The 115343-nt window shown below is 52.8% G+C and carries 106 protein-coding genes, 6 tRNA genes, 3 rRNA genes and 2 pseudogenes (2 of these 117 cut by a window edge); 76 read left to right on the top strand and 41 right to left on the bottom strand.

Annotated features, from left to right (window positions below; genetic code table 11):
* The 8 genes from O6D90_RS23240 to O6D90_RS23205 form a co-directional block, all read left to right on the top strand.
* Positions 1-460: the 3' portion of a TDP-N-acetylfucosamine:lipid II N-acetylfucosaminyltransferase gene (locus tag O6D90_RS23240; RefSeq protein ID WP_016157842.1), read on the top strand. It extends 620 nt beyond the left edge of the window; only the last 460 of its 1080 coding nucleotides appear in the window; its start codon lies off the left edge, out of view; it ends in the stop codon at positions 458-460.
* Positions 457-1812, top strand: coding sequence for an ECA oligosaccharide polymerase (gene wzyE / locus O6D90_RS23235; protein ID WP_016155117.1), 1356 nt, complete (start codon positions 457-459; stop codon positions 1810-1812). Before O6D90_RS23240 ends, wzyE begins: the two co-directional genes overlap by 4 nt.
* On the top strand, positions 1812-2552 hold the full coding sequence (wecG, locus tag O6D90_RS23230) for a lipopolysaccharide N-acetylmannosaminouronosyltransferase (protein ID WP_016157843.1): 741 nt from the start codon (positions 1812-1814) through the stop codon (positions 2550-2552). The genes wzyE and wecG overlap by 1 nt, the downstream gene beginning before the upstream one ends.
* Before the next feature lie 278 nt (positions 2553-2830).
* The gene (thrP, locus tag O6D90_RS23225) at positions 2831-4216 is read left to right on the top strand and encodes a bifunctional threonine/serine APC transporter ThrP (RefSeq protein ID WP_016157844.1); all 1386 of its coding nucleotides are present in this window, start codon (positions 2831-2833) and stop codon (positions 4214-4216) included.
* 102 nt (positions 4217-4318) lie between these two features.
* Positions 4319-4395 (top strand) — tRNA-Arg (locus tag O6D90_RS23220).
* Positions 4396-4451: 56 nt separating this feature from the next.
* Positions 4452-4527: transfer RNA gene (locus O6D90_RS23215), tRNA-His, on the top strand.
* A 20-nt stretch (positions 4528-4547) separates the two neighbouring features.
* Positions 4548-4633, top strand: a tRNA-Leu gene (locus tag O6D90_RS23210).
* A 41-nt stretch (positions 4634-4674) separates the two neighbouring features.
* Positions 4675-4751 (top strand) — tRNA-Pro (locus O6D90_RS23205).
* A 460-nt stretch (positions 4752-5211) separates the two neighbouring features.
* Here O6D90_RS23205 and hemY read toward each other — a convergent pair.
* Genes hemY through hemC form a run of 4 tightly spaced genes read right to left on the bottom strand, consistent with a single transcriptional unit; the run spans position 5212 to position 9289 of the window.
* Positions 5212-6411 carry a protoheme IX biogenesis protein HemY gene (gene hemY, locus O6D90_RS23200; protein WP_016155120.1) on the bottom strand — a complete coding sequence of 400 codons (1200 nt, stop codon included), beginning with the start codon at positions 6409-6411 and terminating at the stop codon, positions 5212-5214.
* Positions 6412-6413: 2 nt separating this feature from the next.
* A complete protein-coding gene (gene hemX / locus O6D90_RS23195; protein WP_016157845.1) occupies positions 6414-7589 on the bottom strand; it encodes a uroporphyrinogen-III C-methyltransferase in 1176 nt (391 codons plus the stop codon).
* Between the two features lie 21 nt (positions 7590-7610).
* On the bottom strand, positions 7611-8351 hold the full coding sequence (hemD, locus tag O6D90_RS23190) for a uroporphyrinogen-III synthase (protein ID WP_271143233.1): 741 nt from the start codon (positions 8349-8351) through the stop codon (positions 7611-7613).
* Positions 8348-9289 carry a hydroxymethylbilane synthase gene (hemC, locus tag O6D90_RS23185; protein WP_016157846.1) on the bottom strand — a complete coding sequence of 314 codons (942 nt, stop codon included), beginning with the start codon at positions 9287-9289 and terminating at the stop codon, positions 8348-8350. The genes hemD and hemC overlap by 4 nt, the downstream gene beginning before the upstream one ends.
* Positions 9290-9684: 395 nt before the next feature.
* On the opposite strand from hemC, the gene cyaA reads away from it, so the two are divergent.
* Positions 9685-12231: a class I adenylate cyclase gene (cyaA, locus tag O6D90_RS23180; RefSeq protein ID WP_019078435.1), complete on the top strand. Its 2547-nt coding sequence runs from the start codon at positions 9685-9687 to the stop codon at positions 12229-12231.
* A gap of 40 nt (positions 12232-12271) precedes the next feature.
* On the opposite strand, the gene cyaY is transcribed toward cyaA, so the two are convergent.
* Positions 12272-12592 carry an iron donor protein CyaY gene (gene cyaY / locus O6D90_RS23175; protein WP_003828967.1) on the bottom strand — a complete coding sequence of 107 codons (321 nt, stop codon included), beginning with the start codon at positions 12590-12592 and terminating at the stop codon, positions 12272-12274.
* A gap of 138 nt (positions 12593-12730) precedes the next feature.
* Between cyaY and lptM the strand changes: the two genes are divergently transcribed.
* The 8 genes from lptM (at position 12731) to corA (ending at position 19804) form a co-directional block, all read left to right on the top strand.
* Positions 12731-12934, top strand: a complete 204-nt coding sequence (lptM, locus tag O6D90_RS23170; RefSeq protein ID WP_003017937.1) for an LPS translocon maturation chaperone LptM — start codon at positions 12731-12733, stop codon at positions 12932-12934.
* A 48-nt stretch (positions 12935-12982) separates the two neighbouring features.
* Positions 12983-13807: a diaminopimelate epimerase gene (gene dapF, locus O6D90_RS23165; protein ID WP_016155126.1), complete on the top strand. Its 825-nt coding sequence runs from the start codon at positions 12983-12985 to the stop codon at positions 13805-13807.
* Positions 13804-14511, top strand: coding sequence for a DUF484 domain-containing protein (locus O6D90_RS23160; protein ID WP_032932189.1), 708 nt, complete (start codon positions 13804-13806; stop codon positions 14509-14511). The genes dapF and O6D90_RS23160 overlap by 4 nt, the downstream gene beginning before the upstream one ends.
* Complete coding sequence (gene xerC, locus O6D90_RS23155) at positions 14508-15410, top strand: tyrosine recombinase XerC (RefSeq protein ID WP_016157848.1); 903 nt, start codon at positions 14508-14510, stop codon at positions 15408-15410. Before O6D90_RS23160 ends, xerC begins: the two co-directional genes overlap by 4 nt.
* On the top strand, positions 15410-16126 hold the full coding sequence (gene yigB / locus O6D90_RS23150) for a 5-amino-6-(5-phospho-D-ribitylamino)uracil phosphatase YigB (protein WP_016155129.1): 717 nt from the start codon (positions 15410-15412) through the stop codon (positions 16124-16126). Before xerC ends, yigB begins: the two co-directional genes overlap by 1 nt.
* Positions 16127-16214: 88 nt before the next feature.
* A complete protein-coding gene (gene uvrD / locus O6D90_RS23145) occupies positions 16215-18377 on the top strand; it encodes a DNA helicase II (RefSeq protein WP_016155130.1) in 2163 nt (720 codons plus the stop codon).
* A 265-nt stretch (positions 18378-18642) separates the two neighbouring features.
* Positions 18643-18699 (top strand): YsgD/CorL family protein, encoded by a 57-nt coding sequence (ysgD, locus tag O6D90_RS23140; RefSeq protein ID WP_212723238.1) that lies wholly within the window; start codon positions 18643-18645, stop codon positions 18697-18699.
* Between the two features lie 154 nt (positions 18700-18853).
* Entirely contained in the window at positions 18854-19804 is a 951-nt protein-coding gene (gene corA, locus O6D90_RS23135) for a magnesium/cobalt transporter CorA (protein ID WP_003017920.1), read from the top strand.
* Positions 19805-19845: 41 nt separating this feature from the next.
* Here the strand turns inward: corA and rarD are convergent, their stop codons facing one another.
* Complete coding sequence (gene rarD / locus O6D90_RS23130) at positions 19846-20739, bottom strand: EamA family transporter RarD (RefSeq protein ID WP_016155131.1); 894 nt, start codon at positions 20737-20739, stop codon at positions 19846-19848.
* Between the two features lie 51 nt (positions 20740-20790).
* Positions 20791-21258, bottom strand: a complete 468-nt coding sequence (gene yigI, locus O6D90_RS23125; protein WP_271143232.1) for an acyl-CoA thioesterase YigI — start codon at positions 21256-21258, stop codon at positions 20791-20793.
* Positions 21259-21423: 165 nt separating this feature from the next.
* Here yigI and pldA point away from each other — a divergent pair, with 165 nt between their 5' ends.
* From pldA to rhtC, 3 genes are all read left to right on the top strand, one after another.
* On the top strand, positions 21424-22293 hold the full coding sequence (gene pldA, locus O6D90_RS23120; RefSeq protein WP_016157849.1) for a phospholipase A: 870 nt from the start codon (positions 21424-21426) through the stop codon (positions 22291-22293).
* An 88-nt stretch (positions 22294-22381) separates the two neighbouring features.
* Positions 22382-24211, top strand: a complete 1830-nt coding sequence (recQ, locus tag O6D90_RS23115; RefSeq protein WP_032932196.1) for an ATP-dependent DNA helicase RecQ — start codon at positions 22382-22384, stop codon at positions 24209-24211.
* A 64-nt stretch (positions 24212-24275) separates the two neighbouring features.
* The gene (gene rhtC, locus O6D90_RS23110; RefSeq protein WP_016155134.1) at positions 24276-24896 is read left to right on the top strand and encodes a threonine export protein RhtC; all 621 of its coding nucleotides are present in this window, start codon (positions 24276-24278) and stop codon (positions 24894-24896) included.
* A gap of 44 nt (positions 24897-24940) precedes the next feature.
* Here the strand turns inward: rhtC and rhtB are convergent, their stop codons facing one another.
* Positions 24941-25561, bottom strand: coding sequence for a homoserine/homoserine lactone efflux protein (gene rhtB / locus O6D90_RS23105; protein ID WP_003828938.1), 621 nt, complete (start codon positions 25559-25561; stop codon positions 24941-24943).
* A gap of 110 nt (positions 25562-25671) precedes the next feature.
* On the opposite strand from rhtB, the gene pldB reads away from it, so the two are divergent.
* The 3 genes from pldB (at position 25672) to O6D90_RS23090 (ending at position 28484) form a co-directional block, all read left to right on the top strand.
* On the top strand, positions 25672-26688 hold the full coding sequence (gene pldB, locus O6D90_RS23100) for a lysophospholipase L2 (RefSeq protein WP_088583078.1): 1017 nt from the start codon (positions 25672-25674) through the stop codon (positions 26686-26688).
* 15 nt (positions 26689-26703) lie between these two features.
* Positions 26704-27504: a sugar/pyridoxal phosphate phosphatase YigL gene (gene yigL, locus O6D90_RS23095; protein ID WP_008787091.1), complete on the top strand. Its 801-nt coding sequence runs from the start codon at positions 26704-26706 to the stop codon at positions 27502-27504.
* 80 nt (positions 27505-27584) lie between these two features.
* Positions 27585-28484: a carboxylate/amino acid/amine transporter gene (locus tag O6D90_RS23090; protein WP_016157852.1), complete on the top strand. Its 900-nt coding sequence runs from the start codon at positions 27585-27587 to the stop codon at positions 28482-28484.
* Here O6D90_RS23090 and metR read toward each other — a convergent pair.
* On the bottom strand, positions 28372-29325 hold the full coding sequence (gene metR / locus O6D90_RS23085) for an HTH-type transcriptional regulator MetR (RefSeq protein ID WP_003017908.1): 954 nt from the start codon (positions 29323-29325) through the stop codon (positions 28372-28374). The two genes, O6D90_RS23090 and metR, sit on opposite strands and share 113 nt — an antisense overlap.
* A gap of 234 nt (positions 29326-29559) precedes the next feature.
* Between metR and metE the strand changes: the two genes are divergently transcribed.
* Positions 29560-31821 (top strand): 5-methyltetrahydropteroyltriglutamate--homocysteine S-methyltransferase, encoded by a 2262-nt coding sequence (metE, locus tag O6D90_RS23080; protein ID WP_016157853.1) that lies wholly within the window; start codon positions 29560-29562, stop codon positions 31819-31821.
* Between the two features lie 102 nt (positions 31822-31923).
* Here metE and O6D90_RS23075 read toward each other — a convergent pair whose 3' ends face one another.
* Entirely contained in the window at positions 31924-32730 is an 807-nt protein-coding gene (locus O6D90_RS23075; RefSeq protein WP_016155137.1) for a dienelactone hydrolase family protein, read from the bottom strand.
* A 265-nt stretch (positions 32731-32995) separates the two neighbouring features.
* Between O6D90_RS23075 and udp the strand changes: the two genes are divergently transcribed.
* The 9 genes from udp (at position 32996) to tatD (ending at position 40937) form a co-directional block, all read left to right on the top strand.
* Complete coding sequence (gene udp, locus O6D90_RS23070; protein ID WP_006686084.1) at positions 32996-33757, top strand: uridine phosphorylase; 762 nt, start codon at positions 32996-32998, stop codon at positions 33755-33757.
* A 140-nt stretch (positions 33758-33897) separates the two neighbouring features.
* Complete coding sequence (gene rmuC / locus O6D90_RS23065) at positions 33898-35328, top strand: DNA recombination protein RmuC (RefSeq protein ID WP_019078423.1); 1431 nt, start codon at positions 33898-33900, stop codon at positions 35326-35328.
* A gap of 94 nt (positions 35329-35422) precedes the next feature.
* Complete coding sequence (ubiE, locus tag O6D90_RS23060; RefSeq protein ID WP_003017897.1) at positions 35423-36178, top strand: bifunctional demethylmenaquinone methyltransferase/2-methoxy-6-polyprenyl-1,4-benzoquinol methylase UbiE; 756 nt, start codon at positions 35423-35425, stop codon at positions 36176-36178.
* A gap of 13 nt (positions 36179-36191) precedes the next feature.
* On the top strand, positions 36192-36797 hold the full coding sequence (gene ubiJ / locus O6D90_RS23055; RefSeq protein ID WP_016155139.1) for a ubiquinone biosynthesis protein UbiJ: 606 nt from the start codon (positions 36192-36194) through the stop codon (positions 36795-36797).
* Positions 36794-38434 (top strand): ubiquinone biosynthesis regulatory protein kinase UbiB, encoded by a 1641-nt coding sequence (gene ubiB / locus O6D90_RS23050; RefSeq protein WP_016155140.1) that lies wholly within the window; start codon positions 36794-36796, stop codon positions 38432-38434. The genes ubiJ and ubiB overlap by 4 nt, the downstream gene beginning before the upstream one ends.
* A gap of 78 nt (positions 38435-38512) precedes the next feature.
* Complete coding sequence (gene tatA, locus O6D90_RS23045) at positions 38513-38767, top strand: Sec-independent protein translocase subunit TatA (protein WP_003017888.1); 255 nt, start codon at positions 38513-38515, stop codon at positions 38765-38767.
* 3 nt (positions 38768-38770) lie between these two features.
* On the top strand, positions 38771-39319 hold the full coding sequence (gene tatB / locus O6D90_RS23040; RefSeq protein ID WP_016155141.1) for a Sec-independent protein translocase protein TatB: 549 nt from the start codon (positions 38771-38773) through the stop codon (positions 39317-39319).
* Between the two features lie 2 nt (positions 39320-39321).
* Positions 39322-40113 (top strand): Sec-independent protein translocase subunit TatC, encoded by a 792-nt coding sequence (gene tatC / locus O6D90_RS23035; protein ID WP_016155142.1) that lies wholly within the window; start codon positions 39322-39324, stop codon positions 40111-40113.
* 41 nt (positions 40114-40154) lie between these two features.
* A complete protein-coding gene (gene tatD / locus O6D90_RS23030) occupies positions 40155-40937 on the top strand; it encodes a 3'-5' ssDNA/RNA exonuclease TatD (RefSeq protein ID WP_016157854.1) in 783 nt (260 codons plus the stop codon).
* Between the two features lie 5 nt (positions 40938-40942).
* Here tatD and rfaH read toward each other — a convergent pair whose 3' ends face one another.
* Positions 40943-41431 carry a transcription/translation regulatory transformer protein RfaH gene (rfaH, locus tag O6D90_RS23025; protein WP_016157855.1) on the bottom strand — a complete coding sequence of 163 codons (489 nt, stop codon included), beginning with the start codon at positions 41429-41431 and terminating at the stop codon, positions 40943-40945.
* A gap of 204 nt (positions 41432-41635) precedes the next feature.
* Here rfaH and ubiD point away from each other — a divergent pair, with 204 nt between their 5' ends.
* From ubiD to O6D90_RS23005, 4 genes are all read left to right on the top strand, one after another.
* Positions 41636-43129: a 4-hydroxy-3-polyprenylbenzoate decarboxylase gene (gene ubiD / locus O6D90_RS23020; protein WP_016155145.1), complete on the top strand. Its 1494-nt coding sequence runs from the start codon at positions 41636-41638 to the stop codon at positions 43127-43129.
* A 40-nt stretch (positions 43130-43169) separates the two neighbouring features.
* Positions 43170-43871: an NAD(P)H-flavin reductase gene (gene fre / locus O6D90_RS23015; RefSeq protein WP_003828903.1), complete on the top strand. Its 702-nt coding sequence runs from the start codon at positions 43170-43172 to the stop codon at positions 43869-43871.
* Between the two features lie 233 nt (positions 43872-44104).
* The gene (locus tag O6D90_RS23010; protein WP_016157856.1) at positions 44105-45019 is read left to right on the top strand and encodes an ROK family protein; all 915 of its coding nucleotides are present in this window, start codon (positions 44105-44107) and stop codon (positions 45017-45019) included.
* A 7-nt stretch (positions 45020-45026) separates the two neighbouring features.
* Positions 45027-46007: a LacI family DNA-binding transcriptional regulator gene (locus O6D90_RS23005; protein ID WP_016157857.1), complete on the top strand. Its 981-nt coding sequence runs from the start codon at positions 45027-45029 to the stop codon at positions 46005-46007.
* Between the two features lie 176 nt (positions 46008-46183).
* Here O6D90_RS23005 and fadA read toward each other — a convergent pair whose 3' ends face one another.
* Both fadA and fadB read right to left on the bottom strand, forming a co-directional pair.
* Complete coding sequence (gene fadA, locus O6D90_RS23000; RefSeq protein ID WP_016155148.1) at positions 46184-47347, bottom strand: acetyl-CoA C-acyltransferase FadA; 1164 nt, start codon at positions 47345-47347, stop codon at positions 46184-46186.
* A gap of 9 nt (positions 47348-47356) precedes the next feature.
* Positions 47357-49546, bottom strand: coding sequence for a fatty acid oxidation complex subunit alpha FadB (gene fadB / locus O6D90_RS22995; protein ID WP_016157858.1), 2190 nt, complete (start codon positions 49544-49546; stop codon positions 47357-47359).
* Between the two features lie 189 nt (positions 49547-49735).
* On the opposite strand from fadB, the gene pepQ reads away from it, so the two are divergent.
* From pepQ to rrf, 9 genes are all read left to right on the top strand, one after another.
* The gene (gene pepQ / locus O6D90_RS22990) at positions 49736-51067 is read left to right on the top strand and encodes a Xaa-Pro dipeptidase (protein WP_016155150.1); all 1332 of its coding nucleotides are present in this window, start codon (positions 49736-49738) and stop codon (positions 51065-51067) included.
* Positions 51067-51681: an IMPACT family protein gene (locus tag O6D90_RS22985; protein ID WP_016157859.1), complete on the top strand. Its 615-nt coding sequence runs from the start codon at positions 51067-51069 to the stop codon at positions 51679-51681. The genes pepQ and O6D90_RS22985 overlap by 1 nt, the downstream gene beginning before the upstream one ends.
* Positions 51682-51719: 38 nt before the next feature.
* Complete coding sequence (gene trkH, locus O6D90_RS22980; RefSeq protein WP_271143231.1) at positions 51720-53171, top strand: Trk system potassium transporter TrkH; 1452 nt, start codon at positions 51720-51722, stop codon at positions 53169-53171.
* An 11-nt stretch (positions 53172-53182) separates the two neighbouring features.
* The gene (gene hemG, locus O6D90_RS22975; RefSeq protein WP_016157860.1) at positions 53183-53728 is read left to right on the top strand and encodes a menaquinone-dependent protoporphyrinogen IX dehydrogenase; all 546 of its coding nucleotides are present in this window, start codon (positions 53183-53185) and stop codon (positions 53726-53728) included.
* 352 nt (positions 53729-54080) lie between these two features.
* Positions 54081-55622: ribosomal RNA gene (locus O6D90_RS22970) — 16S ribosomal RNA — on the top strand.
* A gap of 71 nt (positions 55623-55693) precedes the next feature.
* Positions 55694-55770 (top strand) — tRNA-Ile (locus O6D90_RS22965).
* A 108-nt stretch (positions 55771-55878) separates the two neighbouring features.
* Positions 55879-55954: transfer RNA gene (locus O6D90_RS22960), tRNA-Ala, on the top strand.
* Positions 55955-56162: 208 nt separating this feature from the next.
* A 23S ribosomal RNA gene (locus O6D90_RS22955) occupies positions 56163-59069 on the top strand.
* 94 nt (positions 59070-59163) lie between these two features.
* Positions 59164-59279 (top strand): 5S ribosomal RNA (gene rrf / locus O6D90_RS22950).
* Together the 16S, 23S and 5S rRNA genes with 2 tRNA genes alongside form the textbook arrangement of a ribosomal RNA operon.
* Positions 59280-59400: 121 nt before the next feature.
* Here rrf and mobB read toward each other — a convergent pair.
* Positions 59401-59919, bottom strand: a complete 519-nt coding sequence (mobB, locus tag O6D90_RS22945) for a molybdopterin-guanine dinucleotide biosynthesis protein MobB (RefSeq protein ID WP_029139699.1) — start codon at positions 59917-59919, stop codon at positions 59401-59403.
* Positions 59901-60428: a molybdenum cofactor guanylyltransferase MobA gene (gene mobA / locus O6D90_RS22940; RefSeq protein ID WP_019077952.1), complete on the bottom strand. Its 528-nt coding sequence runs from the start codon at positions 60426-60428 to the stop codon at positions 59901-59903. Before mobA ends, mobB begins: the two co-directional genes overlap by 19 nt.
* A 126-nt stretch (positions 60429-60554) precedes the next feature.
* On the opposite strand from mobA, the gene O6D90_RS22935 reads away from it, so the two are divergent.
* The 3 genes from O6D90_RS22935 to dsbA all read left to right on the top strand — a co-directional run bounded on the left by O6D90_RS22935 (position 60555) and on the right by dsbA (position 62527).
* Entirely contained in the window at positions 60555-60824 is a 270-nt protein-coding gene (locus O6D90_RS22935) for a YihD family protein (protein WP_003028616.1), read from the top strand.
* Between the two features lie 76 nt (positions 60825-60900).
* Positions 60901-61887, top strand: a complete 987-nt coding sequence (locus O6D90_RS22930) for a serine/threonine protein kinase (protein WP_016155155.1) — start codon at positions 60901-60903, stop codon at positions 61885-61887.
* A 16-nt stretch (positions 61888-61903) separates the two neighbouring features.
* Positions 61904-62527 (top strand): thiol:disulfide interchange protein DsbA, encoded by a 624-nt coding sequence (dsbA, locus tag O6D90_RS22925; RefSeq protein WP_016155156.1) that lies wholly within the window; start codon positions 61904-61906, stop codon positions 62525-62527.
* Positions 62528-62540: 13 nt separating this feature from the next.
* Here dsbA and O6D90_RS22920 read toward each other — a convergent pair whose 3' ends face one another.
* Positions 62541-63401, bottom strand: coding sequence for an acyltransferase (locus tag O6D90_RS22920; RefSeq protein ID WP_271143322.1), 861 nt, complete (start codon positions 63399-63401; stop codon positions 62541-62543).
* Here O6D90_RS22920 and O6D90_RS22915 point away from each other — a divergent pair.
* Positions 63295-63630 carry a hypothetical protein gene (locus O6D90_RS22915; RefSeq protein ID WP_019077950.1) on the top strand — a complete coding sequence of 112 codons (336 nt, stop codon included), beginning with the start codon at positions 63295-63297 and terminating at the stop codon, positions 63628-63630. The genes O6D90_RS22920 and O6D90_RS22915 overlap by 107 nt on opposite strands.
* A gap of 215 nt (positions 63631-63845) precedes the next feature.
* Positions 63846-66632 carry a DNA polymerase I gene (gene polA / locus O6D90_RS22910; protein ID WP_016157863.1) on the top strand — a complete coding sequence of 929 codons (2787 nt, stop codon included), beginning with the start codon at positions 63846-63848 and terminating at the stop codon, positions 66630-66632.
* Between the two features lie 333 nt (positions 66633-66965).
* Here polA and yihA read toward each other — a convergent pair whose 3' ends face one another.
* The gene (gene yihA / locus O6D90_RS22905) at positions 66966-67598 is read right to left on the bottom strand and encodes a ribosome biogenesis GTP-binding protein YihA/YsxC (protein ID WP_005121851.1); all 633 of its coding nucleotides are present in this window, start codon (positions 67596-67598) and stop codon (positions 66966-66968) included.
* Between the two features lie 209 nt (positions 67599-67807).
* On the opposite strand from yihA, the pseudogene O6D90_RS22900 reads away from it, so the two are divergent.
* The 3 genes and pseudogenes from O6D90_RS22900 (at position 67808) to hemN (ending at position 70233) form a co-directional block, all read left to right on the top strand.
* Positions 67808-68056, top strand: a pseudogene (locus O6D90_RS22900) (hypothetical protein).
* Positions 68057-68161: 105 nt separating this feature from the next.
* Positions 68162-68671 (top strand): Der GTPase-activating protein YihI, encoded by a 510-nt coding sequence (yihI, locus tag O6D90_RS22895; RefSeq protein ID WP_019077947.1) that lies wholly within the window; start codon positions 68162-68164, stop codon positions 68669-68671.
* A 188-nt stretch (positions 68672-68859) separates the two neighbouring features.
* Entirely contained in the window at positions 68860-70233 is a 1374-nt protein-coding gene (gene hemN / locus O6D90_RS22890) for an oxygen-independent coproporphyrinogen III oxidase (protein ID WP_016157864.1), read from the top strand.
* Between the two features lie 87 nt (positions 70234-70320).
* On the opposite strand, the gene O6D90_RS22885 is transcribed toward hemN, so the two are convergent.
* The 4 genes from O6D90_RS22885 to glnA form a co-directional block, all read right to left on the bottom strand.
* Positions 70321-70431, bottom strand: a complete 111-nt coding sequence (locus O6D90_RS22885; RefSeq protein WP_003028631.1) for a YshB family small membrane protein — start codon at positions 70429-70431, stop codon at positions 70321-70323.
* A gap of 112 nt (positions 70432-70543) precedes the next feature.
* On the bottom strand, positions 70544-71953 hold the full coding sequence (gene glnG, locus O6D90_RS22880) for a nitrogen regulation protein NR(I) (protein WP_016155162.1): 1410 nt from the start codon (positions 71951-71953) through the stop codon (positions 70544-70546).
* A gap of 11 nt (positions 71954-71964) precedes the next feature.
* The gene (gene glnL / locus O6D90_RS22875) at positions 71965-73014 is read right to left on the bottom strand and encodes a nitrogen regulation protein NR(II) (protein ID WP_016155163.1); all 1050 of its coding nucleotides are present in this window, start codon (positions 73012-73014) and stop codon (positions 71965-71967) included.
* Positions 73015-73217: 203 nt separating this feature from the next.
* Positions 73218-74627: a glutamate--ammonia ligase gene (glnA, locus tag O6D90_RS22870; RefSeq protein WP_003028638.1), complete on the bottom strand. Its 1410-nt coding sequence runs from the start codon at positions 74625-74627 to the stop codon at positions 73218-73220.
* Positions 74628-75007: 380 nt separating this feature from the next.
* Between glnA and typA the strand changes: the two genes are divergently transcribed.
* Positions 75008-76831, top strand: coding sequence for a ribosome-dependent GTPase TypA (typA, locus tag O6D90_RS22865; protein ID WP_008786988.1), 1824 nt, complete (start codon positions 75008-75010; stop codon positions 76829-76831).
* Positions 76832-76897: 66 nt separating this feature from the next.
* Here typA and O6D90_RS22860 read toward each other — a convergent pair whose 3' ends face one another.
* Both O6D90_RS22860 and O6D90_RS22855 read right to left on the bottom strand, forming a co-directional pair.
* Positions 76898-77686, bottom strand: coding sequence for a DeoR/GlpR family DNA-binding transcription regulator (locus O6D90_RS22860; RefSeq protein WP_016157865.1), 789 nt, complete (start codon positions 77684-77686; stop codon positions 76898-76900).
* Positions 77687-77725: 39 nt separating this feature from the next.
* On the bottom strand, positions 77726-78622 hold the full coding sequence (locus O6D90_RS22855) for a sugar kinase (protein WP_016157866.1): 897 nt from the start codon (positions 78620-78622) through the stop codon (positions 77726-77728).
* Between the two features lie 172 nt (positions 78623-78794).
* Between O6D90_RS22855 and yihU the strand changes: the two genes are divergently transcribed.
* The 10 genes from yihU (at position 78795) to fabY (ending at position 88468) form a co-directional block, all read left to right on the top strand.
* Positions 78795-79685, top strand: coding sequence for a sulfolactaldehyde 3-reductase (yihU, locus tag O6D90_RS22850; protein ID WP_016157867.1), 891 nt, complete (start codon positions 78795-78797; stop codon positions 79683-79685).
* A gap of 25 nt (positions 79686-79710) precedes the next feature.
* Positions 79711-80598 carry an aldolase gene (locus O6D90_RS22845; RefSeq protein ID WP_016157868.1) on the top strand — a complete coding sequence of 296 codons (888 nt, stop codon included), beginning with the start codon at positions 79711-79713 and terminating at the stop codon, positions 80596-80598.
* Positions 80599-80629: 31 nt separating this feature from the next.
* Positions 80630-81640 carry a zinc-dependent alcohol dehydrogenase gene (locus tag O6D90_RS22840; RefSeq protein ID WP_016157869.1) on the top strand — a complete coding sequence of 337 codons (1011 nt, stop codon included), beginning with the start codon at positions 80630-80632 and terminating at the stop codon, positions 81638-81640.
* Positions 81641-81709: 69 nt separating this feature from the next.
* The gene (locus tag O6D90_RS22835; protein WP_016157870.1) at positions 81710-83143 is read left to right on the top strand and encodes an MFS transporter; all 1434 of its coding nucleotides are present in this window, start codon (positions 81710-81712) and stop codon (positions 83141-83143) included.
* A gap of 102 nt (positions 83144-83245) precedes the next feature.
* Entirely contained in the window at positions 83246-84571 is a 1326-nt protein-coding gene (locus O6D90_RS22830) for an MFS transporter (RefSeq protein WP_016157871.1), read from the top strand.
* Positions 84572-84601: 30 nt separating this feature from the next.
* Positions 84602-85492, top strand: coding sequence for a hypothetical protein (locus O6D90_RS22825; protein WP_016157872.1), 891 nt, complete (start codon positions 84602-84604; stop codon positions 85490-85492).
* 90 nt (positions 85493-85582) lie between these two features.
* The gene (yihX, locus tag O6D90_RS22820) at positions 85583-86182 is read left to right on the top strand and encodes a glucose-1-phosphatase (RefSeq protein ID WP_016157873.1); all 600 of its coding nucleotides are present in this window, start codon (positions 85583-85585) and stop codon (positions 86180-86182) included.
* Positions 86176-87048 (top strand): virulence factor BrkB family protein, encoded by an 873-nt coding sequence (locus tag O6D90_RS22815; protein ID WP_019077938.1) that lies wholly within the window; start codon positions 86176-86178, stop codon positions 87046-87048. Before yihX ends, O6D90_RS22815 begins: the two co-directional genes overlap by 7 nt.
* The gene (gene dtd, locus O6D90_RS22810) at positions 87045-87482 is read left to right on the top strand and encodes a D-aminoacyl-tRNA deacylase (RefSeq protein WP_016157874.1); all 438 of its coding nucleotides are present in this window, start codon (positions 87045-87047) and stop codon (positions 87480-87482) included. The genes O6D90_RS22815 and dtd overlap by 4 nt, the downstream gene beginning before the upstream one ends.
* A gap of 44 nt (positions 87483-87526) precedes the next feature.
* Positions 87527-88468, top strand: a complete 942-nt coding sequence (gene fabY / locus O6D90_RS22805) for a fatty acid biosynthesis protein FabY (protein WP_003825286.1) — start codon at positions 87527-87529, stop codon at positions 88466-88468.
* Between the two features lie 5 nt (positions 88469-88473).
* Here the strand turns inward: fabY and O6D90_RS22800 are convergent, their stop codons facing one another.
* From O6D90_RS22800 to O6D90_RS22790, 3 genes and pseudogenes are all read right to left on the bottom strand, one after another.
* On the bottom strand, positions 88474-88761 hold the full coding sequence (locus O6D90_RS22800) for a type II toxin-antitoxin system RelE/ParE family toxin (RefSeq protein WP_016157876.1): 288 nt from the start codon (positions 88759-88761) through the stop codon (positions 88474-88476).
* Complete coding sequence (locus O6D90_RS22795; protein WP_016155179.1) at positions 88754-88996, bottom strand: type II toxin-antitoxin system ParD family antitoxin; 243 nt, start codon at positions 88994-88996, stop codon at positions 88754-88756. The genes O6D90_RS22800 and O6D90_RS22795 overlap by 8 nt, the downstream gene beginning before the upstream one ends.
* A gap of 64 nt (positions 88997-89060) precedes the next feature.
* Positions 89061-89969: pseudogene (locus tag O6D90_RS22790) on the bottom strand (alpha/beta hydrolase).
* 205 nt (positions 89970-90174) lie between these two features.
* Between O6D90_RS22790 and O6D90_RS22785 the strand changes: the two are divergent.
* Both O6D90_RS22785 and O6D90_RS22780 read left to right on the top strand, forming a co-directional pair.
* Positions 90175-90417 carry a CopG family transcriptional regulator gene (locus tag O6D90_RS22785; protein ID WP_016155181.1) on the top strand — a complete coding sequence of 81 codons (243 nt, stop codon included), beginning with the start codon at positions 90175-90177 and terminating at the stop codon, positions 90415-90417.
* The gene (locus O6D90_RS22780; RefSeq protein ID WP_016155182.1) at positions 90417-90791 is read left to right on the top strand and encodes a type II toxin-antitoxin system VapC family toxin; all 375 of its coding nucleotides are present in this window, start codon (positions 90417-90419) and stop codon (positions 90789-90791) included. Before O6D90_RS22785 ends, O6D90_RS22780 begins: the two co-directional genes overlap by 1 nt.
* A 36-nt stretch (positions 90792-90827) precedes the next feature.
* On the opposite strand, the gene fdhE is transcribed toward O6D90_RS22780, so the two are convergent.
* From fdhE to fdnG, 4 genes are read right to left on the bottom strand one after another with little or no spacing between them, the layout of a single operon-like run.
* The gene (gene fdhE, locus O6D90_RS22775) at positions 90828-91757 is read right to left on the bottom strand and encodes a formate dehydrogenase accessory protein FdhE (RefSeq protein ID WP_003028685.1); all 930 of its coding nucleotides are present in this window, start codon (positions 91755-91757) and stop codon (positions 90828-90830) included.
* Positions 91754-92389: a formate dehydrogenase cytochrome b556 subunit gene (gene fdoI, locus O6D90_RS22770; protein ID WP_003028686.1), complete on the bottom strand. Its 636-nt coding sequence runs from the start codon at positions 92387-92389 to the stop codon at positions 91754-91756. Before fdoI ends, fdhE begins: the two co-directional genes overlap by 4 nt.
* A complete protein-coding gene (gene fdoH / locus O6D90_RS22765) occupies positions 92386-93288 on the bottom strand; it encodes a formate dehydrogenase O subunit beta (RefSeq protein WP_003028691.1) in 903 nt (300 codons plus the stop codon). The genes fdoI and fdoH overlap by 4 nt, the downstream gene beginning before the upstream one ends.
* A gap of 12 nt (positions 93289-93300) precedes the next feature.
* Positions 93301-96351 (bottom strand): formate dehydrogenase-N subunit alpha, encoded by a 3051-nt coding sequence (gene fdnG / locus O6D90_RS22760; protein ID WP_088583081.1) that lies wholly within the window; start codon positions 96349-96351, stop codon positions 93301-93303.
* Positions 96352-96545: 194 nt separating this feature from the next.
* Between fdnG and fdhD the strand changes: the two genes are divergently transcribed.
* The gene (gene fdhD / locus O6D90_RS22755; RefSeq protein WP_071600360.1) at positions 96546-97382 is read left to right on the top strand and encodes a formate dehydrogenase accessory sulfurtransferase FdhD; all 837 of its coding nucleotides are present in this window, start codon (positions 96546-96548) and stop codon (positions 97380-97382) included.
* Between the two features lie 128 nt (positions 97383-97510).
* Positions 97511-97723, top strand: coding sequence for a DUF1471 domain-containing protein (locus O6D90_RS22750; protein ID WP_003825262.1), 213 nt, complete (start codon positions 97511-97513; stop codon positions 97721-97723).
* 56 nt (positions 97724-97779) lie between these two features.
* On the opposite strand, the gene O6D90_RS22745 is transcribed toward O6D90_RS22750, so the two are convergent.
* The 6 genes from O6D90_RS22745 to O6D90_RS22720 form a co-directional block, all read right to left on the bottom strand.
* A complete protein-coding gene (locus O6D90_RS22745) occupies positions 97780-99525 on the bottom strand; it encodes a putative frv operon regulatory protein (RefSeq protein ID WP_016157880.1) in 1746 nt (581 codons plus the stop codon).
* The gene (locus tag O6D90_RS22740; RefSeq protein ID WP_016157881.1) at positions 99525-100595 is read right to left on the bottom strand and encodes an aminopeptidase; all 1071 of its coding nucleotides are present in this window, start codon (positions 100593-100595) and stop codon (positions 99525-99527) included. Before O6D90_RS22740 ends, O6D90_RS22745 begins: the two co-directional genes overlap by 1 nt.
* Positions 100585-102030 carry a PTS fructose-like transporter subunit IIBC gene (locus tag O6D90_RS22735; protein WP_016157882.1) on the bottom strand — a complete coding sequence of 482 codons (1446 nt, stop codon included), beginning with the start codon at positions 102028-102030 and terminating at the stop codon, positions 100585-100587. The genes O6D90_RS22740 and O6D90_RS22735 overlap by 11 nt, the downstream gene beginning before the upstream one ends.
* A gap of 10 nt (positions 102031-102040) precedes the next feature.
* The gene (locus O6D90_RS22730; RefSeq protein ID WP_016157883.1) at positions 102041-102487 is read right to left on the bottom strand and encodes a PTS fructose transporter subunit IIA; all 447 of its coding nucleotides are present in this window, start codon (positions 102485-102487) and stop codon (positions 102041-102043) included.
* A gap of 182 nt (positions 102488-102669) precedes the next feature.
* Positions 102670-102993: an AzlD domain-containing protein gene (locus O6D90_RS22725; protein WP_016157884.1), complete on the bottom strand. Its 324-nt coding sequence runs from the start codon at positions 102991-102993 to the stop codon at positions 102670-102672.
* Positions 102993-103652: an AzlC family ABC transporter permease gene (locus O6D90_RS22720; RefSeq protein WP_271143230.1), complete on the bottom strand. Its 660-nt coding sequence runs from the start codon at positions 103650-103652 to the stop codon at positions 102993-102995. The genes O6D90_RS22725 and O6D90_RS22720 overlap by 1 nt, the downstream gene beginning before the upstream one ends.
* A 101-nt stretch (positions 103653-103753) precedes the next feature.
* Between O6D90_RS22720 and O6D90_RS22715 the strand changes: the two genes are divergently transcribed.
* Positions 103754-104302, top strand: coding sequence for a helix-turn-helix domain-containing protein (locus O6D90_RS22715; protein WP_016155192.1), 549 nt, complete (start codon positions 103754-103756; stop codon positions 104300-104302).
* Positions 104303-104638: 336 nt separating this feature from the next.
* Positions 104639-106036 (top strand): carbohydrate porin, encoded by a 1398-nt coding sequence (locus O6D90_RS22710; RefSeq protein WP_016157885.1) that lies wholly within the window; start codon positions 104639-104641, stop codon positions 106034-106036.
* Positions 106037-106327: 291 nt separating this feature from the next.
* Here O6D90_RS22710 and rhaM read toward each other — a convergent pair whose 3' ends face one another.
* From rhaM to rhaB, 5 genes are all read right to left on the bottom strand, one after another.
* On the bottom strand, positions 106328-106642 hold the full coding sequence (gene rhaM / locus O6D90_RS22705) for an L-rhamnose mutarotase (RefSeq protein WP_016157886.1): 315 nt from the start codon (positions 106640-106642) through the stop codon (positions 106328-106330).
* On the bottom strand, positions 106639-107787 hold the full coding sequence (gene fucO / locus O6D90_RS22700) for a lactaldehyde reductase (protein WP_016157887.1): 1149 nt from the start codon (positions 107785-107787) through the stop codon (positions 106639-106641). Before fucO ends, rhaM begins: the two co-directional genes overlap by 4 nt.
* A 126-nt stretch (positions 107788-107913) precedes the next feature.
* Positions 107914-108741, bottom strand: coding sequence for a rhamnulose-1-phosphate aldolase (gene rhaD, locus O6D90_RS22695; protein ID WP_016155197.1), 828 nt, complete (start codon positions 108739-108741; stop codon positions 107914-107916).
* 141 nt (positions 108742-108882) lie between these two features.
* Entirely contained in the window at positions 108883-110142 is a 1260-nt protein-coding gene (gene rhaA, locus O6D90_RS22690) for an L-rhamnose isomerase (protein WP_016157888.1), read from the bottom strand.
* Positions 110139-111608 carry a rhamnulokinase gene (gene rhaB, locus O6D90_RS22685; RefSeq protein ID WP_016157889.1) on the bottom strand — a complete coding sequence of 490 codons (1470 nt, stop codon included), beginning with the start codon at positions 111606-111608 and terminating at the stop codon, positions 110139-110141. Before rhaB ends, rhaA begins: the two co-directional genes overlap by 4 nt.
* 300 nt (positions 111609-111908) lie before the next feature.
* On the opposite strand from rhaB, the gene rhaS reads away from it, so the two are divergent.
* The 5 genes from rhaS to O6D90_RS22660 form a co-directional block, all read left to right on the top strand.
* Positions 111909-112757, top strand: a complete 849-nt coding sequence (gene rhaS, locus O6D90_RS22680; protein ID WP_016157890.1) for an HTH-type transcriptional activator RhaS — start codon at positions 111909-111911, stop codon at positions 112755-112757.
* Between the two features lie 105 nt (positions 112758-112862).
* Positions 112863-113711: an HTH-type transcriptional activator RhaR gene (rhaR, locus tag O6D90_RS22675; RefSeq protein WP_016157891.1), complete on the top strand. Its 849-nt coding sequence runs from the start codon at positions 112863-112865 to the stop codon at positions 113709-113711.
* A 222-nt stretch (positions 113712-113933) separates the two neighbouring features.
* On the top strand, positions 113934-114395 hold the full coding sequence (locus tag O6D90_RS22670) for a hypothetical protein (RefSeq protein ID WP_131341564.1): 462 nt from the start codon (positions 113934-113936) through the stop codon (positions 114393-114395).
* Positions 114325-114639: a PTS fructose transporter subunit IIB gene (locus tag O6D90_RS22665; RefSeq protein ID WP_016157892.1), complete on the top strand. Its 315-nt coding sequence runs from the start codon at positions 114325-114327 to the stop codon at positions 114637-114639. The genes O6D90_RS22670 and O6D90_RS22665 overlap by 71 nt, the downstream gene beginning before the upstream one ends.
* Positions 114632-115343 carry the 5' portion of a PTS fructose transporter subunit IIC gene (locus tag O6D90_RS22660; protein ID WP_016157893.1) on the top strand. 404 nt of this gene lie beyond the right edge of the window, so only the first 712 of its 1116 coding nucleotides appear in the window; the start codon lies at positions 114632-114634; its stop codon lies beyond the right edge, outside the window. Before O6D90_RS22665 ends, O6D90_RS22660 begins: the two co-directional genes overlap by 8 nt.

The raw sequence follows: 115343 nt of genomic DNA, 5'->3' as shown, positions 1-115343 counted from the left end.
GCAGTTCGGCGACACGGTGAATGTGATTGTACCGATGGGGTACCCCGCCAATAATGTGGCTTATATCGACGAGGTTCGTCAGGCCGGCCTGGCATTGTTTAGCGCTGAGAATCTGCAAATTTTAAGTGAAAAGCTGGAATTTGATGCCTATCTGACATTATTACGTCAGTGTGATTTGGGTTACTTTATTTTTGCCCGTCAGCAGGGGATCGGTACCCTGTGTTTACTGATTCAGGCCGGTATCCCGTGCGTGCTCAACCGTGAAAATCCCTTCTGGCAGGATATGGTGGAACAGAATCTCCCGGTGTTATTTACCACTGATGAGCTCAATGAAGGCGTCGTACGCGAAGCGCAGCGCCAGTTGGCATCGGTAGATAAAAATTCAATCACCTTCTTTAGCCCGAATTATCTGCAGCCGTGGCACAACGCGCTGCGCATTGCTTCAGGAGAAACCATATGAGCCTGATGCAATTTAGTGGTCTGCTGGTGGTATGGCTGCTCTCCACCTTGTTTATCGCCACGCTGACCTGGTTTGAATTCCGCCGCGTGCGTTTTAATTTCAATGTTTTCTTCTCACTGCTGTTTTTGCTGACGTTCTTCTTCGGGTTCCCGTTGACCAGCATACTGGTGTTCCGTTTTGATGTGGCAGTTGCTCCGCCGGAGATCCTGCTGCAGGCCTTGCTGTCTGCCGCCTGTTTCTATGCCGTCTACTACGTGACGTATAAAACACGCCTTCGCAAGCGAGTCGAGGATAAGCCACGCAGGCCGCTATTTACCATCAATCGCGTTGAAGCGCATTTGACCTGGGTTATCCTGATGGCGATTGCATTGGTGAGCGTGGGCGTCTTCTTTATGCACAACGGATTCCTGCTGTTCAGACTGCAATCCTACAGCCAAATTTTTTCCAGTGAAGTCTCTGGGGTCGCTCTGAAGCGTTTCTTCTACTTCTTCATTCCGGCAATGCTGGTGGTCTATTTCCTGCGTCAGGACAGCAAAGCGTGGTTATTCTTCCTGGTGAGTACCGTCGCGTTTGGTTTGCTGACCTATATGATTGTTGGCGGGACGCGCGCCAATATCATCATTGCGTTTGCCATCTTCTTGTTTATCGGCATCATTCGCGGCTGGATTTCGCTGTGGATGCTGGCCGCCGCGGGCGTGCTGGGTATCGTCGGGATGTTCTGGCTGGCGCTGAAGCGCTATGGGATGAACGTTAGCGGCGACGAGGCGTTCTATACCTTCCTGTACCTCACGCGCGACACCTTCTCGCCGTGGGAGAATCTGGCGCTGTTGCTGCAAAATTACCACAATATTGAGTTTCAGGGGCTGGCGCCGATTGTCCGTGACTTCTACGTCTTTATCCCCTCCTGGCTGTGGCCTGGGCGGCCGAGTATTGTCCTCAACTCAGCGAACTACTTTACCTGGGAAGTGTTGAACAACCACTCAGGTCTGGCGATTTCGCCGACGTTAATTGGTTCACTGGTGGTGATGGGCGGGGCGCTGTTTATCCCGTTAGGCGCGATTGTCGTTGGACTCATCATCAAGTGGTTTGACTGGCTGTATGAGTTAGGCAACCGCGAAACCAATCGCTACAAGGCGGCGATTCTGCACAGTTTCTGTTTTGGCGCTATTTTCAATATGATCGTGTTGGCACGTGAAGGGCTGGATTCGTTTGTCTCGCGAGTGGTCTTTTTTCTCGTGATTTTCGGCGTTTGTCTGCTGGTGGCAAAACTGCTGTTTTGGCTATTCGATAGTGCGGGACTCATCCATAAACGAATCAAATCGCTGCCCCGGACACAGATTGAAGGATCGTAATGACAGATAACACAACTGCGCCACTCTACTCGCTGCGCGGGCTACAATTGATTGGCTGGCGCGATATGCAGCATGCGCTAAATTACCTGTTTGCCGAGGGACATCTCAGGTCAGGAACGCTGGTGGCAATCAACGCCGAGAAGATGCTGACGGCAGAAGATAACCCTGAAGTGCGGGATCTGATCAACGCCGCTGAGTTCAAATATGCGGATGGGATTAGCGTGGTGCGCTCAGTGCGCAAAAAATTTCCGCAGGCGCAGGTTTCACGCGTGGCAGGGGCTGATCTTTGGGAAGCGCTTATGGCGCGAGCTGGGCAGGAAGGAACGCCTGTTTTCCTGATTGGTGGCAAGCCTGAAGTTCTGGCGCAAACGGAAGCCAAACTGCGTGCCCAGTGGCGCGTGAACATTGTAGGCAGTCAGGACGGTTATTTTACCCCGGACCAGCGGCAGGCATTGTTTGAACGTATCCACGCCAGCGGTGCGCAGATTGTGACGGTGGCGATGGGCTCGCCGAAACAAGAGATCTTTATGCGTGACTGCCGGAAGATTCACCCTGAAGCGCTTTATATGGGCGTGGGTGGTACCTACGACGTCTTTACCGGTCACGTTAAGCGTGCGCCGCGAATCTGGCAGAGTCTGGGGCTGGAGTGGCTGTATCGCTTATTGTCGCAGCCAAGCCGTATCACTCGTCAACTTCGCTTATTACGCTATCTCCGCTGGCACTATACCGGCAACCTCTGACGCCCTCCCTCCTTTGATAAGTAGCGTGATCTGCTAATTACGCTACTTATTCACAACATAATCGCTGCTTTCTCACACAATCTATTTATTTTTTGAATGCTTTAATTGCCATTTAAGCGATTTTAGGAAACCATTCGCAACAATCATTGCAGTGCCGTGGTGTTTTTGACGCCAACCGTTAAGCGGTCGGTGCCGTATGGCCTGTTATGGCATAACAAGATGTACCCATAACGAGAACCGGTAATACCGGACAGTATGCAAACACAACAAGAGGATTTATGGCCGAGAACAAACCTGAGCTACAGCGTGGGCTGGAGGCTCGTCACATCGAATTAATTGCCCTTGGGGGGACTATTGGCGTCGGGCTATTTATGGGGGCCGCCAGTACCCTGAAATGGGCGGGACCTTCGGTTCTGCTGGCATACATTGTCGCCGGGCTGTTCGTCTTTTTCATTATGCGTTCTATGGGGGAGATGTTATTCCTCGAGCCGGTTGCCGGTTCATTTGCTGTTTACGCCCATCGTTATATGAGCCCCTTCTTTGGTTATCTCACCGCCTGGTCATACTGGTTTATGTGGATGGCGGTGGGGATATCAGAGATTACCGCCATCGGGGTGTACGTCCAGTTCTGGTTCCCGGAAATGGCACAATGGATACCCGCACTGATAGCTGTCGGACTGGTTGCGTTGGCAAATCTCGCCGCGGTTCGCCTGTATGGTGAAATTGAGTTCTGGTTTGCCATGATTAAAGTGACCACCATCATTGTGATGATCGTCATTGGATTAGGGGTGATTTTCTTCGGTTTTGGCAATGGCGGTCAGGCGATCGGCTTTGGCAACCTGACTGAGCACGGCGGCTTCTTTGCTGGTGGTTGGAAGGGCTTCCTGACGGCATTGTGTATTGTCGTGGCTTCTTACCAGGGCGTGGAGCTGATCGGCATTACTGCGGGTGAAGCGAAGAATCCGCAGGTCACGCTGCGTAGTGCAGTAGGGAAAGTGCTGTGGCGTATTCTGATTTTCTACGTCGGTGCGATTTTTGTTATCGTCACTATTTTCCCGTGGAATGAGATTGGCAGTAACGGTAGCCCGTTTGTTCTCACCTTTGCCAAGATTGGTATTACCGCCGCGGCAGGGATTATTAACTTTGTGGTCCTGACGGCGGCGCTGTCGGGCTGTAACAGTGGGATGTACAGCTGTGGGCGTATGCTTTACGCGCTGGCAAAGAATCGCCAGCTACCTGCCGCTGTTGGAAAAGTTTCGCGCCAGGGCGTGCCGGTTGCCGGCGTGGCTATTTCTATCGCGATCCTGCTGGTTGGTTCGTGCCTGAACTACATCATTCCCAACCCGCAGCGTGTGTTCGTTTATGTCTATAGCGCCAGCGTGCTGCCGGGGATGGTGCCGTGGTTTGTGATCCTGATAAGCCAGATACGTTTCCGTCAGGCGCATAAAGCGGCGATCGCCAGTCATCCCTTCCGCTCGATTCTGTTCCCGTGGGCGAACTATTTGACGATGGCGTTCCTGATTTGCGTATTAATCGGCATGTACTTTAATGAAGATACCCGAATGTCGCTGTTTGTTGGCATTCTCTTCTTACTGGCCGTGACGCTCATTTATAAGGTTTTTGGCCTGAATCGTCATGGCACAGCCCAAAAATTGCAGGAATAAGCGACAAAACGCACAAACCATGACCAAACGATAATTTATTTTAAAAAAGCACTAGACAGCAGACCGAGACCTCCGTAATATCCAGCCCCGCAACGGCGCTAAGCGCCCGTAGCTCAGCTGGATAGAGCGCTGCCCTCCGGAGGCAGAGGTCTCAGGTTCGAATCCTGTCGGGCGCACCATTTAGTAAGGTGCCGGAGCTGCGGTGGTTTTAATACCGCGTAAAAGATTTGCAGTGGTGGCTATAGCTCAGTTGGTAGAGCCCTGGATTGTGATTCCAGTTGTCGTGGGTTCGAATCCCATTAGCCACCCCATTAATTTAAAGTTGTGAAATGCGAAGGTGGCGGAATTGGTAGACGCGCTAGCTTCAGGTGTTAGTGTCCTTAGGATGTGGGGGTTCGAGTCCCCCCCCTCGCACCACGACTTAAAGAATTGAACTAAAAATTCAAAAAGCAGTAAAACGGCGAGTAGCGCAGCTTGGTAGCGCAACTGGTTTGGGACCAGTGGGTCGGAGGTTCGAATCCTCTCTCGCCGACCAATTTTGAACCCCGCTTCGGCGGGGTTTTTTGTTTTCTGATTTTCCCTTCTCAGCCTTTATTTCCCCGAATTTCCTGATGTCTTAAAAAGTCCGGTTCCATTGTTTTTGCAGTGCAATCGTGGCATGCCTTGTGCAATAATATACGGGTAGATGCTCATTCCATCTCTTATGTTCGCCATCTGGCCTCATAAACTCAGGAATGATGCAGAGCCGTTTACGGTGCTTATCGTCCACAGACAGATGTCGCTCTGGCCTCATCAAACACCATGGACATAACGTTGAGTGAAGCACCCATTTATGTTGTCATACAGACCTGTTTAACGCCTGCTCCAAAAGAGCGGGCGTTTTTTTTATGCATATACACCTCATCCTTCAAGTCGCCTCGAAGCATCTCGAATGATTTGGTGTATATGAAATAACGGTAGGCCCGGTAAGCGAAGCGTCACCGGGCAAGAAGGAATTACTGCGGGGGATTGTTGTTCTGCAGCGTCAACATCAGGCCATCACGACGCATGGTGGCGGCTTCTTCCGGCTGATGCAGTCTGTCCAGCGCGTCAGCAAGCCAGGCGTAGTCATAGGCATCTGGACGCTGTTTGAGAGCGGCACGGAAGGCGAACGTGGCTTCCTGCCATTCGCCGTGCTTCATTAGCGACTGGCCCAGCGTGCTCCACAGTAATGGGCGATCGCCGACGGCTTTAATCTGCTGGCGCAACACTTTTTCTATCTGTTCCGGGTTGTTGGTTTTCAGACGCGGGATCGGCAGCACCAGGCGGTCGTCATACTGGCGTTTAAGACCATCAATGATGACCTGCTGTGCCGTATCGTGATCGTCACACTCAATCAGATGTTCAGCCATTGCCACCTGCAGGGCAACCTGGTGACGGGTTTTACGGTTCTGGTTTTTCCACCATGCACGTAGCCCCTCGCTGCCCTGATCGGCGCGAACCTGATCCATCAGACCAACCCATGCCTGCTGTTCCAGCATCGCGCGGTGCTCGTCATCACCCACGTGCGCTTTTGCCATGGATGGAATGATATCCAGTAACGAACTCCATGCACCGGTACGAATGTAGGCCTGTTCAGCCAGACGCAGCACTTCCGGATGACGTGGCGTCACTTCCAGCAGTTTATCTACGCTGTGGCGTGCGGCGTGATTTTCATTACGCGCCAGCTGCAGGCGAACGCGAGTGATTTCTACCGGGATCGTATCATTTCCGGCCAGTTCGGCAGCACGCTCAAGGTGTTGGTTGGCACGAGCTTCGTCACCGCGCTGTTGAGCAGCTTCTGCCGCCAGCAGGTAATTCACTACCGGCTGTTCTGCATGATCGGCGTTTTTCGACATCAGCTTTTCAACCTGCTGATAATCGCCTTCTGCCAGCTTGAGCAGCGCCTGCTCCGTCTGCTTACGGGCGCGACGACGCTTCCGACCGACAAACCATCCGCGGGTATGCGCGCCAGTGCGGAAAATTCGGCGCAGCAGCCATTCAATCGCAAACAGGACGACCATTGCGACGATCAGAATGATCACCAGACCCGTCACGCTGGTTTCGATATTGTAATTATCCGTCTGGATCAGTACGTAGCCCTGATGACCGGCAATCATTGGACCGACAACGATCCCGGCGATTAACAGCACAAAGAGCAATAATACTTTTAGCATCATTATTCTCCTTGCGGCGCAGTTGCCGGAGTTTCAGCTGAAGGCGCAGGAGTTGCTGTAACCGGCGCTGTGGCAGGCTGTGCCAGTAAATTACGTACGCGGGTCTGCATGAGCTTGTCGAGAAGCGCCTGGCTCTGCAGCGTTTCCGGTACGTCCATACTGATGCTTTGTTGGCTCAGTTGGTCTACCTCTTCAAGGAAAGCTTTGGTGGCTGCATCGTCGGTGTCGTAGTAGGCGCGCACCCAGGTGGAGACGTTTTCCAGCGCCTGGCGATATGTTTCCTCCTGATGACGCGGCACGGCCTGGGCGGCCACTAACAGGCGAGAACGGATATTTTCACGTAAGTAAACGTCCTGGTTCGGTGCCAGCAGCGGGACGGCGGTTTCATCACGACGGCGAACGGTGATAAAGCTGTCCATAAAGTTCTGCCAGCTTTTTTGCAGATTGACGCGCCATTCGCTGATCGAGCTGGAAAGCTCGCTGCTGTCGGAATCCATCGGCGAATCGTCGGTATCGTTGTCGGCCAGACGCAGGTTATCAATCTGGTTAGAGAGCTGATTCACTTTCAGGATAATGCCGTCATAGTCGACCTGAGTCACCGCAGAGAGGCTCGCGATATCGTCGGTAATCGCGCGACGAGCGGTAATCAGGCTTGGGTCATTCATATCCGCCAGGCTGGCGTCAGCGCTTTTCAGCAGCGCCGCAGCGGTAGTAACGTCCTGATCGCTCCATAATTTGCGACCGGCCAGTTTCACCAGAAAATCAGCCTGCGCCAGCAGCCATGTCCCGGCATCGCTGCCGGAGATAGTGGCGACTTTTTGCTGGACTTCGTCAAGCTGTTTGACCAGCGCGGCCTGCTGGCGAGCGGCTTCATCCAGCTGCGTTGCCTGCTGCTTAATAATGCCTTCCAGCTCAGCTTGTTGGCTTTCTTGCGCTTTTTGCAACGCCGTAAGCTGGTTCGCCAGCGCATCGCTGGTTGCTGTCTGCGTTGTTGCCTGCTGTTTCCCCCAACCGTACAGCCCAACGCCTGCAGCCAGCGCAATAGCAATCGCCACAGCGCTCAGAATCAGCGCCGTGCTGTTCTTACTCTTTTTTTCAGTATTGACTGGCTGTGACGTGGTTTCCACGGCCTCCCTGGTCTCTTCAACCACGGCGGAGGATTTTTCTTGTTCCGTCATTATGGCATCCCATTATGAGAGTTATTGTAATGCGCGTAGTAGCGCATCGTTGTCGGCGTTATCAGCGACCTTAATATCTTGCCAGCCCAGTTCCCGGGCGAGGTGCGCCAGACGCTCACTGACGACCAGCAGCCGACAGCGTAGTAACCAGTGCTCACGATACCACTGCGGAATGAGCGACCAGAGCTGTTGTAGCATCTCTCCGCTGGTGACAACCACCGTGGTCACACCACGAGATTGCCAGCGCATCGCTTCTTCTGCACCATCGTAATATTTTGCACTGCGTTGATAACATTCACAAAAATCGACATCAGCTCCGCGTGCTGTCAGGGTTTCACCTATCAGCTCACGGCCACCATTGCCGCGTAATATAAGCGCGCGTTTTCCCGCAATATTTTGTAATTCAGGTAATTGTAGCAAGACTTCGCTAATTTCCCGATCCAGAGGGTAGTGAATATTGAAACCGCTAACGGTATGCAGCGCCAGCGCCGTTGTGCGACCAATGGCAAAATAACGCGGAAGGGAGGGCCAGCTTTTCCCCTGTTGCTGAAGCTCGGCATCTGCAAAGGTGACGGCGTGCTGCGAGAGGGCGAAGACCAGATCGTTTTCCGTTAGCGCCGACAGCCGGGAAGTAAGCGTTGCCAGCTCCCGACCGGGCGAAAACTCGATGAGCGGAAAGCTCCAGGCCACCTGCCCCAGTGTGCGCAGACGGCTCACTAACTCTTCCCCTGCGGGAGACGGGCGGGTGACCAGAATACTCATGCGGGGGCTTCTCCGTTGTAAACTTCAGCCAGAATGGTGCGCGCACCGTTCTCCAGCAGCTCTTCAGCCAGAGAGATGCCCATCTGTTCAGCTTCCTGCGCGGCGCCGCGACGTTCTCCGCATACCATCTGCGAACCGTCAGGCGCGCCGACCAGCGCCCGCAGCCAAATCTCACCGTTAATGAGTTCTGCATAACTGCCGATAGGGACCTGACATCCCCCTTCCAGGCGAGTATTCATGGCGCGTTCGGCTTTGACGCGCAGCGCCGTCTCTTCATGGTTGAGCGGCGCTAACAGCGCCTGAGTGCGCATATCATCCAGTCGACATTCTATGCCAACTGCGCCTTGCCCGACAGCGGGTAGGGAGACTTCCGGCGGCAGAGCGGTGCGGACTCGCGACTCAAGACCTAAACGTTTTAATCCGGCGACCGCCAGAATAATGGCGTCATAATCGCCGTTATCCAGTTTGCTCAGACGCGTACCTACGTTACCGCGCAGCGAACGGATGACGAGATCCGGGCGACGCTTTGCCAACTGGCACTGGCGACGCAAACTGGATGTCCCGACGATACTGCCTGCCGGGAGTTCATCCAGCGTGTTGTACTTATTTGAGACGAAAGCATCACGCGGATCCTCTCGCTCGCAAATGGTGACCAGTCCAAGACCGTCAGGGAACTCAACCGGCACATCCTTCATGGAATGCACGGCGATATCGGCGCGTTTTTCCAGCAGCGCGACTTCCAGCTCTTTAACAAACAACCCTTTCCCCCCGACTTTCGCCAGCGGGGTATCAAGGATCACATCGCCACGGGTTACCATCGGAACCAGTTCCACGATCAGACCGGGGTGGTTTGCCATTAAGGCGTCTTTGACATAATGTGCCTGCCAGAGCGCAAGGGGGCTTTGGCGTGTGGCAATTCTCAAAACATTGTCTAACATGCTTGTTACCGTCATTATCAATCATTGACCATCCTAACATCCTTATCAAAGGGATGTCAGCGTTACGCTCAAACGTGAGTGAGAGGAAAAGGCGCTGCATCATCACTGGCAGTGAATAATGACGAGAAACCTCCCGACCGTATGAAGGAATTTACACGTAACGAACGGTGCTACACTTGTATGTAGCGCATCTTTCTTTACGGTCAATGAGCAAGGTGTTAAATTGATCACGTTTTAGACCATTTTTTCGGCTGTACAGCATAAAAAAATATGGGCGAAAAAACAGGTAACGGTTATTTTTGACATACGGTTTATCCGAATTGATGACGATTATTGTGAGCGCTTGTGCCGCAGCAATCGACAACATGACGGATAGCAACATCAGGCGATACGTCTTGTACCTCTATATTGAGACTCTGAAACAGAGACTGGATGCCATAAATCAACTGCGTGTGGATCGCGCGCTTGCTGCCATGGGACCTGCCTTCCAGCAGGTATACAGTCTGCTGCCGACATTATTGCACTACCACCATCCGCTGATGCCGGGTTACCTTGATGGTAACGTTCCCAAAGGCATATGCCTTTACACGCCTGATGAAACCCAACGCCACTACCTGAACGAACTGGAACTGTACCGCGGTATGTCACCGCAGGATCCTCCCAAGGGCGAACTGCCTATCACCGGCGTTTACTCAATGGGCAGCACCTCTTCGGTAGGGCAAAGCTGTTCCTCTGACCTTGATATTTGGGTCTGCCATCAATCCTGGCTGGATAGCGAAGAGCGCCAGCTGCTGCAGCGTAAATGTAGCCTGCTGGAAAGCTGGGCCGCCTCGCTGGGCGTGGAAGTCAGCTTCTTCCTGATTGATGAAAACCGTTTCCGCCACAATGAAAGCGGCAGTTTGGGTGGTGAAGACTGTGGCTCGACGCAGCATATCCTGTTGCTTGATGAATTCTATCGCACCGCTGTGCGTCTCGCGGGTAAACGTATTCTGTGGAATATGGTGCCGGGCGACGAAGAAGAGCATTACGACGATTACGTCATGACGCTTTACGCACAGGGGGTGTTAACGCCAAACGAATGGCTGGATCTCGGCGGACTCAGTTCGCTCTCCGCCGAAGAGTACTTTGGCGCCAGCCTCTGGCAGCTGTACAAGAGTATCGACTCCCCGTACAAAGCGGTATTGAAAACGCTGCTGCTGGAAGCTTATTCCTGGGAATACCCCAATCCACGCCTGTTGGCGAAAGATATTAAACAGCGCCTGCACGATGGTGAGATCGTCTCTTTTGGTCTCGACCCTTACTGCATGATGCTGGAGCGCGTTACCGAGTACCTCACGGCGATCGAAGACCCGACTCGTCTGGATTTAGTGCGTCGATGTTTCTACTTAAAAGTGTGTGAGAAACTGAGCCGCGAGCGCGCCTGCGTGGGCTGGCGTCGTGAAGTATTAAGTCAGTTAGTGAAAGAGTGGGGCTGGGATGACGCCCGTCTGACCATGCTGGATAACCGCGCTAACTGGAAGATTGACCAGGTACGCGAAGCGCATAACGAACTGCTCGATGCGATGATGCAGAGCTATCGTAACCTGATCCGTTTTGCCCGCCGAAATAACCTCAGCGTGAGCGCCAGCCCGCAGGATATCGGCGTGCTGACCCGTAAGCTGTATGCCGCGTTTGAAGCATTACCAGGTAAAGTAACGCTGGTGAACCCGCAGATATCTCCGGATCTCTCGGAACCGAATCTGACCTTTATCCATGTGCCGCCGGGCCGTGCCAACCGTTCGGGTTGGTATCTCTATAACCGCGCGCCTAACATGGACTCGATCATCAGCCATCAGCCGCTTGAATATAACCGCTACCTCAATAAACTGGTGGCGTGGGCTTGGTTCAACGGCCTGCTGACCTCGCGTACGCATTTATTTATTAAGGGCAACGGCATTGTTGATTTGCCGAAGCTGCAAGAAATGGTCGCCGACGTGTCGCATCACTTCCCGCTGCGACTGCCAGCGCCAACGCCGAAAGCGCTCTATAGCCCGTGCGAGATTCGCCACCTGGCGATTATCGTTAACCTTGAATATGACCCGACGGCAGCATTTCGCAATCAGGTGGTACATTTTGATTTCCGTAAGCTGGACGTCTTCAGCTTTGGTGAAGAACAAAATTGCCTGGTGGGTAGCGTCGACCTGCTGTACCGCAACTCGTGGAATGAAGTGCGTACGCTGCACTTCAACGGTGAGCAGGCGATGATTGAAGCGTTAAAAACGATTCTCGGCAAAATGCACCAGGATGCCGCGCCGCCGGATAGCGTCGAGGTCTTCTGCTATAGCCAGCATCTGCGCGGTTTAATTCGCACCCGCGTGCAGCAGCTGGTGTCTGAGTGCATCGAGTTGCGCCTCTCCAGCACCCGTCAGGAAACCGGACGCTTCAAAGCGCTGCGCGTTTCCGGTCAGACGTGGGGTCTGTTCTTCGAGCGCCTGAACGTCTCGGTACAGAAGCTGGAAAACGCGATTGAATTTTATGGCGCGATTTCACATAACAAACTGCACGGGCTTTCCGTTCAGGTTGAGACCAATCATGTGAAACTCCCGTCAGTGGTTGACGGTTTTGCCAGCGAAGGGATCATTCAGTTCTTTTTCGAAGAAACGGGTGATGAGCAGGGCTTTAATATCTACATTCTGGATGAGAGTAATCGGGCTGAGGTGTATCACCACTGCGAAGGTAGCAAAGAGGAGCTGGTACGCGATGTCAGCCGTTTCTACTCGTCGTCGCACGATCGCTTTACCTACGGCTCCAGCTTCATCAACTTTAACCTGCCGCAGTTCTATCAGATTGTGAAAACCGACGGGCGCGCGCAGGTGATCCCGTTCCGTACCCAGCCGATTAGCGCCGTGCCGCCCGTCAGTCAGGAAAACGACACTCCGCTGTTGCAGCAGTATTTCTCGTGAGCATGATGCCGGATAAGCGGAGCGTATCCGGCAATAAAACTTAACGGAAGCTCACCTCTTCACCCGCCTGCTGTGTCGCCGCCTGTTCTAGCAGATCCCAGAACGTTTCGCCGCTACGATCGCAGATCCACTCGTCGCCTTTCAGGTCAAAGTGGTAGCCGCCCTGTTTGGTCGCCAGCCACACCTGATGCAGCGGCTCCTGACGGTTAATAATAATTTTGCTGCCGTTTTCGAAGCTGATGGTCAGCACGCCGCCGTTGATCTCACAATCGATATCGCTGTCGCCGTCCCAGTCGTCCAGACGCTCTTCAATGGTCATCCACAGGGTGTCAGCAAGGCGATGAAATTCACTGTCGTTCATTTTCTTATCCTGTTTTTCGTGATGACGGCAGTATAACCTGAAACAAAACGCGTTGCAGATTACAGGCTAACTCTTGCTTTTACGCCTTCTCCTGCGATGATAGAAAACAGAAAGCATGAACTTTACAGGCAATCGATAATGAAAAACGTGTTAAAGCCACTCGCTGTCATTTTTACTCTGTTCAGCCTGACGGGCTGTGGGCTAAAAGGCCCGCTCTATTTCCCGCCAGCAGATAAAACCGCGCCGCCTCCGACCAAGAGCGTTCAGCCGCAATCGCAATCCACCACGCCAGAGAAAAACGATCGTGGGATTAGTGACGGGCCTTCTCAGGTGAATTACTGACGGCAGGAATAGATGTATATTTCTGTACCCGCGTGAACGGAGTGAATGATGCAATTCTCTAAAATGCATGGCCTTGGCAACGATTTTATGGTCGTCGACGCGGTAACGCAGAATGTCTTTTTCTCACCAGAGCTGATCCGCCGCTTGTCCGACAGGCATCTCGGCGTTGGATTTGATCAACTGTTGGTGGTTGAACCTCCGTATGATCCGGAGCTGGATTTCCACTACCGTATTTTTAATGCCGACGGTAGTGAAGTGTCACAGTGTGGCAATGGCGCCCGCTGTTTTGCCCGCTTTGTTCGCCTGAAAGGGCTGACCAATAAGCGTGATATTCGCGTCAGTACCGCTAATGGTCGTATGGTATTAACCGTAACCGACGACGAGCTGGTACGGGTGAATATGGGTGAACCCAATTTTGAACCCGCGCAGGTTCCGTTTCGCGCCAACAAAGCAGAGAAGACCTATATTATGCGCGTGGCTGAACAGACAGTATTGTGCGGCGTGGTTTCAATGGGGAACCCACACTGCGTAATTCAGGTTGATGATGTTGATACGGCCACGGTAGAAACGTTGGGGCCGGTTCTGGAAAGTCACGAACGCTTTCCTGAACGCGCCAATATCGGATTTATGCAGGTGGTAAAGCGCGAGCATATCCGGCTGCGCGTCTATGAGCGCGGCGCGGGTGAAACGCAGGCCTGCGGCAGCGGTGCGTGCGCCGCTGTTGCGGTTGGTATCCAGCAGGGCCTGCTGGCAGAAGAAGTGAGGGTGGAATTACCGGGCGGTCGACTTGATATCGCCTGGAAAGGTCCGGGTCATCCGCTGTATATGACTGGCCCGGCGGCACATGTCTACGACGGATTTATTCACTTATGAAGCAACCAGGGGAAGAACTACAGGAAACGCTCATGGAGCTGGACGACCGGGCGGTCGTCGATTACCTGCAACGTAATCCTGAGTTTTTTATCCGTAATGCCCAGGCAGTTGAAGCGATGCGTGTTCCACACCCGGTGCGGGGCACGGTCTCTTTAGTGGAATGGCATATGGCGCGGGCACGTAATCATATTAACGTGCTGGAAGAGAATATGGCGTTGTTGATGGAACAAGCCAACGCCAATGAAAGCCTGTTCTATCGTCTGTTAAATCTGCAAGCCCGGCTGGTATCGGCCAGCAGTCTTGACGACATGCTGATGCGATTTCATCGCTGGGCGCGTGAGTTAGGGCTGGCTGGGGCGACGGTTCGTCTGTTCCCGGATCGCTGGCGACTTGGTGCGCCATCAAAATTCACTCATCTGGCATTAAGCCGTCAGGCTTTTGAACCGCTGCGTATTCAGCGTCTGGGCCAGTCACTGCACTATCTTGGACCGCTCAATGGCCCGGAACTTCTGGTCATGATGCCCGAGGCGAAAGCGGTAGGCTCGGTGGCGATGTCGATGTTGGGGCAAGATGGATCCCTGGGCGTGATGCTGTTCAGCAGTCGCGACGTTAATCATTACCAGCAGGGGCAAGGTACGCAATTACTGCAGGAAATCTCGCTGATGTTGCCGGAGCTGCTGGAGCGCTGGATTGAACGCGTATGACCGATTCACCCCTTTCTCAGGATGTGGCGCGCTTTTTACGCTATCTGGGCGTTGAGCGCCAGCTTAGCCCGATCACATTGCTGAATTATCAGCGTCAGCTTGATGCCATCATTGCGTTAGCCGGAGAGACCGGTCTGCAAAGCTGGCAACAATGTGACGCTTCGATGGTACGCAGTTTTGCCGTGCGCAGCCGTCGTAAAGGGCTGGGGCCGGCGAGCCTGGCGCTGCGTCTCTCCGCATTGCGCAGTTTCTTTGACTGGCTGGTTAATCAGGGCGAGCTGAAAGCCAATCCGGCAAAAAGTGTTTCCGCGCCGAAAGCACCGCGTCATCTACCTAAAAATATCGATGTCGACGACGTTAATCGTCTGCTGGATATCGACCTCAACGATCCCCTCGCCGTGCGCGACCGGGCAATGTTAGAAGTGATGTACGGCGCAGGGCTGCGTTTGTCTGAACTGGTTAGGCTGGATATTAAACATCTCGATCTCGACACCGGCGAAGTATGGGTGATGGGGAAGGGCAGTAAAGAACGTCGCCTGCCAATTGGCCGCAATGCAGTGGCGTGGATTGAGCACTGGCTGGACCTGCGGGGGCTATTTGGCTGCGATGACGATGCGTTATTCCTGTCAAAACTGGGCAAACGCATTTCTGCGCGTAATGTACAAAAACGCTTTGCGGAATGGGGGATAAAACAGGGGCTGAACAGCCACGTACATCCCCACAAATTGCGCCACTCTTTTGCGACGCATATGCTGGAGTCGAGCGGCGATCTGCGCGGGGTACAGGAGTTATTGGGGCATGCTAATCTCTCCACTACCCAAATCTATACCCATCTTGATTTTCAACACCTGGCTTCAGTGTACGATGCGGCGCATCCACGCGCCAAACGGGGGAAATAATGCGTTTTTACCGGCCTTTGGGGCGCATTTCTGCGCTCACCTTTGACCTTGATGACACCCTTTACGATAACCGTCCCGTTATCACACGCACCGAGCAGGAAGCGCTCGCGTTTGTACAGAATTACCATCCGGCGCTGAATTCGCTGCAAAATAGCGACCTACAGCGCTTACGTCAGGCCGTTCGCGACGCCGAGCCGGAAATCTACCACGACGTTACCCAATGGCGTCACCGCGCCGTAGAGCGCGCTATGCTGGAGGCGGGATTGTCAGAAGCAGAAGCCAGAATGGGGGCGAATGCGGCGATGATGAATTTCGCCAAATGGCGTAGCCGCATTGACGTCCCGCAGGCGACGCATGACACGCTGAAGGCGCTGGCCCGCAAATGGCCGCTGGTGGCGATCACCAACGGTAACGCACAGCCAGAACTGTTCGGCCTGGGCGATTACTTTGAGTTTGTGCTGCGCGCCGGTCCCGACGGGCGATCAAAACCGTTCAGCGACATGTATGCGCTGGCGGCGGATAAACTGAAAATGCCCGTGGCTGAGATTCTGCATGTGGGCGATGACCTGACGACGGACGTGGCGGGGGCCATCCGTTGCGGTATGCAGGCCTGCTGGATCAAACCGGAAAATGCCGACCTGATGCAAACCGCAGACAGCCGTTTGCTGCCGCATATCGAAATTTCACAGTTGGCATCTCTGACCTCGCTGATATAATCACCAGCAGAACTCTGTATATATACCCAGCTTTTTGGCGGATGGCGCTACGCTTATCCGCCTTACCTACTTTTACGCGGCGGTGCCAATGGACGTTTCTTACCTGCTCGACAGCCTTAATGATAAACAGCGTGAAGCGGTGGCCGCGCCACGCAGCAACATGTTGGTTTTGGCCGGCGCGGGGAGTGGTAAAACTCGCGTGCTGGTGCACCGTATCGCCTGGTTACTGACGGTAGAGAACAACTCGCCATACTCCATTATGGCGGTGACCTTTACCAACAAAGCGGCGGCGGAAATGCGCCACCGTATTGGCCAGATCATGGGAACCAGCCAGGGCGGTATGTGGGTGGGTACATTCCACGGTCTGGCGCACCGTCTGCTGCGCGCGCACCATATGGATGCGAACCTGCCGCAGGATTTCCAGATCCTCGACAGCGAAGACCAATTGCGTTTGCTCAAGCGTTTGATCAAGGCGATGAATCTTGATGAGAAGCAGTGGCCGCCGCGTCAGGCGATGTGGTTTATCAATAGCCAGAAAGACGAAGGGCTGCGCCCGCACCATCTGCAGAGCTATGGCAACCCGGTTGAGCAAACCTGGCAGAAGGTGTATCAGGCCTATCAGGAAGCGTGTGACCGCGCGGGGCTGGTGGATTTCGCCGAGCTGTTGCTGCGCGCCCATGAACTGTGGCTCAACAAGCCGCATATCCTGCAGCACTACCGCGAACGCTTTACCAATATCCTGGTGGACGAATTCCAGGATACCAACAACATTCAGTACGCCTGGATCCGCCTGCTGGCGGGCGATACCGGCAAAGTGATGATCGTTGGCGATGATGACCAGTCGATCTACGGTTGGCGCGGGGCGCAGGTGGAAAACATCCAGCGCTTCCTCACGGATTTCCCGGGCGCAGAAACCATTCGCCTGGAGCAGAACTACCGCTCGACCAACAACATCCTCAGCGCGGCCAACGCCCTGATTGAAAACAACAACGGGCGTTTGGGTAAAAAGCTGTGGACCGATGGCATCGACGGCGAACCAATCTCACTGTACTGCGCGTTCAACGAACTCGATGAAGCGCGTTTTGTGGTCAATCGTATCAAAACCTGGCAGGACAACGGCGGTGCGCTGGAACAGTGCGCCATTCTGTATCGCAGTAACGCCCAGTCGCGCGTGCTGGAAGAGGCGTTGTTACAAGCCAGCATGCCGTACCGTATCTATGGTGGGATGCGCTTCTTCGAACGCCAGGAAATCAAAGATGCGCTCTCTTACCTGCGCCTGATCGCTAACCGCAATGACGACGCCGCATTTGAACGGGTGGTGAATACGCCAACCCGCGGGATTGGCGATCGTACATTAGATGTCGTGCGTCAGACCTCCCGTGACCGCCAGCTTACGTTGTGGCAGGCCTGTCGTGAGCTGTTGCAGGAAAAAGCCCTCGCGGGTCGCGCCGCCAGCGCCTTACAGCGTTTTATGGAGCTGATCGATGCGCTGGCGCAGGAGACCGCCGATATGCCGCTGCACGTGCAGACTGACCGGGTGATTAAAGACTCCGGCCTGCGCATGATGTACGAGCAGGAAAAAGGCGAGAAGGGTCAGACGCGTATCGAAAACTTAGACGAACTGGTGACGGCAACGCGCCAGTTCAGCTACAACGAAGAAGACGAAGACTTAATGCCGCTACAGGCGTTCCTGTCACACGCCGCGCTGGAAGCAGGCGAAGGGCAGGCGGATACCTGGCAGGATGCGGTACAACTGATGACGCTGCACTCGGCGAAAGGTCTGGAGTTCCCCCAGGTATTTATCGTGGGTATGGAAGAAGGCATGTTCCCCAGCCAGATGTCGCTGGACGAAGGTGGGCGCCTCGAAGAAGAGCGCCGCCTGGCTTACGTAGGCGTGACCCGCGCGATGCAAAAGCTGACGCTGACCTACGCCGAAACGCGTCGTCTGTACGGCAAAGAGGTTTACCACCGTCCGTCGCGCTTTATCGGCGAACTGCCGGAAGCGTGCGTTGAAGAGGTTCGCCTGCGCGCCACGGTTAGCCGCCCGGTGAGCCATCAGCGGATGGGCACGCCAATGGCGGAAAATGATACCGGCTACAAGCTCGGCCAGCGCGTGCGCCACGCTAAGTTTGGTGAGGGCACCATCGTCAATCTGGAAGGAAGCGGTGAGCACAGTCGTTTGCAGGTCGCGTTCCAGGGGCAAGGGATCAAATGGCTGGTGGCAGCCTACGCCAGACTGGAAACGGTTTGATCGGTTTGGCTTTGCCGGATGGCGACGCTGGCGCGTCTTATCCGGCCTACAGACCGGGTAACATTTTGATTTCCAGGCCGGACGAGGCGAAGCCGCCATCCCGCTATCTGTCGGTTAATATTCTGAAATCATAGATAAATAATTCCCCTCTGCTAACCTTTTTGTATAAGGGGAAATTATTACTTTTTCGCCATCTGTTGCGTGTTGACGTCAAAATTTTGCTGGCGTAACATGCGCGCACGATTACGCTAAGAGGACATTCGCCTTGGACACACCCAGTAGATACTGGCTCATTATCCTGTCATCCAGGATCAACTCCTAAGGCTATCCCTTTTTGCTGATAGCCTTCGCGGTTGTCAGCGACCTTCTGTTTTTTCCCGTCGCGCTGAGTCAGGCTGTTTAATGGTCTGAAACCCAATTTGTTTCTGTGTGCCCTCCGAACTGTCCGATAATTTTTTGCATTGGGAGTCCCGGTCATGCTGAGCGCATTTCAACTGGAAAACAATCGTTTAACTCGCCTTGAGGCAGACGAAATCGAGCACCTGGCCAGTTCGGTTTGGGTCGATTTAGTCGAGCCGGATGACGAAGAACGAAACCGTGTGCAAAAGGACTTGGGCCAGAATCTGGCTACGCGCCCTGAACTGGAAGACATCGAAGCATCTGCGCGTTTTTTTGAAGACGAAGACGGTTTGCACATTCACTCCTTCTTCTTCTATGAAGATGCCGACGATCACGCTGGTAACTCAACCGTCGCATTTACCATTCGCGAAGGTCGCCTGTTTACTCTGCGCGAGCGCGAGCTGCCGGCATTCCGCCTGTACCGCATGCGTGCGCGTAATCAGGCGATGGTGGATGGCAATGCCTACGAGCTGCTGCTCGACCTGTTTGAAACTAAAATTGAACAGTTGGCGGATGAGATCGAAAACATCTACAGCGACCTGGAAAAACTCAGCCGTGTGATCATGGAAGGGCGTCAGGGTGATGAATATGACGAAGCGCTTTCGACGCTGGCGGAACTGGAAGATATTGGCTGGAAGGTCCGCCTGTGTCTGATGGATACCCAGCGCGCACTGAACTTCCTGGTGCGTAAAGCGCGTTTGCCGGGGAGTCAGCTGGAACAGGCGCGTGAGATTCTGCGCGATATCGAATCCCTGCTGCCGCACAACGAATCACTGTTCCAGAAGGTTAACTTCCTGATGCAGGCGGCGATGGGCTTTATCAATATCGAGCAGAACCGCATCATCAAGATCTTCTCGGTGGTCTCTGTGGTGTTCCTGCCGCCGACGCTGGTGGCTTCCAGCTACGGGATGAACTTTGAGTTCATGCCGGAACTGCACTGGAGCTTCGGTTACCCAGGGGCGATTGTCTTTATGATGCTCGCGGGTCTGGCGCCGTATCTGTACTTTAAGCGCAAGAACTGGCTGTAATGGCTGTGCCGGATGGCGGTTACGCCTTATCCGGCACTTCTTCAGCTCCGACGTACCCGTCGTTGCGTATAAATCGCATCCATCACGAAAACTGCCAGCGCTACCCAGATAAACGCAAACGTGACCATTTTATCCGCTCCCGGAACTTCACCGTAGAAAGTGACGGCCAGCAGGAACATTAGCGTGGGTCCGATATACTGGAAGAAACCCAGCGTGGACAGACGCAGGCGGGTCGCCGCGCCGGTAAAGCACAGCAGCGGAATGGTGGTCACGACACCTGCAGCAATCAGCAGCAGATTGAGTGACATGGGGTTTTGACCCATATGGCTGGTTGGGCTGTCCGCGATGCCAAACAGATAGATAGCCGCAACAGGTAAAAGCCACAGGGTTTCGATCAGCATGCCGGTTTGTGCTTCGACGGCAATCTTCTTGCGTACCAGACCATAGAAAGCAAAGCTGAACGCCAGGCCCAACGCGATGATTGGCAGCGATCCGAAGGTCCACAGCTGTACCAGTACGCCGCAGGCGGCTAACAGTACCGCCAGCCACTGCATGCGACGAAAGCGCTCGCCGAGGAAAAGCATTCCCAGCACAATATTCACCAGCGGGTTAATAAAATAGCCCAGGCTGGCTTCCAGCATATGATGATTATTGACCGCCCAAATGAACAGCAGCCAGTTTCCACCGATGAGCACTGCAGAGAGCGCCAGCAGGAAGATCTTCTTTGGCGTTTGTAGCAGCGTTTTGATGCCCGACCACTGGCGGCTGATGCTCATCAGTACCACCATAAAGAAAAATGACCAGATGACGCGGTGCGTCAGGATCTCATCCGCCGGGACATAGTAAATCAGCTTGAAGTAGGCAGGAGCGATACCCCAAATAAAATAAGCAGCAAGAGCGAGTAACACGCCCTGCCGCGTTTGTTTAGCATCCATCGGGAAAACTCATTTCAGAAATGTAACAGCAGTTTACCTTTTTTTGGGCACTTACCCCACCATATAAGTGGCGGTTGCGCTGGCAATATAAAGCTGTTCTTCGTTATGCAGTTCCACGCGCGCAACGGCGACTTTATTCCCCGCCCGCAGCAGGCTACTGGTGGCGGTAAAGAGATTTCCTCTCCCCGGGCGCAGGTAATCAACGCGCAAATCGATTGTCCCCATACGTGACATTCGCTGACGCAGTTCGTCCTCGCTGATCGTCTCATGGCGGGTCAGCGTACTGCCAACGCACACCAGCCCGGCGGCAACGTCCAGCGCCGACGCGATCACGCCGCCATGCAGAATGCTTTGCGCCCAGTTACCGACCATCATCGGTTGATTATTAAAGGCTAATTGCGCAAATTCTTTCTCATAGCGTTCAAGCTCCAGACCCAGCGCCCGGTTAAACGGCATGTGATAGACAAACATTTCACCCACTAACTTCAGCGCTTCCTCAGCAGTAAGTACGGCAGACATACGATCCCTACATCTCAATAGTTAATGAAATGTTGATATTATGCTTATTATTTGTTGTTTTCTACTTTAGGACGGGATAACTAACGAGGAACTCGCTAAGTATGTAGAATACTTGCCAGATAATTATACAATTCATCAATATTTTGGTTCAGGAGAACATTACCGATGCGGGCGATTCTGGGATGGTTACTACCAGCAGTCATGCTGCCGTTGACCGCGTATGCGCAGGAAGCGACAGTGAAAGAGATTCATGATGCACCGGCGGTTCGCGGCAGTATCATCGCCAACATGCTGCAGGAGCATGACAACCCTTTCACGCTTTATCCTTATGAGACCAACTATCTCATCTACACCAATACCAGCGACATGAACAAAGAGGCGATCAGCAGCTATAGCTGGTCCGAAAATGCGCGCAAAGATGAGGTTAAGTTTCAGCTAAGCCTGGCGTTTCCGCTCTGGCGCGGAATATTAGGCCCGAACTCGGTACTCGGCGGTTCCTATACCCAGAAGTCCTGGTGGCAGCTTTCGAACAGTGAAGAGTCTGCGCCGTTTCGCGAAACCAACTATGAACCGCAATTGTTCCTCGGTTTCGCCACCGACTATCGCTTTGCCGGTTGGACGCTCCGCGATGTCGAAATGGGCTATAACCATGACTCCAATGGTCGATCCGACCCCACCTCACGTAGCTGGAACCGCCTTTACACCCGGCTGATGGCTGAAAACGGTAACTGGCTGGTGGAAGTTAAGCCGTGGTACGTTATCGGCAGCACTGACGATAACCCTGATATCACCAAATATATGGGCTACTATCAGTTGAAAATGGGTTATCACCTGGGTGACGCGGTGATCAGTGTGAAAGGTCAGTACAACTGGAATACCGGCTACGGCGGCGCAGAGCTGGGGGCCAGTTATCCCATTACCAAGCATGTGCGTCTTTATACCCAGGTCTACAGCGGCTACGGCGAATCACTGATTGACTACAACTTCAATCAGACCCGTGTTGGCGTGGGTGTAATGCTTAACGATATCTTCTGACAGGTATTGAGAGTATTTTAATCATTGCAGTTTCTCTCTTAGGCGCTGAAAATAGCGCCTGTTTTTATTTCAGGCTAATGGGGTTAATGTGGCGCAGGCGGAAGTGTTGAATCTGGAAATGGGCGCTAAACAGGTTTTGCAGGAAACCTTTGGCTACCAACAGTTTCGCCCTGGTCAGGAAGAAATCATTGATACCGTGATCGCTGGTCGCGACTGCCTGGTCGTTATGCCGACCGGTGGCGGAAAATCCCTGTGCTATCAAATTCCCGCATTATTGCTTAACGGCCTCACCGTTGTTGTTTCTCCGCTGATTTCTCTGATGAAAGATCAGGTCGATCAACTGCTTGCCAACGGCGTGGCGGCCGCGTGTCTGAACTCCACCCAAAGTCGTGAGCAGCAGCTTGAGGTGATGGCAGGCTGTCGTAGCGGGCAGATTCGCTTACTGTACATTGCGCCCGAACGCCTGATGCTGGATAACTTCCTTGAAAATCTGGCGCACTGGAACCCGGTGCTGCTGGCGGTTGATGAAGCGCACTGTATTTCGCAGTGGGGGCATGATTTCCGCCCGGAATACGCCGCGCTGGGGCAGTTGCGTCAGCGTTTCCCAACTCTGCCGTTTGTCGCGCTGACCGCGACCGCGGACGAGACAACCCGGCTGGATATTGTGCGTCTGCTGGGGCTCAACGACCCGTTAATTCAGATCAGCAGCTTTGATCGCCCGAATATTCGCTACATGTTGATGGAGAAGTTTAAGCCGCTCGATCAGCTGATGCGCTACGTGCAAGAGCAGCGGGGTAAGTCCGGTATTATCTACTGTAACAGTCGCGCTAAAGTAGAAGATACCGCCGCGCGTCTGCAAAGCCGAGGCATTAGCGCCGGGGCTTATCATGCCGGGCTGGAAAACGCTGTACGTGCAGAAGTGCAGGAGAAATTCCAGCGTGATGACCTGCAAATCGTCGTAGCGACCGTGGCGTTTGGCATGGGAATCAACAAACCCAACGTACGCTTCGTGGTGCATTTCGATATTCCGCGCAACATCGAGTCCTATTATCAGGAAACCGGCCGCGCCGGGCGTGACGGCCTGCCTGCGGAAGCAATGCTGTTTTACGATCCGGCTGATATGGCATGGCTGCGCCGTTGCCTCGAAGAGAAACCCGCCGGGCAACTGCTGGATATTGAACGGCATAAGCTCAATGCGATGGGGGCGTTTGCCGAGGCGCAAACCTGTCGTCGTCTGGTGCTGTTGAACTATTTTGGCGAGGGGCGTCAGGAGCCGTGTGGTAACTGCGACATCTGTCTCGACCCGCCAAAACAGTACGACGGGCTCATGGATGCGCGCAAAGCGCTGTCGACTATCTACCGTGTTAATCAACGCTTTGGTATGGGTTATGTCGTGGAGGTTCTGCGCGGAGCGAATAACCAGCGAATTCGCGAGCTGGCCCATGACAAGCTGCCTGTCTATGGCATTGGTCGTGAGCAAAGCCATGAACATTGGGTAAGCGTTATCCGCCAGCTTATTCATCTTGGGCTGGTGACGCAGAATATTGCTCATCACTCCGCGTTACAGCTAACCGAAGCCGCGCGTCCGGTACTGCGTGGTGATATTGCGCTACAGCTTGCGGTACCGCGTATTGTGGCGCTGAAACCGCGAGCGATGCAGAAATCCTTCGGTGGCAATTACGATCGCAAACTGTTCGCCAAATTGCGGAAGCTGCGTAAAGCCATTGCTGATGAAGAGAATATCCCGCCGTATGTGGTGTTCAACGATGCCACGCTGATTGAAATGGCTGAGCAGATGCCGGTTTCACCGAGCGAAATGCTGAGCGTTAATGGCGTGGGGATGCGTAAACTTGAGCGTTTTGGCAAAGAGTTTATGGCGCTTATTCGCGCGCACGTTGATGGTGACGACGAAGAGTAGTCAGCCAGGCAAAAAAGTGCCAGGATGGTGACTCACTGAACTATTTCCCCCGCGAGTCATTTTTATGTTAACGCTATTTTTCACCGTTGCGTTGGTGCATATCGTTGCGCTGATGAGCCCTGGTCCCGACTTTTTCTTTGTTTCTCAAACAGCGGTTAGCCGTTCGCGCAAAGAAGCCATGATGGGCGTGCTGGGTATTACCTGTGGCGTCATGGTCTGGGCTGGCGTAGCGCTGCTCGGCCTACATCTGATTATCGAAAAAATGGCCTGGCTGCACACCATTATTATGGTGGGCGGGGGGCTGTATCTGTGCTGGATGGGTTATCAGATGCTACGCGGCGCGTTTAAAAAACAGGATGTTGCGACTCCCACTCCGCAAGTTGAGCTGGCGCAGAGCGGACGCAGCTTTTTGAAGGGGCTGCTGACCAACCTGGCGAACCCTAAAGCCATTATCTATTTTGGCTCCGTGTTCTCATTGTTCGTTGGCGATAACGTGGGAACGGGCGCACGCTGGGGGATCTTTGCCCTGATCATCGTGGAAACGTTGGCGTGGTTTACCGTAGTCGCCAGCCTGTTTGCACTGCCGAAAATGCGTCGTGGCTATCAGCGTCTGGCGAAGTGGATTGATGGTTTTGCCGGTGCGCTGTTTGCGGGCTTCGGTATCCACCTGATTATTTCGCGTTAAGTTCCTTCCGGGCCGGATAAGCGCAAGCGCCTCCGGCGCCTTCATCAGGCATGCCGTGCCGAGGCTAACAAGGCGCCTATCAGCATAAACAGCGAGCCAAACACTTTGTTTAACGCTTTCATTTGCTTTGGCCCTTTAATCCAGCCAGCAATGCGCGTGGCCAGCGTCGCGTAACCGATCATCACAATGATATCGACCACGATGGTCGTGACGCCAAGCACCACATACTGCATTAACTGCGGTTCCTGTGGCAGGATAAACTGCGGGAACAGGGCGGCAAGGAAAACAATGCTCTTGGGGTTGGTCAGATTAACAAAGACAGCGCGTTTAAACAGGCGGCTGCGCGATTGCGTATTCGCCATGGTGTTCAGATCGATAGCACCCGCCGCCCGCCATTGCTGAATACCCAGCCAAATCAGATAGGCCGCCCCCGCCCACTTCAGCACCTCAAATGCGATAACCGAACGTGAAAATAGCGTTCCCAGTCCTACGCCAACCAGAACGATATGAATGCCAAGTCCTGTCTGCAAACCAGCGATCGACGCGCTGGCGCCGCGATAACCGTGACTGATGGCGGTGGTCATGGTGTTGATTGCGCCAGAGCCTGGAGACAAGCTCAAAATAATAGAGGTCAACAGGTAGGCGAACCACCATTCAAAGGTCATGAGAAACTCCCGGATTGTCTATTTTTATGCCACAATACGCTACTGCCGTTAGGTTGTGTCAGCGACGGCGAAAAAAACGATTTTACTTGGTCAGCGAGGCTGGATACCCGATGTTTCAGCAGCAAAAAGACTGGGAAACAAGAGAAAACGCGTTTGCTGCTTTTTCCATGGGGCCACTGACAGATTTCTGGCATCAGCGGGAAGAAGCGGAATTTACGGGCGTGGATGATATCCCCGTCCATTTTGTGCGTTTTCACGCAGAAAAAAACGATCGCGTCATCGTCGTCTGTCCTGGACGCATTGAAAGCTACGTGAAATACGCTGAACTGGCGTATGACCTGTTTCATTCTGGTTTTGACGTCCTCATTATCGATCACCGTGGCCAGGGGCGTTCCGGGCGTATGCTTTCGGACCCGCATCGCGGTCATGTCGATAACTTTAATGACTATGTCGACGATTTAACCGCCTTCTGGCAGCAGGAAGTGCTACCCGGTCCGTGGAGAAAGCGCTATATACTGGCGCATTCAATGGGCGGAGCGATAGCCACGTTATTCTTACAGCGCCACCCGAATCAGTGTGATGCTATCGCGCTTTGCGCGCCGATGTTTGGTATTGTGATGCGCTTTCCCGACTGGATGGTACGCCACATTCTGGACTGGGCTGAAGGGCATCCGCGGATCCGCGAAGGTTATGCGATGGGGACCGGGCGCTGGCGGGCGCTGCCATTCGGTATGAATGCGTTAACCCATAGTCGACAGCGCTATCGGCGCAATCTACGCTTCTATGCGGATGAGCCGCGGCTGCGCGTTGGCGGCCCCACCTACCACTGGGTACGTGAAGGTATTCTGGCAGGCGAACAGGTTCTGGCTGGAGCAGGAGACGACGCGACGCCGACGCTGCTGATTCAGGCCGAAGAAGAGCGTGTGGTAGATAACCGCATGCACGATCGTTTTTGTGAACTCCGCGCCGCAGCGGGCCATCCCGTAGAAGGGGGGCAGCCGCTGGTCATCAAAGGCGCGTACCATGAGATCCTTTTTGAAAAGGACGCAATGCGCTCAGTCGCGCTTAACGCTATTGTCGAATTTTTCGACAAGCATAACTCATCCAGCGGAACCCGCTTTGCCTAGAGGTTGAATTTTCTTATGTATCAGGTTGTTGCGTCTGATTTAGACGGTACGCTGCTTTCTCCCGACCATACTCTGTCCCCTTATGCCAAAGAGACGCTGAAGTTATTGACCGCTCGTGGCGTTAACTTCGTGTTTGCGACTGGCCGTCATCATGTTGATGTGGGGCAAATTCGCGATAACCTCGGCATTAAAACCTACATGATCACGTCCAACGGCGCGCGGGTGCATGATTCTGACGGGAATCTGGTGTTTTCGCATAACCTGGATCGCGACATTGCCAGCGACCTGTTTGGCGTAGTGAATGCAAACCCGGACATCGTGACCAACGTTTATCGTGATGATGAGTGGTTTATGAACCGCCATCGCCCGGACGAAATGCGCTTCTTCAAAGAGGCAGTGTTTAACTATTCACTGTTTGAACCTGCGCTACTGGAGCCGGAAGGCGTGAGTAAGGTGTTTTTCACCACCGATTCTCACGAAAGGCTGCTGCCGCTGGAACAGGCGATTAACGCCCGCTGGGGCGACCGCGTGAACGTCAGTTTCTCTACGCTTACCTGCCTGGAAGTCATGGCTGGCGGCGTATCGAAAGGTCATGCGCTTGAAGCGGTAGCGAAAGCGATGGGCTACAGCCTGAAAGATTGCATCGCTTTTGGCGACGGAATGAACGATGCGGAAATGCTCTCCATGGCAGGTAAAGGCTGCATTATGGGCAACGCTCACCAGCGCCTGAAGGATCTGCATCCGGAACTGGAAGTCATTGGTCTTAATGCCGACGATGCCGTGCCGCATTATCTGCGTGAGCTGTTTTTGCAGTAATGTTTTTGTTCGTTAGTTGACCAGATGTCAACTTAAAACTTCGCTACAATGGGCGTACCTTTTGTTAAGAGACATCCATTGTGGCGTTACTCATCATTACCACAATTCTGTGGGCCTTTTCCTTTAGCCTGTTTGGCGAGTACCTTGCCGGTCATGTCGATAGCTATTTTGCGGTGCTGGTGCGCGTTGGGCTGGCGGCGCTGGTGTTCCTGCCGTTTTTACGTACCCGTGGGCATAGCGTAAAAACCATCGCGCTGTATATGCTGGTGGGCGCCATGCAGCTTGGCATTATGTATATGCTGAGTTTTCACGCCTATCTGTACCTGACGGTTTCAGAACTGCTGCTCTTTACCGTGCTGACGCCGCTCTACATTACGCTGATTTATGACCTGATGAGCGGACGTCGTCTGCGCTGGAGCTACGCCTTCAGTGCGTTGCTGGCGGTGATTGGTGCGGGGATCATTCGTTACGATCAGGTGACCAGCCACTTCTGGACCGGCCTGCTGCTGGTGCAGTTGTCCAATATCAGCTTTGCTATTGGCATGGTGGGCTACAAGCGTCTGATGGAAACGCGGCCAATGCCGCAGCACAACGCCTTTGCCTGGTTTTACATGGGGGCCTTTATGGTGGCGGTCGTGGCCTGGTTCATGCTGGGGAATGCGCAGAAAATGCCTGCAACCACGCTACAGTGGGGAATTCTGGTCTTTCTTGGCGTGGCAGCGTCCGGCATTGGTTACTTTATGTGGAACTACGGCGCGACCCAGGTGGATGCGGGGACGCTGGGCATCATGAACAATATGCATGTGCCGGCCGGGCTGCTGGTTAACCTGGCTATCTGGCATCAACAGCCTCACTGGCCAAGCTTCATCATTGGTGCGGCTGTGATAGTGGCTTCACTGTGGGTACATCGAAAGTGGGTCGTTCCGCACTCCGTACAAACGGCAGGTGATCGCAGGCGTGATTCCGCGCTGAGCGAATAAACGCTTCCGTGACTGGCTGTCGCTGCTCGCCATCGCGCACGGCGGCGTACAGCCGGCTCCACAATCCATCACCCAGGGTTTTGGTCACCACCAGGCCCTGGCGTTCAAAACTCTCCACCACCCAGTGCGGTAAAGCTGCAATACCCATTCTGGCTGCAACCATCTGAATCAGCAGCAGGGTGTTATCCACGCTCTTCAGCGACGGACTAACGCCCGCAGGCTGCAAGAAATGCCGCCAGACATCCAGTCGACTCCGTTGCACCGGGTAAATAAGCAGCGTCTCACTGGCTAAATCCTCCGGCGTGATCTGCGTCTTGCTGGCCAGCGGATGGTCCGGCGCCAGTACCAGGCGGACTTCAAAATCGAACATCGGCGAGTAGTGCAGTCCGCTACGCGGCAGAATGTCGGATGTCAGCACCAGATCCAGCTCATCCTGTTGTAGCGCTGGTTGCGGATCGAACGTCACGCCGGATTTAAAGTCCATCTCCACTTGCGGCCAGTTGGCACGAAAATTCTCCAGCGCGGGCGTCAGCCATTGAATACAGCTATGGCATTCAATAGCGATCCGCAGCCGGGTTTGCTGCGGTTCGTTGCAGGCCTGCAGCGCACGACCAATTTGCGGCAACACCTGATTTGCTAACTGCAGCAAAATTTCGCCTTGCGGCGTAAAGCGCAGAGGCTGGCTTTTACGGATAAAAAGTCGAAAGCCAAGGCGCTGTTCCAGATCGCTGAACTGGTGAGAGAGGGCGGATTGGGTCTGATGCAACGTCGCCGCTGCGGCCGCCAGCGAACCACTATTCCGCAACGCCTGGAGCGTTTTCAGGTGTTTAATCTCGATCATGAAAGTCCTTCACTTCGGCATGAACAAATTGCGCTTGAGGAATATACAGTAACTGTCAATTATGGATGTGTAAACATCTGGATGGCTAAAATCCTTCGTCTTTTAAATTTATGGTGCGTTGGCTGCGTTTTTCCACCCCGGTCACTTACTTCAGTAAGCTCCTGGGATGAATAAATTTGCCACCTTCCCTAAATTAAAAATCAATAGGATTTACATATAATTAGAGGAAGAAAAATGACAATACTTAATCACACCCTCGGTTTCCCTCGCGTTGGCCTGCGTCGCGAGCTGAAAAAAGCGCAAGAAAGCTACTGGGCGGGAAATTCTTCCCGTGAAGATTTGCTAACCGTTGGCCGCGAGCTGCGTGCCCGTCACTGGGATCAGCAGAAGCAGGCGGGCGTTGACCTGCTGCCAGTGGGCGATTTTGCCTGGTACGATCACGTGCTGACCACCAGCCTGCTGCTCGGCAACGTTCCGGCTCGTCATCAAAATAAAGACGGCTCGGTCGATATCGATACCTTATTCCGCATTGGCCGTGGCCGCGCACCAACCGGGGAGCCCGCGGCGGCGGCAGAAATGACCAAATGGTTTAACACCAACTATCACTACATGGTGCCAGAGTTCACCAGAGGTCAGCAGTTCGAACTGACCTGGACCCAACTGTTGGATGAAGTGGATGAAGCGTTGGCGCTCGGTCACAAGGTGAAACCTGTGCTGCTGGGACCGGTAACTTACCTGTGGCTGGGGAAAGTGAAGGGCGAACAGTTTGACCGCCTGAGCCTGTTGAACGATATTCTGCCGGTTTACCAGCAGGTGCTGGCTGAGCTGGCGAAACGCGGTATTGAGTGGGTGCAGATTGATGAACCGGCTCTGGTGCTGGAGCTGCCTCAGGTTTGGCTGAACGCCTTCAAACCAGCGTATGACGCGCTGACGGGTCAGGTAAAGCTGCTGCTGACCACCTACTTCGAAGGCGTAACGCCAAACCTGGATACCATTACCGCGCTGCCGGTGCAGGGGCTGCACGTTGACTTCGTGCACGGTAAAGATGAAGTGGCCGAGCTGCACAAGCGTCTGCCTGCCGACTGGTTGCTGTCAGCGGGGCTGGTTAACGGTCGCAACGTCTGGCGTGCCGATCTCAGCGAAAAATACGCGCAAATTAAAGATATCGTCGGTAAACGTGACCTGTGGGTAGCTTCTTCCTGTTCCTTGCTGCACAGCCCAATCGATCTCAGCGTGGAAACCCGCCTTGATGCAGAAGTGAAGAGCTGGTTTGCCTTCGCCTTACAAAAATGCGGCGAGCTGGCGCTGCTGCGTGATGCGTTGAACAGCGGTGATACGGCGGCAATTGTGGCGTGGAGCGCACCGATCCAGGCTCGTCGTCACTCTACCCGCGTACACAACGCCGCAGTGGAAAAACGTCTGGCGGCGATCACCGCCCAGGACAGCCAACGTGCCAACGCTTACCCGGTTCGCGCCGAAGCGCAGCGTGCCCGCTTTAATCTGCCGGCATGGCCGACTACCACTATCGGTTCATTCCCGCAAACCACGGAAATTCGCGGCCTGCGTCTGGACTTCAAAAAGGGCAACCTGGATGCAAGTAACTACCGCACCGGTATCGCGGAACATATCAAACAGGCGATTGTTGAACAGGAACGTCTGGGGCTCGACGTGCTGGTGCACGGTGAAGCCGAACGTAACGACATGGTGGAATATTTTGGCGAGCACCTGGACGGATTCGTCTTTACCCAGAATGGTTGGGTACAGAGCTACGGCTCTCGCTGCGTGAAACCACCGGTGGTTATTGGCGATGTCAGCCGCCCGGAAGCGATCACCGTGGAGTGGGCGAAGTATGCCCAGTCGCTGACCGACAAACCGGTAAAAGGCATGTTGACCGGTCCGGTGACCATTCTCTGCTGGTCATTCCCGCGTGAAGACGTGACGCGTGAAACCATCGCTAAGCAGATTGCGCTGGCGCTGCGTGATGAGGTAGCGGATCTGGAAGCGGCGGGTATTGGCATTATCCAGATTGACGAACCGGCACTGCGCGAAGGTCTGCCACTGCGCCGCAGCGACTGGGCGGCGTATCTGGAGTGGGGCGTGGAAGCCTTCCGCATTAACGCGGCGGTGGCGAAGGATGAAACCCAGATCCACACCCACATGTGTTACTGCGAGTTCAACGACATCATGGACTCCATTGCGGCGCTGGACGCGGACGTGATCACCATTGAGACTTCACGCTCTGATATGGAGTTGCTGGAATCGTTTGAAGAGTTCGACTATCCGAACGAAATCGGGCCGGGCGTATACGATATTCACTCGCCGAACGTCCCGAGCGTGGAGTGGATTGAAGCCCTGCTGAAGAAAGCCGAGCAGCGTATTCCGGCCGAGCGTCTGTGGGTCAACCCGGACTGCGGCCTGAAAACGCGCGGCTGGCCGGAAACCCGCGCCGCGCTGGCGAACATGGTCAAAGCCGCGCAGAACCTGCGTCAGGCGTAATTCCGTGCCGGTGGCCGGGAAGCGCAAGCGCTGACCCGGCTTACAGGAAATAGCAAGAGTTGTAGGCCCGGTAAGGCGTAGTTGCCGCCGGGCAATTAACGTTTATTTCTTCCCGCCGTATTGTGTGAACCACTCCAGCATTCTCAGCCAGCCATCTTTCGCGGACTCTTCGTGATAGCTCGGACGATAATCGGCGTTAAACGCATGTCCGGCATCGGGATAGACCACGATTTCCGCTTTTGCATTGGCGGCACGCAGCGCCTGACGCATTGTTTCAACGGTATCTTGCGGAATACTGGTGTCCTGGCCGCCATAAAGTCCCAGAACAGGGGCGTTAAGATCGGTCGCGATATCAACAGGATGTTTCGGCGAGTTGAGAGTTTTATCGCCCACCAGTTTGCCATACCACGCTACCGCCGCTTTTAACTGCGGATTATGAGCTGCATACAGCCAGGTGATGCGTCCACCCCAGCAAAATCCGGTGATCATCAACTGGTGGGCATCTCCTCCGTTACGAGAAGCCCAACTGGCGACATGATCCAGATCTGCCAATACCTGAGAGTCAGGTACTTTGGCGACAAGGCTGCTGAGCAACGTAGGGATATCGGCAAAGTCATTGGGATCGCCTTCACGAAAATAGAGCTCTGGTGCGATAGCCAGATACCCTTCCAGAGCCAGACGGCGGCAAACGTCACGAATGTGTTCATGAATGCCAAAAATCTCCTGCACGACAATGACCACAGGCAGCGGGCCATCGGACTGTTTTGGTCGTGCGTGATACGCTGGCATATCATCGCCTTGTGAAGGTATGGATGTTACACCGGCGATAATGGCGTTATCCGGAGTGTGAACCGTGGTAGACGTCGGTGGAGATACAGCAGGTGCAAAGCCAGATTGTCGTGTTGTCATGGTATTCTCCGTACCCTTAAATATTCAGCCAAAAAGCGCATTGTTAACTATAGACACATGCAACGAACCACATTGCCTTAAACGGTCTATCTTTTGTGCAGGGCTTCCTTACATCGCATCATTTATGTGATTCAAGTCACTATTTTATGGTAATGGAATGCAATTTATTTACATCATAGTGATGACTGTCACGAAAATATGTTCATGCCTTCGGTAAAGTGTGTTTTTGCTTCTTCTGACAAAACCGATTCACAGAGGAGTTTTTATGTCTAAGTCTGATGTTTTTCATCTCGGCCTCACTAAGAACGATTTACAAGGGGCTCAGCTCGCTATCGTCCCTGGCGACCCGGAGCGTGTGGAAAAGATCGCCGCGCTGATGGATAAGCCGGTTAAGCTGGCATCTCATCGCGAGTTCACTACCTGGCGTGCTGAGCTGGATGGTAAAGCCGTGATCGTGTGCTCTACCGGTATCGGCGGTCCGTCAACCTCTATTGCCGTAGAAGAACTGGCACAGTTGGGCATTCGTACCTTCCTGCGTATCGGTACGACTGGTGCTATCCAGCCGCATATCAACGTAGGTGATGTACTGGTCACCACGGCGTCTGTCCGTCTGGACGGTGCAAGCCTGCACTTCGCGCCAATGGAATTCCCGGCCGTCGCGGACTTCGAGTGCACCACCGCGCTGGTGGAAGCGGCGAAATCTATCGGCGCCACCACCCACGTAGGCGTTACCGCGTCTTCTGATACCTTCTATCCGGGCCAGGAGCGTTATGACACCTTCTCTGGTCGCGTAGTGAGCCGTTTCAAAGGCTCAATGGAAGAGTGGCAGTCTATGGGCGTCATGAACTACGAAATGGAATCTGCTACGCTGCTCACCATGTGCGCAAGCCAGGGTTTGCGTGCCGGTATGGTCGCGGGTGTTATCGTGAACCGTACTCAGCAAGAGATCCCTAATGCGGAAACGATGAAACAAACAGAAAGCCACGCGGTGAAAATCGTGGTGGAAGCTGCGCGTCGTTTACTGTAATTCTCCCGTCTTTTCAAAAAGGCCGACGCGTTCGGCCTTTTTATTTTGCGTAGTGCCTCGCAGGAAATTCCTTTTAAACTGGACGTTTATACAGCACAATTCTATTTTGTGCGGGTAAGTCGTTGCTGTAAGGGGGCATTGTGGATATTTCAATTATGATGAGTGCCGTGCTGGCGTTAGCCGCAGGGCTGCTGGTGGGATGGCTGGCAACAAAAGCGCACGCCGATCGGATCCGTGCTGACCTCATCGAAGAACGACGCGAACTGGATATTGCGCTAAGCGCCGCCCGCCAGCAGCTCTCACAGGAAGCCCACTGGCGCGATGAGTGCGAACTACTCAATAACGAATTGCGCAGTCTGCACAGCATCAACACCTCTCTGGAAGCCGATCTTCGTGAAGTCACTACCAGACTGGAAGCGACGCAGCAGCATGCGGAAGATAAAATCCGCCAGATGATCAACAGCGAACAGCGTCTAAGCGAACAGTTTGAAAATCTGGCGAACCGTATTTTCGAGCACAGCAACCGTCGTGTAGATGAGCAAAATCGCCAAAGCCTGAACAGTCTGCTTACACCGCTTCGCGAACAACTGGACGGTTTTCGACGCCAGGTTCAGGATAGCTTTGGTAAAGAGGCGCAAGAACGCCATACTCTGGCGCACGAAATTCGTAATCTGCAGCAACTGAACGCGCAGATGGCGCAGGAAGCGGTAAACCTGACGCGGGCATTAAAAGGCGATAACAAAACGCAGGGCAACTGGGGCGAGGTCGTACTCACACGGGTGCTTGAGGCTTCCGGTCTGCGCGAAGGCTATGAATACGAAACCCAGGTCAGCATTGAGAACGACGCCCGTTCGCGGATGCAGCCAGATGTCATCGTCCGGTTACCGCAGGGCAAAGATGTGGTGATCGACGCGAAAATGACGCTGGTCGCCTATGAACGCTATTTTAATGCTGAAGATGAATACACCCGCGAGAGCGCGTTGCAGGAGCACATCGCCTCGGTACGAAACCATATCCGTCTGCTGGGGCGCAAAGACTATCAGCAGCTTCCTGGGCTGCGCACACTTGACTATGTGCTGATGTTTATCCCCGTTGAGCCTGCTTTTTTACTGGCGCTCGATAGACAGCCTGAACTGATTACCGAAGCCCTTAAAAATAACATTATGCTGGTTAGCCCTACCACGTTGTTGGTGGCATTGCGCACGATTGCCAACTTGTGGCGCTACGAGCATCAGAGTCGTAATGCGCAACAGATTGCCGATCGGGCCAGCAAACTTTATGACAAGATGCGATTGTTTGTGGATGATATGTCGGCAATTGGCCAAAGCCTGGATAAAGCTCAGGATAACTACCGACAGGCGATGAAAAAACTCTCTTCAGGTCGTGGAAACGTCCTGTCGCAGGCAGAAGCGTTTCGCAGTTTAGGCGTGGAAATTAAGCGCGAGATTAATCCTGAACTGGCTGAACAAGCCACTACGCAGGATGAAGAGTACCGCTTGCGTTCGGTCCCTGAAACGCAGCAGGATGAACCTTACCCTGATGATGAAGCAGTAAACCAGCAATCAAACTAGTCCGTTTGGGGTAGTTGAACCGGGCAGAAGGGTAGGGCAAATTGGCCCAATCTGTTACACTTCTTGAACATTTTTTGGATGAGCAGGCACTGAGATGGTGGATAATTCACAAGAAACGACGCACTTTGGCTTTCAGACCGTCGCTAAAGAGCAGAAAGCTGACATGGTGGCCCACGTTTTTCATTCTGTGGCGTCTAAATATGACGTTATGAATGACTTAATGTCATTTGGCATTCATCGTTTGTGGAAGCGCTTCACCATTGACTGCAGTGGCGTGCGTCGCGGGCAAACCGTTCTCGATTTGGCGGGCGGTACGGGCGATCTGACGGCGAAATTCTCTCGCATGGTAGGCGAAACTGGCAAAGTTGTGCTGGCGGATATCAACGACTCAATGCTCAAAATGGGTCGTGAAAAGCTGCGTAATATCGGCGTCGTGGGTAACGTTGAGTACGTTCAGGCGAATGCGGAAGCATTACCTTTCCCAGACAACACGTTTGACTGCATCACCATCTCTTTCGGTCTGCGCAACGTAACGGATAAAGACAAAGCATTACGATCTATGTATCGCGTGTTGAAGCCGGGCGGACGTCTACTGGTGCTGGAGTTCTCCAAGCCGATTATCGAACCGCTGAGCAAAGCCTACGACGCATACTCTTTCCACGTTTTGCCGCGCATTGGTTCTATGGTGGCAAGCGATGCAGACAGTTATCGCTATTTGGCGGAGTCCATCCGCATGCATCCCGATCAGGACACCTTAAAAGCAATGATGCAAGATGCCGGGTTCGAAAGCGTTGATTACTACAACCTGACGGCAGGTGTCGTTGCGCTGCATCGTGGTTACAAGTTCTGACAGGAGATTGGGGATGCCTTTAAAACCCTTAGTGACCGCCGGCGTTGAAAATTTGCTTAACACCTTTCTGTATCGTTCTCCTGCGCTCAAGTCAGCCAGAACGCGTTTACAGGGCAAAGTGCTGCGTGTTGAGCTCAAAGGATTTTCAACACCGTTAGTGCTGGTGTTTAGTGAGCGCCAGGTCGATGTGCTGGGGGCATGGGAAGGCGAAGCCGATTGCACCGTAATCACACATGCCAGCGTGTTACCGAAATTACGCGACCGGCAGCAACTCACCACGCTTATCCGCAGTGGTGAGCTGGAGGTTCAGGGCGATATCCAGGTGGTACAGAACTTTGTCGCGTTGGCCGATCTGGCGGAGTTTGATCCCGCAGAACTGTTAGCACCTTATACCGGCGATATCGTCGCGGAAGGGGTCAGCAAAGTTTTGCGTGGTGGAGCGAAGTTCCTGTGCCACAACATTCAACGCCAGCAGCGCTATGTTGCCGAAGCGATCACCGAAGAGTGGCGTATGGCTCCTGGTCCGCTTGAGGTTGCATGGTTTGCAGAAGAAACGGCAGCCGTTGAGCGTGCGGTCGAATCTCTGGCCAAACGGCTGGAAAAACTGGAGGCCAAATGACGCCAGGTGAAGTACGGCGCCTTTATTTCATCATTCGCACTTTTTTAAGCTACGGTCTTGATGAACTCATCCCCAAAATGCGTATCACGCTGCCGCTCCGGCTGTGGCGTTACACGCTGTTCTGGATGCCCAACCGACATAAAGACAAACCGCTGGGAGAACGGCTGAGACTGGCTTTACAGGAGCTCGGCCCGGTGTGGATCAAGTTCGGGCAAATGCTCTCTACCCGTCGTGATCTTTTCCCTCCGCACATCGCCGATCAGCTAGCGCTATTGCAGGATCGGGTAGCCCCATTCGATGGGCAAAGAGCGAAAGAACAAATCGAAGAGGCGATGGGTGGGCTGCCCGTCGAAGAATGGTTTGATGATTTTGAGATCACACCGCTGGCATCCGCGTCTATTGCTCAGGTTCACACCGCGCGACTGAAATCGAATGGGAAAGAGGTGGTGATCAAAGTTATCCGCCCGGACATACTGCCGGTAATCAAAGCAGATTTAAAACTGATCTACCGGCTTGCTCGTTGGGTACCTCGCCTGATGCCAGACGGCCGCCGCCTGCGACCAACAGAAGTGGTCCGTGAATATGAAAAAACGTTGATTGATGAGCTGAATCTGCTGCGCGAGTCGGCGAACGCGATTCAGCTGCGACGTAATTTTGAAGACAGCCCAATGCTGTACATCCCGGAAGTGTACTCTGACTATTGCAGTCAGAACATGATGGTGATGGAGCGCATTTACGGTATTCCCGTTTCAGATGTCACCTCGCTTGAGAAGAACGGCACCAATATGAAGCTGCTGGCTGAACGCGGTGTTCAGGTCTTCTTTACTCAGGTATTCCGCGACAGCTTTTTCCATGCGGATATGCACCCTGGGAACATTTTCGTGAGCTATGAGCATCCCGAAAACCCGAAATACATTGGTATTGATTGTGGGATTGTGGGTTCTTTAAACAAAGAAGATAAGCGTTATCTGGCTGAAAACTTCATCGCGTTTTTTAACCGCGACTACCGCAAAGTTGCTGAACTGCATGTGGATTCTGGCTGGGTTCCGCCGGATACCAACGTAGAAGAGTTTGAATTTGCCATTCGTACCGTGTGCGAGCCGATTTTCGAAAAACCGCTGGCGGAGATTTCCTTTGGTCATGTGCTGTTAAATTTGTTCAACACAGCGCGCCGATTCAATATGGAAGTTCAGCCTCAACTGGTATTGCTACAGAAGACGCTGCTGTACGTAGAAGGTGTCGGACGTCAGCTCTACCCGCAGTTAGATTTGTGGAAAACGGCCAAGCCTTTCCTCGAATCTTGGATCAAAGATCAGGTCGGTATTCCGGCGCTTGTTAGAGCATTTAAAGAAAAAGCACCGTTCTGGGTCGAAAAAATGCCAGAAATACCTGAACTGGTGTATGACAGTTTGCGCCAGGGCAAATATTTACAGCACAGTGTTGATAAGATTGCCCGCGAGCTTCACGCGAATCATGTACGTCAGGGACAATCCCGTTATTTATTGGGCATTGGTGCAACATTGTTGCTCAGTGGAACATTCCTGCTGGTAAGCCGTCCTGAGTGGGGGCTTATGCCGGGCTGGTTAATGGCCGGCGGTGTCTTAGCCTGGTTGATCGGCTGGCGCAAAATGCGCTGAATTTTTCATCGCCCTAGGCAGGTCGTGTAACGTATACTACGGCCTTATTAATTCATCATCTATGACAGAGGAACATGTATGGGTGGTATCAGTATTTGGCAGTTGTTGATCATTGCCGTCATCGTTGTACTGCTATTTGGCACCAAGAAACTCGGCTCCATCGGTTCCGATCTTGGCGCGTCGATTAAAGGCTTCAAAAAAGCAATGGGTGATGATGAGCCAAAGCAAGATAAAACCAGCCAGGACGCTGATTTTACTGCTAAATCCATTACCGATAAGCAGGGCGAAGTGAAAAAAGAAGACGCCAAAAGCCAAGATAAAGAGCAGGTATAATCCGTGTTTGATATCGGTTTTAGCGAACTGTTATTGGTGTTCGTGATCGGCCTCATCGTCCTGGGGCCGCAACGTTTACCTGTAGCGGTAAAAACGGTTGCTGGTTGGGTTCGTGCTTTGCGTTCCCTGGCAACTACTGTTCAGAATGAACTGACCCAGGAGCTTAAGCTTCAGGAGTTTCAGGACAGCCTGAAGAAAGTAGAGAAAGCGAGCCTGACAAATCTGACCCCGGAGTTGAAAGCCTCAATGGATGAGCTGCGTGAAGCGGCAGAGTCGATGAAGCGTTCTTACAGTGTGCACGATCCTGAGAAAGAGAGCGATGAAGCGCACACTATCCATAATCCGGTGGTGAAAGAAGCTGAAGCGCAGCGAGAAGGGGTCACCCCTGCTGCCGCTGAAAACCAGGCCAGTTCGCCGGAGCAAAAACCGGAATCCACGGGTGCTAAAACGCCAGAGCCAACGGAAAACACTTCCGCTACGTTAATGGATGCAGAAAAGAAAGCTGTCGCACCTGTTGCCGAATCCTCCCCCTCGTCGAGTGATAAACCGTAAACATGGCTGTAGAAGATACCCAACCGCTCATCACGCATCTTATTGAGCTGCGTAAGCGACTCCTGAACTGCATCATTGCGGTAATCGTGATCTTTTTGGCGTTGGTTTACTTTGCCAACGACATTTACCATATGGTCGCGGCGCCGTTGATTAAACAGATGCCGCAGGGTGCAACGATGATCGCCACCGATGTGGCTTCGCCGTTCTTTACCCCAATCAAGTTGACCTTCATGGTATCGCTGATCCTGTCAGCGCCAGTGATCCTCTACCAGGTGTGGGCATTTATTGCGCCAGCGTTGTATAAACATGAACGCCGTCTGGTTGTTCCGCTGCTGGTCTCCAGTTCGTTGTTGTTCTACATCGGCATGGCATTCGCCTATTTTGTTGTCTTCCCGTTAGCGTTTGGTTTTCTGGCCAACACGGCTCCGCAAGGCGTGCAGGTATCAACGGACATTGCCAGCTATCTCAGCTTTGTAATGGCGCTATTTATGGCTTTCGGTGTCTCTTTTGAGGTGCCTGTCGCCATCGTGCTGCTATGCTGGATGGGCATTACGACGCCAGATGATTTACGCAAAAAACGTCCTTATGTTGTGGTGGGTGCTTTTGTCGTCGGGATGCTACTGACTCCGCCAGATGTCTTCTCGCAAACGTTGTTGGCGATACCGATGTACTGCCTGTTCGAGGTGGGTGTTTTCTTCTCTCGTTTCTATGTCGGTAAGCGACGTACGCGGGATGAGGACAACGAGGCTGAAGAAGCAAAAGAAGCCGAAGCCACCGAGAAAACTGAAGAATAAATTCAACCGCCCGCCAGGGCGGTTGTCATATGGGAGGAAGCATGTTTGATATTGGCGTTAATTTAACCAGTTCACAATTTGCGAAAGACCGGGATGAGGTCGTGGCGCGCGCCTTTGCTGCGGGCGTAAACGGTATGCTTCTGACCGGAACAAACCTTCACGAAAGCCAGCAGGCGTTAAAGCTGGCGCAGCATTATCCGCATTGCTGGTCCACGGCTGGCGTGCACCCGCATGACAGCAGCCAATGGCAATCCTCAACGGAAGACGAGATCATCGCGCTGGCAAACCAGTCGAAGGTAGTCGCTATTGGTGAGTGCGGCCTGGATTTCAATCGCAATTTCTCCACGCCGCAGGAGCAGGAACGTGCTTTTGAAGCGCAACTGCGCATTGCTGCTGAACTGCAGATACCGATTTTCATGCATTGTCGGGATGCGCATGAGCGTTTTCTGACGTTGCTGGAGCCGTGGCTCGACAGCCTCCCAGGCGCGGTGCTGCACTGTTTCACCGGTTCGCGCCAGGAGATGCAGGACTGCGTGGACCGAGGGCTTTATATCGGTATCACCGGGTGGGTCTGTGATGAACGCCGGGGGATGGAACTGCGGGATCTGCTGCCGTTTATTCCGGTGGAAAGACTGCTGATAGAAACCGATGCACCTTACCTGCTCCCCCGCGACTTAACGCCTAAACCGACGTCACGTCGCAATGAACCGGCGCACCTGCCGCATATTCTTGAGCGAATTGCTCACTGGCGTGGGGAAGATCCTCAATGGCTGTCAGCAACCATTGATGCCAACGTCAGAACGCTGTTCGAAGTGACCTTCTAAACGACTTATATTTTTTGAAAACCGGTATTTTTCACGCTCTGCTTAATCTCTTTATTCAAGAGGTTAAGCAGCAGCATGGAACGCGCTTCGCCATCCGGTTCGGTGAAGATCGCTTTCAGTCCCTCAAACGCCCCTTCAGTAATAATCACGCTGTCCCCTGGCTGAGGGGTTTGCGGGTCAACAATACCTTCAGGCTTGTAGATAGAAAGCTGGTGAATTACGGGGGATGGGACGGTCGCAGGCGTCGCTCCAAAACGAACGAAATGGCTGACACCACGCGTGGCGTTGATCGTGGTGGTGTGGATCACTTCCGGGTCGAACTCGACAAACATGTAATTAGGGAATAGTGGTTCACAGACTGTGGTACGTTTACCGCGCACCATTTTTTCCAGGGTGATCATAGGCGTCAGGCAGTTCACCGCCTGTCTTTCCAGGTGTTCCTGGGCTCGCTGAAGTTGCCCACGTTTGCAGTACAGTAAATACCAGGATTGCATAATAACTCTTATTCGCTTGTTCTGAGCGCTAGCATAGCAAAAGCCATGAGTTAAGTTAATTATACCCACCTCAAAGCAGGCTGAAACCCAACGGGTATATACTCCCAGGGCTTATATGTATCGCCAGAGTTCACGCTAATTTAACAAAAATACAGCATCACAATGATGAACGCCGTATAATGAAGCGCTTACGAAGAGGCCACAATGGACGCCATGAAATATCACGATTTACGCGACTTCCTGACGCTGCTTGAACAGCAGGGCGAGCTCAAACGCATTTCGCTTGAGGTGGATCCCCACCTGGAAATTACTGAAATTGCCGATCGCACTCTGCGTGCTGGCGGGCCTGCGTTACTGTTTGAGAATCCTAAAGGCTATTCAATGCCGGTGCTGTGTAACCTGTTTGGCACACCGAAGCGTGTTGCGATGGGGATGGGGCAGGAAGATGTCTCGGCACTACGGGAAGTCGGTAAACTGTTGGCGTTTTTGAAAGAGCCGGAGCCACCGAAAGGATTCCGCGATCTGTTTGATAAGCTGCCGCAGTTTAAGCAGGTGCTGAACATGCCGACTAAGCGGTTGCGCGGTGCGCCTTGTCAGCAAAAAATCTACTCCGGTGATGACGTCGATTTAAACCGTATTCCGATTATGACCTGTTGGCCGGAAGATGCCGCACCGCTGATTACCTGGGGGCTAACCGTAACGCGTGGTCCGCATAAAGAGCGGCAGAATCTGGGCATTTATCGCCAGCAGCTGATTGGCAAAAACAAGCTTATTATGCGCTGGCTGTCCCACCGCGGCGGCGCGCTCGATTACCAGGAGTGGTGTGCGGCGCATCCTGGCGAACGCTTCCCGGTTTCGGTGGCGTTGGGGGCAGATCCTGCGACCATTCTGGGGGCCGTGACGCCCGTCCCTGATACATTATCCGAGTACGCATTTGCCGGGCTGTTACGCGGCACCAAGACCGAAGTGGTCAAATGTATTTCCAACGATCTGGAAGTGCCCGCCAGTGCTGAAATCGTGCTGGAAGGGTATATCGAACCGGGTGAGCTGGCCCCGGAAGGACCGTATGGCGATCATACCGGCTACTACAACGAAGTAGATAGCTTTCCGGTCTTTACCGTCACGCACATTACCCAGCGTGAAGAGGCGATTTATCACTCTACTTATACCGGACGTCCGCCTGATGAGCCCGCGGTGCTTGGCGTGGCGCTGAACGAAGTTTTCGTTCCTATTCTGCAAAAGCAGTTCCCGGAAATCGTCGATTTTTACCTGCCTCCGGAAGGCTGTTCATATCGTCTGGCCGTGGTGACGATGAAAAAACAGTACGCTGGTCATGCCAAACGCGTCATGATGGGTGTTTGGTCGTTTTTGCGCCAGTTTATGTACACCAAATTTGTTATTGTCTGCGATGATGATGTCAATGCACGCGACTGGAATGATGTGATTTGGGCAATTACTACCCGTATGGACCCGGCTCGGGATACGGTACTGGTAGAGAATACGCCAATTGATTACCTGGACTTTGCCTCGCCGGTTTCCGGCCTGGGTTCAAAAATGGGGCTGGATGCCACAAATAAATGGCCGGGTGAAACCCAACGCGAATGGGGACGCCCGATTAAAAAAGATCCTGAAGTAACTGCGCGTATTGACGCAATTTGGGATGAACTGGCCATCTTTAATGACGGCAAAAGCGCCTGAGGCGCGATCGTTTTGCCTATTGATCCGACAGAGAGAGCGCATGACAACCTTAAGCTGTAAAGTGACCTCGGTAGAAGCTATCACTGATACCGTATATCGCGTTCGTTTAGTGCCAGACGCGGCGTTTTCCTTTCGTGCTGGCCAGTATTTAATGGTCGTGATGGACGAAAGGGATAAGCGTCCGTTCTCCATGGCATCCACGCCGGACGAGCAAGGATTCATTGAGCTGCACGTTGGCGCCTCTGAGCTAAATCTTTATGCCATGGCTGTGATGGACCGCATTCTGAAAGACCGGGAAATCAAGGTCGACATTCCGCATGGCGAAGCCTGGCTGCGTGATGAAGACGAGCGCCCGCTGATCCTGATTGCCGGTGGTACAGGGTTCTCTTACGTGCGTTCCATTCTGCTTACTGCGCTGGCGCGTAATCCAAACCGCGATATCACCATTTACTGGGGTGGGCGTGAAGAGAAGCATCTCTACGATCTCTCCGAACTGGAAGCGTTGTCTGTTAATCACCCGAATCTGCGCGTTGAGCCAGTGGTGGAACAGCCAGAAGACGGCTGGCGTGGTCGTACGGGAACCGTGTTAACGGCGGTATTGCAGGATTACGGTACCCTGGCTGAGCACGATATCTACATTGCCGGTCGTTTTGAAATGGCCAAAATCGCGCGCGATCTGTTCTGTAATGAACGCAGTGCGCGTGAAGATCGCCTGTTTGGCGACGCTTTCGCGTTCATTTAAGCGCTGTGCGCCGGAGCCCTTCCGGCGCATCCATCAATCATCTGTCTTCCAACTAGCAGGGCGCAGGCCTGGCGTCATTGCCTCTCTTTCTCATCATAATTATTTTTTAGTAAACATAATATGTCCGTCACTCAAACATAAATTGAGTTTTTGTGACAGCTCTCCATGTGTTTAGTAAACAAAATAGGCAAGCTAAACCGCATCACATTGTGAGAGGCAAATGAGGAAAAACCATGAGGCTCGGACTGGATATCGGCGGGACTAAAATCGAAGCGGTGGTGATTGATAACGCGGGTGAAATTGTTTACCGCGAACGATGTGCGACACCAAAGCAGCGTTACGGTGATTTTTTCCAGGCCGTGACGGAGATGATAGCCAGGGCTATGCAGGCCATTAATCAGCCTTTATCGGTTGGCATCGGGGTGCCAGGTGCGGTGGATAGCGAAGGTTTGATTAAGAATTCCAACATTCTGGTGCTGAATCAGCAAGCCTTTGCGCAAGATCTCGAGCGTGCATTAGGAATGCCAGTGCCCGTTACCAATGATGCCAACTGCTTTACCCTGTCAGAAGCGATGGACGGTAGTGGGCGTGGGCATAGCGTGGTATTTGGCGTGATCCTCGGTACCGGATGCGGCGGTGGTCTGTGCATCGAGAACCGGTTGATCTCCGGCCCTAACGCCTGTGCCGGAGAGTGGGGGCATAATGCCTTGCCGCGCTACCACGGATCTCGGGACGGGGCTGAAGTGACATGCTATTGCGGACAGTTGAACTGTATTGAGAGCTTTATTTCCGGTAGCGGCCTGGAGCGCCAGTATATGAATCACACCGCGCAACATATGGGTGTGCCACAAATTATGCAACGGGTAGCATCGGGTGATGCAGACGCCTGTTTGTTGTGGGAACGCTATTGCGATCAACTGGCTCGCGCGTTGGCGAGTGTGGTGAATATGCTCGATCCCGATGTTATCGTGCTGGGGGGCGGGGTATCCAATATCGATTTACTGTACTCAGGCTTACAGGCGCGAGTGGCGCAGTACGTGTTTGGTAAGCAGTGCCGCACACCGATCGTTCAGGCCTGCCACGGCGACAGCAGCGGCGTACGCGGCGCAGCCTGGCTGGGGGCGCAACAAGCCACAGTAAATCCATGAGAGTGAAATGACGAAACATGTACGTATCAGAGACATTGCCGACGCTTGTGGCGTCTCGGTTGGCGCTGTTTCCCGCGCGCTAAAAGGGCAACCGGGGCTGCGTGAAGAGACCCGGCAGCGCATTATTTCAGTGGCGCAGCAGCAGGGTTATGATTTTTCACGCCTACGCGCAGATAAAATCAAACGTGTCCTGTTTTTACTGCATCGCCAGCACAATATCAGCCGGGCTTTACCGTTTTACTCTCAACTGCTGCTGGGGATAGAAGATCTGTGTCGCGAAAAGGGGGTTGCGCTGAGCTTTCTCTCTATAGGTCCAGGCGATGCAGTGAGTGAGCAGGTGATGCTGCACCAGCCTGATGCGCTGATCTGCGCGGGATTTTTTGAACCTGAGTTGCTTGGGCTGCTACAACAGATGAAATTGCCGCTGGTGCTGGTGGATCTCTGGGCGCCAGGACTGCCTTGCGTGAATCCTGACAATACCCTGGGCGGCTATCTGGCCACGCAACATCTGATTGCGCAAGGCAGCAGCCGCATTGCTTTTCTTGCCAGTACGCTCGCGCACTACAGCATCCGTCAGCGTGAAAAGGGCTACCGTCAGGCATTGTATGAAGCCCGTTTGCTAATGCCGCCAGAGTACGATGTCGTTGCGCCGCCGCTGCTGGATACCGAGCAATCTCTGGTGGATGCGGTTAATGAGCTACTCAGACTGCCAGAGCCGCCCGATGCCATTTTTGCCTATAACGACGCTGCAGCGATGGTTGTTCAGCAGGTGTGTGCGCAGCAGGGTATACGTATCCCGGAAGATCTTGCGCTGGTGGGATTTGATGATATCGATGCTGCGTCCTGGTCACATCCGCCGCTGACTACCATTGCGGTTGATAAAAAACAGCTGGGGCGTGAAGCGCTGCGTTTACTGCTGGAAGAAAATCAGGAAGAGAATCTGCTACTGCCGGTGCAGTTAGTGGTGCGTGGTAGTTCAGGGAAATAAAAAACCCGCCCCTGACAGGCGGGAAGAACGGCAACTAAACCTTTCCCCGTCATAATTCACACTGCCTCTTTGTGGGCTGCCTGCGCTCACCCCGGTCACATAGTTATCTATGTTCCCGGGGATTCGCTCAGTGGCTGCCGCGATGCAGCGCGAATTATTTGGGAATTTATCTTTGATTAAACTCGCTCAAATACCGTTGCGATACCCTGACCTAACCCGATACACATCGTCGCCAGACCAAACTGCACGTCTTTGCGTTCCATCAGGTTGAGCAGGGTGGTGCTGATACGCGCCCCAGAACAGCCCAGCGGGTGACCCAAGGCGATCGCCCCGCCGTTGAGGTTGATCTTCTCATCGATCTGCTCCATCAGCCCCAGATCTTTAATACACGGCAGGATCTGAGCGGCAAAGGCTTCGTTCATCTCAAACAAGCCGATGTCGCTGGTGGAGAGCCCCGCTTTTTTCAGCGCCAGCTTTGAGGCCGGAACCGGGCCGTAACCCATGATTGACGGATCGCAGCCGACAACAGCCATCGAACGAATACGGGCACGCGGCGTCAGACCCAGTTGACGGGCGCGGCTTTCGCTCATTACCAGCATCGCCGCTGCGCCGTCGGAGAGCGCAGAAGAGGTACCGGCAGTCACCGTTCCGTTCACCGGATCGAACGCTGGGCGCAGGGTGGAGAGCGCTTCAACGGTCGTTTCCGGACGGATAACCTCATCGTAGTTAAACTGCTTCAGCACGCCGTCGGCATCATGACCGCCGGTCGGGATGATTTCGTTTTTAAAAGCGCCAGACTGTGTTGCAGCCCAGGCGCGAGCGTGTGAACGTGCGGCGAAAGCGTCCTGCATTTCACGACTGATGCCGTGCATGCGGGAGAGCATTTCCGCGGTCAGGCCCATCATCCCTGCGGCTTTCGCCACGTTGCGGCTCATACCCGGGTGGAAATCAACGCCGTGGCTCATTGGCACATGGCCCATATGCTCAACGCCGCCAATCAGGCACGCCTGAGCATCGCCAGTCATGATCATGCGTGCCGCATCGTGCAGCGCCTGCATGGACGAACCGCACAGGCGATTGACCGTGACGGCCGGAACGGAGTGCGGAACTTCCGCTAGCAGCGCGGCATTACGGGCGATATTGAAACCCTGCTCCAGCGTTTGTTGCACACAGCCCCAGTAAATGTCATCAAGCGCGGTTGGCTCCAGCGCCGGATTACGCGCCAGCAGGCTACGCATTAAATGTGCAGAGAGATCTTCTGCCCGCACGTTCCGAAACGCGCCCCCTTTCGAACGGCCCATCGGGGTACGGATCGCATCAACAATTACAACCTGTTCCATTGTGACTCCTTAAGCCGTTTTCAGGCTGCCAACCGGGCGGGCTGGCTCAACCTGGGGATAATACGGTTCGTTATGGCGCGCTTTATCACGCAGACCGACCGGAACTTCATACAGCGGACCAAGGTGCTGATACTGCTGAGCCATATCGAGATACTTCGCGCTGCCGAGCGTATCCAGCCAGCGGAACGCACCGCCATGGAACGGAGGGAAGCCCAGACCGTATACCAGCGCCATATCGGCTTCTGCCGGGCTGGCGATAATGCCTTCTTCCAGGCAACGCACTACTTCGTTGACCATAGGGATCATCATGCGGGCGATAATCTCTTCATCGCTGAAGTCGCGTTTCGGCTGGCTGACCTCTGCCAGCAGATCGTCAACGATGGCATCTTCTTCTTTCTTCGGCTTGCCCTTGTTGTCTTCTTTATAACGCCAGAATCCAAGACCGTTTTTCTGCCCGAAACGGTTAGCATCAAACAGGGCGTCTATCGCATCGCGATAATCTTTCTGCATACGCTGAGGGAAGCCTGCGGACATCACCGCCTGCGCGTGGTGCGCGGTATCAATACCTACCACGTCCAGCAGATAAGCCGGGCCCATCGGCCAACCAAACTGTTTTTCCATCACTTTGTCGACTTTGCGGAAATCCGCCCCGTCGCGCAGCAGCTGACTGAAACCGGCAAAATAGGGAAACAGCACGCGGTTAACGAAGAAACCAGGGCAGTCATTAACCACAATCGGCGTTTTGCCCATCTGGCTTGCCCAGGCGACAACCTTAGCGATGGTTTCATCCGAGCTTTTCTCGCCGCGAATGATCTCAACCAGCGGCATACGGTGCACCGGGTTAAAGAAGTGCATCCCACAGAAGTTTTCCGGACGCTTAAGCGCGCTGGCCAGTTCGTTGATTGGGATGGTGGAAGTATTCGAAGCCAGTACGGTGTCCGGGCGAACCTGATCTTCGGTTTCCGCCAGTACCGCTTTTTTCACTTTTGGGTTTTCTACGACCGCTTCAACTACCACGTCCACGCGTTCGAAACCGCTATAGTCGAGGGTGGGGTGAATGGTGGAAATAACGCCCGCCATTTTCAGACCGTCAATTTTGCCGCGCTCCAGCTGTTTGTTCAGTAGCTTGGCCGCTTCGGTCATACCCAGCGTTAATGATTTGTCGTTGATATCTTTCATGACAACCGGCACGCCTTTCCAGGCCGACTGGTAAGCGATGCCGCCGCCCATAATGCCTGCGCCCAGCACAGCCGCTTGCTTTGGCGCTTCAACATTTTTGGTGAGCTTTTTGGCTTTGGCTTTCACGAACTGATCGTTAAGGAAAATTCCAACCAGTGCGCGGGCTTCATTGGTGTGCGCGAGTGGAACAAAGCTTTTATTTTCCAGATTCAGCGCTTCTTCACGACCAAAACGGGCCGCTGCTTCAATGGTTTTTACCGCGGTAATCGGTGCGGGATAATGCTTACCTGCCGTCTGCGCCACCATACCTTTGGCGATGGTAAAGCTCATTGCTGCTTCAATTTTGCTGAGTTTCAACGGCTCCAGCTTCGGCTGACGTTTGGCTTTCCAGTCGAGGTCGCCGTTAATCGCCTGACGTAATACCGCGATCGCGCCATCAAGCAGTTTGTCTTGCTTCACTACGCCATCGACCAGACCGATTTTTAGCGCCTGCTCAGCACCCACATCTTTACCCGCAGCAATAATTTCCAGCGCGCTGTCCGCACCCAGCATACGTGGCATACGCGCGGAGCCGCCAAAGCCTGGCATAATGCCCAGCTTGGTTTCTGGCAAGCCGATGCGCAGGTCCGGCGTAGCCAGACGATAATCGGTCGCAAGGACACACTCGCAGCCACCGCCCAGCGCATAGCCGTTAACCGCTGAGAGAGTCGGAACAGGCAGATCTTCCAGGCGATTAAACACGCTGTTGGCAAAATGCAGCCACTGGCTCAGTTGCTCTTCAGGTACGAGGAACAGTGAAAGGAATTCGGTGATGTCGGCACCAACAATAAAGGCTGCTTTGTTAGAACGCAGCAGCAGCCCTTTTAAATTCGGTTGTTTTTCCAGCACGTCAAGCGCATGGCCCAGGCTGGCAACGGTGGCCGTGTCGAGTTTATTGACTGAACCTGGGGCATCGAACACCAGTTCGGCGATGCCATCTTCCAGCCAGTCGAGGTACAGGGTGTCGCCTTTGTAAAGCATGTCAGTCTCCTGAATCCGCAAGGTGATCTGGTCATACCAGATGAATCGAAGTGTGTGTTTTATGTTAAAAAAATGCAAATGAATGATTAAAGAAATGACGATTTGATCACGCTCGGCAGAAATCACGCACTCACAAAACGATGTGCTAAGATGCGGACACTTGAGGTCAAAAAAACAGAAGGATAGAAAATGGAATCACTGGCCGCACTCTATAAAAATCATATCGTTACCCTACAAGAACGGACGCGCGACGCGCTGGAGCGCTTCAAGCTGGATGCGTTACTTATTCACTCAGGAGAACTTGTTAACGTCTTTCTCGACGATCATCCCTACCCGTTTAAGGTCAATCCGCAATTCAAAGCCTGGGTGCCTGTAACGCAGGTTCCTAACTGCTGGTTGCTGGTGGATGGCGTGAATAAGCCGAAATTGTGGTTCTACCTGCCGGTCGATTACTGGCACAACGTTGAGCCGCTGCCGACCTCCTTCTGGACGGAAGAAATTGAGATCATCGCGCTGCCAAAAGCTGATGGTATCGGTAGCCAACTGCCTGCTGCTCGCGGCAATATCGGTTACATCGGTCCGGTTCCGGAACGCGCGCTGCAGCTGGACATCGCGGCCAGCAATATCAACCCTAAAGGGGTTATCGACTACCTACATTATTATCGTGCTTACAAAACAGATTACGAACTGGCCTGTATGCGCGAAGCACAGAAAATGGCGGTGAATGGACACCGTGCCGCGGAAGAAGCGTTCCGTTCCGGGATGAGCGAGTTTGACATCAACCTCGCTTACCTGACTGCTACCGGTCATCGCGACACCGACGTGCCGTACAGCAACATCGTGGCGCTTAACGAGCATGCTTCGGTTCTGCATTACACCAGGCTGGATCATCAGGCTCCGTCTGAAATCCGCAGTTTCCTGCTGGACGCCGGTGCGGAATACAACGGCTATGCAGCAGACCTGACGCGTACGTGGTCGGCGAAAAGCGACAACGACTATGCGCATCTGGTGAAGGATGTGAATGACGAGCAACTGGCGCTGATTGCCACTATGAAAGCGGGCACCAGCTACGTGGATTATCACATTCAGTTCCATCAGCGCATCGCGAAGCTGCTGCGTAAGCATCAAATCATCACCGATATGAGTGAAGAGGCGATGGTGGAAAACGATCTTACCGGGCCGTTTATGCCGCATGGTATTGGTCACCCGCTGGGCCTGCAGGTACACGATGTCGCTGGCTTTATGCAAGATGACAGCGGTACGCATCTGGCCGCGCCGTCGAAGTATCCTTACCTGCGTTGCACCCGCGTTCTGCAACCGGGCATGGTCCTGACCATCGAACCGGGCATCTACTTCATTGAATCGCTGCTGGCGCCGTGGCGTGAAGGGCAGTTCAGCAAACACTTCAACTGGCAGAAAATTGAAGCCCTGAAACCGTTCGGCGGTATTCGTATTGAAGATAACGTGGTGGTCCACGAGAACAATATCGAAAACATGACACGGGATTTAAAACTGGCGTAATGGACAGTTGGTTAATCCCTGCGGCGCCGGTAATCGTCGTTGAAGAGATCAAAAAAAGCCGCTTCATTACGCTGCTCGCCCATACGGACGGCGTAGAAGCGGCGAAAGCGTTTGTTGAGTCAGTCAAAACGGAACACCCGGACGCCCGCCACCATTGTGTGGCTTGGGTGGCGGGCGCGCCCAATGACTCGCAGCAGCTGGGATTTTCAGACGATGGCGAACCGGCAGGTACGGCAGGAAAACCGATGCTCGCGCAGCTGATGGGGAGTGGCATCGGTGAGATTACCGCGGTGGTGGTGCGCTACTACGGCGGTATCCTTCTGGGTACGGGTGGGCTAGTGAAAGCCTACGGTGGCGGCGTGAATCAGGCGTTGCGTCAGTTAACGACGCAGCGCAAGACGCCATTAACCGAATATACTTTGCAGTGTGAGTACGGTCAGCTGGCAGGCATTGAAGCTTTGCTGGGGCAGTTTGACGGTAAAGTTGTTGCCAGTGATTACCAGGCTTTTGTTCGGCTCAGGGTGGCGCTTCCTTATGCCAAAGTGGATGAATTTTCGGCAAAACTGGCGGATTTTAGTCGTGGTTCATTGCAATTGTCAGCGATTGAAGAATAATCCCCACCTCATTTTAAAGAACTAAGGAAGCGGCAGAGATGCATTTTCGCGCCATCACCCGAATCGTTGGACTACTGGTCATCTTATTCTCGGGGACAATGATTATCCCCGGACTGGTAGCGCTCATCTACCGCGATGGGGCAGGGCGTGCGTTTACTCAAACTTTCTTCGTTGCTCTGGCGATCGGCTCCATGCTGTGGTGGCCAAACCGTAAAGAGAAGGGCGAGCTGAAATCGCGCGAAGGGTTTCTGATTGTCGTTTTGTTCTGGACCGTGCTGGGTAGCGTGGGTGCGCTACCGTTCATCTTTGCGGAAAGCCCTAACCTCACGATAACCGACGCTTTTTTTGAATCCTTCTCCGGATTAACCACCACGGGGGCGACAACGCTGGTGGGGCTGGATTCATTGCCACACGCTATCCTCTTTTATCGACAGATGCTGCAATGGTTCGGCGGGATGGGGATCATCGTGCTGGCGGTGGCTATTTTGCCTATTCTTGGCGTCGGTGGGATGCAGCTCTACCGGGCAGAAATGCCGGGCCCGCTGAAAGATAACAAAATGCGTCCGCGTATTGCCGAAACGGCGAAAACGCTGTGGCTTATCTATGTATTACTGACGGTGGCGTGTGCGCTGGCGCTATGGTTTGCCGGGATGCCCGCGTTTGACGCTATTGGGCACAGCTTTGCTACGATAGCCATCGGCGGCTTTTCCACACACGATGCCAGCGTGGGGTATTTCGACAGTCCCACGATTAACACCATTATTGCTATCTTCTTGCTGATCTCCGGTTGTAACTATGGTCTGCACTTCTCTTTATTAAGCGGTCGCAGCCTGAAGGTCTACTGGCGCGATCCAGAATTCCGCATGTTCATTGGGGTGCAGCTGACGCTGGTGGCTGTCTGTACGCTGGTGCTGTGGATACACAATACCTACGGTTCGGCACCCACGACCATCAACCAGGCTTTTTTTCAGGTGGTATCAATGGCGACGACCGCCGGATTCACTACGGACAGTATTGCCCGCTGGCCGTTGTTCCTGCCGGTGCTGTTGCTGTGTTCTGCTTTTATTGGCGGCTGTGCCGGGTCGACGGGCGGCGGCTTGAAGGTGATTCGAATCCTGTTGCTGTTTAAGCAGGGTAACCGCGAATTGAAACGACTGGTCCACCCGAATGCGGTTTACAGTATCAAGCTGGGTAACCGTGCTTTGCCGGAGCGAATCCTTGAAGCTGTGTGGGGATTCTTCTCTGCCTATGCGCTGGTCTTTATTATCAGTATGCTGGCGATTATTGCGACCGGTGTTGATGACTTCTCCGCGTTTGCCTCTGTTGTGGCGACGCTGAATAACCTGGGGCCAGGGCTGGGGGTTGTCGCCGACAACTTTGCCAGTATGAACCCCGTGGCGAAGTGGATCCTGATTGCCAATATGCTGTTTGGTCGTCTGGAGGTCTTTACCCTGCTGGTACTCTTTACCCCTACTTTCTGGCGTGAATAATGGAGTAACACGTGAAAACACTGATTCTTTTTTCTTCCCGGGACGGACAAACGCGTGAAATCGCCGAGTATCTGGCTTCTGAACTCAAAGAGCTGGGCGTTTGGGCGGATGTCGTTAATTTGCATCGTACCGCGGAGCCTGACTGGCAACATTATGACAGCGTGGTGATTGGCGCCTCGATTCGCTATGGTCATTACCATGCAGCTTTTCAGGAGTTTGTGAAAAAGCATGCCACGCGGCTGAATGCGATGCCGAGTGCCTTCTACTCCGTAAACCTGGTTGCCCGTAAACCGGAGAAACGCACGCCGCAAACTAACAGCTATGCGCGTAAGTTCCTGATGAGTTCGCCGTGGCGGCCTGATCGCAGTGCGGTTATTGCTGGCGCTTTGCTGTATCCACGCTATCGCTGGTATGACCGCGTTATGATCCAACTGATAATGAAGATGTCAGGCGGTGAAACAGATACCAATAAAGAAGTGGTGTATACCGATTGGGAACAGGTCGCGGATTTCGCGCGGGAAATCGCCCAATTAACCCACAAAACGTTGTCAAAATAAGCACAAAGAATAAAAAATACGCACTCGGAAGATTATTTTAAATTTCCCCTTGTCAGCCTGAAATAACTCCCTATAATGCGCCTCCACTGACACGGAACAACGGATTACAAACCGCCGGGTCAGCGGAGAAAAGCAAAAATAAATGCTTGACTCTGAATGAGGAAAACGTAATATACGGGACCTCGCGACAGAGCGCTAAAGCGCGTCGCAACTGCTCTTTAACAATTTATCAGACAATCTGTGTGGGCACTCGAAGATACGGATTCTTAACGTCGCAAGACGAAAAATGAATACCAAGTCTCTGAGTGAACACGTAATTCATTACGAAGTTTAATTCACGAGCATCAAACTTAAATTGAAGAGTTTGATCATGGCTCAGATTGAACGCTGGCGGCAGGCCTAACACATGCAAGTCGAACGGTAGCACAGAGGAGCTTGCTCCTTGGGTGACGAGTGGCGGACGGGTGAGTAATGTCTGGGAAACTGCCCGATGGAGGGGGATAACTACTGGAAACGGTAGCTAATACCGCATAACGTCGCAAGACCAAAGAGGGGGACCTTCGGGCCTCTTGCCATCGGATGTGCCCAGATGGGATTAGCTAGTAGGTGGGGTAACGGCTCACCTAGGCGACGATCCCTAGCTGGTCTGAGAGGATGACCAGCCACACTGGAACTGAGACACGGTCCAGACTCCTACGGGAGGCAGCAGTGGGGAATATTGCACAATGGGCGCAAGCCTGATGCAGCCATGCCGCGTGTATGAAGAAGGCCTTCGGGTTGTAAAGTACTTTCAGCGAGGAGGAAGGCATTGTGGTTAATAACCGCAGTGATTGACGTTACTCGCAGAAGAAGCACCGGCTAACTCCGTGCCAGCAGCCGCGGTAATACGGAGGGTGCAAGCGTTAATCGGAATTACTGGGCGTAAAGCGCACGCAGGCGGTCTGTCAAGTCGGATGTGAAATCCCCGGGCTCAACCTGGGAACTGCATCCGAAACTGGCAGGCTAGAGTCTTGTAGAGGGGGGTAGAATTCCAGGTGTAGCGGTGAAATGCGTAGAGATCTGGAGGAATACCGGTGGCGAAGGCGGCCCCCTGGACAAAGACTGACGCTCAGGTGCGAAAGCGTGGGGAGCAAACAGGATTAGATACCCTGGTAGTCCACGCCGTAAACGATGTCGACTTGGAGGTTGTGCCCTTGAGGCGTGGCTTCCGGAGCTAACGCGTTAAGTCGACCGCCTGGGGAGTACGGCCGCAAGGTTAAAACTCAAATGAATTGACGGGGGCCCGCACAAGCGGTGGAGCATGTGGTTTAATTCGATGCAACGCGAAGAACCTTACCTACTCTTGACATCCAGAGAACTTAGCAGAGATGCTTTGGTGCCTTCGGGAACTCTGAGACAGGTGCTGCATGGCTGTCGTCAGCTCGTGTTGTGAAATGTTGGGTTAAGTCCCGCAACGAGCGCAACCCTTATCCTTTGTTGCCAGCGGTTCGGCCGGGAACTCAAAGGAGACTGCCAGTGATAAACTGGAGGAAGGTGGGGATGACGTCAAGTCATCATGGCCCTTACGAGTAGGGCTACACACGTGCTACAATGGCATATACAAAGAGAAGCGACCTCGCGAGAGCAAGCGGACCTCATAAAGTATGTCGTAGTCCGGATTGGAGTCTGCAACTCGACTCCATGAAGTCGGAATCGCTAGTAATCGTGGATCAGAATGCCACGGTGAATACGTTCCCGGGCCTTGTACACACCGCCCGTCACACCATGGGAGTGGGTTGCAAAAGAAGTAGGTAGCTTAACCTTCGGGAGGGCGCTTACCACTTTGTGATTCATGACTGGGGTGAAGTCGTAACAAGGTAACCGTAGGGGAACCTGCGGTTGGATCACCTCCTTACCTTAAAGAAACGTTCTTTGTAGTGCTCACACAGATTGTCTGATGAAAATTAGCAGTAAGAAAATCTCTGCAGGCTTGTAGCTCAGGTGGTTAGAGCGCACCCCTGATAAGGGTGAGGTCGGTGGTTCAAGTCCACTCAGGCCTACCAAATTTCTGCTGATGCTGCGTTGCGGCGACGCTCACATACTTCAGTATGCTTCGCGTCACCACGCCTTGCCTCAACAGAAATTAAGGTTAAACGAGATTTAACTACGATGGGGCTATAGCTCAGCTGGGAGAGCGCCTGCTTTGCACGCAGGAGGTCTGCGGTTCGATCCCGCATAGCTCCACCATTCCTTACTGCAAAAACACAAGAAAACTTCAGAGTGTACCTGAAAAGGTTCACTGCGAAGTTTTGCTCTTTAAAAATCTGGATCAAGCTGAAAATTGAAACGACACACTGTTTCATTTCTCCGTAAACAAGAAATGAAAAGCGGTGTGTCCGAGTCTCTCAAATTTTCGCAACACTGAAGTGTTTTACGAAACATCTTCGGGTTGTGAGGTTAAGCGACTAAGCGTACACGGTGGATGCCCTGGCAGTCAGAGGCGATGAAGGACGTGCTAATCTGCGATAAGCGTCGGTAAGGTGATATGAACCGTTATAACCGGCGATTTCCGAATGGGGAAACCCAGTGTGATTCGTCACACTATCATTACGTGAATACATAGCGTAATGAAGCGAACCGGGGGAACTGAAACATCTAAGTACCCCGAGGAAAAGAAATCAACCGAGATTCCCCCAGTAGCGGCGAGCGAACGGGGAGCAGCCCAGAGTCTGAATCAGCATGTGTGGTAGTGGAACGGTCTGGAAAGTCCGACGGTACAGGGTGATAGTCCCGTACACAAAAGTGCATGTGTTGTGAACTCGAAGAGTAGGGCGGGACACGTGGTATCCTGTCTGAATATGGGGGGACCATCCTCCAAGGCTAAATACTCCTGACTGACCGATAGTGAACCAGTACCGTGAGGGAAAGGCGAAAAGAACCCCGGCGAGGGGAGTGAAAAAGAACCTGAAACCGTGTACGTACAAGCAGTGGGAGCCTCTTTATGGGGTGACTGCGTACCTTTTGTATAATGGGTCAGCGACTTATATTCTGTAGCAAGGTTAACCGAATAGGGGAGCCGAAGGGAAACCGAGTCTTAACTGGGCGTTAAGTTGCAGGGTATAGACCCGAAACCCGGTGATCTAGCCATGGGCAGGTTGAAGGTTGGGTAACACTAACTGGAGGACCGAACCGACTAATGTTGAAAAATTAGCGGATGACTTGTGGCTGGGGGTGAAAGGCCAATCAAACCGGGAGATAGCTGGTTCTCCCCGAAAGCTATTTAGGTAGCGCCTCGTGAATTCATCTTCGGGGGTAGAGCACTGTTTCGGCTAGGGGGTCATCCCGACTTACCAACCCGATGCAAACTGCGAATACCGAAGAATGTTATCACGGGAGACACACGGCGGGTGCTAACGTCCGTCGTGAAGAGGGAAACAACCCAGACCGCCAGCTAAGGTCCCAAAGTCATGGTTAAGTGGGAAACGATGTGGGAAGGCACAGACAGCCAGGATGTTGGCTTAGAAGCAGCCATCATTTAAAGAAAGCGTAATAGCTCACTGGTCGAGTCGGCCTGCGCGGAAGATGTAACGGGGCTAAACCATGCACCGAAGCTGCGGCAGCGACACTATGTGTTGTTGGGTAGGGGAGCGTTCTGTAAGCCGTTGAAGGTGTGCTGTGAGGCATGCTGGAGGTATCAGAAGTGCGAATGCTGACATAAGTAACGATAATGCGGGTGAAAAACCCGCACGCCGGAAGACCAAGGGTTCCTGTCCAACGTTAATCGGGGCAGGGTGAGTCGACCCCTAAGGCGAGGCCGAAAGGCGTAGTCGATGGGAAACAGGTTAATATTCCTGTACTTGGTGTTACTGCGAAGGGGGGACGGAGAAGGCTATGTTAGCCGGGCGACGGTTGTCCCGGTTTAAGCATGTAGGCGGAGATTCCAGGTAAATCCGGAGTCTTGCTAACGCTGAGGTGTGATGACGAGGCACTACGGTGCTGAAGTAACAAATGCCCTGCTTCCAGGAAAAGCCTCTAAGCATCAGGTAACACGAAATCGTACCCCAAACCGACACAGGTGGTCAGGTAGAGAATACCAAGGCGCTTGAGAGAACTCGGGTGAAGGAACTAGGCAAAATGGTGCCGTAACTTCGGGAGAAGGCACGCTGATATGTAGGTGAAGTGATTTACTCATGGAGCTGAAATCAGTCGAAGATACCAGCTGGCTGCAACTGTTTATTAAAAACACAGCACTGTGCAAACACGAAAGTGGACGTATACGGTGTGACGCCTGCCCGGTGCCGGAAGGTTAATTGATGGGGTTATCCGTAAGGAGAAGCTCTTGATCGAAGCCCCGGTAAACGGCGGCCGTAACTATAACGGTCCTAAGGTAGCGAAATTCCTTGTCGGGTAAGTTCCGACCTGCACGAATGGCGTAATGATGGCCAGGCTGTCTCCACCCGAGACTCAGTGAAATTGAACTCGCTGTGAAGATGCAGTGTACCCGCGGCAAGACGGAAAGACCCCGTGAACCTTTACTATAGCTTGACACTGAACACTGGTCCTTGATGTGTAGGATAGGTGGGAGGCTTTGAAGTGTGGACGCCAGTCTGCATGGAGCCAACCTTGAAATACCACCCTTTAATGGCTGGTGTTCTAACGTAGACCCGTAATCCGGGTTGCGGACAGTGTCTGGTGGGTAGTTTGACTGGGGCGGTCTCCTCCTAAAGAGTAACGGAGGAGCACGAAGGTTAGCTAATCCTGGTCGGACATCAGGAGGTTAGTGCAAAGGCATAAGCTAGCTTGACTGCGAGAGTGACGGCTCGAGCAGGTGCGAAAGCAGGTCTTAGTGATCCGGTGGTTCTGAATGGAAGGGCCATCGCTCAACGGATAAAAGGTACTCCGGGGATAACAGGCTGATACCGCCCAAGAGTTCATATCGACGGCGGTGTTTGGCACCTCGATGTCGGCTCATCACATCCTGGGGCTGAAGTAGGTCCCAAGGGTATGGCTGTTCGCCATTTAAAGTGGTACGCGAGCTGGGTTTAGAACGTCGTGAGACAGTTCGGTCCCTATCTGCCGTGGGCGCTGGAGAATTGAGGGGGGCTGCTCCTAGTACGAGAGGACCGGAGTGGACGCATCACTGGTGTTCGGGTTGTCATGCCAATGGCATTGCCCGGTAGCTAAATGCGGAAGAGATAAGTGCTGAAAGCATCTAAGCACGAAACTTGCCCCGAGATGAGTTCTCCCTGACCCTTTAAGGGTCCTGAAGGAACGTTGAAGACGACGACGTTGATAGGTCGGGTGTGTAAGCGTAGCGATACGTTGAGCTAACCGATACTAATGAACCGTGAGGCTTAACCTTACAACGCCGAAGATGTTTTGGCGAAAGAGACACGATATTCAGCTTGATTACAGATTAATCGACATGCGAAAAGCGTGTTGATAAACAGAATTTGCCTGGCGGCTGTAGCGCGGTGGTCCCACCTGACCCCATGCCGAACTCAGAAGTGAAACGCCGTAGCGCCGATGGTAGTGTGGGGTCTCCCCATGCGAGAGTAGGGAACTGCCAGGCATCAAATAAGTGAAGAAGCCCATCCTGCCGGATGGGCTTTTTTGCGTCTGCAGGGAATGAAAACTGCCGGATGTGACCTCCCGCCTGATCCGGCCTACAAAAGCGTATCACGACACAGCAGCTATCTTCTTATCCATTGCGTAACAAAATCGGCAACTTGCTGTATATCGTTGATATCTAACAATGGAACATCCACCGCAAGCGGAATATCACTGGCAACCGCGATAACATAGTTGTCTAACGCCAGGTCCTCTGGACTGTGCCCGCAACCGTCGCGAAAAAGAACGATCTTAGCAACAGGTTCATGCTTAAAGCCTTCAACCAACACCATATCCAGTGTAGAAGCATCCATCCTGCTTACCAGGTACGCTAAATCCAGTTCGGGCTCTTCCGGGGTCTCTACCATTAATGCCCAGCGCTGCTGGCTGGCGACCAGGGTTTGTGCTGCACCGGCTTTGCGTAGCTCATAGCTATCTTTGCCGGGCTTATCAACATCCATATTGTGATGAGTATGCTTAATCAATCCGGGACGAATGCCTCTGGCACGTAGCTCCGGGATCAATTTTTTAAGCAGCGTAGTTTTTCCCGTTCCGCTCCATGCTGCTATAGCGAGTAATGGGATCATGATTTGTCCTGCCATTTTGCAAGTTCTTCAGGGGTGTTCACGTTCACGAACGCATCTTTATGATCGCTGAAATCGACAGCATGACCGCCAGCCTGGCGCATAAAGACCATAACGCGTCTTTCACCGGACTGAAGATAATCCTGTAGCAAGGGTTGCATGGTGCGGTGCATTAGCGCAATGGTCGGATGATCTCTTTCGCCATCATGCACCCAGACAACCGGTGCAGCTTTGCGCTGTTCCTTCAAACGTTTGACCAGATCGTGAGGAATATAGGGCATATCGCACGGGCAGAACAGAAACCACTCCCCCGCTTGCTGCAGGAATACCGATAGCATCCCGGCCAGTGGGCCAGGGAAATCGGCCAATGAATCAGGGATAACTTTCAGGCCGCTTTGTTGGTAAATATCCCGGTGGCGATTGGCATTAACCACCACGGTTTCGACCTGTAAAGCGAGGGTATCGGCCACATGCCGCCAAAGAGGTTTACCATCCAGCTCAAGCAGACCTTTATCGGTTCCGCCCATCCGTCTGGCCTTACCGCCTGCCAGCACAACCCCTGTTATTGCACTATCCAGAATCACTGATATCGCCTCTTTTAATGTGGGATTGACCCTGCTAACGTATCTGTATTGAGCCTAAGGAGCACAACCATGAAATGTAAACGTCTGAATGAAGTTATTGAACTCCTCCAGCCGGCCTGGCAGAAGGAACCCGATCTTAACCTGATGCAATTTTTACAGAAACTGGCGCAAGAGTCAGGTTTTGACGGCGAACTGGCGGATTTAACTGATGACATTCTGATCTATCACCTGAAAATGCGTGACTCGGCGAAAGACGCCGTCATCCCAGGTATTCAGAAAGATTATGAAGAAGATTTTAAAACCGCACTACTCCGCGCACGTGGCGTAATTAAAGAGTAAAAGCTTGTAATCGCCACCACCGAAAGCGCTGCGAAATGATATCCTGAATCATTCGTAGTATTTTCCGGATGATGGGATGAACGACAACGCTTTTAATTTCCAGACGCTACACCCGGATACCATCATGGATGCACTGTTTGAGCAGGGGATCCGGGTGGACTCCGGGCTTACCCCGCTTAACAGCTATGAAAACCGTGTCTATCAATTCCAGGACGAAGACCGTCGACGCTTTGTCGTTAAGTTTTATCGCCCTGAACGTTGGTCTGTCGAGCAGATCCAGGAAGAGCACCAGTTTGCTCTGGAACTGGTAAGCGATGAAGTCCCGGTAGCTGCACCGCTGGTACTAAGCGGCCAAACGCTGTTAAGCCATCAGGGTTTCCATTATGCGATCTTCCCCAGCGTCGGCGGGCGGCAGTTTGAGGCCGACAATATCGATCAGATGGAGGCGGTGGGGCGCTATCTGGGGCGTATGCATCAGACCGGATGCAAGCGTACTTTTGCCTTTCGCCCGACGATTGGCCTTGAAGAATACCTGACTGAGCCGCGTAAGCTTTTTGAACACGCACAGTTGATCCCATCAGGGCAAAAAGCGGCTTTCCTGAAGGCAACGGATGCGCTTATCGCGGTCGTTACCGAACGCTGGCATGCACGTTTTACCACGTTACGTCTGCACGGTGATTGTCATGCCGGTAATATTCTGTGGCGCGATGGTCCGATGTTTGTCGATTTAGATGATGCCCGCAATGGCCCGGCTGTTCAGGATTTATGGATGCTCCTCAATGGCGATAAAGCTGAACAACGCATGCAGCTTGAAACCATTATCGAGGCTTATGAAGAGTTTAGTGAGTTCGACACCTCTGAAATCGGACTGATAGAACCTTTACGCGCTATGCGTTTAGTTTATTATCTTGCCTGGCTAATTCGACGTTGGGCTGACCCTGCGTTTCCAAAAAACTTCCCGTGGTTAACCGGGGAAGATTACTGGCATCGTCAGACCGCGACCTTTATTGAGCAGGCAAAAATTCTGCAAGAGCCCCCCTTACAATTAACGCCAATGTATTAATCGGAGAAATTTGAACATGAAAAAATTATGGCTGGCGCTGGCTGGTATGGTTTTAGCTTTTAGCGCATCTGCAGCGCAGTTCCAGGATGGCAAACAATACATCACTCTGGAAAAGCCTGTTGCGGGTGAACCGCAAGTGTTGGAGTTCTTCTCCTTCTACTGCCCGCACTGCTATCAGTTTGAAGAAGTTCTTCACGTCTCTGATAACGTGAAGAAAAAACTGCCGGAAGGCACTAAGATGACTAAGTACCACGTCGAGTTTCTGGGGCCGTTGGGCAAAGATCTGACGCAAGCTTGGGCCGTTGCTATGGCGCTGGGCGTTGAAGATCAAGTAACCGTTCCGTTGTTTGAAGGTGTTCAGAAAACCCAGACCGTTCAGTCTGTAGCTGATATCCGTAAAGTGTTTGTCGACGCGGGTATTAAGGGTGAAGACTATGATGCGGCATGGAACAGCTTCGTGGTGAAATCACTCGTGGCGCAGCAGGAAAAAGCGGCGGCTGATTTACAGCTGCAGGGCGTTCCGGCAATGTTCGTGAATGGCAAATATCAGGTAAATCCGCAGGGCATGGATACCAGCAGCATGGATATCTTTGTACAACAGTATGCGGATACTGTGAAGTATCTGGTTGGTCAGAAGTAAAAGCAAAAGCCGGTCACTTGTGCTGACCGGCTTTTTCATTTGAGGCTTTAATCGCGTCGAGTTGCGCGTCTTTCTCACTCCACAGCGTATTAAGCCACAGCTGAAACCGACGCTTGAATCCCTTATCGTTCACGTAATCACCGTGTAACTCTTCATGAATTGGCTCCAGATTTACCCGCACGACAATACGCGTTAGCTTACCGCTCAGCATATCGTAGAACGGTCGGCTGCTATTTTCCGGATAGCACAACGTGACGTTCAACATTTTATCGAACTGCGACCCCAGTACGTTCAATGCCATCGCAATACCGGCCGCCTTTGGAGGGAGCAAGTTTTGATAAGGAGAGCGGGTTTGCTCACGTTTCTCTTTGGTAAAGCGTGAACCTTCGACAAAATTCACAATAGTTGTCGGGTGTACGCGAAACTTCTCGCAGGAACGACGCGTTGTTTCGACATCTTTACCGCGCCGTTCTGGATCACGGAGCAGGTAGCCTCGCGAATAGCGTTTCATAAACGGCATATCCAGCGCCCAGCAGGCCAGGCCAATAAAGGGCACCCAGGCCAGTTGTTGCTTGAGGAAATATTTATTCATGGGGATGTGCTTACGGAACAGCACGCAAAGCACAACGATGTCAGCCCAGCTGTAATGGTTACAAATGAGCAGATACCAGTTTTTCTTGCTAAGACCTTCCAGTCCCTCGACATCCCACTTCAGTCGCGGATTGAGGTGTAGCAGTAGCGCCAGACCTTCACACCAGCAGTACATCATGAAATTACAGAAGACAGAAACCTTGCGCCAGACAACGGGAACGGGCAAAAGGAGTTTTACAACTCCGGCAAGGATGATCGGCACAGAACAAAAAATCGTGACCAATATGGTCAATACGATACTCAGCAACAGCGTTATCGCAGCGAGTATTCTCGTCATAATTAAATTATTCAAAAGGTTAGCCATAGATAGTGCGCTAAAGAGGCGCAAGGGGCTGATTTTATCAGAAAACGAACCAAATGATGGATCTTCCCTGAATAGAAAAAAAGGGAATATCTATCCACATCAGGATATAAGCTGTATAAATGGAATAAAATGCTACGCATTTATTTAAGTTTCTGAAATATATATATAAATAAAATGACGTGTTAATTTCATTGCTATATTTAAAGAGCTGAAAATTATTTATTCACAAAGTTATCCACAGTCTTCTTTGCGAGCAAAGCAGAAGAACTACAAAAGTTTTTCGACAAATGCGGCGAAAAACTCATGTTTTCATCCTGTCTGTGGCATCCTTTACCCATAATCTGATAAACAGGCACGGACATTATGGTTCAGATCCCAGAAAACCCACTTATCCTTGTAGATGGCTCCTCTTACCTGTATCGCGCATACCATGCGTTCCCGCCGCTGACCAACAGTGCAGGAGAACCTACTGGCGCGATGTATGGTGTCCTCAACATGCTGCGTAGCTTGATTCTGCAATATCAGCCGACCCATGCTGCGGTGGTATTCGACGCTAAGGGTAAAACCTTCCGTGATGAGTTATTCGAACACTACAAGTCACACCGCCCACCCATGCCGGACGATCTGCGTGCGCAGATTGAGCCTCTGCATGCGATGGTAAAAGCGATGGGGTTGCCACTGCTGGCCGTTTCGGGCGTGGAAGCAGACGATGTCATCGGTACGCTGGCGCGAGAAGCAGAGAAGGTGGGGCGTCCGGTGCTGATTAGCACCGGTGATAAAGATATGGCTCAGTTGGTGACGCCGAATATCACCCTGATCAACACCATGACCAATACGATCCTCGGCCCGGATGAAGTGGTGAATAAATATGGTGTTCCACCAGAACTGATCATCGATTTCCTGGCGCTGATGGGGGATTCCTCAGATAACATCCCAGGCGTTCCTGGCGTAGGTGAAAAAACCGCGCAGGCTCTGCTGCAGGGGCTGGGGGGGCTGGATACCCTCTATGCTGAATCAGACAAAATCGCGGGGCTGACTTTCCGTGGTGCGAAAACTATGGCGGGCAAGCTTGAGCAGAATAAAGAGGTAGCGTACCTCTCTTATCAATTGGCTACCATTAAAACGGATGTTGAACTGGAGTTGACCTGCGAGCAGTTGGAAGTACGTCAGCCGGCAGCGGATGAACTGCTTGGCCTGTTTAAACAGTATGAATTCAAGCGTTGGGTTACTGACGTTGAAGCGGGTAAATGGCTACAGGCGAAAGGAACGAAGCCGGCGGCAAAACCACAGGAAACTATCGCCGTCGATGAAACGCCTGAGGGGCCGGCCACGGTTCTCTCGTATGATAACTATGTGACAATTCTGGATGAAGCGACGCTGGAAGAGTGGATTGCGAAGCTGAAAAAAGCGCCTGTCTTTGCCTTCGATACTGAAACTGACAGCCTGGACAACATCTCTGCGAATCTGGTTGGCCTGTCTTTTGCCATTGAACCGGGTGTGGCTGCATATGTTCCTGTTGCCCACGATTACCTGGACGCCCCCGATCAGATCGCTCGCGACCGCGCGCTGGCATTGCTGAAGCCGCTGCTGGAAGATGAGAAAGCGCATAAAGTCGGGCAAAACCTGAAGTATGATCGCGGTATCCTGGCGAACTATGGCATCGAACTGCGTGGAATCACCTTTGACACCATGCTCGAATCCTACATTCTTAACAGCGTCGCTGGCCGACACGATATGGACAGCCTCTCGGACCGCTGGCTGAAACATAAAACCATCACCTTTGAAGAGATCGCCGGAAAGGGCAAAAACCAGCTGACCTTTAACCAGATAGCGCTGGAAGAAGCCGGACGTTACGCTGCGGAAGACGCCGACGTTACGCTACAGCTCCATCTCAAAATGTGGCCAGAATTGCAGCAGCATAAAGGACCGCTGAACGTCTTTGAAAATATCGATATGCCGCTGGTTCCTGTTTTGTCTCGCGTTGAGCGCAATGGTGTGAAAATCGATCCGGCTGTTCTGCACAAACATTCAGAAGAGCTGATGCTGCGTTTGAACGAGCTGGAGCAAAAAGCGCACGAGATCGCCGGAGAAGCGTTTAACCTCTCTTCCACCAAGCAACTGCAAACTATCCTGTTTGAAAAGCAGGGTATTAAGCCGCTGAAGAAAACCCCTGGCGGCGCGCCATCAACGTCGGAAGAGGTACTGGAAGAGCTCGCGCTCGATTACCCATTGCCGAAAGTGATCCTGGAATATCGCGGCTTAGCAAAACTGAAGTCGACCTATACGGATAAGCTTCCGTTGATGATTAACAAGAAAACCGGGCGCGTTCACACCTCCTATCACCAGGCGGTGACTGCTACCGGGCGCTTATCATCCACGGATCCAAACCTGCAGAACATCCCGGTACGTAATGACGAAGGTCGTCGTATTCGTCAGGCGTTTATTGCGCCAGAAGACTACGTGATTGTCTCCGCAGACTACTCACAGATTGAACTGCGTATCATGGCGCATCTCTCGCGTGATAAAGGTCTGCTTACCGCATTTGCCGAAGGGAAAGATATTCACCGCGCAACGGCGGCGGAAGTCTTTGGCTTACCGCTGGATTCCGTGACTGGTGAACAACGCCGCAGCGCGAAAGCCATCAACTTCGGTCTGATCTACGGGATGAGTGCCTTTGGTTTGGCGCGCCAGTTGAATATTCCACGTAAAGAAGCACAGAAATACATGGACCTCTACTTCGAACGCTACCCTGGCGTGCTGGAATATATGGAACGCACCCGTGCACAGGCAAAAGAGCAAGGTTATGTCGAAACGCTGGAAGGGCGTCGTCTCTATTTACCGGATATTAAATCCAGTAATGGCGCTCGTCGCGCTGGTGCAGAGCGCGCGGCAATTAACGCCCCGATGCAGGGTACTGCCGCAGACATTATCAAACGCGCCATGATTGCGGTGGACGGATGGCTGCAAACCGAGCAACCACGTGTGCGCATGATCATGCAGGTACACGATGAACTGGTGTTTGAAGTGCATAAAGATGACCTCGAAAGCGTCTCTAAAAAGATCCATCAACTGATGGAAAACGAGACCCAGATTGATGTGCCGTTGCTGGTGGAAGTCGGTAGTGGCGAAAACTGGGATCAGGCGCACTAAGGGTTTACTGAATAACGCCCCTTTTTCGTAACTAAGCAACATAAGATAGAACTTTTTGTGATGTCCATTAGAATTCCCTATGTAAGGAATGAAAAAAAATTACAAAAAGTGCTTTCTGAGCTGCTCAAAAAAGAGTAAAGTTATTCACGTAGGGTACAGAGGTAAGATGTTCTATCTTTCAGACCTTTTACTTCACGTAATCGGATTTGGCTGAATATTTTAGCCGCCCCAGTCAGTAATGACTGGGGCGTTTTTTATTGTGCGAAAGAAAAGTTTCGTACAGGCTGTAGGCCGGATAAGACGCGCAGCGGCGCTATCCGGCATATCGGTGGGTTACTCCCCGTCCTGCATCTCTTCAATCGGCGCCAGTTCACTAAACCAGCTATCCAGCTTCTGCCGAAGTTTGTCCACGCCCAGTTTTTTCAGTGATGAAAATGCTTCTACCTGTACATCACCGTTAAATGCCAGTACGGCTTCACGTACCATATTCAACTGGGCTTTGCGCGCACCGCTGGCCAGCTTGTCTGCTTTAGTCAGCAGTACCAGAACCTGAACGTTGCTCTCAACCGCCCACAAGATCATCTGCTGATCGAGGTCTTTTAGTGGGTGACGAATATCCATCAATACCACCAGACCTTGCAGGCTCTGACGTTTTTCCAGATATTCAGCCAGCGCGCGCTGCCATTTGCGCTTCATCTCTTCCGGAACTTCGGCATAACCGTATCCTGGCAAATCGACCAGGCGTTTGCCGTCAACGACTTCAAACAAGTTGATGAGCTGAGTACGACCCGGCGTTTTAGATGTACGCGCCAGACTCTTTTGATTCGTCAGGGTATTTAGCGCACTGGATTTGCCTGCGTTGGAACGGCCAGCAAAAGCCACTTCGATACCGGTATCGGAAGGTAAGTGGCGAATATCAGGCGCACTCATCACAAAGTGCGTCTGTTGATAATTCAAGTTAGTCAAAGCAGTCCTCTCCATCAATCAGGGCTTTGCAGCGATTATACCTGAACCCCAGCAAAAGGCTGGTTTTTCGACGCGTAGGCTATGTAAGTAAAAACCTCGCACTTTGTGAGACATTGCCGATAGTTTCTATACGAGATGACAGAGTAAAAAATGACGTAACTAAAATAAATCATATAGTTAAGATAAGGCACTATTCTTAAAGTCCGAAATTGTTACCCAGGTTACTTGTACGTTTAAGCCAAAGCGGTAAAGTAGCGCCCATAGCGAGGAAGCTGACAGGATAGTCGACTCAGGATGAGGGTCAGGAGCGCCAGGAGGCGAAGACACAGGATTGTCAGGGAGACAAACGTCTGGAGACGTTAGTAAAAGGAAATGGAAACAACACGGAATGTTTCAGGCTAAGGGAAAAACAGGGTGTGTTGATAGCCAACAGGGATTGTAGAGCCCGTAAGGGTTGAGAGTCAGGAAAAAAGGCGACAGATTACTCTGTCGCCTTTTTTCTTTATTTCTGCTAGATTCCGGCGCAATTATATACTGAATAAAACAGCCAAAGACGAATCATGATGAAACCAACTTCTACACCACGCGGTAAAGGTCCTGCAAAAGCGCGTCGTAAAACACGCGAAGAAATTAATCAGGAAGCTCGCGACCGTAAGCGCCAGAAAAAACACCGTGGTCATGCGGCGGGTAGCCGTGCGTCCGGTAGCGAAGGCGCATCTGGTGGCGGAAACCAAAATAAGCAAAAAGATCCTCGTATTGGCAGCAAAAACCCCATTCCATTGGGCGTGACCGAAAAAGTCACCAAACAGCACAAACCGAAGAGTGAGAAACCTATGCTTTCACCACAGGCTGAGTTGGATTTACTGGAAACGGATGAGCGCCTGGATGCGCTGCTGGAGCGTCTTGAAGCAGGAGAAACCCTGAGCGCGGAAGATCAGACCTGGGTTGATGCCAAGCTGGACCGCATCGATGAGCTGATGCAAAAGCTGGGTCTTTCTTACGATGACGAGGAAGAAGAGGAAGAGGAAGAAAAGCAGGAAGACATGATGCGTCTGCTGAAAGGCGGCAACTAACGGTTTTACACCGTGGGTCTTCCCGTCCTGCTTATAACCCTTCCGGTTATATGTTATCTGGTGTGGTTATTCGTTAAACTACAGCGGTTGTCGCGGCGACAGAAGTGGCTGCGCAACCGGCTTATCACCCGCACTGGGGTTAAGCCGGTACGCCGTACCCGCCAGAGACGCCATCGGAAGGAGTGAGCATGTCAGAGCAGTTAATAGACTGGGACCTGGCCCTGATCCAGAAATATAACTATTCCGGGCCACGATATACCTCGTACCCGACCGCGCTGGAGTTTTCTGAAGACTACGGCACAGAAGCATTTCTAAAGGCCGTGGCGCGTTATCCTGAGCGTCCGCTCTCGCTGTACGTTCACATCCCGTTCTGCCACAAACTGTGCTACTTCTGTGGCTGCAACAAGATTGTGACTCGCCAGCAGCATAAAGCAGATCAATATCTCGATGCCCTGGAACAAGAAATTATCCATCGCGCACCGCTGTTCGCCGGACGCCATGTCAGCCAGCTGCACTGGGGCGGCGGCACGCCAACGTATCTGAATAAAGCGCAAATCAGCCGTTTGATGTCACTGCTGCGTGGCAATTTCAACTTTAACGACGACGCCGAAATCTCGATCGAAGTGGATCCGCGTGAAATCGAGCTGGATGTCCTTGATCATTTACGCGCTGAAGGTTTTAACCGTTTGAGCATGGGAGTGCAGGACTTCAACAAAGAAGTCCAGCGCCTGGTGAACCGTGAGCAGGATGAGGAGTTTATCTTTGCGCTGCTGAATCATGCGCGGGAGATTGGCTTTACCTCAACGAATATCGATCTGATTTATGGCCTGCCAAAACAGACGCCAGAGAGCTTCGCCTTTACCCTGAAACGCGTGGCTGAGCTGAATCCAGACCGTCTGAGCGTCTTTAACTACGCGCACCTGCCGACGCTGTTTGCTGCCCAGCGCAAGATTAAAGATGCCGACCTGCCCAGCGCGCAGCAGAAGCTGGATATCCTGCAGGAGACCATCTCTTCACTGACCGAAACTGGCTATCAGTTCATTGGCATGGATCACTTTGCCCGCCCGGATGACGAACTGGCCATTGCTCAACGCGAGGGCGTTTTGCATCGCAATTTCCAGGGCTATACCACCCAGGGGGATACCGATCTGCTGGGTATGGGCGTATCGGCCATCAGTATGATTGGCGACAACTACGCGCAGAATCAGAAAGAGTTGAAGCACTATTACCAGCAGGTAGACGAGCAGGGGAATGCGCTGTGGCGCGGAATTGCCCTGACCCGCGACGACTGCATTCGTCGGGATGTTATTAAGCTCCTGATCTGCAATTTCCGCCTCGACTATGCCGCCGTGGAACAACAATGGGATCTGAACTTCGCTGACTATTTTGCCGAAGACCTGAAACTGCTGGCGCCGCTGGCGAAAGATGGGCTGGTGGATGTGGATGAGAAGGGGATTCAGGTTACGCCGAAGGGGCGTCTGCTGATTCGTAATATTTGCATGTGCTTCGATGCATATCTGCGCCAGAAAGCGCGTTTGCAGCAGTTCTCGCGCGTTATTTAGCCGGGTTGCCCGGTGGCGCTTCGCTTACCGGGCCTACGAAATCTCAATACGTAGGTCGGGTAAGCGAAGCGCCACCCGACAAACCCGCTAGCTGAACAGCCCAACCAGCGCCGCACACAGCACGGCGGCAACCGCAGTTTGTGGCGTATGGCTTTCGACCGCACCGCTCGATAGCAGATTTATCATTGATTCCAGCATGATGACTTCCCCCCGTTTGCCGGGCACGATCATACTTAACTCATCGGAACAGTAAAGCGCAAAATAGCAGCAATTTGCGCTCAATTATCAATCTTTACACAGTGACCGATCGTCACTCCATTCCGAGTTCTTTTAACTTTCGCGTCAAGGTATTACGGCCCCAACCGAGCAGCCGTGCCGCTTCCTGTTTATGCCCCTGGGTATGGCGTAGCGCGGTGGTCAACAGCGTGCGCTCCATCTCCGGTTGAGCCTCTGAAAGCAGGTTTTGATGACCGGAACGTAATGCCCGATCCGCCCACTGTGCCAACAGGGTTGCCCAGCTGTCTGGCTGCATATGGGACGGTGCGTCAGGCACGGTGGTTTCAAACAGTTCGGTCGGTAAGTCCTGAATGAGTACTTCCTGTCCGGCGGCCATTACGGTTAACCAGCGACAGGTATTCTCAAGCTGACGCACGTTTCCCGGCCATGACAGACGGGTGAGCGCCGCCTCGGTTTCAGTGTGTAATTGCTTGGCTTCTACTCCGAGTTCGCGGGCGGCCTCCTGCAGGAAATGACGCGCCAGGCGTGGGATATCTTCCCGACGTTCGCGCAGTGGCGGCAGATGCACCCGGATGACGTTCAGGCGATGGAATAAGTCCTCACGGAATTTGCCTTCCTGCACCCGCAGTTCCAGGTTCTGGTGCGTGGCGGCGATAATACGTACGTCCACCTTCACAGGCGCATAACCGCCAACGCGGTAAAACTGTCCATCGGCTAATACGCGCAATAAACGTGTCTGCACGTCCAGCGGCATATCGCCAATTTCATCGAGGAACAGCGTGCCGCCGTCTGCCTGTTCAAAGCGCCCCTGACGAATCGTATTCGCCCCGGTAAACGCCCCTTTTTCATGGCCAAACAGCTCAGACTCGATCAAATCTTTCGGAATAGCAGCCATGTTCAGAGCGATAAACGGTGCTTTGACGCGCGGACTATGACGGTGCAACGCATGGGCGACCAGCTCTTTACCGGTCCCGGACTCTCCGTTAATCAATACGCTGATTGAAGAACGGGACAGGCGACCAATAATGCGAAAGACGTCTTGCATTGCCGGTGCTTCGCCGATGATGTCGGTTGTTGGGCCGTTGATCTGAACATTACGCGGTTGCTGCTGTTCCTGATAATGGCTGATGGCGCGTTCGACCAGCGCCACGGCTTCATCAATATCAAAAGGTTTGGGCAGATAATCAAACGCCCCTTGCTGGTAGGCGCTGACGGCAGCATCCAGATCGGAGTGTGCGGTCATTATGATGACCGGAAGCATCGGATGCCGCTGTTTGATCTGTTTTAACAGCGTCAGGCCGTCCATGCCCGGCATACGGATATCCGACAGCAGTACGTCCGGCGTTTTGCTGGCCAGCGCGTCCAGTACCTCTTTACCACTCTCAAATGTAGTGCAGCTTAGTCCTGCCCCTGCGAGCGCACGTTCAAGCACCCAACGGATGGAACTATCGTCATCAACTACCCAGACTATTCCTCGTTGCATAAACGTCACCTTTATTTCCTGATAGGCAGGTAAACCGAGAACTCGGTATGACCCGGCCAACTGGTAAATTCAATTTTGCCGGAATGTTGATCAATCAAATTACGGGCGATGGATAATCCAAGGCCGGTACCGCCTTCGCGACCGCTGACCATTGGGTAGAACAGCGTGTCCTGCAAATGCGAGGGAATTCCCGGGCCGTTATCCTCAACATCAATCCGCGCCGCCAGACGATAACGCATACCGTGCAGCGTGAGCTGAAATGCGGTGCGGGTACGCAGAATAATTTCGCCGCCTTCCGGTCCCAGCGCCTGCAAAGCATTGCGCACGATGTTCAGCAAAACCTGCTCGATCTGGTCCGGGTCGTGCAGTAATTCAGGCAGACTCGGGTCGTAATCACGAATCAGCGTGACGTTTTCCGGCAGCTCCATCGAGACCAGCGCCACCACGCGCTCCGCCACTTTGTGAATACTTTCGGTGACGTGCATTCCCGGCTGTTGTGGTCCCAGCAGACGGTCGACCAGATTACGCAGGCGGTCGGCCTGCTCAATAATGACTTTGGTATATTCGGTCAGCGCCGGGTCCGGAAGCGCTTTACTGAGCAGTTGCGCCGCGCCGCGTAATCCACCCAGCGGGTTTTTAATTTCGTGCGCCAGGCCGCGCACCAGATCGCGGGCAGCGATCTGCTGGGCGTGCTGGAGCTGTTCCTGGCTCAGACGGCGCTGGTTATCCATTGGCGCCATCTCCAGCAGGATAAGGCCATCAGGCAGCCTCTGAGCGGTCACAGAGAGGATGTGTGAGTGGCTATCTATCACCAGCGTCACTTCGTTATCCGTAAAGCCCTGGCCTGCTTCCAGGCTCTCTCGCATCAGCCCGATGTTTAAGGAGAAATAACTCAACAGATCGGGAAGTGGGGTACCAAACAGTTTGCGGGAGCTTTGGGCGAGCAGCTGTTGTGCCGCCGGGTTGGCGTAATGTACCGCCAGCTCATCGTCGACGAGTAAGATGCTGTTGATTAAAGAATTGAGGATCTGCCCAGCATCGGGCAGCGTGCCGGTTGCCATTCAGCAGTCTCCTGAAAAGTGTTGCACCAATTTAGTGCATTATAGCTTTTTACATCAAAAAAGCGCGAGGAAGCAGGTTGTTAGTGGAGAAAAAAGCCCATCCTGGGATGGGCTAAAAGTTCCACGGCAACTTAAAGACTCTATATTTTTCTTGCTACAGCCGCGTGGGTCGCAACAAGAAATCTACGGAGTATTGGTACTAATTAAACGCTGTAGTACAGCTCAAACTCTACCGGGTGCGGAGTCATACGCACGCGGTCATCTTCTTCGCGACGCAGCGTAATGTACGCATCGATCGCTTCATTGGTGAACACGCCGCCTGCAGTCAGGAACTCGCGGTCCAGATCCAGTTCTTTCAGTGCTTCTTCCAGAGAACCAGCAACCTGTGGGATCTCTTTCGCTTCTTCCGGCGGCAGGTCGTACAGGTTTTTATCCATGGCTTCGCCCGGGTGGATCTTGTTCTTAATACCGTCAAGACCCGCCATCAGCAGTGCTGCGAAGCACAGGTACGGGTTAGCAGCCGGGTCCGGGAAACGCACTTCGATACGACGCGCTTTCGGAGAAGCCACTACCGGAATACGGATAGAAGCAGAACGGTTACGGGCAGAGTAAGCCAGCATTACCGGCGCTTCGTAGCCTGGGACCAGACGCTTGTAAGAGTTGGTGGTTGGGTTAGCCAGGGCGTTGATCGCTTTAGCGTGTTTGATTACGCCGCCGATGTAGAACAGCGCCTGCTCAGACAGACCCGCATATTTGTCGCCAGAGAACAGGTTTACGCCGTTCTTGGACAGAGACATGTGGCAGTGCATACCGGAACCGTTATCGCCAAACATAGGTTTTGGCATAAAGGTCGCGGTTTTACCGAAACGGTGAGCGACGTTGTGAACCACATATTTGTAGATCTGAATTTCGTCCGCTTTTTTGGTCATGGTGTTAAAGCGGGTCGCGATTTCGTTCTGACCTGCGGTCGCCACTTCGTGGTGATGCGCTTCAACAACCAGGCCCATTTCTTCCATGATCAGACACATGGTAGAACGGATGTCCTGAGAAGAATCTACCGGAGGAACCGGGAAGTAACCGCCTTTCACGCCAGGACGGTGACCTTTGTTACCACCTTCGTATTTGGTGGAGGAGTTCCATGCGCCTTCGATGTCATCGATAGCCACGTGGGAACCGGAAATGGACGCGCCGAAACGGATGTCGTCAAACAGGAAGAACTCTGGCTCAGGCCCGAACAGAACGGTGTCTGCGATGCCGGTAGAACGCAGATACTCTTCAGCGCGTTTAGCGATGGAGCGCGGGTCGCGGTCGTAGCCCTGCAGCGTACCTGGTTCCAGGATATCGCAACGGATGATCAGGGTGGACTCTTCATAGAACGGGTCGATAAGTGCAGTAGACGCATCTGGCATCAGAACCATGTCTGATTCGTTAATGCCTTTCCAGCCACCGATTGAGGAGCCGTCAAACATTTTGCCTTCTTCAAAGAATTCGGCATTTACCTGATGAGCAGGAATAGTGACGTGCTGTTCTTTACCTTTGGTATCAGTGAAGCGTAAATCAACAAACTTCACTTCGTGTTCGTTCAGCATCGTCAAAACGTGTTCAGCGGACATACTTACTCTCCCGGATTGGTCATGGTCGTCGTGGTAACGAAGTCTTCAATTCTGCAAAAAATTGGCCGTGTCGCCGTAAAAAATATAAAGCGAAATCTGTGCCAACTTTTAAATTGCCCCTAAAAGGCGTTATCATGCGCACTATCGTGCAAAGGGGCTGCACCATGAAGGTTGTATTGCACCATTATAGTGCTTTAATGTGAACATTAAGCACCATATTGGTGCAAAGCATGTCAGATTACCCCTTTTAACGCTCCGTGAATGTGATCACAAAGAAACTCTGCAATACTTGTTTGCGGAGGATGTTTGTGATCCTGTTTTGTACTGCGATTAATCCGTGTACAATAACGCGCTATTTCTAAAATGCCTGAGGCAAAGTTGTGATCGAAAATTTGCGTAACATCGCCATCATCGCGCACGTAGACCATGGTAAAACGACCCTGGTAGACAAGCTGCTCCAACAATCCGGTACGTTCGATGCACGTGCTGAAACCCAAGAGCGCGTGATGGACTCCAACGATTTGGAGAAAGAGCGTGGGATTACCATCCTCGCTAAAAACACCGCTATCAAATGGAATGACTACCGTATCAACATCGTTGATACCCCAGGGCACGCCGACTTCGGTGGTGAAGTTGAACGTGTAATGTCCATGGTCGACTCCGTGCTGCTGGTGGTGGATGCAATGGATGGTCCGATGCCGCAGACGCGCTTCGTGACCAAAAAAGCCTTTGCCCATGGCCTGAAGCCAATTGTTGTTATCAACAAAGTTGACCGCCCTGGCGCGCGTCCTGACTGGGTTGTTGATCAGGTATTTGACCTGTTCGTTAACCTCGACGCTACCGACGAGCAGCTGGACTTCCCGATCGTTTACGCTTCCGCGCTGAACGGTATCGCAGGTCTGGATCACGAAGATATGGCTGAAGACATGACTCCGCTGTATCAGACCATCGTTGATCGTGTTCCGGCTCCAAGCGTAGACCTTGATGGCCCGCTGCAGATGCAAATCTCTCAGCTGGACTACAACAACTACGTTGGCGTAATCGGCATCGGCCGTATCAAACGCGGTAAAGTTAAACCGAACCAGCAGATCACTATCATTGATAGCGAAGGCAAAACCCGTAACGGTAAAGTCGGTAAAGTTCTGACCCATCTGGGTCTGGAACGTATCGAGAGTGATATTGCCGAAGCGGGCGATATCATCGCGATCACCGGTCTGGGCGAACTGAACATCTCCGACACCATCTGCGACCCGCAGAACGTCGAAGCGCTGCCGGCTCTGTCCGTTGATGAACCGACCGTAACCATGTTCTTCTGCGTAAACACCTCCCCGTTCTGTGGTAAAGAAGGTAAGTATGTTACCTCTCGTCAGATCCTTGACCGCCTGAACAAAGAGCTGGTGCACAACGTTGCGCTGCGCGTCGAAGAAACCGAAGATGCGGATGCGTTCCGTGTATCCGGTCGTGGTGAGCTGCACCTGTCTGTTCTGATCGAGAACATGCGTCGTGAAGGTTTCGAAATGGCGGTTTCCCGTCCGAAAGTAATCTTCCGCGAAATCGACGGCCGTAAGCAAGAGCCGTTCGAAAACGTAACGCTGGACGTAGAAGAGCAGCATCAGGGTTCTGTCATGCAGGCTCTGGGTGAGCGTAAAGGCGACCTGAAAAACATGAATCCAGATGGCAAAGGCCGCGTACGTCTTGACTACGTGATCCCAAGCCGTGGTCTGATCGGCTTCCGTTCAGAATTCATGACCATGACTTCCGGTACCGGTCTGCTGTACTCCACCTTCAGCCACTACGACGATGTTCGTGCGGGTGATGTGGGTCAGCGTCAGAACGGCGTACTGATCTCCAACGGCCAGGGTAAAGCAGTTGCGTTCGCACTGTTCAGCCTGCAGGACCGCGGTAAGCTGTTCCTGGGTCACGGTGCTGAAGTTTACGAAGGCCAGATCATCGGTATTCACAGCCGCTCTAACGACCTGACTGTAAACTGCCTGACCGGTAAGAAACTGACCAACATGCGTGCGTCCGGTACTGACGAAGCAACGGTTCTGGTTCCGCCGGTTAAGATGACTCTGGAGCAGGCTCTGGAATTCATCGATGACGACGAACTGGTAGAAGTTACCCCAACCTCTATCCGTATCCGTAAGCGTCACCTGACTGAAAACGATCGTCGCCGTGCAATGCGTGGCGCGAAAGAAGAGTAATTAACGCTCTTTCTCAGGTAAGCATAAAAAAGCCGCTGATTTCAGCGGCTTTTTTTATCAAAAAGATCAGGTTGTTTCCTGCTCTGCAATGACTAGCTCAATATTTTCTAAATCAAGTAATTGCTTGAATGAATTTGGTGGTTGGGAATCGGTAAAAAATGCCCGAATTTTACGCATATTACCGATGGATACAGCGGCTGAGGCGGTAAACTTAGTATGATCAGCAACTAACAGCGTATTACGTGCATGCTTAATCATCGTTTTGGCGACAAGCGCTTCGTTAACGTCAAATTCCAATAGTGTGCCGTCTTCCTCAATGGCACCAATACTGGTAATCAAATAGTCGGCTCTAAATCCTTCAATAAAGTTCACTGCTCCTGGACCAACAATACCACCATTATGAGCACGTAACGTTCCACCGGGTACCATGACCTCAAGATCTTGATTCTTATATAAGATCTGCGCAACGCGAAGACTGTTAGTAATTATGCGTAGGTCCCGGCGGTTCAGCAAAGCTCGTGCGACGGCTTCTACCGTAGTACCAATGGTAATAAAAACCGTGCAGCGTTCAGGAAGATAATCAGCAACAGCCTCCGCTATCGCTTCTTTTTCCTGAATGAGGGACAACTCTCGCTGTTCGAAGGCGGTATTCATGATGCTGGATACACGTCCGGCTCCACCATGGTGTCGGGTGATCAGACCCTGTTCACTCAACTTACGAATATCTCGGCGCACGGTTTGTGTGGAAACATCCAGCAATTGTGCGAGCTCTTCAATATTCATATAGCCGCGTTCTGAAATGTAATGAACAAGTTGATCGTGACGCGGATTACCGGTGACTTCAATGATGCTCATGAATACTCCTGGACCTCTTCCCCGTAATTGTCGGCTATTTTACGCATAAAGTGACAAAAATGATTCGGTTTGCGCACGATTAGGAATTCCGGCTCGTCCGCCTGCCTGAGTGCATTTCATCGCCGCCACAGCACTTGCGAAACGGATAGCTTGATCAGTAGACATTTTCTCTGCGAGAGCTGCCGCCATAGCACCGTGGAAAACATCGCCTGCCCCAGTTGTATCCACAACATTGACAGAAAATGCAGTTTGTTGGCACGTTTGCCCATTTTCAATCCATAGTGATCCTTCACTACCAAGCGTAACGTACACTTTACCATTGGTATGCTTAGAGGCCAGTTTAAGTGCCAGTTGTGCATCATTCTGCCCTGTCATTCTCTTCAGACCTGGGGTTGAAAAAACTGCATGGTCGGCAAGTGCTACCAATGGGGTTATGTCTTGTGGAGTCATATCGGCATCCAGCAGTGTTGGGACACCTGCGGCACGTGCCAGCTCGAAGGATTTCAACGTCCCTTCATGCCAACGTACATCGGCCAGAACGATGTCATATCGAGAAAAATCAATCGACTCCAACCACTGAGCATCTGTACCAAGATCTGGGCTTGGATAGTTCACGATGATGCGTTCTCCGTGCTGATCGACCAATATTGCGGACTGAGATGAACGGGAATTCGGGTATTGCCGACAAAACTCGGTATTAACCCCCCAGACCTGAAGTTCGTTAAGCAAAGTATTCCCGCAACTGTCATCGCCTACGCGACCTATAAAATCAACGTCAATACCGAGCCGGGCAATGGCGACAGCCGCTGTTGCGGCTGGGCCGCCACCTGTTTCAAGGTATTGATTAGATTGATATTTACCCCCGCCATTGGGCAGGTCGTTTAAAGAATAAATACGGTCCTGAACGGTGATTCCAATACAAGCAATTCTGGTCATATTTGTTTATTCCTGTGTGATCTTGTCTTCTTTTGTTCATTTTAATGACATAAATGATCAAATTAGTGACATGTGTCTTGTTTTTAGTCATAAATTACAAATATGCTCAAAAACAGACGAAAACGAATTTTTAATTGTAATTATTTTGTCAACCTGAGACAGGAGAGCATTCATGACAACCGTTGCATTTTTGGGCTTGGGCCAGATGGGCAGCCCAATGGCTAATAATCTATTGCAAAAGGGACATGCTTTGCGTGTGTTCGACGTAAACCAACAGGCAGTCAATGAATTAGTACAAAAAGGTGCGACTGCTGCTCAAACCCCTGCTGAAGCCGCTAAAGATGCTGAATTCATTATCACTATGCTGCCAAATGGCGACATCGTTCGGCAAGTTCTGCTGGGTAAAGATGGCGTCAGCGAAGGCCTGTCCCCCAATGCATTGGTTATTGACATGTCCACGATTCATCCATTGCAGACCGATGCATTGATTCATGAGATGAGAGAGAAAGGCATCAGCATGATGGATGCCCCCGTGGGCAGAACGTCAGTTAACGCGATTGACGGCACGCTGCTGATTCTTGCTGGTGGAACGCCTGAACAGGTTGAACGCGCTCGCCCTGTGCTGATGTGTATGGGAAATGAACTGGTGGAAGCTGGCGGTCCCGGTATGGGGATCCGTGTAAAGCTCATCAATAACTATATGAGTATTGCGCTGAACGCCTTGTCAGCGGAAGCCGCTGTACTTTGCGAATCATTGGGTTTGAGCCTTGATGTGGCCATTAAGGTCATGAGCGGTACTGCCGCAGGCAAGGGGCACTTTACGACAACCTGGCCTGGCAAGGTACTTAAAGGAGATCTATCTCCGGCATTCATGGTGGACCTCGCGTTGAAAGACCTGCGTATTGCCGTCGATGTCGCTAGTCAGACCGGTGCGCCGCTCAATATGGGCATTGCAGCAGAAACCTATTACACCCGTGCCAGCGAGAACGGTCGAGGCCGTCAGGACTGGAGTGCGTTGTTATCTCAGGTTCGTCAGCAGGCTGGCCGACCAGATTCACTATAAATTTTAAACAGTTACAGGAGTTATTATGTCTTCCCACAATACCCCATACACGCTGAAAGATATTTCTCGCCCTGGCGGTGGATTTGCCATGCTGGCCGTTGATCAGCGTGAAGCAATGCGCCTGATGTTTGCAGCGTCTGGATATCCTAAACCGGTTGCCGACAGCGTATTGACTGATTTTAAAGTTGCAGCAACACAAATTCTGTCTCCCTACGCTTCAGCGGTTCTGGCAGATAAACAATTTTGTCTCGATCAGATTGTCTCTCAAGGTGCAGTCGCTGATTCATGTGGACTGATTGTGGCGGCTGACCATTTTGTTCCGGGTAATGGTATTCCAGTTGATAGTGTCGAAATTGATAGAGCGATTGATCCGCATAAAGCCCGCGAAATGGGTGCGAAAGCCATGAAGTTGTTGGTGCTGTGGCGTGAAGATGAACCTGCAGAAGAACGTTTGGCTATGGTGGCTGAGTTTGTTCAACGCTGCCGTAGCGCAGGGTTGGTCAGCATCATTGAGCCGGTTGTCCGACCCCCTCGTCGTGGTTGGGAATTTGACCGGGAAAGCGCCATCGTTGCCGCAGCGGCTGAACTCGGCTGCACCGATGCTGACCTCTATAAAGCTGAAATGCCATTAGGCGGCAAAGGTGATGAACAGACCCTACTTGCTGCGTGTCAAAAGTTGCATGAGCAAATGAAAATGCCGTGGGTCATTCTCTCTTCTGGTGTTGATGCGGATATTTTTGGCCGCGCGGTCCGTATCGCCATGAAGGGGGGAGCTTCCGGATTCCTGGCAGGGCGTGCCGTTTGGGCATCGGTTGTTGGTGCTCAAGATCCGCAAACAATGTTGCGTGATGTGTCGGTTCCACGCTTACAACGCCTGGCAGAAATCGTCGATGAAGGGATTTCTCAGCGTTAATCACCCATTTTAACGAATCTGGAGAAGAACCATGGATAAGATTACCCAAGTTCTATTTTCTGATATTGGGAAGGTGACCACCCAATATGTTGAGCTGCCGCACCAGGAACTTAAACCGCAAGAAGTCCGCATTGCTCCGGTGTTTTACGGAATATGTGGCTCTGATCTGCATGTACTGAAGGGAGGGCACCCATTCGCAAAACCTCCGGTTGTGCCTGGACATGAAATTGCGGCACGCGTAACTGAAGTGGGCAGTGAAGTGACGAATGTTAAGCTGGGCGATCATGTCGTAGTCGACCCAATAATGGCCTGCATGGAGTGTCGTGCTTGTAAAGCGGGTCGCTTTAATCTGTGTGAGCCGCCACAGGTTGCTGGCTTTCGGGCGCCGGGTTTTGCCCGCTCGCAGCACATTGTACCTGCACGAAACTGCCATGTTGCACCTGCTTCGTTACCACTAAAAGCACTGGCTTTCGCTGAGCCAGCAGCCTGCGCGCGTCATTGCGTGAGCCGTATGCCGAAAGCGTCATTGGAAAGTGTACTAGTGATTGGTGCAGGGACAATTGGCTTATCCATCGTTCAAGCATTGCGCATCATGGGCGCGGGAAAGATCACCGTCATCGAACCTGATGCCGCTAAGCGCGCGTTGTCGTTAAAGCTAGGTGCCACGGAAGTCTGGGCTCCGGGGGAATTGGATGCACAGGTCCGTTTTACGGGGGCAATTGATGTTGTTGCTGCCCAGACCACGCTGAATGATGCATTTACCCACGTTTATGCTGGCGGAACGGTAGTGTGCATGGGGGTACCGAGTGGCCCACGTGAAATTCCTCTTCCGATGATGCAGCGCTTCGAACGCGATTTGTTGAATTCCGGCATGTATATCCCGGAAGACTTCGATGCCGTGATTGAATGGCTTGCGGATGGGCGGTTTGACACCAGCGAACTGGTGACCGATCTCTTCCCTGTCGAAGATGCGGATAAGGCGTTTGAACGTGCGCAGCAAAATGACTCTATAAAAGTCATGCTGCAATTTGCTGAGGTTTGATGCTGTAACCCTCTGTCTGGCGCTGCTTAAGGGTAGCGCCATCCTACAACAATGAAAAAGGATGCTGCGATGAGTCACATCACCAGTCCTACACCTTACTCGATCGGTCGTCCCCAGGACGTGATTGATATTGTTAATAAACATTCAGCAGTAAACACCAGTGTCGGCGTCATTTTTATCGCTCTTGGCGGCATTCTAATTGATGCCTATCAGGCGGCGATGGTGGGGTTTGGTAATAAATATATTGCATTGCAATTTGGTATTTCGCCGGGGCTAGCGGCGACGGTTAACGCCTCTGTTTTAGTTGCCGCTCTGATTGGTGGATTGCTGGCGAACCGTGTGATTAACCGCTTTGGTCAAAAGCGTGCATTTATCATCGGAATGGGCCTGTGCACAATAGGTGCCGCAGCTGTCGCGATAGCCCCGAACATCTGGTGGGTGCTGGTGTGTCGCGTAATCATGGGATTTGGCTTGGGTATTGATTTCCCGCTGGCAACAAATGCGGTGGCAGAACTACGCGGCTCAACATCTAAGAAAACCGGTTCATCGGTTAATCTCTGGCAAATGGCCTGGTATGTATCAACTACGGTCGTCTATCTTGTGCTGCTTCCACTGCTGTTGTCGGGTATCGCAGAAGAGCAATTATGGCGCTATGGTATTTTCATTGGTGCTATTTTTGCCATCATTATCATGATCCTACGCTATTTCTTCATTGGCGAATCCGCAATGTGGGCCGCACGAGTCGGACGTTATGATAAAGCCTGCGATATTCTGGCTAAACGCTATGGTGTTCATGCTCGCGTTGCTGCCAAGTCAAAAAGCGATGATATTTCTTCTGAAAAAACAGAAAGTAAGTTTCATGGCGGGTATGGGATTTTATTTAACTCACGTTATCGCAAACGTACCATTCTCGGCTGCGTTGTGGCGACGATGCAAGCCTGGCAATACAACGCCGTGGGCGTTTATTTACCGCTGACTTTGGCGGGAATACTGAGCGGTGGATTAACCGGGGCACTTAGCGGTTCTGCGGTAGTGAATGCCCTGTGTGGCATTACAGGTGGATTGATTGGTTCACTTATCCTCCAGCGTTTGGGAACTCGCCTTCAGTCGATGTATGGTTTCGCCGTCGTAACGGTTGCATTGCTGGCTTTAGGTGCATTAGCAACCACCAACCCATGGCTTTCTTTAGGTTTGTTGGGCGCGATCATTTTCTTCCATTCAGCGGGCCCGGGCGGCCTGGGAATGACCATTGCCACACTTTCTTATCCGCCATCTATTCGCCCGACAGGCGTAGGATTTGCTCGTGCAATTATGCGTACTGGGGCGATTGCCGGACTTATTTTCTGGCCAATGTTGTGGGGTGCATTAAAGACAGAAGCGTTCTATTGGCTGGCAATTGTTCCTTTTCTCGGCTTCTTGACATGCGTGTTGATTAAGTGGGAACCACTTGGTGCAAACGTTGACGCTGAAGACGCTGAGGTACTGGCTGAGCTGGATAAATAACAAGCAAGCGCGTCGCAACATGTCGACGCGCTTTTTCGTATATCCGCCGCTTTTTTAGTGATTTTATTGCGCAGATTTCTCGCCGACCCGGAGAGGAAAATTATGGCTGAAATAGAACATGTACCAGGGAAAGAGCTATCCGGCAAAGCCATGAGACGCGTTGTCATGGGCAGTTTCGCTGGCGCGTTGATGGAATGGTACGATTTTTTTATTTTCGGAACGGCAGCAGGGCTAGTCTTTGCTCCCCTGTTTTTCCCTGATAGCGATCCTTTTATTGGTTTAATCGCCGCATTCGCGACCTTTGGTGTGGGTTTTCTATCACGTCCGCTAGGGGGCATTGTTTTTGGCCATTTTGGCGATAAAGTCGGTCGCAAAATAACGTTGATTTGGACGTTAGCGATAGTTGGTTCCTCAACGTTTTTAATCGGCTTCATACCAACATACAAGGACATTGGTATCTGGGCCCCGATTATATTGATGGTTCTTCGTCTGGTGCAGGGGTTCGGTCTGGGTGGGGAATATGGCGGGGCTGCATTGATGACTATTGAATCTGCGCCTGAGGCGAAGCGCGGGTTTTTAGGTTCGCTCCCACAAACGGCAGCCTCGGTTGGGATTATGCTGGCGACAGGGGTGTTTGCATTATGCAATCACTTCCTGACCCAGGAAGAGTTTCTGGCCTGGGGATGGCGTATCCCTTTTTGGCTCTCTGCCATCATGTTAATTGTTGGGATGTTCATACGATTACATACTGAAGAAACACTGGATTTTAAAAAACAAAAAACGGCTGTCTCACAGGAACAATCAGCACCACCGTTGATTGAACTTTTCCGTAAGCATCCACGTAACATTCTGTTGGCGCTAGGGGCCAGGCTGGCGGAGAGCGTTTCGTCGAACATCATTAATGCCTTTGGTATTGTCTATATTTCCAGCCAGTTGGCATTATCAAGGGATATTCCACTCAACGGCATGCTAATCGCCTCAGCAATTGGCATTGTATGTTGTCCATTAATTGGTTGGATCTCTGACCGCGTTGGGCAACGGAAGATGTATTTATTTGGCGCTGGTTTTTGCATCCTTTTTGCATTCCCATTCTTCCTGCTGCTGGATACGAAAAGCACACTTATCATCTGGTGCTGCATGATTCTTGGCTATAACCTGGGGCCAACGATGATGTTTGCAGTACAGCCCACCTTATTTACTCGTATGTTCGGAACACGAGTGCGTTATACGGGTCTTTCATTTGCCTATCAGTTCTCCGCAATTCTGGGTGGGTTAAGCCCGCTAATTGCCTCCAGCTTGTTGGCGCTGGGAGGCGGGAAACCGTGGTATGTAGCACTGTTTCTGTTTGTTATCTCAATACTTTCATTCATTTGCGTCTGGCTTATCGAGCCACATTCAGACAATAAAAATGACGCTAATAACATTTAACTTCTTACCGAAATATCAGAGAGCAATAACATGAACAATGAATTGAATACTGAGCATTATCAAGCATTACAGCGTGCTTTTGATGCCGCCTGGCCGGGACCGATCGGTCAACCTATTTTGCTGGAAAAAGGACATTTACGTCTGCAAGTTTTTCCGCGTGATGGTGCCAGAATCACCTCGCTACAGGCATTTGGTTTTGAAGTGTTACGTCAATGGGAGCCACAGCGTAAAGCATTTCAGTATGGCTGCTTTCCTATGGTTCCTTGGGCAGGCCGCCTTGGCGATGCAACGTTGACAGTGGGGAAGAAACAGTACGCATTACCTGCTAACAAACCGCCTCATGCTCTACATGGTATGGCCTGTTATTCATCATGGGAAATTGTCGAACATAAAGCGGATACCTTGAAACTGCGCATGCCACTGGGCGCTCCATGGCCATGGCAAGGAGAGGTCCTGCAAACGCTGACCATTGAAGACGATGCGCTAATTCTACGCTTAGAAATTCATACTTTGTCTGAAACATTCCCTGCATCAGCTGGATGGCACCCTTGGTTTGCAAAACGACTCGACCAGCAGAATGAACAAGAACAATTACAGGTACTTTTTGATGCTGATTGGCAGGAAGAGGCTGGAAACAATGAGCTACCAACCGGTAAAAAAATCCCTCCACAATCAGGTCCGTGGGATGACTGCTTTGGTTTTAATAACGGTCTCAATGTCAGATTACAGTGGCCTGGTAAGCTGAGTATGACAATGACATCGAGTGCGCAAAGTCTGGTTGTCTTTGATAAACAGCCCGATGCAACTTGTGCCAATCCGCTTACTCAGGCGCCAAATGCGATAAATAGGACACCGCAGTTTGTCAGTGCAGGTCTTCCGTTGGTGATTGAGTCACGCTGGCAATTTGCACAGGAATTCTGATGGCTTAGCCAATAATCCCAACAGGGACGCATAGTCAAACTTCTCCTTTCCCGCTACAGTTATTCATCCACGGCGAATAAGGAGAAGGGCATGCTCTATATCTTTGATTTAGGTAATGTGATTGTCGATATCGACTTCAACCGCGTGTTGGGCACATGGAGCGATCTGAGCCGTGTACCGCTGGCCTCGCTGAAGCAAAGTTTCACCATGGGGGAGGCTTTTCACCAGCACGAGCGAGGTGAAATAACGGATGAAGCCTTTGCCGAGGCACTATGTCATGACATGGCGCTGCCGCTAAGTTACGAGCAGTTCTCTCACGGCTGGCAGGCCGTTTTTGTGGCATTGCGCCCTGAAGTCATCGACATCATGCATAAGCTGCGTGAGCAGGGGCATCGGGTGGTCGTCTTGTCGAATACTAACCGTCTGCACACAACATTTTGGCCGGATGAATATCCTGAAATTCGTCAGGCTGCTGACCATATTTATCTTTCCCAGGATCTGGGCATGCGAAAACCGGAAGCGCGGATTTACCAGCATGTCCTGCAGTCTGAAGGTTTTTCTGCGGACGATGCGGTCTTTTTTGACGACAACGCCGATAATATTGAAGGAGCTAACCGGTTAGGGATTACCAGTATCCAGGTCGTCGATAAAACGACCATTCCTGACTATTTCGCGAAGTTGTTATGTTAAAAAATGTTCAGCAACAAGCCAGGCACCATACGCGTCCTGTACGGGCCTGGCTGAAGCTACTATGGCAGCGGATTGATGAGGACAACATGACGACGCTGGCAGGGAATCTTGCCTACGTTTCACTGCTCTCATTAGTGCCGCTTATCGCCGTTGTATTTGCTCTTTTCGCCGCATTTCCGATGTTTTCCGACGTCAGTGCCCAGCTACGTCATTTTATTTTCGCAAATTTTATCCCGGCGACGGGAGACGTCATCCAGCGTTATATCGAACAGTTTGTCGCCAACTCGAACAAAATGACGGCCGTTGGGGCATGTGGGCTGATTGTCACGGCGTTATTGCTGATGTATGCCATTGATAATGCTCTGAATACTATCTGGCGCAGTAAGCGCACTCGTCCCAAAGTTTACTCTTTCGCCGTTTACTGGATGATTTTAACGCTGGGGCCGCTGCTGGCGGGGGCTAGTCTGGCGATCAGCTCTTATTTGTTGTCATTGCGCTGGGCCAGCGATCTCAACTCGGTGATTGATGACGTCTTGCGTATTTTCCCTCTGGTGCTTTCCTGGCTCTCGTTCTGGCTGCTTTACAGCATTGTACCAACTACGCGTGTGCCCAATCGTGATGCGGTTATTGGCGCCTTTGTGGCCGCCGTGTTGTTCGAGGCCGGAAAGAAAGGATTTGCGCTCTACATCACGATGTTCCCGTCGTATCAGCTCATTTACGGTGTCCTGGCGGTGATCCCCATTTTATTTGTCTGGGTATACTGGACGTGGTGTATCGTCTTGCTAGGCGCGGAAATAACTGTCACTCTCGGGGAATACCGCAAACTTAAACAAGCCGCAGAACAAGAAGAAGCAGATCAACCATGATTGCATTAATTCAGCGCGTAACCCGTGCCAGCGTCACCGTGGAGGGCGAGGTGACGGGTGAAATTGGCCCAGGACTTTTGGTCCTGTTAGGTGTCGAAAGGGATGATGACGAACAGAAAGCGAACCGTCTGTGCGAGCGCGTACTCGGCTATCGAATCTTTAGCGATGCCGAAGGAAAAATGAACCTCAACGTGCAGCAATCAGGTGGCAGTGTGCTGGTGGTTTCACAGTTCACGCTGGCGGCAGATACCGAACGTGGCATGCGCCCGGGGTTTTCGAAAGGCGCTTCGCCCGAGCGGGCAGAAGCGCTGTATGAATACTTTGTTGAGCGTTGCCGCCAACAGGAAATGAATACGCAAACCGGTCGATTCGCTGCGGATATGCAGGTTTCACTGGTTAATGATGGCCCCGTGACGTTCTGGTTACAAGTATGAACCAGCTACCGGTGTGGCCGCGGGCAACAAGAGAGAATACGACTATGTATCACCTTCGAGTACCGCAAACAGAAGAAGAGTTGGAGCGTTACTACCAGTTTCGCTGGGAGATGTTGCGTAAACCGTTGCACCAGCCCAAAGGCTCCGAACGGGATGCCTGGGACGCGATGGCGCATCACCAGATGGTGGTGGACGAAGAGGGAAATCTGGTCGCGGTTGGGCGTTTGTATATCAATGCGGATAACGAAGCCTCCATACGTTTTATGGCCGTTGACCCCTCTGTGCAGGAGAAAGGGTTGGGCACGCTGATGGCTATGACCCTGGAGTCTGTGGCGCGTCAGGAAGGGGTAAAGCGCGTAACCTGTAGCGCCCGTGAAGATGCGGTCGAATTTTTCGCCAAACTGGGGTTTGTGAGTCAGGGCGAAATTACCACGCCGCAAACCACGCCGGTGCGCCATTTTTTGATGATTAAGCCCATCGCAACGCTGGACGACATTCTCCATCGCGGGGACTGGTGCGGACAGCTACAGCAAGCCTGGTACGAACATATTCCATTGAGTGAGAAAATGGGCGTGCGCATTCAGCAGTACACCGGGCAGAAATTTATTACTACGATGCCAGAGACAGGCAATCAGAACCCGCACCATACGCTGTTTGCCGGAAGCCTGTTTTCACTGGCGACGTTAACGGGCTGGGGGCTTATCTGGCTGATGCTGCGCGAGCGTCATCTGGGGGGGACGATAATCCTCGCCGACGCGCATATCCGATACAGCAGGCCAATTACCGGGAAACCTACCGCTATTGCCGATCTGGGCTCGCTGAGCGGTGACCTGGACCGTCTGGCAAGAGGCCGCAAGGCGCGCGTTCAGATGCAGGTCGGGGTGTTTGGCGATGACACGCCGGGCGTCGTGTTTGAAGGTACCTACATTGTGCTACCCGCGAAACCGTTTGGCGCATATGAAGAGGGCGGGAATGAGGAAGAGTAGTTTCTCTAGTTAATATGCAATATTGGGTTCATTTGCTGATGTAAAATGCGGATTATGAAAATGCCATAATCCGCATTTTGATAAAAAATTGCATGTTGGCGGTGGTTGTATTGACGGGTACCTTCCTTAATTTCAGAGCTGTTGCGACCCATCAAAGGATTTTTCTCTAATAGTAAAAAAAGCTGCTCCATCTCAGTCGTGTATTTATCTGCATGTTGATAACCGAATTTTCTCCAGGTGTATTCATAGATAGATTCAAAGTCTTCGACTGCCCGATTAGAGAGTTTATACATTCAGACTGCGCTTCTTCCTGAGCGCGACCTCCTGTAGAGTCAGGTCGCTTGTGCCACTGTGTATCCCATCCTCCAGCGCGTCGCGTAATGCATTATTTCGCAATTCTTGTTCCTCCAGCAAACGCAATGCCGAACGAACAACTTCGCTGGTGGAGCCATAGCGCCCACTTTCAATCATTTCGTTAATAAAACGATCGAGATGCTCGCCGATTGTAATGCTGGTAGTTCTGGGCATAAGTTTGTCCTTTGTGTTATCTATTCACACAAGATAGCACCCGTGGACGAAAACATAAACAACCCTAACGGCCAAGCCGCCAGGCCACATCTCGCATAACATTTCGTGCCGCCTGGCTCACTCCTGCCAACTGGAAAAATCCGTGGATAACGCCAAGATAGCGTTGGCAGGTACACTCCACGCCCTGCTCCTAGAACCGTTGATACAGGGCCTCACCCTCATCGCGCAGTGGGTCGAATTCGGCTGTAATGATGTGCGTGGGCGGCAGACCGTTGAAGTCTTCACGCCAGACTGGGCTGGCTTCGGGATGCCGCAGGTCGGTTTGCGGCAAATACATCTCGTAGCCCGAAAGCAACGTGTCACGTGTGATAATGTAATCCTGCCCATTTCGGTCGTAGCTCTCAAACCTGGCGGTTGCGTCCAGCATTGGGTAAATCAGCATTAGCTGCGCAGGTTGCCATTGATTGGCAGCTTTCAAGCGCAGTGCGGTGACCAGCGCCAGATGCCCGCCCGCGCTGTCGCCAGCAAGCGTAATCCTGCCGCGGTCGACACCCAGTTTCTGGGCATACTTCCAGATAATATTGGCTCCCGTTTCAGCGTCGTTATGTGCAGCCGGGAAAGTATGCTCTGGTGCAAGGCGATACTGCACCGCAATGACTCGACAGCCGCTGTACCAGGCGAGCTGCCTTAGCTGGTTATCATGCGTCGCGAATCCGCCACTGACAAAGCAGCCACCGTGATAATAGATAACGCAGGGGAGATTTCCCGTGGCGTCCCGCGGCGAAACAACGCGAAATGTCATTGCATCGAGTTCAATATCTTCAACCTGTACGCGGGTTTCAGTTTCTCCTGCCAGTACCGCGCTGGCAATGTAGCCTGCTCTCCGGTCATCAATATTTTGCTCGCGCGAAGAAGGGCGTCCCGCCGCGATAAATGTCTCAACCAGCTGTGCAATCCCGCTTTCCAGTGCCATTTATTATTTTCCTTATCTGTATGGATATACAGGTTTATAACCTGGATAGCCACGAATGAGAATGGGAAAAGTGACGGGGTGTACGATTCTGGAAAGCGGCTCGCAAAAGTAAAAATCGTTCGCGTGAAGGCTATTTTCTCGCTTTTCTCGGGTGTATGTTGTGTGGAAATTAATCGCCGATGATATACTGGAGGTATATGTGAGTATGATGGCTGGGATGGATATGGGCAGAATTTTACTCGATTTATCAGACGAAGTGATCAAACGTCTTGATGATCTCAAGGTGCAGCGTAATCTGCCGCGGGCTGAGCTTTTGCGGGAGGCTGTTGAACAGTATCTTGAGAGGCAGGATCAAGCTGAAACGACAATTTCACGTGCTCTTGGGCTATGGCAAGGTTGTGAGGAAGATGGCGTTGATTATCAGCGTAAACTCCGCGAGGAATGGTAATGGTCACAGGATCTGCGCTTTTTGATACCAACATCCTGATCGACCTGTTTAGCGGGCGAAGTGAAGCAAAACTAGCGATAGAAACATGGCCGCCGCAGAACGCAATCAGCCTCATTACATGGATGGAGTTGATGGTGGGAGCAAAAAAATATCATCAGGAATCTCGCACACGCGTTGCGCTAGGCGCTTTTAATGTGATCGGTGTTTCACAGGATATTGCTGAACGAAGCGTGAGTATCAGGCAGGAATATGGGATGAAATTGCCGGATGCCATCATTTTGGCCACTGCGCAGATTCATCGTCTTACACTGGTTACGCGTAATACCAGGGATTTTGCAGGCATATCCGGCGTGGTCACACCGTATACGTTATAACCCGGGCGACCTGCGCCGCCCGGTAGTGCGAAGAACTTACTCCCCTTCACCCGGGAACAGGAACGGGTTGATGGAGCTGCGGGCAAAGCCCTCTTGCTCCATGTGTGCGTCCAGCATCAGTGAAGCGAGATCGTCGGCTACGGCCTCGACTTTCGGGTCTTTTTCCTGATAGAGAATCTTCAGGTAAGTCCCGCAATCGCCGCAGCTTTCAGCTTTAATTGCCGCCTGTTCGTTATCCAGCGACCAGTAGTTCAAATCACGGCTCTGCTCGCAGTTGCTGCACTTCACGCGCACCACGTGCCACTCGGTTTCGCACAGGTTGCAGTGCAAATAGCGCAGCCCCTGAGTGGTACCGATTTGCACCATGCTGGAGACCGGCATTGAACCACACACCGGGCAGTACTGACGCTGTTCGCCGTATTCCGCACGGGCTTTGCCGGGGATCAGGCTCGCCATCTGCGCCCAGTAGAGCGACAGGGCAGCCCAAATGAACGGTGCTTTGTCGCTGCTGACGGAGGCGAAATCGGAGGCAAACAGCGCGCTGGCCATCAGTTCCAGCTCCTGCTCCGAGGCTTTTTCCAGATTCTCGATCACGGCCAGCGCAGGGCCGCTCATTTCCGGCTTCAGCTCAGCAATTAGCGATTGCAGCAGTTTTTGCCAGTGCTTGTCGCGTGGCAGAACGTGGATATCCAGTGGCGGTTTGCCCTGATCGTTCGCTTCTTTGATGCGAGCGGTCAGATCCATCTGCAGCGGATGGTCGTACAACACCACTTCCTGCGCGTGAGCGATCAGCGCGGCAAAACGCAGGTAATCACCCAGTGGGTTGTTCTCGGCCAGCTCGCGCAGACGTTCAGCGCGGCGGTTATACAAATTTTTGAGTCTGGGGAATAATAACGGCGGAATCATATCCGCCGTGCGTTTCTCGCTCTTCTCCAGCTCATCTTGCGGGATTATGCGAATACTCATTCAGATGACTTTTCCTGTTTCTGGCGGACTTCACGGTACCAGCGCGGGTGATGTTTCTTCGCCCATGAGCTGGTAACCCATCCTTCCACCATCGCGGTAATGGTGCCTTTCACCCAAAGGGCGGCGTAAATGTGCACCATGATAACCACAATTAACGCTACTGCGGCAAATGAATGCAGCATTAACGCGAATCGGATCACCGGGATTGAGAAAGCAGGCGCAAAATACGGACGCCAGATGACCACTCCGCTCACCAGCAACAGGACCAGGAAGATAATCGCCGCCCAGAATACGCATTTCTGGCCGAAGTTATAACGTCCAGTGTCACCTACTTCCTCGTTGACGACAATCTTACGAATATTCTTCGCCCAAAAGATATCATCCCGATTGATTAGATTGTGGTGCCAGTAACGGAAAAACATGATGATAAACGAGGCAAACATGATCACGCCGACAAACGGGTGCACAATTCGCGCCAGTTGCGGCGTGCCCATGATGTGCATCAGCCAGTTAAACGACGGGAAGAGAAAACCCATCCCGCTCACTGCCGCCAGAATGAAGCAGAAGGCGGTGATCCAGTGGTTGATGCGTTCCGGCGCCGTGTAGCGCACGATGGTGTCACGTCGTTTCATTTGCGCACCTCGTCTTTTTCTTCATGCAGATTGTCTTCTTCCTCTTCCGCACGGTTCGGGCCTACGCCGACGTAGTGGAAGATACTGGCCGCAAATGTCGCTGCAAAGCCGACGGCTGCGAGAGGTTTCCAGATGCCTTTCCAGAACTTCACGGTGGCGCTGATTTCCGGGTTCTCCGGCAGACCGTGGTACAGATTCGGCTTGTCCGCATGGTGCAATACGTACATCACGTGCGTACCGCCAACGCCTGCCGGATCGTACAGACCCGCGTTTTCGTAACCACGCGTTTTCAGCTCCGCCACGCGCTCACCGGCCAGCGTTTTCATCGATTCTTTAGTGCCGAAATGAATAGCGCCGGTTGGACACGTTTTCACGCAGGCTGGTTCTTGTCCGACCACTACACGGTCAACGCACAGCGTACATTTGTAAACGCGGTTGTCTTCCGGGTTGAGGCGCGGCACGTCGAACGGGCAGCCCGCGATACAGTAGCCACAGCCGATGCACTGCTCGGACTGGAAGTCGACGATACCGTTGGCATACTGAATGATTGCTCCTTCGGCCGGACACGCCTTCAGGCAGCCCGGATCGGCGCAGTGCATACAGCCATCCTTGCGGATTAGCCACTCCAGTTTGTCGTTTTGTTCCACTTCCGAGAAGCGCATTACCGTCCAGGATTTAGCGGTCAAATCAGCCGGGTTGTCGTACACCCCAACGTTGTTGCCCACTTCATCACGGATGTCGTTCCATTCTGAACACGCCACCTGACACGCTTTACAGCCGATACAGGTGGTGACGTCGATAAGCTTCGCCACCTCTTCCTGATGGTCCCGCGCCTGAGGCGCGGGGGTGAAACCGTTAGTGGCGGAACGACGAATGATGTCTTGCGATTGATAAGCCATAGGTCGTCTCCGTTACACCTTTTCCACGTTCACGAGGAAGGACTTAAATTCCGGCGTCTGCGTGTTCGCATCACCGACGAATGGCGTTAACGTGTTAGCGATAAAGCCTTTTTTCGCCACACCTTCGTAGCCCCAGTGAATCGGGATTCCGATAGTGTCGATATCCTGACCGTTGGCCTTCAACGTGCGAATACGTTTGGTCACCACCGCTTTGGCTTTAATGTAGCCACGGTTAGAGGAGACTTTGACGGTATCGCCATGAGAGATACCGAGCTTATTCGCCAGCTTCTCGCCAATTTCCACAAACTGCTCCGGCTGGGCGATAGCGTTAAGCAGCGCATGCTTAGTCCAGTAGTGGAAGTGCTCGGTCAGACGGTAGGTCGTACCGACGTACGGGAACTTATCCGCTTTACCCAGTGCTTCCGCATCACCTTTAAAGATACGTGCGGCAGGGTTAGAGATAACGTTCGGGTGCAGCGGGTTAGTCCCCAGCGGCGTTTCAAACGGCTCGTAGTGTTCCGGGAACGGACCTTCTGCCATCTTATCGATAGCAAACAGGCGTCCCATCCCTTCCGGCTGCATGATGAACGGCCCAACGTTGCTGCCCGGCGCGGCGGCACTGTAGTCTGGAATATCCATCCCGCTCCATTTCGCCCCGTCCCATTTCAGGATCTGACGTTTTGGATCCCACGGATTCCCCTGCGGGTCAGCGGAGGCGCGGTTATACAGAATGCGGCGGTTGAGCGGCCACGCCCATGCCCAGCCCAGCGTATTGCCAAGGCCTGACGGATCGGCGTTATCGCGGCGTGCCATCTGGTTGCCTTCCGGCGTCCAGCTACCGGCAAAAATCCAGCAGCCGCTGGAGGTGGTACCGTCGTCACGCAGTTGGGCAAACGAGCTAAGCTGTTGGCCTTTCTTGACGATAACGGCACCGGTGGCCGGGTCGATAATGTCGGCCAGGGCTTTACCGTTGCTCTCCATCGCCACTTCTTCCGAAGCCGGTTCGTGTGGTGTGGAGTAGTTCCAGGTCATGCTCAGCACCTGTTCCGGGTTCGCGCCACCCTGTTCGGCATACATCTTGCGCAGACGCAGGAAGATACCGGCGAGGATTTCACCATCGGTAACGGCAATTCCTGGGGCATCCGCACCTTTCCAGTGCCACTGCAGCCAGCGACCGGAGTTGACGATAGAACCGTTCTCTTCGGCGAAGCAGGTGGACGGCAGACGGAATACTTCAGTCTGGATTTTCGACGGGTCAACATCGTTCGACTCACCGTGGTTCTGCCAGAAGGTGGAGGTCTCTGTGTTGAGCGGGTCGATGGTAACCAGGAACTTCAGTTTGGATAGCGAAGCCACCACCTTGTTTTTATTCGGGAATGATGCGACCGGGTTAAAGCCCTGGCAGATATAGCCATTCACTTTGCCCTGGTTCATCATCTCGAAGTACTGCAGGACGTCGTACCCTTTATCCCACTTCGGCAGCCAGTCGAAGCCCCAGCTGTTTTCCGCTGTCGCTTTATCGCCAAAGAAGGCTTTCATCATCGAAACGAAGAATTTCGGGTAGTTGCCCCAGTAGTTCACCTGGCCTTCCAGCAACGGTTTTGGCGTGTTGGCGGCAAGGTAAGTTTGCAGGTCAGTTTGTTTCTCGCTTGGCAGCGTCATGTAGCCCGGCAGGCTTTGTGACAGCAGACCTAAGTCGGTCAGACCCTGAATGTTAGAGTGTCCGCGCAGGGCGTTAACGCCGCCGCCTGCCATCCCCATATTGCCAAGCAGCAACTGGATCATCGCCATGGTACGGATGTTCTGCGCACCAACGGAGTGTTGCGTCCAGCCCAGTGCGTACAGGAACGACGCGGTTTTATCTGGGCGGCTTGTTTCTGCGATGTACTCACAGACCTTCAGGAAGTCGGCCTTTGGCGTACCGCAGATATTTTCTACGACGTCCGGCGTGTAGCGGGAGACGTGCTGTTTCAGCAGGTTCCATACGCAGCGCGGATGTTGCAGGGTGACATCGCGTTTGGCGAAGCCTTTTTCATCCAGTTCGTAGTTCCAACTGGTTTTGTCATACTTGCGTTTGTCCGCGTCGTAGCCGGTAAACAGGCCATCTTCGAAACCGTAATCCTCACGCACGATCAGGCTTGCGTTGGTATAGGCTTCAGTGTATTCGCGGTTGAATTTTTCGTTGTTCAGCAGGTACAGCAAAACACCTGACAGGAAAGCAATGTCAGTACCGGAACGAATCGGAGCATAGAAATCAGCCACCGCCGCGGTTCGCGTAAAGCGCGGATCGATAACAATCAGTTTCGCGCCGTTGTGAATTTTGGCTTCCATCGCCCAGCGGAACCCGACCGGGTGAGCTTCAGCGGCGTTACCGCCCATCACCACAACGAGGTTGGCGTTTTTAATGTCGACCCAGTGGTTGGTCATCGCACCGCGACCAAATGTTGGAGCAAGACTTGCTACCGTTGGTCCGTGTCAGACGCGTGCCTGGTTGTCGACCGCGAGCATACCAAGCGCGCGGGAGAATTTTTGTGTTAAATAGCCGGTTTCGTTACTGGAAGCGGAAGCACACAGCATCCCGGTGGAAAGCCAGCGGTTAACGGTTACGCCTTCGGCGTTTTGTGCAACGTAGTTAGCGTCGCGATCTTCTTTCATCAGCTTAGCGATGCGGTCAAATGCCTCATCCCAGCTAATCTGTTGCCACTTATCAGAGCCAGGTGCGCGGTATTCCGGGAATTTCAGGCGGCTTTCAGAGTGGATGAAGTCCACAAGTCCTGCCCCTTTCGGGCACAGTGCGCCACGGTTCACCGGGTGATCCGGGTCCCCTTCGATATGGAAGATGGATGCTTTGGCGTTTTTTGCTCCGTCACCGAGACTGTACATTAACAGTCCACAGCCAACGGAACAGTAAGTGCAGGTGTTACGGGTTTCGCGGGTGCGCAGCAATTTATATTGCCGTGTTTCCGCTAGCGCTACGCCGGGTGCAAAGCCCAGTGCCGCTGCCGTGGTGCCTGCCATACCGCCAGCGCAGATCTTAAAGAACTGCCTTCTGCTGACCTGCATGGTTCGCTCCTTGTTTCGACATTGTCACGTTCCCTTCGTTTTCCTATAACGCGAACGCGAGGGAAGTGGTTGTTATTTTTCTTTGCGGACGGGACCGCAAAGGTCCAGAATTGGGTGAATTTCCCTCCGTCCAGGAGGGGTTTGTAAAGAATACCACAATGTTGGTATGCGTGTTCCAATACGGTTAAAAGAAAGTGAATAAGATTATTCAAGAAAACATCAAGAATGTGACATCTCCGACAGGATCTCGTCAGTTGACCCTCTGGAAGCGCGAGGACTTGCAACATCCTCAGCCAGATGAGGTAGCTGAGGAAGTGCCTGTGGCACTGGTATACAACGGGATTTCACACGTGGTGATGATGGCATCACCGAAAGATCTTGAGCACTTCGCGATGGGTTTTTCACTTTCTGAAGGCATTATTGAGTCCTCGCAAGATATTTACGGGATGGACGTGGTGCCTTCCTGCAGCGGATTAGAAGTGCAGGTTGAGCTGTCCAGCCGACGCTTTATGGGGCTGAAAGAGCGTCGTCGCGCACTGGCCGGTCGGACTGGCTGCGGTGTTTGTGGCGTGGAGCAACTTAATGATATTGGCAAACCGGTTCAGCCGCTGCCGTTTACCCAGACATTCAATCTGGCGCATCTCGATAACGCCTTAAGGCATCTCCCTGATTTCCAGCCTGTTGGGCAACTGACAGGCTGCACGCACGCGGCTGCCTGGGTACAGCCGTCAGGTCATCTGGCGGGTGGGCATGAAGATGTTGGACGTCATGTTGCGCTGGATAAACTGCTGGGGCGACGTGCGATCGAAGGGGAAACCTGGCAGCAGGGCGCGGTATTAGTCTCCAGCCGCGCCAGCTACGAGATGGTGCAGAAGTCGGCAATGTGCGGCGTGGAAATCCTGTTTGCTGTTTCTGCGGCGACAACGCTCGCTGTGGAAGTTGCCGAACGCTGTAACCTGACGCTGGTGGGTTTTTGCAAACCGGGCCGGGCGACGATTTATACACATCCCGAGCGTCTGATAACTGAGTAACCAGTATTCAATTAATTTGAATAAGACTGGCAAATCCTTCCGCTTTTAGTTGTGCGATGAGATGGCTATTATTTATCACATCAAGGCACGGTGCCTTAATCAAACAACTAAGTTAAAGGGTTTATATCATGAAAAGCATCAAAACTTTTGTCGCAGTTATCGCTCTGGCTACTTCTTTCGGTTCTTTCGCTGCTCAGACAGTTACCGCAACTGGTTCTACACTGGAAAGCGCTGAAGCAAAAATTGCCGCTCAGGCTGAACGTGCAGGTGCCAGCGATTATAAAATCACTCAGGCATACACCGGCAACCGCGTGCACATGACCGCTGAACTGCTGAAATAAGATACCTCAGTACTGTCGAAAGAGCGCCCTTGAGGCGCTTTTTTCATTTCCGGCATTCACTGCCTGAGCAATGCGATAAACGCGTTATAGTCTTTCAATCCCGCAATAGTTTCTGCCGGATGGCTGCTCAGCACGCTGGATAAATAACTGAAGATTTTTAGCTCATGCCGCGCCTCGGCGGCGGCACAGGCGATCAGGACATGGCTGACCGGTTCGTTATTCACCAGAATAGGGTGTGCGAGGGTAATAAAGAAACCACGAAAGCGACGCTCCTGTTCGCTCCAGCAATGAGGAATCGCCAGGCGATTCACGATCAGGTTTTCACCTTCATGCTCCCGGGCGCAAATGCGCAGCGCTTCGTCCTCGGTGATATGGCTCTGTGCCACAAGCTGGCCGCAGATCCGGCCGATGATACTCTGCCAGCTTTCGGCCTTCATATTGGCGTAATGGAAGCTGCCCGGCTGTAAAAAGAAACGTTCGGGCTGCTGGCGGATAAAGGCCGTCGCGAGGAAGTGTTTAATCTGCTCGGTACCCGCAGAGGTGATGATATTCTTGATGGTTAAGGTGTTTTTTATAGATTCATCAAGTAAATAGTGACTATTGTTGATGATTAACAGTGGGGTGATTTCTTCACTGATGGCGCTGACTTCACTCGTATTTCGCGCAATGATCACCCGACAATTCAGAACATCTCGCTCAATGGCCTGTTGGTTGATGGTGGCGATAGCATTCTGGTCGGATAACAAAATGACCGGCTGGCGCTCGTTTTGATGGCGCTCCAGGGCGCAGGCGAAGTAAAGCCCGATGAGGTCGCTATCGAACAGTGGGATATCCAGTTTTTCACGCAACAGGGCAATAAAACGCAGACTCAAATCGAAGGCGGCAGGCCAGGTCGACTTCAGGTTGTGCATACTGCTCTGGCGATGTTCCGGTACCCAAACCGGGGCAGACACGCATCTCAGCAGGTGGCCGGTAATATTATCAACCAGTTGGGTATCGATAACGTTCAACGCAGTGATGCCGGGAACGCTTTTTAACAACAAGGTCACCGCATCGGCAGAAATTGTCATTGCCTGCTGTTGTCTGATTTCCAGAAGGCCGATCAGTGTTCTGAAGGCGTTCTCGCCCAGGTAGACTCCTCCTTGTTCCACCGCATTTTTCAGTGAAACATACCGACACTCCGGCCATGATCCGGAGAGCTGGTTACGCAGGGCATAGACGGCCAGCACCAGACTTGCCAGGTACTCTCCCGAGATGAGCGGGAATTCATTAAGTTTTTCACATGCTGCATTGAGCCTGTCGATGTTGTCTCGGGTAATACCCGGCAGTGGAATTAAGAGGGGATCTTTTTTAAGCAGATTCGCCAACAGGATAATGCGCTTTTCTTCCGGTTCATCAATGAAATGACCGACGCCCGGGCGACTGGCAAGACAAAAGGCGCGCTCATAGCGCTGCTTCAACCGTGGGAGACGATCGGCCACCCAGGTTTCAGGTAAATTGAGCGCCGAAGCCAGCTGTACACGCGGTGTAAAGGTATTGAGCAGAAGAAAGGCCAGCAACCGGTCATCATTATCATGGCGTTGCAGAAGCTGAAAATAACCGCGTCTGTCGACAATTTCCAACTGATAGCCCGCACTGCCACCGGGCTGAATGCGGGCCTTACCGCTGAGGGTAAAATTGAGGTAGTCAATATCGCGCAGGATGGTTCTGCCTGAAACGCCAGTTTGCCGCGCCAGGTCGCCCAGCAAACACGGCTGCTGTTCAAGAAGATCCACCAATTTTAACTGGCGTTCCGAAAGCATTAACTCTCCCGGCGAAAGTCAGTAAGCGCGCGGACCTTTTCGGTCGACAGCGAGGTGAGCAGTTCCCGCACCAGCGTAAACAGCGCGTCGTAATCCGATGCGGAAATCATGCCGCTGTTGGCGTGGAGATAGCGCGTCGGCAGGCATAGTGCCGCCACCGGACGACCGCCGCCCATAACGTTATAGCGTCCACCGTCCGTCGCCCCGGTTTTCATGGTGCAAAACTGCAATGACGCACCGCTGTTTTCTGCACACGCTTTTAATGTGGCAACCAACTGCTGATTAGGGAAATAGCGCTTATCGAACAGCATCAGCCCTGGGCCCTCGCCAAGCTTGAGTGGGTATTTAATGCTGTCGATTCCGGGCACATCGCCCGCAACCGCAGTATCCAGCACGATCACCACATCGGGCTTGATATGCTCCGCTGAGGTTTGCGCCCCGCGTAGACCCACTTCTTCTTCCACACTGCCCACGCCGTACAGGGTAATTTCAGGGTTATTCACGGTTTGTAAAAGCTCGGCCATTAGGGCGCAGCCGACGCGATTATCCAGCGCTTTGCCGACGATCTTATCTTCGCCCCAGCGAGCGAAATTGGCTTCCGGGCTAACGAAATCACCGATCGCAATTCCGCGGTTTTCTACTTCTTCGCGGCTGTTGGCACCAATATCGATGAACATTTCGTCAAATGTCAGAGGTTGCTGTTTCTGCTTTTCCGTTAAGGCGTGCGGTGCTACGGAGCCGATTATGCCAGGGATTTTAACGCCCTTGCGGGTACGGATGGCGACCCGGTGGTTCAGCATCGACTGGCTCCACCAACCGCCAATGGTGGTGAAGCGCAAAAAGCCGCTTTCGTCGATATGCGTGACCATAAAGCCCACTTCATCCATGTGACCGACGATGGCAACCTTCGGCCCACGGTTGCCCTTGCGTGCGACAAAGCTGCCGAGGCCGTCAAAAGTGATTTCATCGACGCTGGAATCCAGCGCATTAATGAGAAGAGTGCGAACTTCCTGCTCATCACCGCTGACGGCGCTGGCTTCGCATAACTGCTGAAGTAACTCAATGTTCATGGGCAAGCTCCTGCTGTGCGGCTTTACGTTTCAGCCACAATCCTTTCAGGATGATAATTAACGAAATGTTCAGCGCCAGACCGATAGCCAGCACCAGGTAAAATGACCCCACCGGAGACATCAGGCCAATCAGCGGATCAAAGATACCTAAACCCGGCGCGAGACGTTTGATTCCAAAGGCGATGACCAGCATGCCGGTAATACCACCGGAGAGCGTATTGGCGGTAATCATCGGCAGCGGCGCGGCCAGCGCATAGGGGATTGCCGGTTCGGTGGCGACGGTGGCACCCACCACAATCGCACTGCTGGCGGCGGCCTTCTCCTGCTGGGTAAACAGTTTTGGCGCTAAATAGGTAGCGATACCTGCCGCGACGGGCGGCATCAGCGCCACCACGCCGACGATGGCGTACCAGTCATAGATATGTTTTTCCAGCAGTGAGAAGCAGAAGAACCAGGCCGTTTTATTGATTGGCCCGCCCATATCAAATGCCAGCATTGCGCCAACGAGGAAGGCTGCGCCCATTTTCATTGATGGCGGAATGGTGTTCAGGAAGTGCAGCAGCCCCCCCATGATGTCGGACATCACCGGGCCGATGACGTAATAAGTCAGTACGCCAAACACCAGCAAAGTGACAAACGGGATCAGCATGGAGCCGAGCAGCGGCTGCAACGCTTTGCCGAGCCGAACCTTGCGAAACCAAAGCACAAAGTAGCCAATTGCCAGCCCGAGTACGACCGCGCCGAGAAACCCCGCGCCGGACTGGGTGCCGAGAAGACCTTTATCGTTCGCCAGGTAACACACCAGAAACGCCGGGGCAAAAGCGGGCTTATCGGCAATCGACCACGCGATGTATGCCCCCATAATGGGGATCATAAAGGTGAAGCCCAGATAGCCGATGGATTCAACAACCCAAGTGAACGACGGCGCACCTTTCGACATATCGGCATAGGGCAAACCGAACTGCACCAGCATATTAGCGATGGCAACCAGAATACCGCCGCCAATAACAAACGGCAGCGCGGCGGAAACGCCAGCCATCAGGTGGCTCATCACGCTACCGTGCTGGACCTCCTGTTTTCCCAGCTTCACGCTGCTATCAGTGGCAAAAAGTTGTGAATGAGTCGGTAACTGCGTAAAAATCAGGTCGATATTTTTCAGCGCCTGGGAAATGGCTATTTCATAGACTTTTTTCCCGGCGAAACGCCCCCGGTCTTCACCGCTCAGGCCGCGACCTGTAGCCAGAATAACGTAATCGGCAGCGGCAATTTCTTCACTGGTCAGTCGGTTTTCGACGCCGCTTGAGCCCTGGGTTTCGACTTTAATCGTATGGCCGAGCGAGCGCGCTTTTTGCTCCAGCGCTTCTGCCACCATATAAGTGTGGGCGATACCCGCCGGACAGTTGGTAATCGCCACTAAACGCAAGGATGACTCCATAGCCGCTTCCTTATGAGGTTAAGGTCTGATTGAGCAGGGCGAGTACCTGGTCGGTGTCGCCTTGCTTCAGTTGGTTGATGAAATCTTGATGGATAATTTTGCGGCACAGGGTGCCGATAATTTTGACCTGATCGTCCTCGCCCGTTTGTGGCACGCCGAGGCAGATCCAGCAGTTAACGTCCTCGCCGTCGCTGGCTTTCCAGTCCACTTTTTCTGATTTGCGCGCGAACAAGACGAAGGGGCGTGTGATACAGACGCTTTTACCGTGTGGGACGGCAATGCCCGAACCAAAGCCGGTGGAATGCAGCTTTTCGCGTATCAGCAGCGTTTGCAGGAAGGCGCTGCGGTCAGAGACGTAGCCATTTTGAAGCGCCATATTCGCCAGTTGCTTGAGGATGGCATAAACGCTATTCCCCTGAATATTCAGGTCAATGCAGTTAGCTGTAAGGGCTGTCATGGTGGGACTCCGTTAAAAACTGTTTGATTTGATTTTAACGGTGAGATGGTGAAGAGATGAGCAGCAATATGTCAGCGGGAAGTGACAATTTGAGGCAGAGTTAGCGCCTGGTTTTGTGGGGTAAAACACATAACGCTACAGGTGATTACCCTGATGAATATTTCGCCAGGGTAATTATATTCTTAGTGTATACCCACCATTCGTAACAGCGCGGTTACCACCGCAGCGGCAACGATCACCACGATCAGCGGCATCTTACGCCAGGCGAGAAATACCGCAAAAGCCACGCCGAGTACGCGCGCCATTCCGGCAAAGTGTTCGCCTTCGTAAAAGGTGGTCGCCAGCGCAACGGAGAACAGTAATACCGTTGCGGCGTCGGAAAGCAGCGCCTGCGAGCGTTCTGAGAACGCTAAACGGCTTCCAAGCTTGGCTCCCCCTAAACGCATTAAATACGTTCCCACAGATAACATGGCGATACCGACGATAAACAGCGTCATGTTGCCCATTATTTTTTCCTCGTCAGTAAGCCAAAGAGTGAGAGCAAAACCGGTAAACCGACCGGCGCAAAGGGAATGGCGGCAAGCGACAACGTGGCGCCGCTACAGGCACGAATCAGCGTAGTGCGGTTTTTGAATGCCGGGACGACCAGAGCCAGCAGAATGGCAGGGAAGACGGCATCCAGACCGATGGTTTCCGGGGCAGGGAGCAGTTTGCCGACGCCTGCGCCGATCAGGGTGCCAACAGGCCAGAAAATTGCGACGCCCAGACCGCACAGCCAGTAGGCGGCTTTACGTTGCTCAGGCGTTTTTTGCGACAGGCCAAAGACTACGCTTTCGTCGTTCATAATATGACAGCCGAGGAAACTGGCAGCCCGGGTGCCTACCAGATCGCGCACGGTGACGCCGAACGGCACGTGTCGGGCGTTAACCAGTAAACCCGCAGCCGCAGCCGCCAGTGGATTACCACCGCTGGCGATAATGGCGATAAACATAAACTCGGACGCGCCCGCCAGCACAGTAATAGAGAGTACAAACGGTACCCACAGCGGGAAGCCGTAGGCCATCGCCAGCGAGCCGTATGACATGCCGACTACACCGACGGCCAGACAGACTAAAAATATTGCTTTTATCGTGTCGCCTTTGAGACTGGAAAAATAATGTTTCATACCGTTTTAGCCATATCGAACGAGTTTCCATTATAATGAACGCGACCAATTGGCTTTACAAGTCGAACAATTCGTTCGATATAAAAAACATGGAGTCGTGAATGACCCAGCCCATCAGTATGATCGCGAAAAGTCTGGTGCGTGAACGTCAGCGCACCGGTTTGTCGCTGGCGGAGATTGCCCGTCGCGCGGGGATTGCAAAATCGACACTCTCGCAATTGGAAGCGGGCAATGGAAATCCTAGCCTGGAAACGCTCTGGTCGCTGTGTGTGGCGTTAGATATTCCCTTTGCGCGCCTGCTGGAACCGCAGGAGCAAAAAACGCAGGTGATTCGCCGCGGCGAAGGGACAAAAGTCGTGGCTGAGCAGGCCCACTATCAGGCCATTTTACTGGCCGCCTGCCCACCGGGTGCGCGGCGGGATATCTATCTGCTGCTGACGCAGCCGGGCGCGGATCGTATTTCACAACCGCATCCACCGGGATCGGTTGAACATATTATCGTAACGCAGGGTAAGGCGATGGTGGGATTGACGGAAGCGCCGGAGGAGTTAGGTGAGGGCGATTATATTTGTTACCCCGCCGATCAAGCGCATATCTTTAAAGCACTGGAGCCTGACACTCAGGCGATTCTGGTTTCTGAGCAGAGTTAATTGAACGCTTATTAAATAAAGGCGCGGCGATTGTCGTTCGCGCCTTTATTATTTTTAATTATATTTTATTGTTATTCATATAAAATTGTTTTTATTATTTTTCGTTAATTTCAGCACTATTGTTATATCCCTCACATTCTTAATTATATCTACGTTACACATAATAAAATCAGTATGATAATAAATATTAGCCTGCACTGGTGCCACGTTTTAATGTTCTGAATTTATTTCAGTCATCGGTATCGTATTACCTATAAAAATATTTTTTGGATTTGCATGTTGCGCGTCTTCCGGTCGGAAGACGTTGGACGATCTTTATTTCAAGGAAAGCAAATAATGAAGAAATCGACGTTAGCTTTAGCAATAGGTCTATTATTAGTGGCAAATAATGGCTTTGCTAAAACGCAAAAAATGACTCTGGAACAGCGGCTCGAACAACTGGAGGCTCGGCTGGAAGCTGCGGAAAACCGCGCGGCAAAAGCGGAAAATCAGGTGCAGCAATTGCAGGTACAGCAGGCTGCGGAGATCCAGGAAATTAAAGTTGCTCAGGGGAATACGCCAGTCAACGGCACTACGCCCGCACAAGAGACCAAAAAGAACGCCACCACCCCTAACCTGGTGCTCTCCGGCTATGGCGATCTGAAAATCTACGGCGACGTGGAATTCAACATGGATGCGGAAAGCAACAAAGGCGTGCTGGCGGCAACCAATTCGAATGTGGGCGACCCAACCAATGAACGCTGGGATCTGAACGGACGCATCCTGCTGGGCTTTGACGGTATGCGTAAGCTGGATAACGGCTATTTCGCCGGTTTTTCAGCGCAACCGCTGGCTGACATGACGGGTTCGGTCAATCTTGATGACGCCGCTTTCTTCTTCGGTCAGGAAAATGACTGGAAAGTAAAAGTCGGTCGTTTCGAAGCTTACGATATGTTCCCGCTGAATCAGGATACCTTTGTTGAGCATTCAGGGCATACCGCCAACGATTTGTATGATGACGGTAGCGGCTATATCTACATGATGAAAGAAGGTCGTGGCCGTTCAGATTCCGGCGGCAGCTTCCTGATGAGCAAACAGCTCGATAACTGGTATTTCGAGTTAAATACCCTGCTGGAAGATGGTACCTCGCTTTATCAGGATAGCCGCTATCATGGTCGTGAAATGTCGCAGGAGAAAAACGTGGCTTATCTGCGCCCGGTCGTCGCCTGGACACCGGTGGATGCGCTGACGATTTCTGCGGCCATGGAATCGAACGTTATCAATAACGCCTATGGATATACCGATGCTCAGGGCAACTTTGTCGATCAGTCCGATCGTACCGGTTACGGTATGACGATGACCTGGAACGGTCTGAAAGCCGATCCGGAAAATGGCCTGGTGTTTAACCTGAACACCGCTTATCTCGATGCGGATAACGAAAAAGATTTTACGGCGGCGGCCAACGCTCTGTGGAAGCGCTTTGAACTGGGCTATATCTATGCTCATAACAAGATCGACGAATTCAACGGTCTGATCGATCACGATGATAATGACTGGTTCTACAATGAGGGCACTTACGATATTCATACCATTCACGCGTCTTATTTAATTCCGAACGTGATGGATATGCAGAACTTTAATATTTATCTCGGCGCTTATTATTCGATGATTAACAGCGATAACAGCAATCCGGAGAATTATACCGACGACGACGACCGTTACGGTGCGCGTCTCCGTTTCAAATACTTCTTCTGATTTTCCGTTCTCAGGCGCCTGGATTCAGGCGCTTTTTTCTTAGAGCCTGGTCATCAGGCTTTTATTTCCCCACCCAGTTATTTTTGATTTTGAACTTGTCGGCGCGGTTGTAGCTACACGAGTAGTTAAATGCCGTCCCATCTTCCAGTTTGGTGACGCCGGAGACTTTCAGCATTGGCAAGCCTGAGCAGGTGCCGGGTCGTGGGGAAATGGTGTGGATGACAAAACGAACGCAATGCTGCTAACGGGAGAAAAAGGTTTCCTCCCCCGTCAGGGGAGGAAACAGAGCGGTTAAGGCAGATAAAACACTTCTTTTAGCTCAGCGCTGACCGGGCTGTTGTCCGGGTTTGCCGGCATAACGTCACGCATATGTTTCCACCAGCGCTGGCAGACATCGGTGCTGGCGACGGCGTTCCAGCGCTCTTCTGACTCAATCTCAACGGTGGCGAACAGCAGGTTGCGTTCCTGATCGAGATAAATCGCGTAGTGATGGGCACCGTGCTCTTTCAGCACCGCTTTCAGTTCTGGCCAGATGGGATTGTGCCGACGTTGATACTCAACGTGCGCGTCGGCATTCACCTGCATCACAAAGGCCTTGCGGATCATAACGCCTCCAGATACAGCTCGCGGACTTCGTCGCGGCTGGCGGTGCGTGGGTTACACGGCGCACATGGATCGGCCAACGCTTTATCCAGCCAGCCTTCAATATCCTCTTTCGTCACGCCAAGGGAACTAAAACCAGCCGGAATACCTACACGCTTGCTCAGGGCACGAATCGCGGTGATGGCCTCCATGCTTGCCGCTTCGTCGCTCATCCCGCGGGTGTCCACTCCCATCGCCTGCGCCACTCGGGCAAAACGCGCCACGGCGTTCGGGCGGTTAAAGTTTTCGATGATCGGCAGCAGGATGGCGTTGCAGACGCCGTGCGGCAGATTATGGGTCGCGCCTGGCTGGTGTGCCAGCGCATGCACCAGACCCAGACCTGCGCTGTTGAATGCCATACCCGCCAGATACTGACCAAACGCCATTTGTTCGCGGGCTTCGAGGTTATGACCATCGTCGACCGCTTTCGGCAGCCACAGGTTGATCAGGCGAATTGCTTCCAGCGCGTTGGCGTCGGTGAGCGGATGCGCACCAACGGAAACATAGGCTTCCACCGCGTGAGTCAGGGCGTCCATGCCGGTTGCGGCGGTAACGGAGGCTGGGATTTCCAGCATCACGCTGGCGTCATCCACGGCGATATCCGGGATGATGTTCGGGTCGATGATCACCTCTTTGACCTTACGGACAGAGTCGATAATGACCGCGTTGCTGGTCATCTCTGCTGCTGTACCAGCAGTGGTATTGATGGCAACCAGCGGCACGCCCGCATTTTTCACTTTGCCTACGCCGGAGTAAGCGGTAGAAGGGCCAGGGTTGGCGGTCAGGATCTTCACCGCTTTGGCGGTATCGATCGGGCTGCCGCCGCCGAAGGCGATAATGTAGTCACATTCTGCCCCCTGATATGCCGTAAAACCTTTCTGTACCAGCTCTTCTGTCGGATTCGGGAACACCTCATCAAACAGGTGGTAAGACATTTGATGTTCATCCAGTGCGGCAAACAGGCTATCCAGCAGGCCCAGCTTCACCAGCTGACCATCGGTGACGATCAGCGCTTTGCCCCATTGTTTATTCGCCACGAGATTCACCATATCGGCAATCGCGCCGGCGCCATGCAGGCTAATTTTTGGCAGTGCCAACATAAAGCTCATCACTATTCTCCTTAAAAAAAATCCCTGGTGCCCGGTGGCATTACGCTTATCGGGCCGACGGTGAAACGTGCATCGTCATGTAGGCCGGATAAAGCGAAGCCGCATCCGGCGTTGAGTTGGCAGGTATCAGTACAGCTCTACGGCGCTGGCCAGCGGGGTCACGCCAAAGCGTTTAGCCAGTGCTACCAGCTCTTCACGTGTGATGGTCTGCTTCATACCGCCCATCGAATAGATTTTGACTAAAACTTCGGCGGATTTTTCTGCGGTATCTATCAAGCCAAATGCTTCGTCGAGGGAGGGACCGCTGCCGAACACGCCGTGGAACGGCCACAGTACCAGCGAGTGTTTCTGCATTTCCTCGGCGGTTGCCTGACCGATTTCATCCGTACCCGGCACCATCCACGGCAGAATGCCGACGCCATCCGGGAACACCACCAGACACTCGGTGCTGCCTTCCCACAGTTTGCGGGTAATCAGCGGGGTGTTGTTTTCCAGCACGTAGGTCAGGGCGATCAGGTTGGTAGCATGGCAGTGCATGATCACGCGGTCTTTGCCGTTCGTCGCTTTAATACGCTCGCAATGGGAGAGGAAGTGAGCCGGCAACTCAGAGGTTGGCACCGCTTCGTGGGTCAGGCCCCAGAGGATGTGGTAGCCCGCGCCGTCGCTGTCTACTTTCACCACGCCCAAATTTGCCGCGGGATCGAGCTGAACGTTACGGAAAAATTTACCGGAACCGGTGACGATAAACGGCGTGTTAGCCAGCAAAGGCATTGGCTGACTTAGCGCGATATAGCGCGGTTTTTCGTGGAAATCGGCGCTAAATGGCGCAATATCAGCCTCATCCAGACGCAGCGTCAGATTGCCGCCGTTACGTTCGTCCCAGCCTTTCAGCCACGCGTCGGAAGTGGCTTTGATCATCCCCTGGACGAACCAGGAATTAGTCATGTTTTGCATATTCGGTGATCCTGTTGATTGCCCGATCGTTATCGGGTCTTACGTAAGCCGGATAAGTGAAGATCCATCCGGCTTCGTGTTTCATTCATTGCCGGATAGCGACGTGGGCGTCTTATCCGGCCTGTAAGCCTGGTGTCACGGTTAGCTACGTTTGCTCAAAATCTCTTTCTCATAGGCGCGCACGCTGTCCAGCCACTGGCTTCCTGCTGGCGTGTCGTGACGCTGGCAATACATCTCCCAGACGGCCTGCCACGGCAGCGATTTTTGCTCTTCCAGCAGGGCCAGACGTGCGGTGTAGTCGCCGCTGGCTTCAAGCTGACGCAGTTGCTCGGTCGGTTCTAACAGCGCGCGCAGCAGGGCTTTTTTCATATTGCGAGTGCCGATAACCCACGCGGCGATGCGGTTAATAGAGGCGTCGAAGAAGTCGAGGCCGATGTGTACGCGGTCAAACAGGTTGTGGCGGACGATCTCGCTGGCAATCGCCTGCGTTTCATCATCCAGCAGCACCACGTGATCGCTGTCCCAGCGCACCGGACGGCTGACGTGCAGCAGCAGACGCGGTACGTACAGCATGGCGGCGGAGATTTTGTCGGAAATCACTTCAGTCGGATGGAAGTGACCCGCATCCAGGCACAGCGCGGTCTGACGGCTGGTGGCGTAACCCATATAGAACTCGTTGGAGCCCACGGTGTAGCTTTCGGCGCCGATGCCAAACAGCTTGCTCTCGACGGCGTCGATATGGTGCGCCGGGTCGAGTTTTTCGCTGATCACTTCATCCAGTGCTTCAAGCAGACGTTGGCGCGGCGCTAACCGGTCAACGGTAATGTCTTTCATGCCATCCGGGATCCAGATATTCATTACCGACGGCGTACCCAACTGCTCGCCAAAATACGCAGAGACGCGACGGCTGGCTTTACAGTGGTCAATCCAAAACTGGCGAATAGTGTCATCGGCGTGGGCCAGCGTGAAGCCGTCGGCGCTCAGCGGGTGAGAGAAGCAGGAGGGGTTGAAATCCAGCCCTAACTGGTTTGCTTTCGCCCACTCGACCCAGTTTTTAAAGTGTTCAGGTTTGATTTGGTCGCGGGCAACCGGCGTCTCAGATTCCAGATAGATCGCGTGCAAATTCAGACGTTTTGGACCTGGGATCAGGCTCAGCGCCTGCTCCAGATCGGCGCGCAGTTCGGTGGCGTTACGCGCTTTGCCCGGATAGTTGCCGGTGGCCTGAATACCGCCTGTGAGCGAGCCTTCCGGATTCTCGAAACCGGCGACATCATCGCCCTGCCAGCAGTGCATGGAGACCGGCAGACGATCGAGCTGGCGTAAGGCCGCCTCGACATCAATGCCTACCGCGGCGAAACGCAGTTTTGCCAGTTCCCAGGCTTGTTCAAGTTGAGTGGTCATGCGCAAAGCTCCTTTGTCTGTCGTAGTGATGGAAACTGCGCCTGGTAGCGGGCAATTTCACTTTCAGGATTTGGAATGAAGGTGGTCAGGTCGTAGTTGGCACGCACCACCTGACGGAAATCATCAACGTTGTTAAGCTCGTCCAGCGTCATCAACTGGATGCCAATATTGCCGAGCGTGGAGGCCTCAATCGGCCCGGACATCACGCGAATACCGCAGGCATCCGCGCACAGCTGGTTCAGCAGGGCGTTCTGGCAGCCGCCGCCAACGATGTGCAGTTGGCTAAATGCTGCACCACGCAGTTGTGCCAGTTCTTGCAGAATGTCAGCGTATAGCAATGCCAGGCTGTCGAAGATACAGCGCGCCAGTTCGGCGTTTTGCTGGGGAACGGGTTGACCCGATTCACGACAGGCAGCCTGAATTTCCGCGCTCATATCGTCGGGGTTGATAAAGCGATCGTCGTTCGGGTTTATCAGGAATTGGCAGGCCGGCAGCGCTTGCGTTTGGGCAATAAGCGTTGGCAGGTCGGTAATCTGGCGCTCTTTTAAAACGCGCTGGAGCAGCCACAGTCCCATGATGTTTTTCAGTACGCGGTAGCGCCCTTCCGCGCCCCCTTCGTTGGTGATGTTCGCCGCCAGCGCCGCATCGTTGGTATACGGCGTTCTGCTCTCAAAGCCCATCAGCGACCAGGTACCGGAAGAGAGATACGCACTATTTTTATCGGCCAACGGTGAAGCGATGACCGCGCTGGCGGTGTCGTGACTGGCGACGGCCACAACCGGAATTTGGTTTTTCTGCGGGCAAATCCAGTGACCAATGACGTTCCCCGGATGCGTCGGGCGACCAAACCAGGCTTTGTCTGCCCCGGTCCACGCCAGCAGCGTGTCATCCCAGTCGTCGGTGTTGATATTGACTAACTGGGTGGTGGTGGCGTTGGTGTATTCCCAGTTCAATTTGCCGGTCAGGCGAAAGCTGAAGTAGTCGGGGATCAGCAGGGCATGTGCCACCTGCGCAAGCAGTTCTGGCTGCTGTTCAACCAGCGCACGTAGCTGATACAAGGTGTTAAACGGCAGAAACTGAATGCCGCTACGGCGGTAGATTTCACCTTTACCTGGCTGCGCCATCGCCTGTGACATAATGCCGGTCGTGCGGCTGTCACGGTAAGAGACCGGCAGACCAACACGTTGGCCGGCGTTATCGATCAATACGTAATCCACGCCCCAGGTATCAATGCCAATGCTGTCTATCCGAATGCCTTCATCACAGACTTTTTTCAGGCCAAGGCGAATGTTGTTTTCCAGGCTGTCGATGTCCCAGGTGTCAAAACCGTCCGTTTTTTGCAGACAGTTAACGAAGCGGTGGATTTCACGCAGCGTCAGGGTGCGGTGTTTACTGTCGTAACGTGCGAGCATTACGCGCCCACTGGATGCGCCGAGATCGACAGCGACACAATGGCGAAAAGTCATGGCGAGGTCCTTCTGAGTTTTATTGCACTCAGTCTAAGAACCCCGAATAAAGCGTACCTTCTTGACAGTGACAGCCCCAATTAGCGGCTGGCAACATGGCAAAGGTGAACGTGATGTTGTTCACAGTTTCCACTAATCGCGCGGATTTTGGCGGATGTGACGCCTTCCGCATTTCCCGATCTTTCCCGCCATTTCTTGAAGAATTAACCGTGTTTACGCACTTTGGCGTCAAAAAATTAAGGTGAGGGTAGGAACCCTTAATTACTATTCAGCCATATTCGTTAATCAGGGGGAGCCGTCATGACCGTACTGCATTGCGTGGATTTTTTTCCGACAGGTAAAGCGCCTGTGGCTATTGAACCGCGGCTTCCTCAGCCCGCGTTTCCTGAACATCATCATGATTTTCATGAAATTGTGGTGGTCGAACATGGAACGGGGATCCATGTGTTCAACGGACAGCCTTACACCATCAGCGGCGGTACGGTGTGTTTCGTCCGCGATCATGACAGGCATTTATATGAACATACTGACAATCTGTGTCTGACCAATGTGTTGTATCGCTCTCCGGATGCGTTTCAATTTCTGGCCGGGCTGAATCAGCTTTTGCCTCAGGAACAAAATGGGCAGTATCCCTCCCACTGGCGCGTAAACCAGGGCGTACTGCAGCAGGTTCGTCACCTGGTGGGGCAGATGGAGACGCTCGGCGAGGAGATGGATACGCCCACGGCGGCAAATCGTGAGATCTTGTTTATGCAGTTGCTGGTACTGCTACGTAAAAGCAGCCTGATGGAAGCGGCGACCGATAACGATGCGCGGCTTAACCTTTTGATGGCATGGCTGGAGGATAACTTTGCCGAAGAGGTGTGTTGGGAGGCGCTGGCCGAGAAGTTTTCGCTCTCTTTACGCACTCTGCATCGCCAGCTTAAACAGCAAACAGGATTGACGCCGCAGCGCTACCTTAACCGTCTGCGACTGATTAAAGCCAGACATCTGCTCCGCCACAGTGATGACAGCGTGACTGATATCGCTTATCTCTGCGGTTTCGGTGACAGTAACCACTTTTCGACGCTTTTTCGCCGAGAGTTCGAGTGGTCGCCACGCGATATTCGTCAGGGGCGTGACCTTATAGCGGGAAGCAGCCTTCAGTAACGCGAAAGCTATCAACGTTTTTTACCGTCCGTTTGCTGATAATCATACCCTTTCATGCCGGATAAGCGCAGCGCATCCGGCAAGCGTACAGGTTGAGGTGATGTGATGGCGAATCATCTGGTTCTTTCGAAATCAGACTTTTTTGCGCATGAGCAGCAGGCTGTCGCCGTGGCCGATCGTTATCCGCAGGATGTCTTTGCTGAGCATACCCACGAGTTTTGCGAGCTGGTTCTGGTCTGGCGCGGCAATGGTCTGCATGTCCTAAACGATCGTCCGTACCGGATAACCCGTGGCGATCTGTTTTACATTCGCGCCGAAGATAAACACTCCTACACCTCCGTTAACGACCTTGTGCTGCAAAATATCATCTACTGCCCGGAGCGGTTAACGCTGAATGTTGACTGGCAAGGGGCGATCCCCGGATTTGACGGTACGCCGAGGCAGCCGCACTGGCGACTCGGCAGCGTTGGCATGACCCAGGCCAGACAGGTGATAAGCCAGCTTGAGCATGAAAGTAATCAGCGCGATGCGCAGGCCTTTACTATGGCTGAGCTGCTGTTTGGTCAACTGGTAACTCACCTTAAACGTCATCGTTATGCCACGGATACGCTCCCGGCGACGTCAAGTGAAACGCTGCTGGATAAACTGATCACCGCGTTAGCCGGTAGCCATGAGCATGCGTTCGAACTGGATACGTTTTGCGAGCGTGAACGGTGCAGCGAACGCGTTTTGCGCCAGCAGTTCCGTAGCCAGACCGGGATGACTATCAACCATTACCTGCGGCAACTGCGCATTTGCCATGCTCAGTACCTGTTATCGCATACTGAAAAGCTGATTGGTGAAGTTGCTATGCAGTGCGGTTTTGAAGACAGTAACTATTTTTCGGTGGTATTTAACCGCGAAGTCGGGATGACGCCAGGGCAATGGCGCCATCGTAGTCGGGTGACACCATAATATATAAATGTGGTTTATATATTGCAGTGGCGTTTTGATACATATTCAGACTAAATTAGACATAATTAGTGAATGCTCTGTGCAATAAATCACAGTTGCTCTTTTATTTTTGTTTTATTCTCAGCAAACTTATTTATCGGAGTAACGTTTGTGTTGACCAACTCAATAATCATCAAAAGTCTGCTTTTAATTTTGCTATCTTGCGATCGCAAAATTAAACGTATGCTTGATTATTTTTGCTGGTTTAATTCCGTTAACGATCTGGCTGAAAATGATATCGCCGAGCAGGAGTGTATGGATACGCAAATGGCGCGCGAATGGTCCAGCCTGTGGGACTGCGCCAGCGAAGCTATCGGCGCGAGCGTACGTCAACGCTGTCATCGTCCTGCCCGTTTTGGCCTGCATTTCCCGCAGGCGCTGCTGTGCCGTCGCAAACGTGATGAGCTGGCCTTCAGTTTCCGTAACTCCAGCCTGCACCAACTGTTAGTTTGCCGCCATGCCAGCGGCGCTGACGGTGAAAGCCAGGTTTATCAATTTGTTAGTCCTACACAAAGCACAATGCGCACTTTCGCCATTGTGCTTTTTTTATTGCCTGAATCTACGAGGAATCATTATGTACATTGTTTGTGTTGCAGCTTGTCCGACCGGCGTTGCTCATACCTACATGGCTGCGGAATCGCTTGAAATCACGGGGAAAAACCGTGGGCATGAAGTTAAAGTGGAAACGCAGGGGAGCATTGGCGCTGAGAATGAAATTACGCCAGAGGATCTGGCGCGCGCTGACGCGGTCATCATTGCTGCCGACGTTGCGATTAGCGGGAAAGAGCGTTTCGATGGCATGGTGAAGCTCGAATGCAGCGTCTCTGATCCCATCAAATTTGGCGATGCGGTGTTTGAAGCAGTAGAGCAGGAGGTTGCAAATGGCTAAGTTTCAGGGGGGAGACAAACCGTCTACCGGGATAGAGGTCAAGAACGCCATTATGACCGGCGTTTCATGGATGCTGCCGTTTGTCATTGCTGGAGCGGTGCTAATGGGGATCGCCCGTATCGGCGCTTCTCTCTACGGTATTGATAACATCTGGGATGCCAGCTACGAGCAGGCCGGCATGGTAGTGCAGTTGCTGCACAAATTTGATGGTTTCGGCGGGCTGGCGCTGTCCCTGATGTTGCCGGTGGTGGCCGGCTATATCAGCTTTGCGCTGGCGAACAAACCGGGTCTTGCGCCGGGGATGATTGGCGGACTGCTGGCGAGTAACCTGGGAACGGGTTTTCTCGGCGCGCTGGCGGCCGGTTTTGTCGCGGGCTATATCGTTCGCGCCCTGAACCGCTACATCAAATTGCCGAAGGCGCTCTCCTCTGCTGTGCCTATTTTCATTCTGCCAGTCGGCGGTACGCTGCTGACCTGCGTGGTGATGGCATTTGTTATCGGTACGCCGCTGGCGGCGTTGAATCACGGCATGGAAAGCTGGCTGTTATCCATGTCCGGCACGAACAAAGTGCTGCTGGCGGCGGTCATTGGCGGCATGGTTGGGTTTGATCTCGGCGGCCCGATTAACAAGGCGGCGGTGACGACGGCAATGGCGTTACTGGCCTCCGGTATTTATGACCCAAACACCGCCGCGCAGGTGGCGA

The sequence above is a fragment of the Citrobacter sp. 21OH12SH02A-Citro genome, assembly GCF_027919895.1.
Taxonomy (GTDB): domain Bacteria; phylum Pseudomonadota; class Gammaproteobacteria; order Enterobacterales; family Enterobacteriaceae; genus Citrobacter; species Citrobacter braakii.
This window is presented reverse-complemented; position numbering and strand designations above follow the sequence as displayed.

Bases quoted from the DNA above. Each gene is read 5' to 3' on its own strand.
- yihI (WP_019077947.1), top strand. From the start codon at position 68,162: ATGAAACCAACTTCTACACCACGCGGTAAAGGTCCTGCAAAAGCGCGT.
- O6D90_RS22825 (WP_016157872.1), top strand. From the start codon at position 84,602: ATGAACAATGAATTGAATACTGAGCATTATCAAGCATTACAGCGTGCT.
- rhaS (WP_016157890.1), top strand. From the start codon at position 111,909: ATGACCGTACTGCATTGCGTGGATTTTTTTCCGACAGGTAAAGCGCCT.
- mobA (WP_019077952.1), bottom strand. From the start codon at position 60,428: ATGGGCGGAACCGATAAAGGTCTGCTTGAGCTGGATGGTAAACCTCTT.
- pldB (WP_088583078.1), top strand. From the start codon at position 25,672: ATGTTTCAGCAGCAAAAAGACTGGGAAACAAGAGAAAACGCGTTTGCT.
- trkH (WP_271143231.1), top strand. From the start codon at position 51,720: ATGCATTTTCGCGCCATCACCCGAATCGTTGGACTACTGGTCATCTTA.
- rhaB (WP_016157889.1), bottom strand. From the start codon at position 111,608: ATGACTTTTCGCCATTGTGTCGCTGTCGATCTCGGCGCATCCAGTGGG.
- O6D90_RS22795 (WP_016155179.1), bottom strand. From the start codon at position 88,996: ATGCCCAGAACTACCAGCATTACAATCGGCGAGCATCTCGATCGTTTT.
- dapF (WP_016155126.1), top strand. From the start codon at position 12,983: ATGCAATTCTCTAAAATGCATGGCCTTGGCAACGATTTTATGGTCGTC.
- udp (WP_006686084.1), top strand. From the start codon at position 32,996: ATGTCTAAGTCTGATGTTTTTCATCTCGGCCTCACTAAGAACGATTTA.
- hemY (WP_016155120.1), bottom strand. From the start codon at position 6,411: ATGCTAAAAGTATTATTGCTCTTTGTGCTGTTAATCGCCGGGATCGTT.
- O6D90_RS22785 (WP_016155181.1), top strand. From the start codon at position 90,175: ATGATGGCTGGGATGGATATGGGCAGAATTTTACTCGATTTATCAGAC.
- ubiB (WP_016155140.1), top strand. From the start codon at position 36,794: ATGACGCCAGGTGAAGTACGGCGCCTTTATTTCATCATTCGCACTTTT.
- O6D90_RS22670 (WP_131341564.1), top strand. From the start codon at position 113,934: ATGCTTGATTATTTTTGCTGGTTTAATTCCGTTAACGATCTGGCTGAA.
- fadA (WP_016155148.1), bottom strand. From the start codon at position 47,347: ATGGAACAGGTTGTAATTGTTGATGCGATCCGTACCCCGATGGGCCGT.
- O6D90_RS22930 (WP_016155155.1), top strand. From the start codon at position 60,901: ATGAACGACAACGCTTTTAATTTCCAGACGCTACACCCGGATACCATC.
- dsbA (WP_016155156.1), top strand. From the start codon at position 61,904: ATGAAAAAATTATGGCTGGCGCTGGCTGGTATGGTTTTAGCTTTTAGC.
- metE (WP_016157853.1), top strand. From the start codon at position 29,560: ATGACAATACTTAATCACACCCTCGGTTTCCCTCGCGTTGGCCTGCGT.
- O6D90_RS22730 (WP_016157883.1), bottom strand. From the start codon at position 102,487: ATGACAGCCCTTACAGCTAACTGCATTGACCTGAATATTCAGGGGAAT.
- hemX (WP_016157845.1), bottom strand. From the start codon at position 7,589: ATGACGGAACAAGAAAAATCCTCCGCCGTGGTTGAAGAGACCAGGGAG.
- O6D90_RS22885 (WP_003028631.1), bottom strand. From the start codon at position 70,431: ATGCTGGAATCAATGATAAATCTGCTATCGAGCGGTGCGGTCGAAAGC.
- O6D90_RS22715 (WP_016155192.1), top strand. From the start codon at position 103,754: ATGACCCAGCCCATCAGTATGATCGCGAAAAGTCTGGTGCGTGAACGT.
- O6D90_RS23160 (WP_032932189.1), top strand. From the start codon at position 13,804: ATGAAGCAACCAGGGGAAGAACTACAGGAAACGCTCATGGAGCTGGAC.
- rhaD (WP_016155197.1), bottom strand. From the start codon at position 108,741: ATGCAAAACATGACTAATTCCTGGTTCGTCCAGGGGATGATCAAAGCC.
- fucO (WP_016157887.1), bottom strand. From the start codon at position 107,787: ATGAGCTTTATGTTGGCACTGCCAAAAATTAGCCTGCATGGCGCCGGC.
- tatC (WP_016155142.1), top strand. From the start codon at position 39,322: ATGGCTGTAGAAGATACCCAACCGCTCATCACGCATCTTATTGAGCTG.
- ubiE (WP_003017897.1), top strand. From the start codon at position 35,423: ATGGTGGATAATTCACAAGAAACGACGCACTTTGGCTTTCAGACCGTC.
- fdhE (WP_003028685.1), bottom strand. From the start codon at position 91,757: ATGAGTATTCGCATAATCCCGCAAGATGAGCTGGAGAAGAGCGAGAAA.
- lptM (WP_003017937.1), top strand. From the start codon at position 12,731: ATGAAAAACGTGTTAAAGCCACTCGCTGTCATTTTTACTCTGTTCAGC.
- rhtB (WP_003828938.1), bottom strand. From the start codon at position 25,561: ATGACCTTTGAATGGTGGTTCGCCTACCTGTTGACCTCTATTATTTTG.
- yigI (WP_271143232.1), bottom strand. From the start codon at position 21,258: ATGTCTGCCGTACTTACTGCTGAGGAAGCGCTGAAGTTAGTGGGTGAA.
- hemN (WP_016157864.1), top strand. From the start codon at position 68,860: ATGTCAGAGCAGTTAATAGACTGGGACCTGGCCCTGATCCAGAAATAT.
- O6D90_RS22750 (WP_003825262.1), top strand. From the start codon at position 97,511: ATGAAAAGCATCAAAACTTTTGTCGCAGTTATCGCTCTGGCTACTTCT.
- metR (WP_003017908.1), bottom strand. From the start codon at position 29,325: ATGATCGAGATTAAACACCTGAAAACGCTCCAGGCGTTGCGGAATAGT.
- dtd (WP_016157874.1), top strand. From the start codon at position 87,045: ATGATTGCATTAATTCAGCGCGTAACCCGTGCCAGCGTCACCGTGGAG.
- fdoI (WP_003028686.1), bottom strand. From the start codon at position 92,389: ATGAAACGACGTGACACCATCGTGCGCTACACGGCGCCGGAACGCATC.
- O6D90_RS22830 (WP_016157871.1), top strand. From the start codon at position 83,246: ATGGCTGAAATAGAACATGTACCAGGGAAAGAGCTATCCGGCAAAGCC.
- O6D90_RS22855 (WP_016157866.1), bottom strand. From the start codon at position 78,622: ATGACCAGAATTGCTTGTATTGGAATCACCGTTCAGGACCGTATTTAT.
- mobB (WP_029139699.1), bottom strand. From the start codon at position 59,919: ATGGCAGGACAAATCATGATCCCATTACTCGCTATAGCAGCATGGAGC.
- wecG (WP_016157843.1), top strand. From the start codon at position 1,812: ATGACAGATAACACAACTGCGCCACTCTACTCGCTGCGCGGGCTACAA.
- yigB (WP_016155129.1), top strand. From the start codon at position 15,410: ATGCGTTTTTACCGGCCTTTGGGGCGCATTTCTGCGCTCACCTTTGAC.
- fdoH (WP_003028691.1), bottom strand. From the start codon at position 93,288: ATGGCTTATCAATCGCAAGACATCATTCGTCGTTCCGCCACTAACGGT.
- O6D90_RS22835 (WP_016157870.1), top strand. From the start codon at position 81,710: ATGAGTCACATCACCAGTCCTACACCTTACTCGATCGGTCGTCCCCAG.
- O6D90_RS22985 (WP_016157859.1), top strand. From the start codon at position 51,067: ATGGACAGTTGGTTAATCCCTGCGGCGCCGGTAATCGTCGTTGAAGAG.
- uvrD (WP_016155130.1), top strand. From the start codon at position 16,215: ATGGACGTTTCTTACCTGCTCGACAGCCTTAATGATAAACAGCGTGAA.
- O6D90_RS22815 (WP_019077938.1), top strand. From the start codon at position 86,176: ATGTTAAAAAATGTTCAGCAACAAGCCAGGCACCATACGCGTCCTGTA.
- O6D90_RS23075 (WP_016155137.1), bottom strand. From the start codon at position 32,730: ATGACAACACGACAATCTGGCTTTGCACCTGCTGTATCTCCACCGACG.
- cyaY (WP_003828967.1), bottom strand. From the start codon at position 12,592: ATGAACGACAGTGAATTTCATCGCCTTGCTGACACCCTGTGGATGACC.
- polA (WP_016157863.1), top strand. From the start codon at position 63,846: ATGGTTCAGATCCCAGAAAACCCACTTATCCTTGTAGATGGCTCCTCT.
- rhaM (WP_016157886.1), bottom strand. From the start codon at position 106,642: ATGATCCGCAAGGCCTTTGTGATGCAGGTGAATGCCGACGCGCACGTT.
- O6D90_RS23010 (WP_016157856.1), top strand. From the start codon at position 44,105: ATGAGGCTCGGACTGGATATCGGCGGGACTAAAATCGAAGCGGTGGTG.
- glnG (WP_016155162.1), bottom strand. From the start codon at position 71,953: ATGCAACGAGGAATAGTCTGGGTAGTTGATGACGATAGTTCCATCCGT.
- hemC (WP_016157846.1), bottom strand. From the start codon at position 9,289: ATGTTAGACAATGTTTTGAGAATTGCCACACGCCAAAGCCCCCTTGCG.
- O6D90_RS23005 (WP_016157857.1), top strand. From the start codon at position 45,027: ATGACGAAACATGTACGTATCAGAGACATTGCCGACGCTTGTGGCGTC.
- fre (WP_003828903.1), top strand. From the start codon at position 43,170: ATGACAACCTTAAGCTGTAAAGTGACCTCGGTAGAAGCTATCACTGAT.
- O6D90_RS22735 (WP_016157882.1), bottom strand. From the start codon at position 102,030: ATGGAGTCATCCTTGCGTTTAGTGGCGATTACCAACTGTCCGGCGGGT.
- O6D90_RS22780 (WP_016155182.1), top strand. From the start codon at position 90,417: ATGGTCACAGGATCTGCGCTTTTTGATACCAACATCCTGATCGACCTG.
- rhaR (WP_016157891.1), top strand. From the start codon at position 112,863: ATGGCGAATCATCTGGTTCTTTCGAAATCAGACTTTTTTGCGCATGAG.
- pldA (WP_016157849.1), top strand. From the start codon at position 21,424: ATGCGGGCGATTCTGGGATGGTTACTACCAGCAGTCATGCTGCCGTTG.
- O6D90_RS22665 (WP_016157892.1), top strand. From the start codon at position 114,325: ATGTACATTGTTTGTGTTGCAGCTTGTCCGACCGGCGTTGCTCATACC.
- O6D90_RS22935 (WP_003028616.1), top strand. From the start codon at position 60,555: ATGAAATGTAAACGTCTGAATGAAGTTATTGAACTCCTCCAGCCGGCC.
- O6D90_RS22720 (WP_271143230.1), bottom strand. From the start codon at position 103,652: ATGAAACATTATTTTTCCAGTCTCAAAGGCGACACGATAAAAGCAATA.
- rhtC (WP_016155134.1), top strand. From the start codon at position 24,276: ATGTTAACGCTATTTTTCACCGTTGCGTTGGTGCATATCGTTGCGCTG.
- tatA (WP_003017888.1), top strand. From the start codon at position 38,513: ATGGGTGGTATCAGTATTTGGCAGTTGTTGATCATTGCCGTCATCGTT.
- pepQ (WP_016155150.1), top strand. From the start codon at position 49,736: ATGGAATCACTGGCCGCACTCTATAAAAATCATATCGTTACCCTACAA.
- O6D90_RS22800 (WP_016157876.1), bottom strand. From the start codon at position 88,761: ATGTATAAACTCTCTAATCGGGCAGTCGAAGACTTTGAATCTATCTAT.
- tatD (WP_016157854.1), top strand. From the start codon at position 40,155: ATGTTTGATATTGGCGTTAATTTAACCAGTTCACAATTTGCGAAAGAC.
- rarD (WP_016155131.1), bottom strand. From the start codon at position 20,739: ATGGATGCTAAACAAACGCGGCAGGGCGTGTTACTCGCTCTTGCTGCT.
- fabY (WP_003825286.1), top strand. From the start codon at position 87,527: ATGTATCACCTTCGAGTACCGCAAACAGAAGAAGAGTTGGAGCGTTAC.
- yihX (WP_016157873.1), top strand. From the start codon at position 85,583: ATGCTCTATATCTTTGATTTAGGTAATGTGATTGTCGATATCGACTTC.
- glnL (WP_016155163.1), bottom strand. From the start codon at position 73,014: ATGGCAACCGGCACGCTGCCCGATGCTGGGCAGATCCTCAATTCTTTA.
- rhaA (WP_016157888.1), bottom strand. From the start codon at position 110,142: ATGACCACTCAACTTGAACAAGCCTGGGAACTGGCAAAACTGCGTTTC.
- thrP (WP_016157844.1), top strand. From the start codon at position 2,831: ATGGCCGAGAACAAACCTGAGCTACAGCGTGGGCTGGAGGCTCGTCAC.
- O6D90_RS22915 (WP_019077950.1), top strand. From the start codon at position 63,295: ATGAAATTACAGAAGACAGAAACCTTGCGCCAGACAACGGGAACGGGC.
- wzyE (WP_016155117.1), top strand. From the start codon at position 457: ATGAGCCTGATGCAATTTAGTGGTCTGCTGGTGGTATGGCTGCTCTCC.
- glnA (WP_003028638.1), bottom strand. From the start codon at position 74,627: ATGTCCGCTGAACACGTTTTGACGATGCTGAACGAACACGAAGTGAAG.
- O6D90_RS22725 (WP_016157884.1), bottom strand. From the start codon at position 102,993: ATGGGCAACATGACGCTGTTTATCGTCGGTATCGCCATGTTATCTGTG.
- O6D90_RS22745 (WP_016157880.1), bottom strand. From the start codon at position 99,525: ATGCTTTCGGAACGCCAGTTAAAATTGGTGGATCTTCTTGAACAGCAG.
- corA (WP_003017920.1), top strand. From the start codon at position 18,854: ATGCTGAGCGCATTTCAACTGGAAAACAATCGTTTAACTCGCCTTGAG.
- O6D90_RS22710 (WP_016157885.1), top strand. From the start codon at position 104,639: ATGAAGAAATCGACGTTAGCTTTAGCAATAGGTCTATTATTAGTGGCA.
- hemD (WP_271143233.1), bottom strand. From the start codon at position 8,351: ATGAGTATTCTGGTCACCCGCCCGTCTCCCGCAGGGGAAGAGTTAGTG.
- xerC (WP_016157848.1), top strand. From the start codon at position 14,508: ATGACCGATTCACCCCTTTCTCAGGATGTGGCGCGCTTTTTACGCTAT.
- fadB (WP_016157858.1), bottom strand. From the start codon at position 49,546: ATGCTTTACAAAGGCGACACCCTGTACCTCGACTGGCTGGAAGATGGC.
- yihU (WP_016157867.1), top strand. From the start codon at position 78,795: ATGACAACCGTTGCATTTTTGGGCTTGGGCCAGATGGGCAGCCCAATG.
- ubiJ (WP_016155139.1), top strand. From the start codon at position 36,192: ATGCCTTTAAAACCCTTAGTGACCGCCGGCGTTGAAAATTTGCTTAAC.
- O6D90_RS22740 (WP_016157881.1), bottom strand. From the start codon at position 100,595: ATGAACATTGAGTTACTTCAGCAGTTATGCGAAGCCAGCGCCGTCAGC.
- O6D90_RS22845 (WP_016157868.1), top strand. From the start codon at position 79,711: ATGTCTTCCCACAATACCCCATACACGCTGAAAGATATTTCTCGCCCT.
- yigL (WP_008787091.1), top strand. From the start codon at position 26,704: ATGTATCAGGTTGTTGCGTCTGATTTAGACGGTACGCTGCTTTCTCCC.
- ubiD (WP_016155145.1), top strand. From the start codon at position 41,636: ATGGACGCCATGAAATATCACGATTTACGCGACTTCCTGACGCTGCTT.
- O6D90_RS22860 (WP_016157865.1), bottom strand. From the start codon at position 77,686: ATGAGCATCATTGAAGTCACCGGTAATCCGCGTCACGATCAACTTGTT.
- O6D90_RS22840 (WP_016157869.1), top strand. From the start codon at position 80,630: ATGGATAAGATTACCCAAGTTCTATTTTCTGATATTGGGAAGGTGACC.
- rfaH (WP_016157855.1), bottom strand. From the start codon at position 41,431: ATGCAATCCTGGTATTTACTGTACTGCAAACGTGGGCAACTTCAGCGA.